This is a genomic window from Hydrogenophaga sp. L99, from assembly GCF_058731905.1.
Genome location: NZ_CM178972.1, coordinates 282,167 through 389,262 on the forward strand (window position 1 = coordinate 282,167; position 107,096 = coordinate 389,262).

Genomic DNA, 107,096 nt, shown 5'->3' on the forward strand with positions numbered 1-107,096 from the left:
AGACCCACGATGGCCGTGACCGCCGGGCCTGGGCGCAAGACCTGCGCACCGAGGTGGAGCGCCTGCTTGAGGCGCCCCCAAGCGCCCGCTGAAGCGCCAGGTTTCAGGCTTTCATGCGCTGCAGCATCAGTTCGGTGTTGGCCTTGCGGTCAGCGCCCACCTGTTGCACCGTGGCGCGCTCGCCCAGGCGCTTCAAATAGTCTCGCACCGGCAGATCGGCCAGAAAGTCGCGCCCGTAGATGATTTTGGTGGCGCTGCTCACCAGCGGCAGGTGCACCAGCGCGGCGCAGTCGGCCAGGGTGAAAGTGTCGCCCGCAATGAAGGGTGAAAACTGGGTCAGCTTGGCAAAGGCCGCCACGTTTTTTTCCAGTTGCTGGCCCGTCTTTTCCTTGGCGCTGTCGCTCACCTTGCCGCCAAAAAACGCTTCGGGGTACAGGTTGCGCGCCACCAGCTCCAGGTGCAGTTCGAGGTAGCGCAGCAGCTCGCGCACTTTGGCGGCTGCAAAGGGGTCGGCGGGCAGCAGCGGGTGCTGCGGGTATTTGGCCTCAATGTATTCCAGCATCACCGTGGATTCGCACAGCGTGCCTTCGTCGGTTTTCAGGTAGGGCACCTTGCCCAGCGGGCTGGCGGCGGTGTCGGTCTGGCCGACCCAGGCCAGCTCTTCTTCAAACGGCACGCCTTTTTCGAGCAGGGCGAGTTTGACCTTGTTGTAGTAGTTGCTGGCCGCGAATCCGCAGAGGGTGAGCATGGGGGAGTCTCCGTTGGTTTGGGGGTGGCTGCATGGTAGCGACGAGGGGTCTGTGGGTACGTCGCGCAGGCAACAGAGGCGCCCCGCGTGCACCTGCTCGTGGCGGCTGATAGACTTGTGGAATGTCTTTCATGCGTGTTTACCGCCGTTTCACCGTTGGGCTGGCAATGCTGGCCATGGTGCTCGGCGTGCTCGCGCCCACGGTGGCGCAAGCGGTGGTGAGCGCGTCTGGCCAGGCCCAGTGGGTTGAGGTGTGCAGCACGAGCGGCATGGTGTGGGTCAAGGCCGACGGCGGTGCCGAACTGGGCGCGCCAAGCGAGGCACCCTCGAACCCCATGGGAGACATGTCGGAGTCTTGCCCGTGGGGCACCCTGCATGGCGGTGCTGCTGGCGCACCCGGCAGAGCATTGGCCTTTGTTGGCCCCTTCCTGAGCGCCGAGCCCCCGCCGGCCTTCCTGTTCTTCGCCACGATCTCGGGTGTGTGGGCCGTTGCCCACGCCCGCGCACCCCCCGCTGCTTCCTGAAATCACCCGGTTCGCAGACCCTGTAGCAAGGGGTTGCGCGTGTTTATGGATTTTCAGGAGGCCGCATGCCTCATGGTTTGTTTTCGGTGGTCGTTGCGCCTGCACGGCGTGCCATTGCCTTGGGTTTCACGGCGGCAGTGTGTCTGGGTCTCAGCGGCCTGCTGACGGCTTGCGGGCCCGCGTCGAGTGCTTCACAAGCACCGGCTTTCAAAGGCATTGACGTCACGGGGGCGGCCTACGGCCGACAACTGGCGCTGACCGACATGACCGGGCAGCCCCGCACACTGGCCGACTACCGCGGCAAGGTGCTTATGCTGTATTTCGGGTTTGTGCAATGCCCCGACGTGTGTCCCACTGCGCTGGCCCGGGCCTCAGAGGTGATGCAGCAGCTGGGGCCCGATGCGGCACAGGTGCAGTTGTTGTTCGTCACGGTGGACCCCGAGCGCGACACGCCCGCCTTGTTGCGCGAGTACATGGCGGCATTCGATCCGGCCTTCATGGCGCTCACCGGAGACGCTGCCGCCATCCAGGCCGCCGCCAGCGAGTTTCGTGTGTATTTCAAAAAAATACCGACCGGCAGCAGCTACACCATGGACCACACCGCGTTGACGTACCTGCTCGACCGAACCGGCCACATTCGGGTGGCGCTGCGCCATGAACAAACCGCAGCCGACTACACCGCCGACATACAAAAGCTGCTGGCCGAAAAACCGGTTTAGCCAGCCTTTTTCTACAGCCTGATTGCACTTTGCGTTTTTATTTCCCCACCTTGTTACCCACTTTTTAACTGGAGTTCCCATGAAAAAACTGCTCGTCACCGCCTTGCTCACCCTCACCGCCAGCGCTTGGGCGCAAACCACCGTGAAGGTGGAAGACGCGTGGGTGCGTGGCACCGTGTCCACACAAAAAGCATCGGGCGCCTTCATGCGCCTCACCCCATCGGCCAACGCACGGCTCGTATCGGCCAGCTCGCCGGTGGCGGGGGTGGTGGAAATTCACGAAATGGCGATGGAAAACGACATCATGCGCATGCGCCAAGTCCCCGGTCTGGACCTGGCCGCTGGCCGCACCCTGGAGCTCAAACCCGGTGGCTACCACGTGATGCTGATGGACCTCAAGCAACAACTCAAGGGTGGCGAGAGCGTGCCTATCACCCTGGTGTTTGAAGACGACGCCAAAAAACGCTTTACGCAAGAAATCAAAGCGCCGGTGACCGCACTGGGTGGTGGCAATGCACCGATGCCCATGAAGGCGGGCGAGCACAAGCACCACTGAATATGTCGTCCATTTTCTTGTCCCTATTTATACGGAGGAAACCATGCACCACACACTGAACACCCTGCGCCAGGGTGCCATCGTGCTGGCCTTGTTGGCCGCCACCGGTTTCTCACTGGCCAAAAGTGTGCCGGGCGATGCGGCCCTTCCTGTGGTGGAGCTGATGCCGCTCACCATGCGCTACGAGGTCGACCTCAGGTTGAGCGCCGAGCAGATCCAGGCGTTGGCTGACTACCGCCAGCAGGCTATGCCGGGCCGCCTCGGCGTGCAAAAAAAGATCGTGGCGTTGCGCGGTGAGTTGCGCATGGCCATGCTGGGCAACAAGCCCGCTGCCGAGCGCGAGGCGCTGATGCAGCAGATTGCCGAGGCTGAAGTGGAGCATTTCAAGGGCCGCGATCGCTGTGTGGAAGCTCTGCGCAAGATCCTCAGCGCCGAGCAGTTTGCGCAACTGAGCAAGCTGTACCTGGACGGTCTGCGCTGATCGTTTGTCGGTTGTTTTGATCTGCTGATGCACGCATGTCCTCACCCTTGATGCGCACCCTGACGCGCGGCCTGCTGGTCGCGATGCTGCTCGCTGTGCTCGCGCCTGGCATTTCGCGAGCACGGGCTAGCACGCGGGTGGTCGGTGACTGGGTCGAGGTCTGCACCGCCGAAGGCCTGCAGTGGGTGCAACTGGGGGCGCAGGCGCTGCCCACCGAGCCAGACCACGCGGGCGATCTGCGCCACGCGCTGGACTTTTGCGGCCATTGCGCTTTGGCGGCGGAGCGCTTTGCACCGCTGCTGCGCCGCTTGCCGGCTTTGCCTGCGGAGGGTGGTTTTTGGGCACCGCCCGCTTTCCTCACGATCACGCCGTCTGTGCTGAACGCGCCCAGCCCGGGCGCTCGTGGTCCGCCGCTGCTGAGCTGAACCTTCGCTGCGGACCCGCTGGGGTTCGCTGGTTCGTTGGCCTGGCGCACACGCCGGGCCGGTCTCAGGAGCATTTCATGACATCCGCGTTTTCTTCTGTCGAATTGGTTTGTGCCAGCCAGCAACCGGTTTTTTTGGCGGGCGAGTCGGGCTCGGTGTGGCGCGTGGTCCAGGGCATTGTGCGTCTGGATCGCCACAGTGGCCCTGTCTGCCAGCCGGTCCAGCTGGCGTTGCCCGGTGATCTGATTGGTATGGAGGCCCTGTGCGGCCAGCCTTACCAGCTCAGCGCCAGTGCGTTCACCCCCTGTCGGCTGGAGGCCGTGCCGTCTGCTGCTGACACGGCGCCGCAGCCCTTGCTGCAACAGGCCTTGCTGCAGCACATGCACCGCAGTCAGGACATGGCGCAGCTGCGCACCGGTAGCGTGTTGCATCGGCTCACCCATCTGCTGGTGCTCATGGGGCTGGATGTGCCGCCCTTTGGTCGCCCGCAGGGGAACGGTGCAGATGCCGTTCGCCAGGCGCTGCCTGCACTGCGCGAGGTTGCTCTGCTGGTCGATGCCAAGACCGAAACCGTCTGCCGGGCCCTGGCGCAACTGCTGCCGCCGCGCAGCCGAAAAGGCGGGCCGGTGCGCGCTGTGCGCGACTGGTCGGCCGCCGCACCAGGCCGTCTCGCCAGCGCTTGGGCCAGCACTGCCGTGCCGCTTGGGGCTGCGGCGTGAGGTGAAGCGCGCTGTGGTCGGGCCTTGGGCTGGCTTCAGCCCGTCAGTGCCCCGCCGGCGCAGGCGGGTGGCGTGCCACACCTGGGGCCGGCGCCGACGTGGCCGTTGCGCCGCGCGCAAACGTGACCACGTGGTCCACCTCGGCGCGGATGCCGATCCATTCGCCTACCGCGTGGTTGTGGTGGGAAGGCACGTGGGTCATCAGCGTTTCGCCGCTGTTCAGGCGCAGCGTGTAGAGAAACTCGGAGCCGCGAAACGCCTTGCGGATGATCTGCGCCTTCACTGGCGCATGGTCGTCGTGCACGATGTCATCGGCTCGCAACAGCACGTCGCACAGGCCCGCCTCGTAGGCGCTGGGCAGGGGGCATTCGTCCACATCTTTCAGGGCACCCAGCGGGGTTTGCACCGACACCTCGTTGCCCACCAGTCGAATCTGTGCCGGCGCAAACACGCCGTGGCCAATGAATTCGGCCACGAAGCGGGTGGCGGGGCGGTGGTAGAGCGCATAGGCGTCGTCCCACTGGTGCAGGTGGCCTTCATGCATCACGCCGATCACGTCGCCAATGGCAAACGCTTCCAGCTGATCGTGGGTGACGAACAGCGCCGTGGCTCCGGCGGCTTTCAAAATGGCGCGCACTTCGTGGGCCAGGCGCTCGCGCAGGTCCACGTCCAAGTTGGAAAACGGTTCGTCCAGCAACAGCAGGCGCGGGTTGGGAGCCAGTGCGCGGGCCAGGGCCACGCGCTGCTGTTGCCCGCCCGACAGCTCGTGCGGAAAGCGGCTTTGCATGCCGTCCAGCCCCACCAGCTTGAGCACTTCGGCCACCCGGTGGTCGCGCTCGGCGCGGGGCAGGCGGTGGATGCCGAAGGCCACGTTGCGCCCCACGTCGAGGTGGGGGAACAGCGCGTAATCTTGAAACACCATGCCAATGCGGCGTTCTTCGGCCGGCATGTGGTGCAGGCCGTCGCTCACGGTTTCGCCTTGCAGGGTGATGCTGCCGCTGCTGGCGCGCTCCAGCCCGGCCACGGCGCGCAGCAGGGTGGTTTTGCCGCAACCCGACGGGCCAATGAGCACGCCGATGTCGCCTGCGCGCAAGCCCAACGACACACCGTCCACCGCCGCTTGCGGCTGGCCGGGGTATTGCACGCTGAGGTGGGAGACGTTCAGGAACATGGGTCTTATTGTAGATAACTACAATTCTCATTTGTGTTGATGTGGGTCAACCGCCTCCCAGCGCCTTGTTGGTTGGCGGCGTGCCCCCACCAGCGGTCACTTTTTAACTTCGTTCTGCCCATGCTGCGCTGGTTGGCTCTGGCTTCTTTGATGCTGTTTGCACTGTTGCTCACGCTGCCGGTGCTGTCGCTGGGCGGGTCGTGGCTGCAGTTTGACGCCGCCGCCCGCGACGTGCTGAGCCAGATGGCGCAAACGGTGCTGCCGGAGTACGCGCTCACCACCGTGCTGCTGTGCGTGAGCGTGGCGGTGGGTGTGGCGGTGGTGGGCATGGGCACGGCCAGCGCGGTCACCTTGTTTGATTTCCCTGGCCGGCGTATTTTTGAATGGGCGCTGCTGCTGCCGCTGGCCATGCCGGCCTATGTGGTGGCCTACGCCTACACCGACTTTCTTCAGTTCAGCGGGCCGCTGCAAGTGGGCTTGCGCGATGCCTTTGGCTGGCGCGGGCGCGTGTTTCCTGAAATTCGCAACACGCCCGGCGCGGTCTGGGTGTTTACCTTTTCGCTGTACCCGTATGTGTATTTGCTGGCGCGCACGGCCCTGACCGAGCGCGCCGCGCAGCTGATGGAGGCCGCGCGCTTGCTGGGTGCCCCGTTGTCGCGCCGCATCCGCGAGGTGGCCTTGCCGCTGGCGCGCCCCGCCGTGGCGGCGGGCGTGGCGCTGGCGCTCATGGAAACCCTGGCCGACTTCGGTGTGGCCAGCTATTTCGGCATCCAGACCTTCACCGCTGGCATTTACAAAGCCTGGCTGGCGATGGACAACCGGTCTGCCGCCGCCCAGCTGGCCACCATGCTGCTGGCCACCGTGGCGCTGTTGTTGTGGCTGGAGCACCGGGCCCAGAAGCGCATGCGTTTTTCCACCTTGCGCGGCCAGCGCGCGGGCAGCACCGAAGCCCAGCCGGTGCGCTTGCGCGGCGGGCGCGCCGCCATGGCGGTGCTGGTGTGTGTGTTGCCCATCTTGTTTGGCTTTGTGTTGCCGGTGCTCTTCATGCTGCGCCCGCTCATTGGCGGCTGGGACGATCTGCCCTGGACCGCCTTTGTGCAGTGGTCGCGCAACAGTGTGTGGCTGGCCGGGCTCAGCGCAGCGCTGGCCACCGCGCTGGCGCTGGCGCTGGCGTTTGCGGTGCGCGCCCGCCCGAGCGCAGCCACCCGTGGCGTGGTGCAGCTGGCCAGCCTGGGCTACGCGGTGCCGGGCGCGGTGATCGTGGTGGGCATTTTGCTGCCGGTGGGCTGGGTGCAAATGGTGCGGCCCGAGTCCAGCGTGGGGTACTGGATCACGGCCACGGCGCTGGGCATTGTGTGGGCGTATCTGGTGCGCTTCACAGCGGTGGCCTTGCAGTCGGTGCAAAGCGGGTATGCCCGCATACCGGCCAGCCTGGACGATTCGGCCCGCATGCTCGGCACCACCGGCCTGGGCCTGGCCGCGCGGGTGCACTGGCCGCTGCTGAAGCGATCCACCGCCGCCGCTGCGTTGCTGGTGTTTGTGGACGTGATGAAAGAACTGCCGGCCACGCTGGTGCTGCGCCCGTTCAACAGCGACACGCTGGCCGTGGTGACTTACCAGCTGGCGCGCGACGAGCGCCTGGGCGAAGCCGCGCTGCCCGCGCTCACCCTGGTGCTGGTGGGTCTGGTGCCTGTGATGCTGCTGAGCCGCACCCTGCGCCAGCGCTGATGCCCGTGGCCGGGCGCCGGTGACCGGCCCCCAGCGCGGTCTGCACACCGCCCAAGCCGCAAATAAGCGCCGTGTTTCCGTGTTTCTTTTGTTAATGCTTTTGCGCAGCGTGCCGATACGCTTAAGACCGAATGCAATACAAAAGGAAGCGCGCCATGGGTAAAAAGGGACTGCGGTTGGTCAATTGGACGTTGTGGCGGCCTGCTGCCAACATCATGCGGGGCCTGCGCTTTCCGGGCAAGATGGCGCTGATTTCAACGGCCTTTTTGTTGCCTATGGTGTGGCTGCTGGCGGGCTTTTTGGCCGGCGAGCGCAAAGATCTGGCCTTCGTGGCGAACGAGCGCCAGGGCGTGCTGTATGCCCAGCAGGTTTATGGCTTGATGCAGGCTTCTGACGACTGGCGCTACGCCGCCCGCAGCCAGGCGCTGGGAGATTCGGCGCAGGCGGTGGAGCCTGTGCGCCAGCGTTTCGAAGCCCAGCTGACCCAGGTTCGCCAGCTGCACACGCAGATGGGGAGGCCCTGGGGTTTGGAGGCCGAATGGGCGCAGATTGATGAGGCGCTGGCTGGCGTTCGAAACACGCCTCAAGCCACGCCCACAGAGGTCTACACCGCCATGACGGCGCTTTCCCGCCAGCTCAGCCAGTTGCTGGCCAGCGTCACCGACCGCTCCGGCCTGGCTTTGGATCCCGAGCTGGCTTCTTACTACCTGATGAGCGCCACGCTGATGCGCGCCCCCGAGGTGATTCGCCGCACCGGTGAGCTGCGCGGCCTGGCCGCCAGCGCGTTGCGTGCCGGTGCGCTGGAGCCGGTGCAAGCGGCCCGCATGGGCGAGCTGCGTGCGCTCATGGCGCACGAACTGGGCAACGCCAAAACAGAGCTGGCCAAGGTGCAGGCGGCCGAGCCGGCGCTGGCCAAAAACCTGATGCGGGACGCCGTGGCTGCCACCGACGCTTATGTGCAAACGCTGGCGCAGCTGTTTGCGCCGGGCGCGTTGCAGGTGCAGGGCGATGCGCCCGCCTTTGTGGCCCAGGCCAACCGGACCCTGGACACCCAATACCAGCAGGTGCAGAACAACCTGTCGGTGCTGGACCAGCTCCTGCAGCAGCGCGAGCAGAGCCTGCTCAACCAGCTCTGGATCACGCTGTCGGTGGCGGTGGTGGGCTTGTCGCTGGCGGTGTTTTTGGCCATGGGTTTTTACCGCTCCATGTTTGGTGGCTTCAAGGTGCTGCGCCGCCACCTCATGGCCATCAGCATGGGGGACTTGCGCGCCCAGATCGACAGCAAAGGCCGGGACGAGGTGAGCGACCTGCTGCGCGAGGTGGGCTTCATGCAGGTCTCGCTGCGCGAAACGGTGCAGCAGGTGCAGGGCGCCAGTGCCGAGGTGTTGGACGCGAGCCAGGAGATTGCCAACGGCACGCGGGACCTGTCCACGCGCACCGAAGCGGCGGCTGCCGCGCTGGAGCAGTCTTCTGCCGCGCTGGAAGAAACCACCTCGTCGGTGGAGCACACGGCCGACTCTGCGCGCCGGGCTTCGGTGATCGCGGTGGACAACGCCCAGGTGGCCGAGCGCGGTGGCGCGGTGATGCAGGAGGTGGTGCAGACCATGGAGCGCATCCAGTCGTCGTCGCGCAAGATCAACGACATCATCGGCGTGATTGACGGGATTGCCTTTCAGACCAACATCCTGGCGCTGAACGCAGCGGTCGAGTCGGCGCGGGCGGGTGAGCAGGGGCGCGGGTTTGCGGTGGTGGCTGCCGAGGTGCGCAACCTGGCCGGGCGCAGTGCTGAGGCGGCCAAGGAAATCAAGCGGCTGATCGCGTCGAGCGTGACCGATGTGGACAGCGGCATGCACGTGGTGCGCACCGCTGGCGACACCATGGGTGAAATCGTCCAGCATGCCGACCAGGTGCGCCAGCTGCTCGACGAGGTGGCCAGCGGCACCCGCGAACAAAGCATGGGCATTGGCCAGATTGGCCAGGCGGTGCAGGAGCTGGACCGCAACACCCAGGCCAACGCCACCCTGGTGGAAGAAACCGCCACCGCAGCCGCCGCGCAACGCACCGCAGCCGTGCGCATGGCCGCGCAGGTGGACGAGTTTCGCCTGCCGGGCGCAGGCGGGCCCAAGGTGCTGGTGGAAGGCATTGACGTGGACAGCATCATTGACGCCCACCGCCAGTGGAAAGTGAAGCTGCGTGACGCCATTGAAAATCGCGACCAGGTCGACACCGCCACCTTGGCGCGGGACGACTGTTGTGCACTGGGCAAATGGATTTATGCGGACGGCCAGCGCTTGAGCGCGCGGCCGAGTTTCACCACCCTGATTTCGCAGCACAAACGGTTTCACCAGGTCGCCGCGGAAGTGGGTGAGCTGATCAACCGGCGCCAGTTCCGTCAGGCCGAAGAAGCTTTGGCACCTGGCACACCGTTTTCAGCCGCTACCGGCGACGTGGTGCTGGTGCTCGCGTCGGCCAAGCGCCTGGGGTTTTAAGGGCGCGCGCGGGCGCGCCGCTCAGCGAATGTCTTCAATGGAAAAACGCTTGTCGGTCACCACCGGCGTGATCAGCCCGTAGCCCTGGTTTTGCCAGTGCACCAGCTCGGTCATGGCCGAAGGCGTCACTTCCACAAAGTCCTGCATGTCGGCCAGTGAGTAGCCAAAATCTTGCAGCGCCAGGCCGCACACCTTGAACTTCACACCCTGGTCGGCGTAGTAGCGCATGCGTTGCACCACAGATTCGTACTTGTCCTCGTTCTGCTTCGCCACGGTCACCAGCTCGGTGCCGTGCAGCACCACGATCACACTCATGTCGTCGTTGAACAGGCTGTAGGGCGCCTCGGTCAGCGGGTTCATGAACGAGCGCAGCCAGTACAAGGCCGCGCCCATCTTGGCCGGGTTGTCCAGGTAAATGTCGAACAAAGCCTTGGGGTTTTTGTAAGGCGTTTGCACAAACCTGGCTTGCGCCTGCGCGCTGGGCGCTAGCAGTGCCATGCCGGCCAGCGCAGCGAGGCAGCAGGCTAGGGCCGTGGCGTTGTTGAAACGGCGGGGAGGGGCGGTGTGCATGCAGTGTCTCCCGGTGGACCCGCGTACGGGTCAGATGTGGTACCACCAACAGGAATCGAACCTGTATCTAGCGCTTAGGAGGCACTCGTTCTATCCATTGAACTATGGCGGCACGCTCTTTTGCCCGCGCGGTACCGGGCGGGGTGACGGGATTGTAAAGGCGTGTTGATGCGTTGGGCGGCGGGCCTTGGCCAAGGCTCAGTCATAGCGCACGGTGAAGATCAGGTCGACCGCGTTTTCTTCCCCGGCACGGGCGCGCAGGGTGAGGTAGCGGGACACGTCGTAGAAGATGGACACGGTGCCCATGGTGCCGGCCAGGCTGCGTTCGTAGGCCAGGTAGAGGTCGCTGGAAATGCGCTTGCCCAGCGTCAGCGCAGCGGCGGCGGTGGTGCCGTCGGCGTTGGTGGCCTGGCCGCGAAAGCCGAGTTCGTCCAGCCCGAGCGAGCTGGCCAGCCCGCGGTCATTGCTGCTGCTGTTGCGGGCCAGCAAGGCCATGGCGGCTTGTTGCAGCACGGCGGCTTCGGCGCCGGCGCCGGTGGCGGGGCGGCCCAGCACCAGCCAGGCGAGTTTTTCGCTGTCGGGCAATTCGGGGTCGGAAAACAGGCGCACCCGTGGGCTCTGGGCGCTGCCGGTGATTTGAACGCCGACGCGCTGGCCGCCGGTGCCTTGCTGGGGGCGCACAGCCAGGATGTCGAGCGTGGGGTCGTCGTAGGGGCCGGTGAAGCGCAGCACGCCGGTTTCGATGCTGAGCTGCTGACCGTAGGCGCGGTAGGTGCCGCTGACGGCGCGCACTTCACCCAGCACCCGCGGCGCCGGCACGGCCGGTGTGCTGCGCACGCTGAGCTGGCCGCTCAGGCGGGTTTGCAGGCCGCGCCCGCGCACTTCAAATTGATCGCCCAGGTCCAGGTCGATCAGCACGTCGGGTTGCACGCGCACGGTGTCGGTGCCTTCGGGGGCGCTGAAGGTGCCGCGCACCACCACGTCGCCGCCGAGGGTGGGGGCGAGTTCGTCGGGCAACACAAAGAGGGCCGAGTCGGTGTTGAGCTGGCCGCGTATTTGCAGCCGAGGCCCTGCGAGCTGGGCGTTGAGCTGGCCCGACAGCGTGAGGCGCCGGTCGGCCCGGTTGGACACCCGCAGCTTGGACGCGGTGGCTTTGAGTTCGATGAAGGGCTGGCGCAACACGCTGCCTTCGACCGCCCGCCACTCGGCGGTGCCTGTGGCTTCCAGCGTGCCGCCTGGCTCGGCGCCGCGCGGGCCTTGCAGGCTGAAGCGCTCGATGGTGACTTTGTCGCCGGCCAGGGTGGCACGCAGCTGGCCGTTGGAAAAAGCAAAACCGTCCACCACCGAGCGCAGGCCGAGCTGGTCGGCCTGCAGAGTGCCGCTCCATTGCGGCGCACCGCGGGTGCCGGCCAGGGCGGCGTTGGCCTGGAGCGTGCCGCGCATGCGCCAGCCGGGCGGCACGAGCGCGGACCACACGCCCACTTGGGGCAACTGCGCGGTGGCCGTGCCGCGCAGGGGGGCGCTGGCGGGCCACCAGCGGTCCAGCGTGCTGGCGCCGCTGGCCGGTGTGCTGCGCAGGCTGAGTTCGGTGCTGAGGTCGGCCGATGCCTGGCCCAGGCGCTCGCTGGCCCAGCGCAGGCTGGCTTGCACGGCGCTGCCCTGGGCGCTGAGGCTGAGCTGGGCCTGCTGTATGCCAGCTTGCAGGCGCTGGCCATTGCTGGCCTGGGCACCATCGGTTTGCACGGTGAGATCGCCACGGCTGCGCTGGAGTGCGGCCGACAGGCGCAGCGGGGTGTTGGCATCGGCCGGCAACAGCACGTCCCAGCGGCCATCAAACACCAGGTTGCCGCTCAGGCCTGCGCGGGTCAGGGGGCCGTTTTTGGCCCCTTCGGCGGTGCCCAGCACCTCCACCCAGGCCAGCGGCAGGTCGCTCAGGCGCCCGCTCGTTTGCAGGGCGCCGGCTTGCCAGACCAGGCTGTCCCAGACGATGCTCAGCGGGGTGGTGCCGAGGTGGGGCGCGGGGGGCTGGCTGGGGGTGGTGCGGCGCACGGCGGGCAGCAGCTGCAGGCGCCCTGCGCCCGCGTCCAGGCGCAGGCCCTGTGCGGTGGTTTGCCATTGCAGAGCCAGGGGCTGGTTGTTTTGCAAGGTCCAGTCGGTGACGCGGTCGTTGCGCGACGCATCGCTCACGCGCAGCTGCAGGCGGCTCAGGTCGAGCCGGCCTGTTTGCCAGCTGGCGGCGCCGCTTGGGCCTGGCTTGCTGCTTTTCAGCTGCCCCTGGGTGTCCAACGCGCCGCTCCAGGGCGCCTGGGATGCTGTGCCTTGCGCGCTCAGTTGCAGATCGTCCAGGCGGCCGTCGGCTTGCAGCCGCCAGGCGCTCAGGGTGATGCTGGCGGTGGGGGCGGCCTGGCCTGTGCTGTCGCTGCGGCGTGTGCCCGGCTGCAGCACCAGCCGGGGTATGTTGAGTGCGGCTTGCATCTTGGGCAGTGGTGCCACGGTGCCCACGGGTGCCGCTGCGGGCGCGAGGTAGCCCAAAGCGCCCAGGCCGCCTTGCCACTGGGCCGTGAGGTTGGCGCTGCCTTGTGCGGCCAGGCCGGGCTGGGTGTCGAGCCAGGCGCGCAGGGGCGGGCCCACCACGGGCAGGGTTTGCAGACCGCGCACCCAGGCGAGCAGGCGGGCGGCGTCGTCGAGTTGCAAGCGGCTGTTGCCCTCGCCTGCGCTGTGGGCCAGCAGGCCCTGCCATTGCGCTTGTGCACCGGGCACCTGCAGGGCGAGCTGGCCCTTGAACTGGCGGCTGGCGGTGTCGAACTGCCCGCTGGTTTGGAGCTGCGCGTCGGCCATGCTGATCTGGGCGTCACGCAGGTCCAGCAGGCCTTGGGTCGGGTTTCCTGGTTTGGGTTGCCAGCGGCCCTGCGCCCGCACCTCGCGCAGACGCAGCCCGGCCAGCTGCGTGCCGGCGGGCTGGCGGCCACTGGGTTGAATGAGGGCGTTCAGGTCAATCGTTTCCTGGCCGTTGCCCGACGCGGCGGTGCGGGCGGTGAGGCTGCCGTCCAGGGCCGCAGGCGCCAGCGTGCTCCACAGCAGCGCGGGGTTGATACCGCTCAGGCGCAGGTCACCTTGCCAGGCGTCGCCCGCTGGGGTTGGGGCCGTTGGTGTCGTGGTGGTGGTGCGGGGCACCGGCGGCGTGCCCGTGCTGCCCAACTGCACTTGGGCCTGGCCTTGCAAGCGCCCGCCACCGAGTTGGGCGTCCAGGTTGGAAACGGTCCAGCGGGTGCCTTGCTGTTCCACGTCGGCTTGCAAGCTTTGCAGTGGCAGGCGCTGGCGGTCGGCGGGTCCGCTGAGCGCGTTGCTCAGGCGCACGGTGGCGCGCCAGGCGTCGCCATCGGGTTGCGCCTGCAGCGTGCCCGAGAGCGCGGTCACTGGCGCATCGGGCCACAGGGTGGCGAGGTTGAGCTGGTGCGCGGTGGCGTCGGCGCGGGCCAGCGGTTGCGTGGCCCAGGGCATGACCTGGGCATGCGCCACCAGCGTGGGTGTGGCGCTCGGGGCGGTGGTCGATAGGGGTGCCACGCCCGACTGGGTGTGCACACGCGCTGTCACGTCCAGCGTGGCGCTGAGCCCGCTCAGAAAGCCACGGGCCTGCGCGGTGGCTTGCAGGGTGATGCTGCTGCCACCGGGCACGCTGGTTTGTACGTCGCCTTGCACGTCCAGCGTGAGCGGCATGGGCGTTTGTGCCCCCAGCGCGGCCTGCAGGCGGTAGCGCCCGCCCGCTACTTGTAGCGACTCCAGCGTGAGCCGGTGGGCCTCGGCCATGCCGGGTGCCGGTGGCGTGTCGGTGCGGCCGTAGCGGTAAATGCCTTTGACCGCCCGCAGGTTCAGGGGTTGTGCGCCGTTGAGCACCAGTTCGTCCACCGACCAGGGCAGGGTAAGCGCCAGCGGCAAGGTGAGCGCCTGCAGTGGTTCGGTGGGGCTGGGCGGGCGCTGGTCGGTGATGTCCAGCCGCTCGATGTCGAGCGCATCCACATGCAGGCCGCGGCCCAGCGCGGCGTCGATCCACAAGCGGGGTCCGAGGCTCACACGCACGTCGGTGGCCTTGACCGACAAGCCGGCTCGCGACCACTGCAAATGCGCAATCTGGCCACCGGCGCGCAGGCTGCCCTGCACACCGGTAGCGGTCAGCACGCCGGTGCTGCCCGCACGGGGCTCGGTGTAGGCCTGGGCCCAGGCCAGGGTTTGGGCCAGCGAGCCCGGTGTGGCGGCCCACAGCCACAGCGCCACGCCAGCCGCCAGCAGCAGGGCCAGCAAGGCACCGGGTAGCCACACACCCAGCCAGCCCGCGCCGCGCGCCGTGCCTGCGACGGCCTGCAGCACAGCGCGCAGCGGCCGGCGGCGGGTGCTTGCCGCGTGTTCTACCGGTGCAGCCGGTGTTTGGGGGTCTTGAGGGGTGGGACTGTTCATGCCGCGTCAGAAGCTGAAGCCGACGTTGAGGTGCACGCGCAGGCGCTTGCTGTCCAGGCCATAAGCCAGGTCCACCTGCAAAGGGCCCACCGGGCTGTTGTAGCGCATGCCAGCGCCCACGCCCCATTTCGGGCGCAAGTCGCCTGGCATGTTGGCCACCGCACCGGCGTCCACAAACACCACGCTTTCCCAGGGTGAGCGCGTGCCGTTGCGCCACACCGGGCGCTGCCATTCGAGGCTGGCCACCGCCAGGTAGCGACCCGGCGACACGCTGCCGTCGGGCTGGGGCACGCCAATGTCGCGCAGACCATAGCCGCGCACCGTGGTGTCACCACCGGTCAAAAACAACTGGGTTTCGGGCACCGGGGCATCTTGTTTGGCCCACAGCGCGCCACCCTGCAGCCGCAGCGCCAGGCGGCCGGCGCGGCCCGTGTCGTCTGCTTCGGGGCGGGCTTCCCCCATCGGCGCGGTGCGCGGTGCACTGCCGAGCGCGCTGATCGGCCAGTAGCCCAGCCAGCGGGCCTGCGCGCGGGTGAACGGCAGCCGGGCTTCGTCCAGTGTGGTCCCCACGCCCAGCTCCACGCTCAGCCCATGACCCGACTCGGGGAACACCAGGTCGTTGAAGCGCCGGCGTGTCCACGCGTAGTTGGCCGACACCGATGATTCGGCTGGCGTCGGCAGCAGGCTGCGCAATGCGGTGTTGACGGCCCGTGCGCGGTCGTATTGCAGGAAGAAGCTGCGGTCCAGATCGGCGGTGTCCTGGGCCTGGCCAGCGCGCAGTCGCTGGCTGGTGGTGGTCGTTAAACCATCGAGCTGGCGTGCCACCTGCCCGCTGCTGATCCATCGCCAACCCTTGTCGTTCACCGGCGCGCTCCAGACGGTGCTGGCCAGTTGGTCGTCGCGTTCGAGCTGGAGTTTGTTCAAGGCCCGCCAGCCAATGCCCGGCACGCGGTGGTGCGTGTGTTCTATGGACAGGCGGGCCCCTTTGTCGGTGCTGCCGCCCACACCCAGCACCAGCATCTTGCGCTTGGTCTCGCGCACCTGCACCACCACGGGTGAGGTCTGTGCTTCGCTGACCGGGTCCACATACACAAACACCGAATCGAAATAGCCGCTTTCCGCAATCAGTTGTTGCGCGGCCTGCAGTTTTTCCAGGTTGTAGTCGCTGCCCGGCGTGAGCCCGGCCAGCCGCACCAGGCGCTCCACCGTGGTCGGGTCGTAGCGTTCGATGCCCTCAACCCGAACCTCGCCCACCTGCACCGAAGGCCCCGAGTCGAGTTCGATGTACAGGTTGGCGCTTTGGGTGGTGGCGTCAATGTCGGCCAGGCTGTTGTCAATGCGCCCGGCCGGGTAGCGCTGCGCGATCAGCTGGCGCAGGGCAGTGGTTTTGGCGCGGTCCCAGTCGGCTTGCGAAAAGGCCACGCCAGTGGCCAGCGTGCCGCTGCGGCGAATGGCTTCGCGCTGCTCGGCCGCTTGCGGGGCGGTGGCAATGTCGCCTTTGAAGTACACGTTGGCCGACGCCACCCGTGTGACCGGCCCCGGCTCGACCCGCACCGTCACCGTGCCCAGCTTGCCGCGGCTGCTCTCGGCCGCAGCAGCCTCCTGCGCTGTGGGCGTTGCCGTGGGTGCCGGCGTGAGGCTGACTTCGATCACCGGCGCGAAATAGCCCAGCGTGCCCAGCAGATCGCGCAGATTGTCCGGGGCGGCTTCCAGCAGGCGCTCCAGCTCGTTGGCGTCCAGGTCGCGCAGGGTGCGAAAGCGCTGCAGTTCCAGGTGGCGCAGCAAAAAATCGCTGAGCTCGGGGGTGGCTTGCAGGTCAATGTCAAACCGGGGTTCGGCGGGCGGGCGGGGTTGGCCGTTACGCCGGCGCTGCGTGGGGGTTCCGTCCACGGTGGTGTCGACCACCGTGTCGATGCGGGCTTCTGCGGGCAGCAATGGGGCCGCCGTGTCCACCGCAGCGGCTTGTGTTGGCGGTTCGCCCTGGGCCAGCGCCGCTGTTGGCAGCAGGCAGGCCAGCGCCAGCACCATCAGCCGTGTGACACCCACACGGCATAAAAAGTAAAGGTTCATGCAAGGGCTTATTTCGACAGCATTCTCATGGCGTCTTCCAGCCCCTTGAGGGTCAGCGGATACATGCGCTGGCCCATGAGCTGTTGAATCACGCTGATGCTCTGTCGATACTGCCACACGCCCTGGGGTTCCGGGTTGATCCAGGCAAATTTGGGAAAGGTGTGCGTGAGCCGCTGCAGCCATTCGGCGCCGGCCTCCTCGTTGTTGTATTCCACGCTGCCGCCCGGTTGCAAAATTTCATACGGGCTCATGGTCGCGTCGCCCACAAAGATCAGCTTGTAGTCCTTGTTGTACTTTCGCAAAATGTCCCAGGTCGGGAATTTTTCGGCGTAGCGGCGGCGGTTGTTCTTCCACATGAAGTCGTAAACGCAATTGTGGAAGTAATAAAACTCCAGGTGCTTGAACTCGCTTTTCACCGCTGAAAAGAGTTCTTCGACCCGCTGGATGTGGTCGTCCATGGTGCCGCCCACGTCCATCAACAGCAACACCTTCACGTTGTTGTGCCGCTCGGGAATCATCTTGATGTCGAGCCAGCCCGCGTTGGCCGCGGTGGACCGGATGGTGTCGGGCAGGTCCAGTTCCAGGTCGTTGCCTTCGCGTGCAAACTTGCGCAGGCGGCGCAGTGCCACCTTGATGTTGCGCGTGCCCAGCTCTTGCGTGTCGTCGTAGTCGCGGTAAGCGCGCTGGTCCCACACCTTCACGGCGGTTTTGTTGCCACCCTTTCCACCAATGCGGATGCCCTGCGGGTTGGACCCCCCATGGCCAAACGGTGAAGTACCGCCGGTGCCGATCCACTTGCTGCCGCCTTCGTGGCGCTCCTTCTGCTCTTCGAGCCGCTTTTTCAGCGTCTCCATGAGCTCGTCCCAGTCCATCTTGGGCGCGTTGGCTTTTTGTTCGTCCGACAGGATGCGCTCAATTTCTTTGCGCAGCCAGTCGGCCGGAATGGGCTTGGTGAAGTCGGCCAGCATCTCCACGCCTTTGAAGTAGGCGGCAAAGGCGCGGTCGAATTTGTCGAAATGCTTTTCGTCCTTCACCAGCGCGGTGCGCGCCAGGTAATAGAAGTCGTCCATGGTGCAGGCGTCGGGGTTGCGCGGCCCCACCACGTCGGCGTCCATGGCTTCAAGCAAGGTCAGGTATTCCTTGACCGACACAGGCAGCTTGGCCGCCCTCAGCGTGTAAAAAAAGTCGATCAGCATGGCGGTCTCCTCAGGCTACAGCCGTGCGGGGTTTGGCGAGCTGGTGCGTCAGGTGCGCCTTCACCGTGGGCCACTCGGTGGCGGTGATGCTGTACACACAGGTGTCGCGCAGCGTGCCCGGTGCGTCGGCGTGGCGGTTGATCTGGTGGCTGCGCAGCACGCCGTCGAGTTTGGCTCCCAGCCGTTCAATGCCGCGGCGGCTCTGGTGGTTCATGAAATGGGTGCGGAACTCGACCGCGATGCAATCCAGCTCTTCAAATGCGTGCGTCAGCAGCAAGGTCTTGCATTCGGTGTTGAGGGCGCTGCGCTGCACCGCCCGGCGGTACCAGGTGGCGCCAATTTCCAGGCGCCGGTTGGCCGCATCGATGTGCATGTAGGTGGTCATGCCCACCGCCTTGCCGGCGGTGTCCAGCACGGCAAAAGGCAGCATGCTGCCGGAGGCCTGCAACGACAGGCGGTTTTCAATGTCGCACGCCATCAGGTCGGGCGACGGAATGCTGGTGTACCAAAGCTTCCACAGTTCACCATCACGCACGGCCTCGCACAGGTCGTCATGGTGCGCCATGGAAAGGGGCTCCAGCGAGGCGTGAGCGCCCAGCAGGGTCACGGGGTCGGCAAAGCTCATGCGTACACGCTTTCAGTGCCCGGTGTTCAGCGGTTGCGCTGGTTCATGAACACCAGCTTTTCAAACAGTGTGGTGTCCTGCTCGTTTTTGAGCAAGGCGCCCACCAGCGGTGGAATGCTCACCTTGCTGTCGGCACTTTGCAGGGCTTCCAGTGGAATGTCTTCGGCCATCAGCAGTTTGAGCCAGTCCAGCAGCTCGCTGGTGGACGGCTTCTTCTTCAGGCCTGGCAGGTTGCGCACGTCAAAAAAGGTCTTCATGGCCGCGGCCAGCAGTTCTTTTTTGAGGTCGGGGAAGTGCACGTCCACGATGCGCTGCATCGTTTCGGCGTCGGGAAACTTGATGTAGTGGAAAAAGCAGCGGCGCAAAAACGCGTCGGGCAGTTCCTTTTCGTTGTTCGAGGTGATGAACACCAGCGGCCGGTGCTTGGCGCGCACCATTTCGCGCGTTTCGTAGCAATAAAACTCCATGCGGTCGAGTTCACGCAACAGATCGTTGGGAAACTCGATGTCGGCCTTGTCGATCTCGTCGATCAGCAGCGCCACCGGCTGGTCGGCGGTGAAGGCCTGCCAGAGCACGCCTTTGACGATGTAGTTGTGGATGTTTTTGACGCGCTCACCGCCATCGACATCGGCCATTTGCGAGTCGCGCAGCCGGCTCACTGCGTCGTATTCGTACAGGCCCTGCTGCGCCTTGGTGGTGCTTTTGATGTGCCACTGCAGCAGCGGCATGTCCAGCGCCTGCGCCACCTCTTCGGCCAGCATGGTCTTGCCGGTGCCGGGCTCACCCTTGACGAGCAGCGGGCGCTTGAGCGTGATGGCCGCGTTGACGGCCAGCATCAGGTCCTGGGTGGCAACGTAGTTTTGTGAACCTTGGAATTTCATGGCGGGGCATCGTGTAGGCGGCCAACAGTCTGGGGCTCGGGTGGGGGTTCTGCCGGGCCCGGCGTGGCAGCTCAGGGTTATCAATAAGTCAGCGGTGATGATCGAGTCTATATAATCGCCCATTGATTTTTATCAATGTCCATCTCATTGTGCTTGCAAAATGAACCAACTGTTGCCCACGATCATTCGTACCCTTGTCGCCGCTGCGACGCTTTCAGCAGCAGCATTGACCGCCCATGCCCAGGGCGTCACCGGTGACGCACAAGCAGGCCAGAAAAAAGCCGATATGTGCATTGGATGCCATGGCATTCCGGGCTACCAGAACAGCTTCCCCGAAATCCATAAGGTGCCGATGATCTCGGGCCAGACCGCCCAGTACATTGCCGCTTCGTTGGCTGCTTACAAAAAAGGCGACCGCAAGCACCCGTCCATGCGCGGTATCGCGGGTTCTCTGAGCGAGCAGGACATGGCCGACCTGGGCGCTTTTTACGCGTCACACGCCGGCAAGGCCGCCCCGGATGTGCCTCGGACCGCCAGCACCGCTGCTGCCGCACTGATTGAGAAGGGTGCCTGTGCCTCTTGCCACGGTGCGAACTTCAGCAAGCCGATTGACCCCAGCTACCCCAAGCTGGGTGGCCAGCATGCCGACTATCTGTTCGTGGCGCTCAAGTCGTATACGGTGGAAGGCAACAACGTGGTGGGTCGCTCCAACGGCATCATGGCGGGCATCGCCAAGCAGTATTCCACCGCTGAAATGCGTGAAATTGCCAAATACCTGGCTTCGGTTGAGGGCGAGCTGACAATCGTGCCTCAGTCCCGCTTCCGCTGATTCTGGGCACTGTGCCCCACCAAAAAAGCCGCTCAGTGAGCGGCTTTTTTGCTTTCCCGACGCTTCAACCCATCAGTCTTTCGTGGCCCTTTGGCGCACCTGTTCGATGTAGGCTTCACCGTCGGGCGGGCGGCCCGCGCGCTGGCTTTCCCAGATCATGCGGCCCAGGCATTCCATCACCTCGTGGTGGGCGGTGTGCAGGTCGTCACGGCGGGCAGCCAACAGCTCCACCGCCTGGCGTATGCCTGGGGGCTGGTCAATGCTGGACTGCTCGCTGATGGACAGGTGCATGGACAGGTGCAGGAAGGGGTTTTCCTGGTTGGGGTCAGCCACTGCCATGTCACGCAGGGCTGCATCCAGGTCTGCCAGGGTAGCGTGGTATTCGGGGTGTTCGTCAATCCACTGGCTCACCAGTGTTTCCATGGCATCCAGTGGCGACCCTGAGCGGGCCTTGGCGAAAACGCCACAAAAATAACGGCGAACATCGGCCTGAGAGGGTTGAATCAGCATGCCCAGATTGTCGCGTACACACGAGCCAGGGCCGCAGGCAGCGGCACAATGGCTTGCGAATCGCCTGAAAAACATGCAAGATAATGCATATTTTTTCGACTCAATGAAATCTACATCAGGAGACCACATGACCCAAGCCTTCATCTGCGACGCCATCCGCACCCCGTTTGGGCGCTACGGCGGCGCACTGTCCAGCGTGCGCACCGATGACCTGGGTGCCATCCCCTTGCGCGCGCTCATGGCACGCAACCCGCAGGTGGACTGGGCCGCCATCACCGACGTGTTGTACGGCTGCGCCAACCAGGCCGGTGAGGACAACCGCAACGTGGCCCACATGAGCAGTTTGCTGGCCGGCCTGCCGCTGGAGGTTCCCGGGGGCACGATCAACCGACTGTGCGGTTCGGGCCTGGACGCCGTGGGCACGGCGGCGCGCGCCATCAAGGCGGGTGAAGCCGGCCTGATGATCGCTGGCGGCGTGGAAAGCATGAGCCGCGCCCCGTTTGTGATGCCCAAAGCCGAGACCGCTTTCAGCCGCAACAACGCGGTCTACGACACCACCATTGGCTGGCGCTTCGTCAACAAACTCATGAAGGCGCAGTACGGGGTCGACTCCATGCCCGAGACGGCTGAAAACGTGGCCACCGAATTCAAGATCGAGCGCGAAGCGCAAGACCGCATGGCCCTGTCCAGCCAGATGAAGGCCGTGGCCGCCATCCAGGCGGGCCACCTGGCGCGCGAAATCTGCTCGGTGACCATTCCCCAGAAAAAGGGCGATGCGCTGGTGGTGGACACCGACGAACACCCCCGGGCCACCACGTTGGAAACGCTGGCCAAGCTCAAAGGGGTGGTGCGCCCGGATGGCACCGTGACCGCAGGCAACGCCAGCGGTGTGAACGACGGCGCCTGTGCGCTGCTGCTGGCCGACGAAGCCACGGCAGGCAAGAACGGTCTGACGCCCAAGGCCCGCATCGTGGGCATGGCCACCGCCGGTGTGGCGCCGCGCATCATGGGCATTGGCCCGGCGCCGGCCACGCAAAAGGTGCTGGCACTCACGGGTCTGACGTTGGCGCAGTTGGATGTGATTGAACTCAACGAAGCCTTTGCTGCGCAAGGCTTGGCGGTGCTGCGCCAGCTCGGCCTGCAGGACGACGACGAGCGCGTCAACGCCTGGGGTGGTGCGATTGCGCTGGGCCACCCGCTGGGTGCCAGCGGTGCGCGCCTAGCCACCACGGCGGTGAACCGCCTGCACGCCACAGGCGGACGCTACGCGCTGTGCACCATGTGCATCGGCGTGGGGCAGGGCATTGCGCTGATCATTGAGCGGGTCTGAGAAACACGACTGCGGGTGCCAGCGTGGGTGCTGAGCGCCTGCGCTTGCGGCTTATTTCCGCCAGGCCGGCAGCTGCCAGTTGCGCCAAATAGCCAGCCCCCGCAGGCCGGCCGTGACCGCCACGCAGGCCACTAGCGCCAGCCAGCCCGGCGCGTCCAGCTGCCACAGGCCCACATAGACCCAGCCGCCCGCAAACGCGCAGACGGCGTAGGGCCGGTGGTCGTGAAACGCCGTGGGTATTTCGTTGCACACCACGTCGCGCAGCACGCCACCAAACACCCCCGTGATGAGGCCCATGAGCACGGCCACCACGCCGGGCAGCTCCAGCACCAGCGCCTGGTGCACACCCGTGGCGGCAAAAAGGCCCAGGCCCAGCGCGTCGGGCCACTGGATGGCGCGTTCCGTCAGGTCAAAATGCCGTTGGCGCAAAAAAAACATGGCCAGCACACACAGCGCCAGCACGCCCCACAACATTTCCACATGGCGCACCCAGAAAAAAGGCCGCTGGTCCAGCAGCAGGTCACGCAGCGTACCGCCGCCAAAGGCGGTCAGAAAGCCCACCACACAGACGCCCACGGCATCCAGGCGTTTGCGTGCGGCCTCCATGATGCCCGCCAAGGCAAAGGCCGCAGTGCCCGCCAGCTCCACCAGCAAGCGCAAGGTTTCGCCCCAGAATTGAACGTTTTGCATCCCCAGATTGTCACCCCATGCCCTTGATCACAGACCCATTTTTCTACGCCGTGGCCATTCCTGCGGTGCTGCTGCTGGGCGTGAGCAAGAGCGGTTTTGGCGCTGGCTTCGGTTCTCTGGCCGTGCCGATGATGGCGCTGGCCGTGACCGTGCCCCAGGCCGCAGCCATTTTGATGCCGGTGCTGCTGCTGATGGACTTGCTGGGCATGGCCGCATTTCGGAAAAATGTGGACCGCCGCTTGTTGCGCTTCCTGATCCCGTTTGGGCTGCTCGGCATCGTGGTGGGTGCGCTGCTGTTCAAGGTGCTCGACGCACGGGTGGTTGCCGGCATTGTGGGGGGCTTCACCTTGCTGTTTCTTGCGCAGCGCCTGTTGTTCCCGCCGCGGCCCGACAGCCCGCCGCCTCCCAAGTGGCTGGGCGCCCTGTTGACGCTTACCTCGGGCTTCACCAGTTTCATCGCCCACGCGGGTGGCCCGCCGATCAATGCCTATGTGATTCCGCTGCGCCTGTCGCCCTTGCAGTTCACCGGCACCATGGCCTTTTTCTTTTTCTTCATCAATCTCGCCAAGTGGATTCCGTATGCCTGGCTGGGCCTGCTGGATGTGCGCAACATGACCACGTCGCTGGCCTTGTTGCCATTTGCGCCAATCGGTGTGTGGGTGGGGGTGCGCATTGCACACCGCATCAAGCCGCTGCTTTTTTACCGCATGCTGTACGCCGGCATGTTGCTCACCGGCGTCAAACTGCTGTGGGACGCCTTTCACTGAGCGCCTGGAGCCGGCGTTAACATCGACAAAATTCTTCAGATTCGAGGAGGTCGTTATGCCGATCGTGGTGGTTGCCAATCCCAAGGGCGGCGTGGGCAAGTCCACCCTGTCCACCAACGTGGCGGGTTACTTTGCGAGCCAGGGCCATGCCGTGATGCTGGGCGATGCCGACCGGCAGCAATCGTCTCGTCTGTGGTTGCAGCTGCGTCCACCCGCCGCACGTCCCATTGCGACCTGGGCGGTCTCGCACGACCTGATTGCCCGGCCCCCGCGAGACACCTCCCATGTGGTGCTGGACACCCCGGCGGGCTTGCATGGCTGGCGGTTCAAAGACGTGATGCGCATGGCCGACAAGGTGCTGGTGCCCTTGCAGCCCAGCATTTTTGACATTTACGCCACCCGCGATTTTCTGGACGAGGTGGCCGAATTCCGCGACGCTGACAAAGCCAAGATCGGCATCGTGGGGATGCGTGTGGACGGCCGCACCATTGCCGCCGAGAAGTTGCAGGAGTTTGTGGGCGGTCTGGGGTTGCCGGTGCTGGGCTTTTTGCGCGACACGCAAAACTACATCCATCTGGCGGCGCGGGGCTTGACGCTGTTTGATGTGGCCCCCGGCCGGGTGGACAAAGACTTGCAGCAATGGCGGGCTATTTGCGACTGGCTGGACAACTGAGCTGCTGACTTTGGCCATGCCTTGACCGGTGCCGTGTTTGTCGCGGTGCCGACAGTCCGCTGCGCCGCGGCTCTATAGAGTCGAGCGCATGAAAACCTTTGAAACTTTGGCCGATCTGGCCGCTTGCGTGGGCCAGGAAGTGGCTGTCAGCGACTGGCTCACCATCACCCAAGAGCAGGTCAACCAGTTTGCCCAAGCCACGGGCGATCACCAGTGGATTCACGTGGATGTGGAAAAGGCGCGCGCTGGTCCTTTTGGCGCACCGATTGCCCACGGCTTCCTCACGCTGTCGTTGTTGCCGGTGTTTCTGGAGTCGTCTTTTGAGATTCGCCAGTCAGGCATGGGGGTCAACTACGGTCTGAACCGCGTGCGTTTCACGGCGCCGGTGCCGGTGGGCAGCCGCTTGCGCGGGCGGCTGACGCTGCTGGCCACGGAGCCCATCGAGCATGGCGGTCTGCAAATGATCTGGTCGGTGGTGGTGGAGCGCGAAGGCGCAGAAAAACCGGTCTGTGTGGCCGAAGCGCTGGTGAGACGCTACCCCTGAAAGCCACGGCCCGATGGCCGGGCAAGCGGTAACCTTATTTGATTCTGGCGATCTGCTTGGGGTCGAGCCAGCCTTCAAAAAAATGGATCATGTCGTTGATGCGTTCTGCAGCCACCGACTGGTTGTGCTGCTGAGAAATGAGCTGGTAGGCGTCGTTGCGCAGCATCCACAGCTCTTGGGGCGTCTTGGCTTGTGCCACCTTGGTGCGCAAGCGCGCAGCACCCTCGCTGGTGCAGTCTTCCAGGCCCAGCAGCAGCGCCTTGCGGATGGTCGCCAGGTCTTTCAGCGTCGCGGGTTTGCGCGCCTGGTGCCGCGGTGTGAACGCAACTTTGAACATTCGGGTGATGGAGGGGATCAATGCAGTCTCCAGGCGGCCGGGTGAGCCACGGAAATCGGTGCGGCGGCCGGAGTTTTTGACGGGCGGCGCAAAAAAATATGAATTTGCATTGTGCAGAGGCGGCAGTCCATTGTGTTGGGTAGGCACTCCATGGCAAGGGTGAACTGGTTCACGTTGCTGTGGCCTCAAAACCATTCTGGCGCCAAGCTTCGAACACCGACACAGCCACCGCATTCGAGAGGTTCAGGCTGCGTTGTCCTTCCACCATGGGTAGGCGCAAGCGCTGTTGCGACGGGAAACGTTCGCGCAGGGCTTGCGGCAGGCCTTGCGTTTCGGAGCCAAAGACCAGCCAGTCGCCGGGCTGAAAGGCGTTGGCGAACACGCTGTGGCTGCCGCGGGTGGTGAAGGCGAACAGGCGGTCTGGGTTGGGTGTCTCGGCGCTCAAAAACGCATCCCAGTCGGCATGGCGGCGCACGCGCGCGTACTCGTGGTAATCGAGGCCCGCTCGGCGCATGTGCTTGTCGTCCATCGAAAAACCCAGGGGCTCGATGAGGTGCAAGGTGCAACCGGTGTTGGCACTGAGCCGGATTACGTTCCCGGTGTTGGGCGGTATTTCGGGCGCAACAAGAACGATATGGAACATGGCTGCTGGCGTGCGTGGCCAGATAGTGGAGCGTGCCAGTGACTGGTCTAGTTGCTCTCCCTGCAAGTGCCGCGATGATAACCCTGCAGGTTCACGGGCTGAAGGGGGCTTTGCGATGTTCTGCAGCGCAGGTCTTCAATTGGGCGGTGTGCGCGCAAACACCAGGGCGCTGACCTGCTGGACGCCGGCCAGCAGCAGCGCCTGTGCTGCACTGTGCAGGGTGGCCCCGGTGGTGGTGACGTCGTCGACCAGCAGCACACGGGCACCTGCCAGGCGTGCTGCGTGCTGCGGATGCGCCGCAAAAGCGCCTTGCAGGTTGCGCAGGCGCTGTTCGCGCGACAGGCTGTGCTGGTCTGGTGTCTCGCCCAGCCGCACCAGGGCGTCGGCCAGTGCGTCGTTTTGGGCCAACTCGCTGGGTGCAGCCGCGCGCAGGGCTTTGACGAGCTCCCACGCCTGGTTGTAACCACGGCTGGCCAGGCGTGCGGTTGTCAGCGGTATCGGCACCACCAGGTCACAAGCCTGCAGCAAGACCAAAGCGCCCGGGGTTTGCAGCGTCAACTCGGCCATCGGGCGGGCCCAGCCGGGTTCCCCTCGAAACTTGAAGCGGGCAATCAGCCCGTCCCAGGGGTAGGCGTAGTCGACCGCGGCCACGCAAGACTGCACCAGCCTCGGCGTGGTGCGGGTGCTGCACGCGCCACAAAACTCCCCTGCCACCGCCGACGCGTTCCAAGGCGTGGCGCAAGCCCGGCAGCGGGGGCGCTGTGCCGCAAAACGCGCCGCGCAAGCGGTGCAAACAGGCTTCGCAGGCCAGCGCTCGCACACCTGGCAACTGCTGGGTAGGTGTTCTGAGAGCCGTCGCCATACGTTGAACATGGTCCCAATATACTCATGCCAATGGCTTAAATGCCATGCATAGAGGCTTCGACTTGCCTTGGCGACTGTGTGCAAGTCCTGATTCCGTTGACCCGCTGCGCGCCGGACCGATCTTGGCTGGCGCTGAAAGCGCACCAAGCTCCACCCCACCTGTGAACAACGTGCCCGAGGCGGAAACCGCCGTCCCCCACCTGGACCCCCAGGCTGCTATGCGCTGGCGCCTTCAGCACCGGGCCGAAAGCCCGTGGCTCCACGAGGAGCTGGCTTCGCGCATGGTCGAGCGGCTTCAGTGGTTCCGCGACAAACCCGGTAGCTGGCTGCACTGGGAGCCGATCAACGGGGGCTTGCGGGCCCACGAGCAGCTTCTTGCGGTCTTGCCCGGCGCTGCCGTTCATGTGGCCTCGTCACAAATGCCGGAGGCTTTGGAGGCCACCCGCGAGTCCCGGGCTCTGTCGTGGAACCCCAAGCATTGGCTGCGCGGCAAGTCACCCCTGCCAGCGGGTGAAGGTACCCGAGTCGGCATGGTGTGGGCCAATATGGCGCTGCACACAGAAGCCATGCCGCTGGCGTTGCTAAGGCGCTGGCATGAAGCCATTGAGACCAACGGGTTTCTGATGTTTTCCTGCCTCGGGCCGGACACATTGCGCGAGCTGCGCACCCTGTATGCCCGCCTGGGATGGCCTGAGCCTACCCACCCATTCACCGACATGCACGATTGGGGCGACATGCTCGTGCACAGTGGATTCGCCGAGCCGGTGATGGACATGGAGCGCATTTCGCTCTCTTATAGCGGCGCAATGCCCATGCTGCAAGACCTGCGCTTGCTCGGCAGAAACCTGCATACCCACCGCTTTCCTGGCTTGCGTTCGCGTGCTTGGCGCGCCACATTGTGCGAAACCATTGAGGCAGAGTGCCCGCGTTCGGAGGACGGCCGCTTGTTGCTGACGCTGGAAATTATTTACGGGCACGCCTTCAAGCCCACGCCGCGGGTGAAGTTGGACGCAACCACGGCCGTCTCCATGGACGACATGAGGGCCATGCTCCGCTCGGGGCGGCGCTGAACGGGCTTGGTTGCCGGCGTGCCGCCAGCTGCCGTCGAACCACCCTCAGTAGGTCAAAAGTGACCTAAGCCACCTTGTCCCAGTCGGATGTGGCGGTTTTGTCAGGGAAGCCCATGAGAGCGGCCGCTACAATTGACATAAATCAAAGCCTTCAGGGTATTTTCCCTGCGCATCTGAAACGCCCTGGGGCTGTTTCAGAACACGACTGGTGGTAGGTGGTGGGTCAAACCAGCAAAGCTTTTCGACTGGCGACGGAGTCCGCAGACGGTTTGCACTGGACCTTGCAGCGCAACTGTTCGGTGACGCCTGTTCAGCTCGCCATGACGTTCGGCGCTCTGGGTGCCTTGTCATTGGCGGTGGCGGTGTTTTTCTGGTTTCAGGGTGCCGTGCTTGTGCTGCCTTTCGCGTTGTTGGAATTGGCTGCGCTTGCGACCGCTTTTGTGGTGTACGCGCGCCACGCTGCAGACAGCGAGCGGGTGAGTCTGCAAGGCGGTCGATTGATCGTGGAGCTGGAGACCGCAGGCCATGTGAGGCGCAGCGAATTTGTGAGGGAGTGGGTGCGCGTTGAGCCGCTGTCCCGAGGTCAGCTGGTTGAAGTCCGTAGTGGCGGTTCTTCTGTACAGCTTGGGCGTTTCCTTCGGCCAGAACTGCGGCCGGTGCTGGCGCGCGAGATTCGGCAGGCTTTGAGCGGGGTGTGAGATCGAGGGTGTGGGGGTTGGGTATTCCCTGAGTGGGCGGCCCTGAGAAAATTTGTTCTAATCTGCATTGATATAAATCAATACTTATATTTGAGGCGCTTAAAGTGAGTACGACGAAGAAAACGGGTGATTTCATGCGAAAACGGCTGACAACGCTGCGCGCAGCAAGTACCGCACTGGCGCTGGGTGCGGGTGTGTGGGCAACGGCAGGCGCTCAGGTCAATGACCTGCCTGGCGGTCCGGCTGTGAATCAGCTCAACTTCGCGCCTGCGGTGACCCGCATCGCCGAAGAGCAGCATTGGCTGCACTGGTTCATGATGGGCATTTGCGCCGTCATCTTCGTCATCGTGTTTGGCGTCATGTTCTATTCGATTTTGAAGCACCGCAAGTCGGTGGGGCACAAGTCGCAAGAGCTGGCCGAGCCCATCTGGGTCGAGTTAGGTTGGACCATCGTGCCTTTGCTGATTGTGATTGGCATGGCCCTGCCTGCCACCAAAGTGCTGGTGGCTCAGAAAGACACCACCAACAGCGACCTGACCATCAAGGCCACGGGCATGCAGTGGAAGTGGGGCTACGACTACATCAAGGGTGAGGGCGAAGGCATTGGCTTCCTGTCCACGCTGGACAGCAGCCACCGCGAAATGTCCAACAGCGGCAACCCGCCGCCCACCGACAACTACCTGCTCAAGGTCGACAATCCGATGGTGGTGCCTGTGGGCAAAAAGGTCCGCATCATCACCACCGCCAACGACGTGATTCACGCCTGGATGGTGCCTGCCTTTGGCGTCAAGCAAGACGCCATCCCCGGCTTCGTGCGTGACACCTGGTTCCGCGCCGAGAAAACCGGCGATTTCTATGGCCAGTGTGCTGAGTTGTGCGGCAAAGAGCATGCCTACATGCCTATCCATGTCAAAGTGGTTTCGGCCGAGGAGTACACCGCCTGGGTTGGCGAGCAGCAAAAAGCCATGGCTGCCGCCGCAGACGATCCATCCAAGGTGTGGGCACTGACCGACATGGTCAAGCGCGGTGAGTCGGTGTATGCCGCCAATTGCGTTGCTTGCCATCAGGCCAACGGCAAGGGCGCGGGCCCAATCAAGCCACTGGACGGTTCGGCATTGGTGACCGATGCCAACAACGGACTCATGATCGAAGTCATGCTCAACGGCGCGGGCGGAGGGGCCATGCCAGCCTGGAAGCAGCTGTCTGATACCGAGCTTGCAGCCGTCATGACCTACGCCAAGAACACCTGGTCCAACAAAACCGAGCAAATCGTGCAGCCCGCCGACGTGGTGGCCGCTCGCAAGTGATCTGTTTGCAGATAATTATTGAGCTTCAAAGGAATCGATCATGAGTGCAGTTCTTGACCACCACGACGCACATGGCCATGACCACGACCACCACGCCCCCACGGGCTGGCGCCGTTGGGTCTTCGCCACCAACCACAAAGACATTGGTACGCTGTACCTGCTGTTCTCCTTCACCATGCTCATGGTGGGCGGTGTACTGGCCCTGCTGATCCGCGCCGAGCTGTTTCAGCCTGGCTTGCAGCTGGTCAACCCTGGGTTGTTCAACCAGCTCACCACCATGCACGGCCTGATCATGGTGTTTGGCGCCATCATGCCGGCCTTCGTCGGTTTTGCTAACTGGATGATTCCATTGCAAATCGGCGCTTCCGACATGGCCTTTGCGCGCATGAACAACTTCAGCTTCTGGCTGATGATTCCTGCTGCACTGATGCTGGTGTCGTCGTTCTTCATGCCCGGTGGTGCTCCCGCCGCCGGCTGGACGCTGTATGCACCGCTGACGTTGCAAATGGGCCCATCCATGGACGCTGGTATTTTTGCCATGCACATCCTGGGTGCGTCGTCCATCATGGGTTCGATCAACATCATCGTCACCATCTTGAACATGCGCGCCCCCGGCATGACCTTGATGAAGATGCCCATGTTCTGCTGGACCTGGCTGATCACCGCTTACCTGTTGATCGCTGTGATGCCCGTGTTGGCTGGCGCCATCACCATGACGCTGACAGATCGCCACTTTGGCACCAGCTTCTTTAACCCCGCCGGCGGCGGTGATCCCGTGATGTACCAGCACATTTTCTGGTTCTTCGGCCACCCCGAGGTTTACATCATGATCTTGCCGGCCTTCGGCATCGTGAGCCAGGTGGTACCCGCATTCGCGCGCAAGAAACTGTTTGGCTACGCGTCCATGGTGTACGCCACTGGCTCCATCGCCATTTTGTCGTTCGTCGTGTGGGCACACCACATGTTCACCACCGGCATGCCAGTGACAGGACAGCTGTTCTTTATGTACTCGACCATGCTGATTGCCGTTCCCACGGGCGTCAAGATCTTTAACTGGATCGCGACCATGTGGAAGGGTTCGATGACCTTCGAGACCCCCATGTTGTGGGCTGTCGGTTTTATCTTCGTGTTCACCCTGGGTGGCTTCACGGGCCTGATTCTGTCGGTGGCTCCCATTGATATCCAGATGCAGGACACCTATTACGTGGTAGCACACTTCCACTATGTTCTGGTGGCCGGTTCGCTGTTTGCCATGTTCTCCGGCATTTACTACTGGCTGCCCAAGTGGACCGGTGTGATGTACAGCGAGACACGGGGCAAGATCCATTTCTGGTGGTCGATGATCTCCTTCAACGTCACGTTCTTCCCCATGCACTTCCTGGGTCTGGCCGGTATGCCACGCCGTTACGCCGACTACCCCATGCAGTTTGCTGACTTCAACGCATTGGCTTCGGTTGGCTCTTTGGCCTTCGGCCTCGCGCAGGTGTATTTCTTCGTTGCCGTGATCATTCCCGCCATGCGTGGAAAAGGCGAGAAAGCCGTACAGAAGCCTTGGGAGGGCGCAGAAGGTCTGGAGTGGGAAGTTCCATCTCCAGCGCCTTTCCATACCTTCGAAAATCCACCGAAGCTGGACGCCACCGCCACGAAAGTGATCGGCTGAAATTGTCTGGATCCGTTGAAAATATGTCGTCTGAACAAAAAAAGAACAACCTGCGCCTGGGCCTGATCCTGGGTTCTGTGGCGCTGGTTTTTTTTCTGGGCTTCATCGGTAAACTGGTTTTCTTTGGTGGTTGATCGCTCTTCACGAGCAAACTGAGAAAAGTACCCCATGGGATTGCGCAGCGAAAACTTCAAGATGGTCGGCAAGCTTGGCGTGATTACGCTGGGTATGTTTGGTTTCGGCTATGCGCTGGTGCCCATCTACGAAGCCATCTGTGAAGCGACAGGTATCAACATACTTGCCCGTTCAGAGTTGGAGGTGCCTGGTTCACGTCCCACGTCGCCAACCAACACCCAGGTGGATCGTTCCCGGACCATCACGGTCGAGTTTGATGTCAACACCAGGGGTCCCTGGCACTTCAAACCCGCCGTGCGTTCGATGGAAGTCCACCCCGGTGAATTGACCACGGTGGTGTACGAGTTCCAGAACATCCAGAACCGAACCATGGCAGCGCAGGCCATACCGAGCTACGCACCGAAGCAGTCATCTGCCCATTTCAACAAGCTGGAGTGCTTCTGTTTTACCCAGTACACACTGGCGCCGGGTGAAAAGAAAGAATGGCCAGTGGCGTTTGTCATTGACCCGCGCCTTCCCAAAGACGTCACCACCATCACGCTTTCGTACACTTTCTTTGAGGTGGGTGGCAAGGTGCCGCAGGCTCCGCAGGATGTGGCTGTTCAGACGCCGGTGATGTTGCCCAAGGCGGTAGACCCGGTATGACCGAGCCTGTTCATCGGCGCAAAGGCTCCATCAGCGGTACCGTCAAGGCCGTTCTTTGGGGTTTTCTGGGTGTCAGGCGCAATGCAGACTATCAAAGCGACATCGCCAAACTCAACCCGATACACATCATGGTGGTGGGTGTGCTGATGGCGCTGTTGTTCGTCTTCGCTTTGATCTTGCTCGTGAACTGGGTTGTGGCTTAGACGTGGTTCGAGTCAGCAACCGTTATTTAATTTTTCCAATATTCATATAAGCGAAAGCAATTAGGAGTGAGCATGTCAGCAGCAACACACGGCACGACGCCTTATTACTACGTTCCGGGGCCTTCGCGTCACCCCGTCATGGCCTCCTTTGGTCTGTTTTTCGTGATTCTGGGTGCCGGCCAGTGGATTAATGGGGTCGAATGGGGCGCCTATTCTTTGGCCTTTGGACTGACCTTTTGGTCCATCGTGCTGTTTCAGTGGTTTCGTGATGCTGTGAACGAAAGCGAAAGCGGTTTGTACGGTCACAAGATTGATCTGTCGTACCGCTGGAGCATGAGCTGGTTCATTTTTTCCGAGGTGATGTTTTTCGGCGCGTTTTTCACCGCGCTGTGGTGGGCTCGGGTGCACTCTGTGCCCGCACTGGGAAACATTGAAAATGCGCTGATCTGGCCTGACTTCACGTCGATTTGGCCGAGCGTGCAGGCCGGTGCTACAGCGTCTCCCGCCGGTATCGTTGAGCCATTCCAGACCATGGGACCATTCTGGCTGCCCACCATCAACACCGCCTTGCTGCTGACTTCGGGCGTGACCCTGACCATTGCACACCATGCCTTGCAGGCTGGAAATCGCAGCAAAACCATCGCGTTCATGTGGATGACGGTGATTCTGGGTGTGGTGTTCTTGTGCGTGCAAGGCTACGAGTACTACCACGCCTATGTTGACTTGAACCTGAAAATGTCCTCAGGCATCTTCGGCTCGACGTTCTTCATGTTGACGGGCTTTCACGGTTTTCACGTGTTCGTTGGCATGTTGATGCTGCTGTTCATCACGTTGCGCCTGCAGAGGGGCCATTTCACCGCAAAGAGCCATTTTGGCTTTGAAGGCGCGGCCTGGTACTGGCACTTTGTGGACGTGGTCTGGCTCGGTTTGTATATTCTGGTTTACTGGCTCTAAACCATGATGGGTCTTAGCAGCAATTAGCGGGCCCTTTAAACCCAAGAAAAAAGCGCCACTGGGCGCTTTTTTCTTGAACCCACGTTGAGTGGGAAGTCAGGGCTGCATAGGCAAGCCTGTTGGATTGATCCAACCCATCCAGTAGCTGATCAAAACGACCAGAAAAAGCAGGATGGAAAACCCCACCCTGAACGCCAGCGCACGTGCCATGTGATTTTTGCGGGGCATTCCTTCGCTGTCTGATGGGTTGGTTGCTCCTCCCCGCATCATGTACAGCAACGCAGCTCCCAAGCTGCCCAAAATGGCGACAAAAGCGGCAATGACAAGGTATTTCATGCGGCACATTATCCGGTTCTTTGTGATTTCTGACGTAGCCAGGCCATGAGTCCCCGACTTGTACGCTTTTGGATCGTCACTCTGGCAACGCTCATCACCATGGGGGTGACCAGCGCGCTGGGCGTGTGGCAGCTAGGACGGGCCTCGCAAAAGCAGGCTCTTCAGGACCAGATTCAACAGCGCAGCGAGCTGACAGCCTGGACCGAACGCAACCTGTTTGAGGCTGCAGACCCGCAAGTCGGCTTGCACCGCTCCGTTCGCCTCACTGGAGAGTGGGTGACCGGGATCGATATCTTTCTTGACAACCGCCAGATGGACGGAAGGGTGGGGTTTTTCCTTGTCACACCCTTGCGGCTGACTGGGAGTGATCGGGTGATATTGGTGCAGCGAGGGTGGGTGCCGCGGGATTTCACCGACCGCAGTCGGGTGCCTCAGGTAGAAACACCCGTGGGTGTTATTCGCATTCAAGGGCGTTTGGCCCCTGCACCGGGCAAGCTTTTTGAACTGGGTGACGCGGGGTCCGGGCCGATCCGGCAAAATATCGACGTCGCCGCGTTGTCGCAGGAAACAGGGCTTGCCCTGCTGGATGTTTCAGTTCTACAAACGGGCGACATGAAAGACGGACTGCAGCGCAACTGGCCCAGCATCACCGCAGGCGTGCAAAAGCACCACGGTTATGCGTTTCAATGGTTCGGCTTGTGTGCCCTCGCTGGCATTTTGTATGTCTGGTTCCAATTCCTCTCTCCCCGCCGAAAGCGCACTCCCAATGGCACAGACGCCTGATGAACCGTTGACCATGACTGTGCATAGCTTGCCCCAACTGGACCAGGCCAGTGCCCGCAGTGCAGCCAGCACCCGGGCCGGGCGCTGGAAAATGCTCGCCCTGCTGTTGGTGTGCACCGCACCCGTCATAGCTTCTTATTTCACTTACTACGTGGTGCGCCCTGAAGGCCGCCGCAATTACGGTGAACTGGTAAACCCGCAGCGCCCACTGCCTGCTTTCGCGGGAATCGATGCCCAAGGCCAGGCCAAGCCGCTCGAGCAACTCAAAGACCAATGGTTGCTCATCAGCGTAGCCGACAGCGCTTGCGATGACGCTTGCCAGAGGCACCTGTACTTGCAGCGCCAGCTTCGTGAAACACTGGGCAAAGAAAAGGACCGGCTGGACTGGGTCTGGTTGCGCACCGGAGATACGCCGCTGAGCGAACCCATGTTGCAAGCCACTGCTGCTGCAACCGTGCTGCAGGTTGACGCTGCGCAACTGGCTAACTGGCTTGAACCAGCCCCGGGGCAGCGTCTGGAAGACCATTTGTACGTGGTGGACCCATTGGGTAACTGGATGATGCGCTTTCCCGCCAATGTGGACCCCAAGCAGGCCAAGCGTGACCTTGATCGCCTGCTGCGAGCCTCGTCTTTTTGGGACAAGGCGGGCCGCTGATGCAACGCGCCTGGGCTTTGAGCGGCTCCTGTGCGTGCCGCGGGTCGTGCGGCACCGATGCCCTGTGTTGCGCAGGCTGTTCAAGTATTTTTAATTTGTCTTGCCGCGCGGCCGTTTCGGTCGGGGCGGTTTATTGAGCTTCTGACATGGAAACCCAAGCGTTGTACGACCTGGCACCCATTGCCCGGATCATGTTTCTGGGTGTGGTGATTGCCCTTGGGCCCTTGGCCTGGGTGTGGGTGCGCAACCGCCACGCCGCACCGGCCCAGCGGTTGCGCATGTTGACGCTGATGACCTTGTTTCTCACGTTTGACCTGGTCCTGTTTGGCGCCTTTACCCGATTGACCGACTCCGGTCTGGGGTGTCCCGACTGGCCGGGTTGCTACGGCAGTGCCAGCCCGGTAGGTGCCAGCAGCGCCATTGCGGCGGCTCAAGAAGCCATGCCCACCGGACCGGTCACGTTCTCCAAAGCCTGGATCGAAATGATCCACCGTTACCTGGCCACCGCCGTGGGGGTGTTGATCATCGTGCTGGCCAGCGTCAGCTGGATTGAGCGCCGACGTATCTCTGTGTCTTACGTATGGCCATTGGTCACGCTGGTCTGGGTGTGCCTGCAGGGCGCCTTTGGTGCGCTCACGGTCACCATGAAACTGTTCCCCGCCATCGTGACGTTGCATCTGCTGGGCGGCATGGCCTTGCTGGCTTTGCTGCGCGCACAAGCGACCGGCTATGCCTTGGCTTCGCCGGGTGCGGCAGCGCCCGTGTCGTTGCCACCCAACACCCGGCTGGCGCTGGGTTTGGTCTACGTGTTGCTTTGGATTCAGATCGCACTGGGCGGTTGGGTCAGCACCAACTACGCGGTGCTCGCTTGCAGTGATTTCCCGACCTGTCAGGGCCGCTGGTGGCCCGACATGGACTTCCAGCACGGCTTTACCCTGTGGCGCGAACTGGGGCAAAACCGGACCGGTGAAGCCATTGCATTTGCGGCGCTGACCGCCATTCATTACGTGCACCGGCTCAGCGCCTATGTGGTTTTTGCGGCCTTGTTCTGGCTGGTCTGGCGCCTGTGGTCGGTGGCCGGTATGCGGAACACGGCGCTTTGGCTGGTGGCCTTGGCCCTGTGGCAGTTTTTTACCGGTTTGACCAACGTGGTACTCGACTGGCCACTGCTGGCCGCCGTGAGTCACACCGGTGGCGCAGCAGCGCTCGTGGTGGTCATGACCGGCGCCATTTTCAGCACCCGCACAGCCCATCAACCCGTGAGCGCGCCTGCACTCACCACCTCTCGATCCATCTGATGAGCTCCGCGTCTTCCAACCCCACTGCCGTTGCCCTGCCACCTGCCTGGCGGCAGTTTTACGCGCTCACCAAACCGCGTGTCATCCAGCTCATTGTGTTTTGCGCCCTGATCGGCATGGTGCTTGCCGTACCGGGTGTGCCCACCTGGGCGCAGGTGCAACTGGCCGCCATTGCATCCTTCGGTATCTGGCTGGTGGCGGGTGCCGCTGCGGCCTTCAACTGCGTGGTTGAGCAGCAGATTGACGCCAAGATGAAACGCACCGCCTGGCGACCTACCGCCAAGGGCGAGCTGTCCAACCTCAAGACCTTGACCTTTTCGGCCGTGCTGTGCGCCATGGGTTCGGGCATTCTGTACTTCTGGGTCAACCCGCTCACGATGTGGCTGACCTTTGCCACTTTTGTGGGTTATGCGGTCATCTACACCGTGATTTTGAAGCCGCTCACACCGCAAAACATTGTGATTGGCGGCGCCTCGGGTGCTATGCCCCCAGTGTTGGGCTGGGCGGCCATGACCGGCGTGGTGTCTCCAGAGGCGCTGATTCTTTTCCTCATCATCTTCCTCTGGACGCCCCCCCACTTCTGGGCGCTTGCACTGTACCGGGTGGAGGACTACCGCAAGTCGGGCCTGCCCATGTTGCCGGTGACGCACGGCTCTGAGTTCACCCGGTTGCAGATTTTTCTCTACACCCTGGTGCTGTTTGCGGCTTGTCTCATGCCCTTCGTCATGCGCATGAGCGGCTGGTTTTATCTCGCGGTGGCGGTGGTGCTGAGCATTGGGTTTACCGGTTACGCCTACGTGCTGTGGCGGGATTATTCCGATGCGCTGGCCCGAAAAACCTTCCGCTTTTCCTTGATCCATTTGTCGTTGCTGTTCGCAGCGCTGCTGATCGACCATTACCTCTGACACGGTCCGTTGTGCGTTGCGCGCACCAAGTTCATCAAGCCCATCCCGTTTTCCTGGACCCGCTCATGACCCCTTTTCTGCTGATCCGTCGAGCCGTGCTTATGGGCGCTCTGGTTTTGCTGGCTGCCTGTGGTGAGAACAAACCGGCTTTTACCGGCATTGACATCACAGGTGCTGATTACGCCACCGGCTTTTCGCTGACCGATCACAACGGACAACCGCGCACACTGACCGACTTCAAGGGCAAGGCTGTGGTGGTTTTCTTTGGCTTCACCCAATGCCCCGACGTGTGCCCCACGTCGCTCGGTGAACTGGCCGAGGCCCGGCGCCTGCTGGGTGCCGATGGCGAGCGTTTGCAGGGCCTTTTTGTCAGCATCGACCCCGAGCGCGACACGCCCGAGATCATGAAGGAATACATGGCCAACTTTGACCCCAGTTTTCTGGCCCTGTACGCTGCTCCAGACGCCTTGCCTGCACTGGCCAAGAGCTACCGTATTTATTACAAAAAGGTCCCGGGCAGCACCCCCACCAGTTACACCATGGACCATTCGGCCGGCAGCTACGTGTACGACGCCACGGGCCGTGTGCGCCTTTACCACCGCTATGGCAGCGGCGCGCAGGCGTTGGCCGATGACGTGAAGCGGCTGCTTAACGAGTGAGTGCCGTCAGCCCAAAGCTGCGCCCCAATGACAACGGCACCTCTTGGGGTGCCGTTGTCATTGGGGCGGCTGGTTAGCGCTTTAGTCGACTTTCGCGCCGCTGATTTTGACCACGCGCTCGTACTTGCTGCGCTCGCGCGCCATGAAGGTTTCAAACTGCTCAGGCGTGCTGGGCGCAGGTTCGGCCATCAGGCTGGCGAATCGCGTTTTCACTTCGGGCGAACGCAAAGCTTCGGTGAAGGCCGCATTGAGTTTGCGCACGGTCTCTGGCGGCGTGCCGGCCGGCACCACCAAACCCCACCAGGTGTCGATTTCAAAGCCGGGCAGGGTGTCCGCAACGGGCGGTGCTTCGGGCATGGCGGCAGCGCGCTGCGCGGTGGTGACCGCCAACGCCTTCAGCTTGCCCGATCGGATGTTGGGTGCTGCGGTGGCCAGGTTGTCAAAGTTGAAATCGACCTGTCCCGACAGCAGGCCCAGCTGTGCCGGGTTGCCACCGTTGTAGGGAATGTGCACCGCAAAAATGCCCGCCTGGTTTTTGAACATTTCGCCGGCCAGGTGGCCCGCGCTGCCGTTACCACCCGAGCCGTAGTTGAGCTTGGCGGGGTTGGCCTTGGCGTAGGCGATCAGATCCGCCAGGCTGTTGATGTTGAGCCGCTTGGCAGCGTCCGCGTTCATCACCAGCACGTTGGGCACCCGCAGCATCTGCGTGACCGCTGAGAAATCTTTGGCCGGGTCGTAGGGCAGCTTGGTGAACAGCCAAGGGTTGATGCCATGCGAAGCAGTGGTGGCGATGCCGAGCGTCAAACCGTCGGGCGCGGCCTTGGCTGCAGCGCTCACGCCAATGTTGCCACCCGCACCGGGGCGGTTGTCAACGATCACCGTGCCGAGCGATCCTTTGACCGCCTCGGCCAGGATCCGCGCCGTCACATCAATGGGGCCACCCGCCGCAAATGGCACCACGATGCGCGTGGTGGTGGTTTGCGCCTGAGCGGCCGCGGGCAAGGCCAACGCCGAAGCGCCCAGGGCCAAAGAGGTGATGAGGTGGCGGCGGTTCAACATGGCGAGAGTTCCTTTTGCGGGGTTTTGGCGCGGCGAGAGAGCTTGCTCAAGCCTTGTCGGCTGCGCTGGTGAATGAATCGGCAAAGAATTCTTCTGGCGGCAGTCCGGCTTGCGCGCTGAAGTCGGTGCGGGCTGACTCCACCACGATGGGCGCACCGCAGGCATACACCTGGTGGCCAGAGAGATCGGGGAAGTCTTGCAGCACCGCCTGGTGCACAAAGCCGGTGCGCCCGGTCCACTGGTCTTCCGGCAGCGCGTCTGACACCACCGGCACATAGCGCAGGTGGGGCATGCTGGCCAACTGGGCTTCGATCCAGGCGCTCTGGTACAAGTCAGCCGGGCGGCGCCCGCCCCAGTACAGTGTGGTGGAGCGGGTGATGCCCTTGAACTGCATGTGCTCGATGATGGCCTTGATGGGGGCGAAACCCGTGCCCGAAGCCAGGAAAACCATGGGTTTGGTGCTGTCTTCGCGCAGGTAGAAGCTGCCGTAAGGCCCTTCAATGCGCAAGATGTCCTTTTCTTTCAGGGTGCCAAATACGTGGTCGGTGAACTTGCCGCCGGGCATGTGGCGCAGGTGCAGTTCCACCGACGGTTGGCCGGCCTGCGTGTGCGGGGCATTGGCCATGGAATAGCTGCGGCGGTCGCCGTCGCGCAGCAAAAATTCCACATACTGACCCGCGTGGTACTGAAAGGCGTCGCTGGCCGGCAGTTGCAGCCGCAGCACGATCACGTCGTGCGACACGCGTTCGAGCGCGCTCACGCGCACCGGCATTTTTTTGATGGGGAATGCACCCGCTTCGGTGACCTGGCGCGATTCCAGCACCACGTCGCTGTGCGCCACGCCGCAGCAGGTGAGCACATAGCCGGCGGCTTCTTCATCGGCGCTCAGCGCTTTGGCCTGGTGAGCGCCGTGGGTCACACTGCCCGACAACAGTTTGCACTTGCACGAGCCGCAGGCGCCGTCTTTGCAGCCATAGGGCAAACCAATGCCCTGGCGAATGCCAGCGGCCAAAATGGCTTCATCGGGTTGGGCTTCAAAGATGCGTCCGCTGGGCTGAACGGTGATGGTGAATGTCATACAGTCTGTGGGTGTTGAGGTGCCTTCGGTGTGCCGCAGCCGCACCGGTAATTTTCCATTGTCGCAAATTCGGAATTCGCATGAGCCTACTTGGCGCTTTGCCCGCACGCTTTCGGCGTGAGCGGGTCCTGATCATTGGTTGTGGCGATGTCGGTCAGCGCGCTGCCAGCGTGCTCGGCGGTGGCGCGCGCGCGCGCATCCTGGCGCTCACGTCGTCGCCCGATCGCTGCGCCAGCCTGCGCGCGCAGGGCATCACGCCCTTGCTGGGTAACCTGGACGATGCCCGCAGCCTGCAGCGGCTCGCAGGCCTGGCCACCCGGGTGCTGCACCTGGCGCCGCCGCCCTCAGGCGAACAGGCCGACTGGCGGCTCGACCCGCGCACCCGCGCCCTGGTGCGTGCGCTGGCGCAGCGCTCGGTGCCAGCAGCGCTGGTGTATGGGTCAACCAGCGGTGTTTACGGCGACTGGCAGGGCCGCTGGGTGAGCGAAGCCACCCCCGCCCAGCCGCGCACACCGCGCGCCTGGCGCCGGGTGGACGCCGAAGCTGCCGTGCATTGGCTGGGCCGCGCCACCGGTGTGCGCACTTCCGTGCTGCGCATTCCGGGCATTTACGCGTCCGACCGGGCCGGTGGCACGCCGCGTGAGCGTCTGTTGCGTGGCACGCCTGTGCTGCGCGAGGCCGATGACGTGTACACCAACCACATCCACGCGGACGACCTGGCGCGCGCTTGCGTGCTCGCCCTGTGGCGCGGCCGCCCGCAGCGCAACGTGAACGTGGTGGACGACACCCAGCTGAAGATGGGCGATTACTTCGACCTGGCCGCCGACCTCTACGGCCTGACGCGCCCGCCCCGCATTGCGCGCGATGCCGCGGGCGATCAGTTGCCGTTGATGTTGCTCAGTTTCATGAGCGAGTCGCGTCGGTTGCACAACCAACGCATGAAAACCGAACTGCGGCTGCACCTGAACTACCCCACCGTGGCAGAGGGGCTGGTGAGCCCGGCCGCTCCCTCTTAGGCGGCCGCAATCGTGCTCAGCAGCCAGCCGGTGTAGGCCAGGTAAGCCGCCAGCAGCGCCCCCGCTTCCCAGCGGTTGATGCGCCCCGGGCGCCCGCGAAAGCCCCAGCCCATGACGAACAGCACCAGCGTCAGGCCCGCCATGACGGTCAGGTCGCGCGAGATGGAGACGGCTTCGATCTGAATGGGCGAAATCGCTCCAGCAATACCCACCACGGCCAGCGTGTTGAACAGGTTGGAGCCCAGCACATTGCCCAGCGCGATGTCGTGCTCGCCTTTGCGTGCGGCGGCCACGCAAGAGGCCAGTTCGGGCAGTGATGTGCCCACCGCCACCACGGTCAAGCCGATGATCAGGTCGCTCACGCCGAGCGATTGCGCAATCGTGACCGCGCCCCAAACCAGCAGCCGGGAACTGGCGATCAGCACCAGCAAGCCCAGCACCAGCCACATCAGCGAACGCTTCAGCGGCATCGCGTGCGCCTTCAGCTCGGTTGCTGTTTCCACAGCCAGCGCGTCACTGCCGCCGCGCATGCCTTCCACGATTGACCAGGTCACCAGCACGCCAAACACCGCCAGCAGCACCCAGGCGTCCAGCCGGGTGATCTGACCGTCCCACACCAGGTAGGCCGACAACGCCGTCACGGCCGCCAAGATAGGCAGCTCTTTGCGCAAAATCATCGAGTGCACGATGATGGGCGAGATCAGGGCTGTTACGCCCAGAATCAGCGCGATGTTGACGATGTTGGAGCCCCAGGCGTTGCCCAGCGCCAGCCCCGGGTTGCCTTGGCTGGCCGCCAGGGTGGACACCACCATCTCAGGTGCCGAGGTGCCAAAACCCACAATCAACATGCCCACTAGCAAGGGCGGCACGGAATAATGCCCCGCCGTGGCCGACGCACCTTCAACAAAACGGTCGGCACTCCAGACCAGCAAGGCAAGGCCGACAAGGATGGCAAGAGAGGGCAGCAACATGGTGGACGGTGCGCAGCGGCAGGGTGTTGGACAATGCTTATTGTCTCAGGCTCTTTCGGCCTGTTCCTACACAGGGCCACATGTTCACACCCCGTTCTTCACGCTCTGAGCCAGTCGCCCCCGGTGCTCCCATGCGCTGGCGTGTGGGGGCTGCTGTGGGTGTGGCGGCCTTGATGCTGCTGATGCTGTGGTGGTGGCGCCCGGTGCTGCTGATGCCGGGTACGCGTGCGCTGGTCATGCAAGGCGGAGACCCCTACCTGCGAGCGCTCATGCGCACCATTTCAGCCAGTGAATCCAACGTGTTGCGCCCTTACCACGTGCTCTACGGTGGCAGCTACGTCTGGACACTGGACAAGCACCCCAACCGCTGCGAGCGCATCGGGCGCGGCCCCAATAAGGGCAACTGTTCCACGGCCGCCGGGCGCTACCAGCTGTTGGCGGGTACCTGGGTCGAACTGGCCGCACGCCACCACCCCGACCGCACCAGCGATCCCCTGGACGCTACGCAGCTGAGCTTTGCGCCGATCCATCAGGACGCGGTGGTGTACGCATGGTTGTCCGAGCCCCGATGGGGCAACCTGTCTGCCCAGCTGCGCCAAGGGCGTGTACAGCCGGTGCTGCGGCGCCTCTCGGGCACCTGGACGAGCCTGGGCTACGGCATTGAAAACAACAGCATGAGCCGCGAGCTGCCGCGTGTGTACCAGCGTGTACTGCAAGACGAGCTGGCCAGGGTGCCCAAAACGGCTCTTTCAACACCAGACACGCAACAAAAAGGCCGTGCAGCAGGTGCTGCACGGCCTTGATTTGGTGCCCGGGGCCGGAATCGAACCGGCACGCCATCTCTGGCGGGGGATTTTGAGTCCCCTGCGTCTACCAATTTCACCACCCGGGCGGGAATTCGTAAGCCACAAATTATGGCACAGTGTTGACCATGAACTACCCGACCATTGAAGACGCGATTGGAAAAACCCCGCTTGTGGCCTTGCAGCGCATTGGCGCGGCCGACAACAAGGCCCGTGGCAACGTGATTTTGGGCAAGCTGGAGGGCAGCAATCCGGCCGGTTCGGTGAAAGACCGGCCTGCGGTGTCCATGATCCGGCGCGCCGAAGAGCGGGGCGACATCAAGCCCGGTGACACGCTGATTGAAGCCACCTCGGGCAACACCGGCATTGCGCTGGCCATGGCGGCAGCCATCAAGGGCTACCGCATGGTGCTGATCATGCCGGAGGACCTTTCGATCGAGCGGGCCCAGACCATGAAGGCTTTTGGTGCCGAACTGATCCTCACGCCCAAGAGCGGTGGCATGGAGTCGGCCCGCGACCTGGCCGACCGCATGCAGGCCGACGGCAAGGGGCGGGTGCTTGACCAGTTCGCCAACGCCGACAATCCGCGCATCCATTACGAGACCACCGGCCCCGAGTTGTGGGAGCAAACGGCAGGGCGCATCACCCATTTCGTGAGCGCCATGGGCACCACCGGCACCATCACCGGCGTGTCGCGGTTTTTGAAAGAGAAAAATCCGGCGGTTCGCATTGTGGGCGCCCAGCCCAGTGAAGGCTCGCGCATTCCGGGCATTCGCAAATGGCCGCAGGAGTACCTGCCTAAAATTTACGACCCCAGCGCCGTGGACGAGTTGATTTACGTGAGCCAGGCCGACGCCGAAGACATGTGCCGCCGATTGGCTCGCGAAGAAGGTATTTTTGCGGGCATCTCGGCCGCCGGCGCCTGCTGGGTCGCTCAGCAGGTGGCGCAACAGGTTGAAAACGCCACCATCGCCTTCATCGTGTGCGACCGCGGTGACCGCTACCTGTCAACCGGCGTGTTCCCCGCTTGATGGTGCGTTTCACACGGGAACCGGCTCCTCAGGCCGCGACCCAATTCAACACCAAAGGCTGATGGCATGAACACCGAATTTCGGTTTTGCCCGTCTTGCGCCGGGCCGCTGGCGCTCATCGGCAAAGAAGAAGACGGTGGCCTGACCCAGCGCCTGCGCTGCGCGGCCTGTGGTTTCACCCACTGGAACAACCCCACTCCGGTGCTGGCGGCCATTGTCGAGGTGGACGGTCTGGTGCTGCTGGCGCGCAATGCCGCCTGGCAAAACCGCATGTTCGGCCTCATCACCGGCTTCATGGAGGCTGGCGAAACCCCCGAAGACGGCATTCGCCGTGAAATTGCCGAAGAAACCAGCCTGCAGGTCAGCCAGTTGAATCTGGTGGGCGTGCACGATTTCCAGCGCATGAACCAGGTGCTGATCACTTACCACGCGGTTGCCCATGGCGATGTGCGGCTTTCAGCCGAGCTGCTTGAATACAAGCTCTTGCGCCCCGAGCAGGTGCGCTGCTGGCGCGCTGGTACCGGCTTTGCGCTGGCCGACTGGCTGCGTGGCCGGGGTATCGAACCTGCGTTTCTGGAGTCTCCACCGTCCGGCGGTTGAGTGGCCCTGTCCCCGGCGCACCCGTCTAACAAAACCGTGCCCTGCTGCACACCTGCGTTGGGCTGGCTTGCCCCCGTACCGCGCGTGGCGTGTCAGCCCGCTTAGAATCAGCCATCCTGAGGAACACCCCATGCAAGCCGACAAAGAACTCGATGCCCGTGGCCTGAACTGCCCGCTGCCTATTTTGAAGGCCAAGAAAGCCCTGGCTGACATGCACAGCGGCCAAACCCTGTGTGTGATCTCCACCGACGCCGGTTCGGTGCGCGACTTCCAGGCTTTTGCCAAACAAACGGGTAACGAACTGCTCGAGCAGCAGTCGGTGGGCAGCGATCATTTCACGCTGCTGAAACGCCGCTGATCGGCACGCTGGTTTTTTGAACCACCAGCGCTGACACGGCCACCGCGCGCAACATGGAAGTCTTGCTGGTTGACCCGCTGGTGCCTGAAGCCCTTGGCTGGCTTCAGGAGCGTCATGATGTGAGCTACCGGCCCGAGCTCGGTGATGACCCGATCGAGCTGCGCAAAAACATGTACAAGACGCGCGCCATCGTGCTGCCGCCGCATGTGATCGTGTCGCAAGAATTTCTGGACTTCTCACCCAAGCTGCAGCTGGTGGCCCGCATGCAGATTTCCAGCGACAACACCGATCTTGACGCATGTGCGCGCCGCCAGGTCCGGGTGATCCAGGCGCGCAGTGCCACGGTGCGTTCCAACGCCGAATACGTGCTCTACGGCCTGCTCATGCTGTACCGCCGAGGCATGATCAGCGCCTTGCTGGGACGCAAAATTTCGCAGGTGCGCATGGGCCGCGAACTCGCCGGCAGCACCGTGGGCTTGCTGGGGCTGGCGCCGGTGGCGCACACGTTGGCGCCCATGCTCAAAAGCCTGGGCGTGCGCTTGCTCGGTTACGACCCTGCCGTGCACCACGCGGCCCCCATTTGGGACAAGCTCGGTGTGGAGCCCACCACGGCGCAAGACCTGCTGGCCCGCTCCGACGCGGTGTCGCTGCAGGTGGTGTATGCCTCGCGTTTCAAAGGCTGGATCAACGAGCGGCTGCTGAACCACTGCAAGCCCGGGCAGCTGTGGGTGGGGGTGAGCCGCAGTTCGCTGTTTGACCCGGAAGCCCTGGCGCACGCCTTGTGCGATGGCCGCATTGACGCCTGCTTGCTGGACGGCGCCAACCCGAGCTTTGCGGCCGAAGGCACGCCCTTGCATGCGGTGCCCAACCTGCACCTGACGCCGCGCCTGGGCTCGCACACCCGCGAAGCCAAGCTGCGCGCCAGCTGGTATGTGGCGCACCGCATTCACGAGAGCCTGTCGCCGCTGGCTTCGCACCCGGAAACCCGCCACAGCGACTTTTCGGTGCTCGACAGCCTGGACTACGCCGACCAGGAAGACCCCCAGGCGGTGTCACCTTCCCAGTGGAGTTCACTGGAACTGCACCGGCGCTGAAGTGAGCCGGCGCCGCTTACGTTGCAGCGCCGCGTGTTCAGTGACCCAGCCGGGCCAGTTGCTCGCGCACCTTGGCCAGCGTGGCGGTGAAGTCGGCCACCCGCTTCTTTTCTTGCTCAATCACGGCCGGTGGTGCTTTGGCCACAAAAGCCTCATTGCCCAATTTGGCGCCCGCTTTGGTGATTTCGCCCTCCAGGCGGGTGGCTTCCTTGCCCAGGCGCAGCTTTTCGGCGGCCACGTCAATTTCCATGAACAGGCACATGCGGGCCTCGCCCACCACCGCCACCGGCGCGGCCTGCGCTGCAGCGGCCCAGGCGGCCTCGTCTTCAAACACCTTCACTTCGCTGAGCTTGGCCAGCGCCTGCAGTACAGGGCCAGCGGTTTGCATGAAAACGGTGTCGCCCAACACGTAGAGCGGCAGGCGGGTGGCGGGTGACACGTTCATTTCACCGCGCAGGTTGCGGCAGGCGTCCACCAGCCCCTTGAGCTTGGCCACGTGTGCCTCGGCCTGTTCGTCAATGCGGTCGGGCTGGCTTACCGGGTAAGTTGCGATACTGACCGATGGGCCGGCGCGCCCCGCGACGGGCGCCACCTTCTGCCACAGCTCTTCGGTGATGAAGGGAATCACCGGGTGCGCCAGGCGCAGAATGGTTTCCAGCGTGCGAATGAGGGTGCGGCGCGTGGCGCGTTGCTGCGCGGCGTTGCCGGTGTTGATCTGCACCTTGGCAATTTCCAGGTACCAGTCACAGAACTCGTTCCACACAAAGTCGTAGACCGTGTTGGCCACGTTGTCCAGCCGGTATTCGGCAAAGCCCTTGGCCACTTCAGCTTCCACCCGCTGCAGGGTGGACGTGATCCAGCGGTCAGCCGGGCTGAAGCTCAGGTAACCGTGGCTGGTGCCGCCCACATCGCAGTCGGCCTTGGTGTGTTCCTTCAGGCCGCAGTCTTGGCCCTCGCAATTCATCAGCGTGAAGCGCGTGGCGTTCCAGAGCTTGTTGCAGAAATTGCGGTAGCCCTCGCAGCGCTTGCTGTCGAAGTTGATGCTGCGGCCCAGCGAAGCGAGTGCGGCAAAGGTGAAGCGCAGCGCGTCGGCGCCATAGGCCGGGATGCCCTCGGGAAATTCCTTCTCGGTCTGCTTGCGCACCTTGGGCGCGGTCTCGGGTTTGCGCAGGCCGGTCGTGCGCTTCTCAAGCAAAGGCGCCAGCGAAATGCCGTCGATCAGGTCGACCGGGTCCAGCACGTTGCCTTCGCTCTTGCTCATCTTCTGGCCCTGCGCGTCGCGCACCAGGCCGTGTATGTAGACGTGCTTGAACGGCACCTGGCCGGTGAAGTGCGTCGTCATCATGATCATCCTGGCCACCCAGAAAAAGATGATGTCGTAGCCTGTGACCAGCACGCTGCTGGGCAGGTAGAGGTTGTAGTCGTCGGTCGCGGTGTTGCCTTGCTCGGGCCAGCCCATGGTGGAGAAGGGCACGAGCGCTGAGGAATACCAGGTGTCCAGCACGTCTTCGTCGCGCGTGAGCACCTTGCCGGCGCCGGCCTGGGCCTGCGCTTCTTCCAGATTGCGTGCCACATACACCTGGCCCTGCTCGTCGTACCAGGCCGGAATCTGGTGGCCCCACCAGAGCTGGCGGCTGATGCACCAGTCCTGGATGTTGTTCATCCACTGGTTGTAGGTGTTGACCCAGTTTTCGGGCACAAACTTCACCTCGCCCGACTGCACGGCCGCTACGGCCTTGTCGGCGATGGAGGTGCCGCTGGTGTTGTGCTCATTGCCCTTGCTGGTCATAGCCACAAACCACTGGTCGGTCAGCATGGGCTCGATCACCTGGCCGGTGCGCGCGCAGCGCGGCACCATCAGCTTGTGTTTTTTGACTTCGACCAGCAGGCCGGCGGCTTCCAGGTCGGCTACCACGGCCTTGCGGGCCACAAAGCGGTCCAGGCCGCGGTATTTTTCGGGCGCGTTGTCGTTGATGGTGGCGTTGAGGTGCAGCACGCCGATGATGGGTAGCTGGTGGCGCTGGCCGACCGCGTAGTCGTTGGCGTCGTGCGCGGGCGTGACCTTCACCACCCCGGTGCCAAACGCGCGGTCCACATAGTCGTCGGCGATCACCGGGATCTCTCGATCACACAGCGGCAGCTTCACATATTGGCCAATGAGTGCGCTGTAGCGCTCGTCTTCGGGGTGGACCATCACGGCCACGTCGCCCAGCAGGGTCTCGGGGCGGGTGGTCGCCACGGTCAGGTGGCCCGAACCATTGACCAGCGGGTAGGCGATGTGCCAGAGCGAGCCGTCTTCCTCTTCGCTCTCCACTTCCAGGTCGGACACGGCAGACATGAGCACCGGGTCCCAGTTGACCAGGCGCTTGCCACGGTAGATCAGGCCCTGCTGGTAGAGCTTCACAAAGGTCTCGGTCACGACCCTGCTGAGCTTGGGGTCCATGGTGAAGTACTCGCGGCTCCAGTCCACGCTGTCGCCCATGCGGCGCATTTGCGTGGTGATGGTGTTGCCGCTCTCTTCTTTCCATTCCCATACCTTGGCCACAAAATTCTTGCGTGCCTCGGCGGGCGTAGGCCCCATGTCGTGGCGGCTGGTGCCTTGCGCTTGCAATTGGCGTTCCACCACGATCTGCGTGGCAATGCCCGCGTGGTCTGTGCCGGGCACCCACACCGTGTTGGCGCCGCTCATGCGGTGGTAGCGCGTGAGCGAGTCCATGATGGTCTGGTTGAACGCATGCCCCATGTGCAGCGTGCCCGTCACATTGGGCGGTGGCAGCTGAATGGCGAACGACGGCGCGCCTTCCACCGGTGCCCCTGTGCCCCGGAAGCCCGCGGCCCCGTAACCACGTTGCTCCCATTCCGGTCCCCAATGGGCTTCGAGCGCGGCGGGCTCAAACGATTTGGAGAGGGATTGCAGGCCGGGTTGGTGCAGGGTGTCAGACATGGGGTGGGCGCAAAAAGTGAAACGGCGCTCCGAAGGGCGCCGTCAGGGAAAGCTCGGGAATGGGTCGATTTTATTCGACCGATCTTCCTGGGGTGCTGCGTCAGCTTTGGCTGCGTGCGGCCACCTCGGGCCGGTCGTTTTGTTGGGGCTTCAGCGGTGCGGACGCTTGGCCTTCGGCCCGCTCGCGGCGCCACTGTTCTTTGCGCGCGGTCCATTCGGCCAGGCGTGCGTGCGCGGTCTTGCTTTCTTCCAGCATTTCAAACTCGTCGGCCAGCTGGGCGGTGAGTTCCAGGCGGATGCCGTTCGGGTCAAAGAAGTAAATGCTTTTGAAGATGTGGTGATCGGTCACGCCCAGCACCTCAATGCCATGCGCTTGCAGCCGCGCTTTGGTGTTTTCCAGCTCCTGCTCGGTGTTCACGCGAAAGCTGATGTGGTTGACCCACTTCGGCGTGTTGGGGCTGGGCAGTGCGGCCACATCGTCACCCAGGTCAAAGAAGGCAATGAACGAGCCGTCTTGCAGCCGGAAGAAAAAGTGGGTGTACGGGCAGTACTCGCCCGTGCTGGGCACATGGTCGCTCTGGATGATGTGGTACAGCGGCAAACCCAGAATGTCTTCATAAAACTGGCGTGTTTCCTCCGCGTCTTTGGCGCGGTAGGCGTAGTGGTGCAGCTGCTGTACAGGCGCTGGAGGGGGCAAGGTGCTGGTGGTCATGGGGGCTCCTGAAGGACGGCATTGGCGGCATGTAATTCAACATTGTGCAATGCATTTCTCAAAAAGAAACGGTGCGGCATGGAATTGCTTTCACAGCTTGCCGGTTTCTGGCGTGCATGTCGATGATGTTGAGAATGGTTATCAATTGATGTTTTCCAATAGCCTGTGGCAATGCGTTGAATAGATCAGAACAATTAGACGGACCTCCCTACCCGGCGTAAGGTTGTTTTGCCTCAACGGGTGCAGCCGCTTGCCGGTCGGCCTGTTGGGTCTTTCTTCAACCACGAACAGGAGATAAAACCATGCCCGCATTGAAAGGCTCGAAAACCGAGCAATGCCTGAAAGACGCCTTCGCTGGCGAATCGCAGGCCAACCGCCGCTACCTGTATTTCGCGAACAAGGCCGACGTGGAAGGCCAAAACGACGTGGCCGCGCTGTTCCGCTCCACCGCTGAAGGTGAAACCGGTCACGCCCATGGTCACCTGGAGTTTCTGGAGCAGTCTGGCGACCCGGCCACCGGCATGCCGATTGGCTCCACCCGCGACAACCTGGCGTCGGCCGTGGCGGGCGAAACCCACGAGTACACCGACATGTACCCTGGCATGGCCAAGACCGCGCGTGAAGAGGGCTTTGACGAGGTGGCCGACTGGTTTGAGACGCTGGCCAAGGCCGAGCGTTCGCACGCCAACCGCTACCAGAAGGCTTTGAACGAACTGGTGGATTGAGCCCACCCCCATCGCTGGCCCACTTCGTGTGGCCAGCTCAGCCCCTCAAGGGGCGGCGCTGGCGGCCTGGCAAAGCCAGTTCCGCGGCGCCCCGGGGTTGAACTGCCCTTCTCTTGGAGGGCGTTTTTGAAAGCGTTTGGTTGAGCGCTTTCAAAAACCCACGAAAAACCCGCACAGACGAGGAGACAAGACATGGCAACCGAAGGCAACTTGCAAGCCCCGACCCGGCATGCGCTGGACTGGAAAAACCCCGACTTCTACGATGAAGAAAAGTGTTTCGACGAGCTGGAGCGGATTTTTGACATTTGCCATGGATGCCGCCGCTGTGTGAGCTTGTGCGGTTCCTTCCCCACGCTGTTCGACCTGGTGGACGAAAGCAAGACCATGGAGGTCGATGGCGTTGACAAGAAGGACTACTGGAAGGTGGTGGACCAGTGTTACATGTGCGACCTGTGCTACATGACCAAGTGCCCCTACACGCCGCCGCACGAGTGGAACCTGGACTTTCCGCACACCATGCTGCGTGCCAAGGCCATCAAGTTCAAAAAAGGTGAAGTGGGCGCGGCTGAAAAGTTTTTGGCCTCCACCGACGTACACGGCCAGTTTGCGGGCATTCCCATCGTGGTGCAGGCGGCCAATGCGCTGAACAAAACCAAAACCATGCGCAAAGTCATGGAAAACGTGGCGGGCGTGGACAAAGACGCCTGGCTGCCCGAGCTGGCCACCAAAAAATTCCGTTCCGGCACGCCTGAAGCCCAGTCCACGGCGGTGGTGGATGGTGCCAAGACGCCGGGCAAGGTGGCTATTTTTGCCACCTGCTACATCAACTACAACGAGCCCGGCATTGGCCTGGACTTGCTGAAGGTGCTCGACCACAACGCCATTCCTTACGTGATAGTGGACAAGGAAAAGTGCTGCGGCATGCCCAAGCTGGAGCTGGGCGACCTGGAGTCGGTGCAGGCCAGCAAAGAGGCCAATATTCCGGTGCTGGCGCGCTACGCGAAAGACGGTTTTGCCATTCTGGCCGCGGTGCCCAGCTGCGCGCTCATGTTCAAGCAGGAAATCCCGCTGATGTTTCCGGACGATGCCGACACCCAGCTGGTGAAAGAGCACATGTGGGACCCGTTTGAATACTTCATGGCCCGCAAGCGCGATGGCCTGCTGAAGACCGAGTTCCCGCAAAAGCTGGGCAATGTGAGCTACCAGATTCCGTGCCACGGGCGGGTGCAAAACATCGGCAAGAAGACCGAGGAAATGCTGAAGATGATCCCCGACACCACCATCAACACCATTGAGCGGTGTTCGGGCCACGCGGGCACCTTTGGCGTGAAAAAGGCCTACCACCAGACCGCCATGAAGATCGGCAAACCGGTGTTCAAGGCCATGGCCACCATGAAAGACGGCAGCAAGCCCGATTTCATCAGCTCGGATTGCCCACTGGGCGGGCACCACATTGCGCAGGGCTTCGAGGTGAACGGCCTGGGCGCGCCCGAACTGCAGCACCCGATCAGCCTGGTGGCCAAGGCCTATGGATTGAAGTGAGTGACACGGCAGCCGGCCTGCGTTTTCGTGACACCTGTTTCCGCTTTTATTTGGAGAAAAACCCATGCAACTGACCGGCCACATCACCCCCGAGAGCCTCATGAGTCTGGAGGCCTACACCAAGTGGCGCAAGCTTCACAAGCCCGAAATCATCGCGCACCGCAAGCTGCGCAGCGTCGTGCTGGGCGAACACATCAACCTGCAATTTGAGAGCGAGACCACCATCCGCTACCAAATCCAGGAGATGCTGCGCATTGAAAAAGTCTTTGAAGAAGAGGGCATTCAGCAAGAGATTGAGGCTTACGCGCCGCTGGTGCCTGACGGCCGCAACTGGAAGGCCACCATGATGATCGAGTACACCGACATCAACGAGCGCAAGCGCGAGCTGGCCCGGCTCATCGGTGTAGAAGACCGCATGTTTGTCGAGGTCGAAGGCCATGCGCGCGTGTACGCGATTGCCGACGAAGACATGGACCGCGAAAACGACGTCAAAACCAGCGCCGTGCATTTTGTGCGGTTCGAGCTGACGCCCGCCATGTGCGCGTCGGTCAAGGCCGGGGGCGCGGTCAAGCTGGGCTGCGACCACACCCACTACCCGGCGCACATGCAAATTCCGCCCGAAACCCTGACCAGCCTGGCTGGCGACTTGCGCTAAGCCTGCTCGGCGCTCCGGGCCGACCCGGCCGGCCAGGCAGACCATGACGCGTCGGGCGTGGCCTCGATGTGCAGCGGCTCACCGGTCGTGGGGTGTTTGAGTGACAGCGTGCGTGCGTGCAGCCACAGGCGCTGCAGACCCAGCCACTCGGCCACGGCACGGTTCAGCGGACCTTTGCCGTGGGTGGCATCGCCCAAGATGGGGTGGGCAATGTGTTTCATGTGCCTGCGCAGCTGGTGGCGCCGCCCGGTGAGCGGTTGCAGCTCGACCAGCGCACAGCGCGTGGTCTCAAAACCGCCGTGGGGCAGCGGCAGTTCGTAACGTTCCAGGGTGCGCCAGCGCGTCTGTGCTGTCTGCACCTCTTCGCGCTCGCTGCGCATGTCGTCCGGCATGCGCTTGAGCGGGTGGTCGGTGAAGCCCTCAGGGGCGGGCCAGCCGCGCACCACCGCCTGGTAGGTTTTGTTCAGGCCGTCACCCGCTTCAAAAGCCTGGCCCAGGGTGCGCGCGGTGGCTGCGCTCAGCGCAAACAGCAGCACGCCGCTGGTGCCTTTGTCGAGGCGGTGCGCGGGCCACACCGGTTGGCCCAGCTGGTCGCGCAGCATTTGCAGGGCAAAACGTGTTTCGCCGGCGTCCAGCCCGGTGCGGTGCACCAGCAGGCCCGGCGGTTTGTTCACCGCTGCAAGATAATCGTCGACGTAAAGGATTTCCAGCATGTTGTTTGTATTGTCCCCCGCCAAAGCGCTTGACTATGAAACGCCGCCGCACGTGGCGACCCACACCCAGCCGCTGTTTGTGGAGCAGGCCACCGAGCTGATTGGGGTGTTGCGTGAAAAGTCGCCGCAGCAGATCGCCGAGCTGATGAAGCTGTCGGACCCGCTGTCGGGCCTGAACGTGGCGCGCTACGCCGCCTGGGCGCCCAAGTTCACGGCCCGCAATGCCAAGCAGGCGGTGCTGGCCTTCAATGGTGATGTGTACGAAGGCCTGGACGCCAAGTCACTGACCGAGCCGGACCTGGACTGGCTGCAACAGCACCTGTGCATTTTGAGTGGTCTGTATGGCGTGTTGCGCCCGCTGGACTGGATGCAGCCCTACCGCCTGGAAATGGGCACGCGCCTGCCCACGGCGCACGGCAAAAACCTCTACCAGTTCTGGGGCAGCCAGATTGCCGAGTACCTGAACAAGCGTGCTGCGGCCGACCTGAGTCCGGTGGTGGTCAACCTCGCCAGTGAGGAGTATTTCAAGTCGGTGGACCGCAAGGCGCTCAAGCCGCGGGTGGTGACCTGTGCGTTTGAAGAGCGCAAGGGCGACGGCTACAAGATCATCAGCTTCATGGCCAAGCGCGCCCGCGGCTTGATGGTGCGCTACGCCGTGCAACACCGCCTGAGCACGCCCGAGCAGCTCAAGGGTTTTGATCTGGAGGGCTACCGCTTTGTGCCCGCAGCGTCTGAAAGTGACCGCCTGGTGTTCCGGCGCGAGCACAAAGCCTGATCATCTGAGCACCGTTGCATTGTTTGCCAAGGCATGCACGCCATGAACCAAATCATCACGCCCGAACTGCGCCAATGGCTGACCCAACAGGCCGCTGAGGGCCATTCCCGCCAGTCGGTGCTGGACGCCTTGCTGAAGGCCGGCTGGCAACCTGAGACCGCCGCTCTGGCGCTGGAGAGCGAATGGGACGAACAGCAGCGCCAGCGCGCAGCAGCCTCTGCCCGCTTGCCGGCCCAGCGTCTGCCCGACCTGGACTTGGCTCGGTCGCCCCGCCAGATGGACGTGGGTGACCGCTGGGTGGACGTGATTGCCACGCTGGCGACGCCGCGTGTGGTGGTGCTGGGCAATCTGCTGAGCGCAGACGAGTGCGACGCGCTGGTGGCGGCGGCGCGCCCGCGGCTGGCACGTTCGCTCACGGTGCAGACGCAGACCGGTGGCGAAGAGCTCAATCCCGACCGCACCAGCCAGGGCATGTTTTTTAGCCGGGGCGAGAGTGAACTGCTCACGCGCATCGAAGCCCGCATTGGCCGGCTGCTGAACTGGCCGGTGGACCATGGCGAAGGCATGCAGGTGCTGCGCTACGGTGCTGGTGCGCAATACAAGCCGCATTACGACTACTTTGACCCGGCCGAGCCGGGTACGCCGACCATCTTGCGCCGCGGCGGGCAGCGGGTGGCCACGCTGGTGATGTACCTGAGCGAGCCGGCACGTGGCGGCGGCACCATCTTCCCGGACGTGGGGCTGGAAGTGGCCCCGGTGCGTGGCAACGCGGTGTTTTTCAGCTACGACCGCCCGCACCCCGCCACCGGCACGCTGCACGGCGGCGCCCCGGTGATCGAAGGGGAGAAGTGGGTGGCCACCAAGTGGTTGCGCGAGCGTGTGTTTGAATGACAGCGCCGCGCCCCCATGTGAAGCGCTGTCTGCACCCAACCGCCCCTGCATGGCGCTCAGGAACCCCATGAAAGTTGCCAGCAACGGCTTGCGTTTTGAAGTTGAAACCGCCGGCCACGACAGCGCCCCGGCGGTGCTGCTCACCATGGGCCTGGGCATGCAGCTCACCGCCTGGCCCGAGCGTTTGTTGACGGCGCTGGTGAACGCGGGCTACCGCGTGATCCGCTACGACAACCGCGACATCGGTTTGTCCAGCCACCTGGACGCGCTGGGCGAGCCCAACCTGCTGTGGCAGTTCGTCAAGTCGCGTCTGGGCTTGCGGCTGCGCTCAGCCTACACCTTGCAAGACATGGCGCAAGACGCGCTCGGCATTCTGGACGCGCTGGGCGTGGCGCGCGCGCATGTGGTCGGCGTGTCCATGGGCGGCATGGTGTCGCAGCGCATCGCGGCCACTGCGCCCGAGCGTGTGCTCAGCCTCACCAGCGTCATGAGCTCCAGCGGCGCACCGGGCCTGCCCGGCCCCAGCCCCGAGGTATCGCGCGCCATGGTCACCCGGCCCAAAAGCCAGTCACCCGAAGACGTGGTGGACCATACGCTCGACATTTTTCGGCTCATTGGCAGCCCCGCCTACCCGCAAGACATGCCCGTGTTTCGCCAGCACCTGCTGGACGGCGTGAACCGCAGCTACCACCGGGCCGGCGTGTCGCGCCAGTTGCTGGCCATCATGACCGACCGCCAGCGCCACACCTTGTTGCCGCGGATCGTCTGTCCCAGCCTGGTTATTCACGGCGCGGCCGACCCGCTGGTGCCCATGGCCTGCGGCCAAGACACGGCGGCGCGCATTCCCGGCGCTCGTTTTGAAGCCATTCAGGGCATGGGCCACGACTGGCCGCCCGGCGTGGCCGCGCTGCCTGGCCGCCCGGCGTGGCCGCGCTGCTCGCCCAACACATTGTTCCGCACCTCAACGCTGCAACCGCACCCGACCCAGCATGAACGCCAACACCCCCGAATACTCCCAGCTGGGCAAAGCCTCGGCCTACATCGACCAGTACGACGCGTCGTTGCTGTACCCGCTGCCGCGCGAGGCCAAGCGGCGTGAAATTGGCATTGCCGGCAGCGTACCGTTTCTGGGCGCTGATATGTGGACCGCGTTTGAGCTCAGCTGGCTCAACCTGCGCGGCAAGCCCCAGGTGGCGCTGGCCCACATCACCATTCCCTGCGAGAGCACACACATTGTTGAGAGCAAGTCGTTCAAGCTGTACCTGAACAGTCTGAACAACACCCGGTTTGAGAGCGCCGACGCGGTGCGCGAGCGCATGCGCAACGACATCAGTGCCACCATCTGGCACGGTGGCCCGGTGCAGATCACCGCGGGTGTGCGCCTGCTGCTGCCCGAGCTGTTTGACTGCGAACCGGTGCAGGAACTGGACGGCCTGTGCATTGACCGGCTCGACGTGGAATGCACGCACTACCAGCCTGCACCCGAGCTGCTGAGCGCCGCGCTGCACGAAAAGCCGGTGGAAGAAACGCTGGTGAGTGACCTGCTGAAAAGCAACTGTCTGGTGACCGGCCAGCCCGACTGGGGCACGGTGCAGATCCGTTACAGCGGCCCGCAGATCGACCAGGCGGGGCTGCTGCAATACATCGTGAGCTTTCGCAACCACAACGAATTTCATGAGCAGTGCGTGGAGCGCATGTACATGGACATCATGGCCCGCTGCAAACCCGCCAAGCTCATGGTCTACGCGCGTTACACCCGCCGCGGCGGGCTCGACATCAACCCCTGGCGCAGCAGCCATCCGCAGCTGCCGCCGGCCAATGTGCGCACGGCGCGGCAGTAGTCGCTGGAACCCGGTTTTTTAAGCAGCCGGAGCGTCACCCGCGACACCTGAGCCAGCCCCATCCAGGGCACCGCCGGGCCGGCTTTGCCGGACGGCCAGTGCCGCCCCCTTGAGGGGGTCGCGCGCAGCGCGGCGGGGGGGGAGCCATCTCAAAGCATTTTCTGAATCAGCGCACCCTTGAACAACACCGGCCCGGTGGGGCCGGTTTCGCTTGGCACGCCGCCTTTGGGCTCCAGGCTGATGGCCAGCGTGGGCACTTCGCGCACGTCGCGCTGGTCGGCGGCCAGTTGCAGCAGCTTGTCCGGGCTCAGCACGCCCAGTGAGCGTGGGCCGCCGGCGGGTGGCAAGGCCCACAGCTGCAGCGACTTGTCGGCCGCTTCCTGGTAGCCGCCCACGCGTTGGAGCGTCAGGCGGCCGTTCTTCGGGTCAAACGTGACCAGCATCGACGCGCTGGCCTGGTCGTCGTTGAGCACCGCCACGTATTCGATCTGCGGCTGGGCCGACAGCTGCGCTTGCAGTTCACCGATCTGCGCGCCCAGGTTGTCGCGCAGGCCCACGGCGGTGACCACCGCCAGCACCGTGGCCAGCGCGCCAGCGGCGGTGGTGCCACGCCACAGCGCCAGGCTGCGCAGCCAGCCGCCCGGCGCGGGCTTGGCGGCCAGGGCGCGGGCGGCGGCCATGGCCGCTTGCTCGCCATTGGCGCGCACCAGGTTGTCAATGCGCGTCCACACGGCCGGGGGCGGAGTGGTGGGGTTTTGCAGCTCGTTCATGCTGGCCACGCGGCTTTGCCAGATGAGCGCGGCCGCACGCACCGGTGCCTGTTCGCGGGCCAGGGTTTCAAACCGGCGGCGCGCGCCACCACGCAGCGTGCCCAGCGCGTAGGCGCTGGCCAGACGGTCCAACAGCTCAGGGTGTTGCAACAGGTTCATAAATAGGTTTCAATTTCTCTCGGCACCGGAGCGTCTTGCGCACCGCACGAAGTGTCCCAATCCAAGGGCACCGCCGGGCCGGCTCCGCCGGACGGCCAGTGCCGCCCCCCTTGAGGGGGGTGACGCGAAGCGGCGCGGGGGGTGTTCATGCAAACCCTGCCATACAGTGGCGCAACTGGTCCAGCCCGCGCCGTATCCAGGTTTTTACCGTGCCCAGTGGCAACCGCAGCTGCTCGGCCAGTTCACCGTGGCTCAGGTCGCGCAGGTAAGCCAGGCTCACCACCTCGCGCTGTTTGTTGTCCAGCCGGCCCAGGCACTGGTGCAGCGCCCAGGCCTGCTGGCTGGCCAGGCTGGTGTCCATGGGGTTGGGCGCATCGCCGGCCAGCGTGTCGGCCATGGCGTCGTCGATCTCGTCGGTCAGGTGTTCGCGCTCGGCCTTGCGCCGGCGCAGCAGGTCCAGCGAGCGGCTGCGCACGATCAGGCCCAGCCAGGCCATGGGCGGGCTCAGGCTCGCTCGGTAGTCGGGTGCGGTGCGCCAGATCTGCAAAAACGTGTCTTGCAGTGCGTCTTCGGCCCACTCGTTGTTGCGCACCACCCGCAGCGACAGGCCGTACAGCTTGCCCGAGGTCAGGTCGTACAGCGCCTTGAGCGCGGCCTCGTCGCGCTGGGCCACGCGGTCCAGCAGCCCCATGAGTTGTGCATCGGGTTCGTCTTGCATGGGCGCATTGTGCGGGAAGCCCTCCGCTTTTGCTGGCGCCCAGGCGGGCCACCCACCCAGCCAGCCCATCACAAACGGCGCCGGCGCGGCACCACCTGGGTGGGCACGCTGAGCGCGGTCACGGGCAACACGCGGATGCTGGTGGCTGGCAGCTCCAGCAGCTGGTCGGCGTGCCACACGCGCACGCGCGCCGCGCCTTCGGGCACGTCTTGCAGCATCGCCACGCCGTCGGCCCCGGTCTTTACCGCCCAGGGCGTGTTGGCCACGTACACAAAACCGCGCATGGAGCCGTGCAGGTGGCAGCCCAGCTGGAAGGCGCCGGCTTTGTCCAGCGTCACGTCGGCGCTGCTGGGTTCTTGGCCTTCCAGCTGGCCGGCCAGCCGCAGTTCAAACCCCGCTTGCGCGGGAGCGTTCAGGCCCGCCAGGCCGGCGGGTGTGCCGCGCACATGGTGTTCCCAGCGGTCCTGGTTGGTGAAGCGCACGCGCGAGCCCACCGGCAGCACGCTGACCGCAGGCGAAAACTGCATTTTTTGCTGGGTGATGGTGGCCTGCACCGGCGCCGGCGCGCGCAGCGCTTGCCCGCTGGCGGGCTCCAGCACCACCACCGCGTCGGCCAGGGGTTTGCCGTCCCGGGCCAGCACCGTGACCTGTACCGTGGCCGCCTGCGCTGCGCCTGCCAGCGCGAGCCAGGCGAGTGCGTGGATCGGTTTCAAAAAGTTTTGCATGGCAGCGGCCTTCAGCGTGCGTTGACCACATCGCGGTGCATGGGCGCCAGCAGCGCCAGCAACTGGTTTTGGCGGGTGAAAGCCATACCGCGCGCGTTCATGCTCACTTGCAGCACCTCGACCAGCGCATTGAAGTGGCTGCGGGTCACATCCATGTTGGCGTGGGCTTCCTTCATGTCGGGGCCTTGGTACACACATGGGCCGCCTGCGAGCTGGCACACCTGGTCGGTCAGTTGCTTGGCCAGGTTGTCGAGTTGGGTGTCTTTGAACTGGTCACCGATGCGCGGGTCGGCCTTGAGACGCACCACAAAATCGTCCATCAGGGCGCGGATGCCGGCTTGTTCGCCAAAGGCCTGGTACAAGCCAGCGGCCGGTGCCATGGGGTAGGCGCTGGCGGGCGAGGCGGCCGGGGCCGGGGCTTTCAGAGCCATCGACTGGGCCAGGGCGTGGCCGCTGCCCATGGCGAGCAAGGTGAGGGCGGCAGAGGTGATGAAGGTTTTCATGGGGTGGGTTCAAAAAAGGAGGTGATCGGGCGGGCTGGCGTGGTGGCACAGGTCAAAAAGCGACCTGGGCTGAGAGGTACACGCCGGTCTGCTTTTTGTTGTTGGTGGTGGCGGGCACAATGCGACCCAGGTCCACGTAGGCGGCGGTGAGCGACAGGTTTTTGTTCGGTGCCCAGGCAATGAAAATGTCCTTCCAGTCGTCGGCGCGCAGGCCATTGCCCAGGCCGGCGGCGGCGCCCGCGCGCTGCAGCTTGTTGGGCATGGCGCGGTATTCAAAGCCCACCGCCACGTTGCGGCTGAGCAGGTAGGCCACCGAAATTTCGGGCTGCAGTTCGTAGCCGTTGTCTGCGCCGCCGAGCCTTGCGCCATGGCCCAGCAGGCCGTTCTGGTTGGCGCGGGTGGCGCGCAGCGTGCCGTTCACCAGCAGGCCTTGCGCCAGAAACAGCTTGGTAGCGCTCACATACACGTCCACGCCGTCGCGCTCGGCGCCCAGGGCGTCCAGCGTGCCGTCCAGCCCGCTGCGCTGAAGGCTTTTCACTTGCACGCCCACGGCAATTTGCGGCATCAGGGTGTCGCTGTCCAGCACCGCATCACCGGCCACGCGCACTTTGGCGCCCACGATGTTCTGCTTCAGGTGCAGCCCCGGCAAGCCCAGCAGGGTTCCGGTGATACCGGTGTTGAAGTCTTGCCGCGCAATGGACAGCTCTACCCGGTCGTTGATGCCCACCGCCGCGCCCGCCACGGTCAGGCCGTAGTCCTGCGTAGTGGCACGGCTGATGAAGGCGGACACACCGGTCTCGCCTTCGGTGGCCTGGCTGCCGATCACAGCCCAAGGCGTGAGGCCACCGCCAGCGACGCCTTCGACCGTGCTCACGCCCCCGGTCAGCAGCAGCTTGCCGGTGTCGGCGTGGGCGGGCGCGGCTGCGAGCAACGCAGCAGCCAGGGGCAGCAGGGCCAGGGGCCGTGGCAGGCGAAAAGGAGCGGTCGGTGTGTGTGTCATGGCGTGTGGTGTTTGTTTGAAAAGTGAGGGGCTGAAGAGCCGCCAGTGCATCTGGCTTGCTGACTACGCAGCCCGGCGGCGACTGGATTCAGCGGCGCCTAAATCCCTTTGGCTTGAAGGGGTTTGTGAATCCAAAGCGTTGCCCGGCTGCGTATCCACAACGTCGGTGCTGCAACAACCCCCATCGGTACACCGGCTGCTTTCCCAGCTTGTCCTTTCGTTCAAACCCACGCTTCACAGGAAAAAACCATGTCCAACATCACCACCGTGTCTTCTTCCCTCATCGCAACGCCCGCATCGCGCCGCAGTTTCATGCGCAGTGGCGGCGCGCTGTCAGCCGTGGCCGTGGCCCTGCTCGCCGGCAAAGACGTGCTCGCCCAGGGCATGAACGCCGACACGTCCAAAGACGTGGCCATCCTCAACGTGGCGCTGGGCCTGGAGCACGAAGCCATCAACGCCTACCAGCTCGGTGCCGGCAGCGGCCTGCTGCAAAAGCCGGTGCTCGACATCGCCGTGCAGTTCCAGGGCCACCACAAAACCCACCGCGACGCCCTGGTGGCCACCATCCAGAAGCTGGGTGGCCAGCCGGTGGCCGAGATGACGCTCGCCGCTTACGCCAAAGCGCTGAATGCCGGCGCATTGAAAAGCCAGGCCGATGTGCTCGACCTGGCCGCCCGCCTGGAGCTGGGCGCCACCAACGCTTACTTGAGCGTCATTCCATCGCTGGGCAACCGCGATCTGGCCAAAGTGGCTGCGCGCCTGGCAGCGGACGAAACCATGCATTTCACGATTTTGAACAACGCGCTGGGCCGCCCGCTGCCCGCCGGTGCCCTCTCGTTCGGCGCCTGATTTTTGTCTTCAAGGATCGGCCGCTGGCCGGCCCACCTTGTTTCCCGTCACCCGCGTTTTTTCAACCAAGCCACCGAGGAGTTATTCCATGTTCATTAAAACCACCCTGGCCGCCACCGCAGCCCTCGCCCTGTCTGCCTGTGCCTCCAACATGAGCGCGCCCGCCCCCATGATGTTTTCGCAGGCCAGCCTGCCTGCGGCCGTGCAGGTGCCCGCCGGCCACAAGGTCGCCATGGAAACCGTGGGCGTGGGCCAGATCACCTACGAATGCCGGGCGAAGAAAGACGCCGCCGGGCATGAGTGGGTGTTTGTCGGCCCCGACGCGAAGCTGATGGGCCGCAGCGGCCAGCAAGTGGGCACCTACTACGGCCCGCCCGCCACCTGGGCGAGCCTGGACGGCTCCAAAGTCACCGCCACCCAGCTGACTGTGGCGCCGGGCGGCACGGGCAACATCCCGCTGCAGCTGGTGAAGGCCACCCCTGCGATGGGCTTGGGCGCCATGCAGGGCGTGAGCTACATCCAGCGCGTGGCCACACAAGGCGGCATCGCCCCGGCCATGCTGTGCGATGGCAGCAAGATGGGCAGCAAGGAAATCGTCAAGTACCAGGCCGACTACATCTTCTGGAAGGCTGTCTGATCGAAGACAGCGCGGGTGCCGAAAACACACCGTTCGCCCTGAGCCTGTCGAAGGGCTTTCGCTGTGCTGGCTTCGACAGGCTCAGCCCGAACGGTTCAGGCGTTCACACCGCGCGGCGGAAGCCTTCCAGCAGGTTCACCGCGTTGGTGCCCACCGCGTCCACCGCGTAGCCGCCTTCAAACGTGAACACCGTGGGCAGGCCGGCGCTGGCCAGTGCCTCGCCCACGGCAAGGTAGTCCGCGCTTTGCAGCGTGAAGCCAGAAATCGGGTCGCCTTCAAACGTGTCCAGCCCCATGGGCACCACCAGCGCGTCGGCTTTGAAGGCAGTCACCGCGTCCAGCGCACGGCCGAGGGCGGCGCGCCAGGTGGTGAAGTTCGTGCCGCGTGGCAGCGGCAGGTTCAGGTTGAAACCTTCGCCCGCACCCGCGCCGCGCTCGTCCGCATGGCCCAGGAAAAACGGGTACTCGGTGGCCGGGTCACCATGAATCGACACCGTGAGCACGTCACCGCGTTCGTAAAAAATGGTCTGCGTGCCGTTGCCGTGGTGGTAGTCCACGTCCATCACCGCCACGCGCTGCCGGCCACCGTCGCGCAGGGCCTGTGCGGCCACAGCGGCGTTGTTCAGAAAACAGTAGCCGCCAAAAAAGTCGGCCCCCGCGTGGTGGCCGGGCGGGCGGGTGAGCGCAAACGCGCTGCGCGCACCGCCCAGCACCTCGTGCGCCGCCGCCAGCGCACACGCGGCACCCCCACGCGCCGCCGTCCAGGTGCCGGCCATCAGCGGAGAACCCGAGTCAAACGAAAACAGGCCCAGGCGCGCTGCAAAGTTGGCGGGCAGCACGTCGGTGCGAAAAGCGTGGCGGTTGCCCAGGGGCCACACCGAGGGCAGGGCGTCGCGCTGCGCGTTCGCCGGGTCCATGGCCACCCATTCGTCCCAGGCGCCGACCAGAAACTGCGTGTAGCGCGGGGCGTGCACGCGGGCAATCGCCGCGTCGAGCTCGGCGTCGTTCAGCGCGGGCGTGAGCAGTTCGCCCAGCGGGCGGCGCTGCAGCTCGGCCAACACAAAGTCCAGCCGCGCCGGCACTTCGTGGCACGGCACCATGCGGCCGCGGAACATCTCTTCGCGCCCCTGGTGCAGGGCGTGGTGGGGGTTGTGGAAGGTTTTCATTTACAGCACCGCTTCCAGTCCTTTGCGTTCAAGCAAATCAAGCAGCTTGAGCGACGGCCCGCTCGGGTGCTTGTCGCCCAACTCCCACTTGCGCACGGTGGAGGTGCTCGTGTTCAACACCGCCGCCAGCACCGATTGGCTCAGGTTCAGGTGCGCTCGCAATGCGCGGATCTTTTCGCTGTCATACGGGGCAATAGGCTCCATGCACAGGGCTTCGTACTGGCCCATCTTGCGCTTGTCGATGAAGCCCAGGCGGTGCAGATCAGCCGCCGTTTCCTGCACGGCATCGAGTACCCGGCTCTTGACCTTGGTTGTCTTGGTGTTGGCTTTAATGGTCATTGCAAATCTCCAGGAGGGCGCCGTCTTCCACGGCCAAAGTCAGCTGCGCTGGTGTGCGGGCCAGCAGATCGGCAGCAAGGGTCTGCAGGGCTTCCCGTTCGTCATTGTCGATGTTGGCGCGGTCGTTCTTCTCAAACCCGAACACGAAAAACCAGCGCGAGCCCTTGTTCGTGGCCACCAGTGTGCGGGCACCGCCCCGTTTGCCGCGACCGGCCAAGCCCACGCGTTTCTTGACAACGCCACCGCCCAGGTCAGCATCGATCAGACCTTGCACCATTTCGGCCACGGCGGTGCACAAAACCTGGTCGGTCAGTTCGGTTTTGCGCATCCAGCGCTGGAAGTGCCGGGTTTTGAAGATGCGGTTCATGCTGCAAAGTATGCCACTAGGTGGCATATATAGTCAACAAGCGCAGAATGGGGGGTCTCTCATGCCGTTCCCACAACTGGCGCGACAATGCTTGCATGAAACCCGTTGTGATCGGCATCAAGACCCAGGACGAGTTGTGCGCCCGCATGCTGTCCATCGCCCGCGGTGAATACAAGCCAAAGCCGTCCGAACCCAAGATCTGGTTCACCTCCATACGCTCGCTGGCCGAGGTACTGAGCGATGAGAACCGCGCCCTGCTCAAGCTGATCTCGGAAAACCACCCCGAGTCCATCACCTCGCTGGCCGAACTCACCGGCCGCCGCACCAGCAACCTGTCGCGCACCCTCAAGACAATGGCCAACTACGGCCTGATCGAGATGCAGCGAGAGAAGAATCAGGTGCGGCCCGTGGCGAAGGCGACGGAGTTTCGGATCGTGGCTTGATGAGGCGTTGCTCCATGTTGTGTGGGCACTTAACTCAATAACTTCAAAAAACTTCCGGATCCACTTCAGATGCAATCAGCCGTCGAAACTCTCAAAAATATTCGCCCCAGTACCAAGTCCAATGTCATGGATCTACTGGTGGCGGCCGGACAGAACGTCGACCATTGGGCCCGCAACGCAGACGGAGGCAAAGTTGCGACGCCCGCTGCAAACCCCAACTATTGCTATGACTGGTCCTTCGGCTCGTCTTCCGAGAACATTGTGCTGTGCGTCTGGCACGAGTCCATCCAGGTTGACAAAGAAACTTTGTTCTTTGCAGAGAACATGCGTGCACTGGACGTGGACCTTTCTGCTGTAGCCAATAGCGCAGGGCGGAGCCCCAAGGACCGTGACAGAGCACGCCAGCAGGCTACGCGGGCACGGGCCTTTGATGCTTTGGTGCGTATCGCATATGAGAAGTTGCTTCCAGTTCGTTTCATCCTGAATGAGGGAAATCGAGCAAGCGATGAGCAGCTTGGCGCAACGTCGTCAGTCGTTGCGAGGAGGGCGCTAGATCCCGATCCTTGGTACGTTCATGAATACAGCGAGCGTAACGGCGAGTGCCGAATCGTGCGAAATCTCAAGCCAGCGCGTGACATGGTTGATGGTGGAAACGATCGGGGAGAAGGAGCCGACCTCGGCCCCGAGGATCTACTACAAGTGAAGGCAATCAGCATCAGGCGCGGACAGCGTGAATTTCGTGATCGACTTCTTGCGGCATGGAGGCGTCGCTGCGTAGTCACTGAAAGTCGTGTGGAAGGTTTGTTGGAAGCAGCGCATATCGTTCCGCATTCTGAGGGCACGGACTATCGAACATCAAACGGGTTGCTCCTTCGATCCGATATTCACACGCTATATGACCTTGGCCTACTCTCGATAGACCAGCATATGCGAGTTCATCTGGCGCCTTCGCTGGCGCTGTCGGAGTACCGTCAATACGACGGAAAGCGCATTGAGCGCAGGCCTGAAGTTGGTGCAGACGCCCCGTCTTCAGAGGCCCTTGGTGTTCGGCACAAAAAATTTCTTGAAAGCCAAACTCGATAGTTTTTGTGATCTCGTCCTGCTGCGTAGTAGATTGATCGCGTAGATTCCGCAAAAAGGTCTGTTGAGCTTCTGTCGTATTTTCAAAGGAAGTCCATGTCATCCGGAAAAATCCTCGTCGCCCAGGGCGGCGGCCCCACCGCTGTCATCAACCAGTCGCTTGTGGGCGTGGCGCTGGAAGCGCGGCGTTTTCAAAACGTGAAGCTGGTTTACGGCGCGCGCCACGGGGTGCGCGGCATTGTGGACGAAGACTTTGTGGACCTCACGCAAGAGACCAGCCACAACCTGGAAGCGGTGGCGCGCACGCCGTCTTCGGCGCTGGGCTCCACGCGCGACAAGCCCGACCTGGCGTATTGCCAGGAAATCTTCAAGGTGCTCAAGGCCCACGAGATCGAGCACTTTTTCTACATTGGCGGCAACGATTCGTCGGACACGGTGCGCATCGTGAGCGAAGAGGCGAAGAAGGCCAATTACCCGCTGCGCTCCATTCACATCCCCAAGACCATCGACAACGACCTGGTGGGCAACGACCACACGCCCGGTTTTCCCTCAGCGGCGCGCTTTGTGGCGCAGGCGTTTGCCGGGGCCAACCTGGACAACGCGGCCTTGCCCGGTGTGTACGTGGGTGTGGTGATGGGGCGGCACGCGGGCTTTCTCACCGCCGCGTCGGCGTTGGGCAAGAAGTTTCCAGACGATGGCCCGCACCTGATCTACGTGCCCGAGCGGGTGTTTGAAATTCCGAAATTTCTGGCCGATGTGAAGGCCATGTACGAGCGCTATGGCCGCTGTGTGATTGCGGTGAGTGAGGGCATCCACGACGCATCGGGCCGGCCCATCATCACCCAGCTGGCCAAAGACATCGAGAAGGACGCCCACGGCAACGTGCAGCTCAGTGGCACCGGCGCGCTGGCCGACCTGCTGTGCGAAGCCATCAAGGCCAAGCTCGGCATCAAGCGCGTGCGCGGCGACACCTTTGGCTACCTGCAGCGCAGCTTCATTGGCTGCGTGAGCGACGTGGACCAGCGCGAAGCGCGCGAGGTGGGTGAAAAAGCGGTGCAGTTCGCCATGTGGGGAAAAGTGGACGGCTCGGTGGCGATCAAGCGCACCGGTTTTTATTCGGCCGACTACGAGCTGTTGCCGCTGGACGCGGTGGCCGGCAAAACCCGCACCATGGAAGACGCATTCATCACACCCAGCGGCACCGATGTGACCGACGCGTTTCGCATGTACCTGCGCCCGCTGCTGGGCTCAGACATGCCCGACGCCTACCGCCTGCGCTACAACCCGGTGGCCAAGGTGCTCAAGCCACAGAAAGCCCAGCCATGATCACCCGCAGCTTGTTTTTGCTGACTTTTGCGCTGCTGCCCAGCCTGGGCGCCGCCCAGGCGCCAGACAACTGCGAGCCGCTGCGCGCGCAGATTGAAACCAACATTGCGGCCAAAGGCGTCACCGGCTTTGCATTGACCGTGGTGGCCGCCGACGCCGCCGTGGCTGGCACGGTGGTCGGCACCTGCGGCAACGGCGCCCGGAAAATTGTGTACGCCAAGGGCGCGGCGCCTGCACAGGCCGCAGCGCCAGTGTCTGCCCGACCTGCAGCGGCCCAACCTACCCGACCGACCGCCCCGAAGCGCCCAACCCGGGACGAGGACATCTTGACCGAATGCAAAGACGGCAGCGTGGTGCGCGGCGGCAACTGCAAAAACTGACGCGCTGAGCAGCTGCTGGGTCAGCCCAGCGCCTTGAACGACTGCAGCGCCGACAAGGGCGTGAATGCGCCCGCGCGCTTTTCTTTCATGGCCACGATGGACTCCCGCACATGCGCGTTGCTCCAGATGGCGCCTTGCAGCCAGCCCATCTGGCGCAGGCTGTCTTCCACCGAGTGGTCGCGCGCGTAGGTCACGGCCTGTTTGGTGCCCCAGATGGCAATGGGCGGTTTGCTGGCAATTTCTTGGGCACATTGCAGCGCGGCGCCCAGCATGGCTTCTGCGGTGTCAAACACCTCGTTCACCAGCCCATAAGCCAGCGCTTTGGCCGCGGGCAGGCGCCGCCCGGTGTAGGCCATTTCTTTCACCACCGCAAACGGGATGAGCTTGGGCAGGCGCTGCAGCGTGCCCACGTCGGCCACCATGCCGATGTTGATTTCCTGGATGCAGAAAAACGCGTCGGCCGTGGCATAGCGGATGCAGGCGGCCGAGACCATGTCCACCGCGCCGCCGATGCAGCCGCCCTGGATGGCGCAGATCACCGGAATGCGCAGGTTTTCGATTTTGGTGAACGTGGCCTGCATGTCGCTCAGCAGGTCAAAAATGGCGGCGCGGCCTTCGGGGCTCTGGTCGTCCATGGCTATGGCGCCGCTGAAGGTTTCCAGCGCCATGCCGGCGCTGAAGTGTTTGCCGGTGCTGCTGATCACCAAAGCACGCGCCGTGCCCTCGTTGTGTATCTGGGTCAGCACCTCGTCCAGCTCGCGCCAAAAGGTGGGGTGCATGGTGTTCATGGCCTCGGGGCGGTTGAGCACCAGGTGGGCCACGTGGTCTTCAGTCAAGCTCAGGGAAAAGCAGGTCGGTGTGTGCATCGGTGGCCTTGTCTCGCGGTGTTCGGGTGGACTGGCTTTCACTGTAGCCGGACGCTTGCTCGTTCTCTGTCCCGGGCTTGACCAGCTTGCCCACCCGCACCCCCAGCAGGCGCAGGCGCCGGCTCAGGTCCACCCGCTTCAGGCACAGCCCGGCCTGGCGCCGGATGGTGGCCGCGTCGGCGGTGAAGCTGTCGAGGGTGGTGTCGCGCGTGACGCTCTGGAAATTGTCGTAGCGCAGCTTGATGCCAATGGTTTTGCCCACGTAGCCTTTGCGCTGCAGGTCGGCCGCCACCTGTTCACACAGCCGGGTAAACACCGCGCCCAGCTCGGCCCGGTCGCGCACGGCGTGCAGGTCGCGCTCAAACGTGGTTTCGCGGCTCATGCTCACCGGCTCGCTCTCGGTCACCACCGGGCGATCGTCGCGTCCCCAGCTCACGTCGTGCAGCCAGGCGCCGTAGCTTTTGCCAAAGGTTTCAACCAGCCAGGCGCGGTCGCGGGCGGCCAATTCGCCGATGGTGTGAATGCCGTGGCCCTGCAGCTTGTCGTCGGCCTTGGGGCCCACACCGTTGATTTTGCGGCAGGGCAGCGGCCAGATCTTGTCTTGCAGATCGTCGCTCTGCACGATGCTGATGCCGTTGGGCTTGTTGAATTCGCTCGCCATTTTGGCAATGAGCTTGTTGGGCGCCACACCAATCGAGCAGGTGAGCCCGGTGGCCTGGAAAATACTTTTTTGAATCAGCCGCGCCAGCACCCGCCCACCCTCGCGCTGGCCGCCGGGCACATCGGTGAAGTCGATGTAGACCTCGTCCACACCCCGGTCTTCCACCAGCGGGGCAATCTCGGCAATGGTGCTTTTGAACAGCTTGGATATGCGGCGCACCTCGTCAAAGTCCACCGGCAACAAAATGGCCTGCGGGCACAGCTTGGCCGCTTTCATCAGCCCCATGGCCGAACCCACGCCGAACTGCCGCGCCGCATAGGTGGCGGTGGTGGCCACACCGCGCCCGGTGTAGCCGGCCAGCCGGGGGAAAAAGTCCACCGGAATGCGGTCCAGCGCGGCGCCCGACCATTCGCGTTCCGGGTAGGCCTCGCGCAGGCGGGCCAACACGTCGTCTTCCTTGCGCCGCCCGCCGCCGATCACCACCGGCAAGCCCTTGAGCTGCGGGTAACGCAGCAGCTCCACCGACGCAAAAAATGCGTCCATGTCGAGGTGGGCAATGCGGCGCTGCCGCGGTGGGGTGGGTGTGGTCACGCTGCAAGCATAGCGCTGCCCGCGCCGGGCTGGGCAGGTCTAAGATGGCTGCTGAGTCGGGCACTTTTGCCCGCTGCTTTGGGGAGCTGAAACACCATGAACAACACCTTTTCGCGCTTGATCGCTGCCCTGCTGGTGGCGGCGGGCCTGGCTGTGGCGGGCTTCGCTGTCGGTCAGGGGCTGGAGCGCTTTCGCATGTCAGACCGCTCGGTCACCGTCAAAGGCTTGGCTGAGAAGGATGTGGAGAGCGACTTTGCCGTGTGGACGCTGTCGTTTCGACGCGCCGGCGCCGAGTTTGGCAGCGTGCAGCAGGCCCTGGCCGGCGACCGCGACAAGGTGCTATCATTTTTGAAAACACGCGGCTTTACCGAAGCCGAACTGGACGCCCGCCCGCTGCAGGTGCAAGACCTGTTTGCACGCGAATACGCCCAGGGCAATACGCCGCTGCGCTTCAACGGCACGGGCCAGGTGCTCGTGAAATCACCCCGGGTGGCCGAGGTGGACGCCGCTGCCCGCGCGGTGGACCCGCTGATTCAGGCCGGCGTGCAACTGGGCGGTGAAAACGAAGGCGGCCGCAGCGGCCCGCGCTTTCAGCTGCGCGGTTTCAACGACATCAAAGCGCCGCTGCTGGCCGAAGCCACCCGCAACGCCCGCGAGCAGGCCGACAAATTTGCAGCTGAAGCCGGCGCCCAGCTGGGCCCGCTGAAAAACGCCAACCAGGGCGTGATTCGCATCACGGGCGACGACGGCAACGACTTTGACGACGGCCGCTCCCGCACGAAGCGGCTGCGGGTGGTGAGCACGTTCGAATATGAGTTGAGGTAGGAGGGACCCCCCGCAGCGCTGCGCGCTGCCCCCCGAGGAGGCGGCACTGGCCGTCCGGCAAAGCCGGCCCGGCGGTGCCCTGGGCTACTGCGCCACACGCATCAGCGCGGTGCTTCGCCAGCGTGGCGGAGCGTATGCAGATCAGATCGACTTCTGCACCAACCAGCCCTTGAACAACCAGGGCAGGCTGGGCGCCACGCCGGTGGCCACGCCGCCTTTGTTTTCGGCGCTGACGCCAATTTCGGTCACGCCTTGCAGGTCGGTTTCTTTCACCGGCATTTGCAGCGTTTTGTATTTGCTCGTGACCACGCCCAGCGAGCGGGGCGGTGCATCACCGGCAATGGCCCACACCTGCATGCTGTCTTCGCGGCCCTCTTTCACGTCGTTGAGCCGCTGCACCAGCAGCGCGCCGTCTTTGGGGTTGTAGGTCACCAGCATGGCTGCTTGTTGCTGGTTGTCCAGCAACACCGCCACTTGCCGAATCTGCGGCACCTCGACCAGCCGGGCCTGCGCGTGCTGAATCTGCGCTTTCAGCTGCGTCATCATGCTGGCGCTGGCGGCCCAGCCAATCAGCACCACCAGCAGCAAAAAGATGGCCAGCGCGCGCCACCAGGGGCTGACGCGGCGCGAGGCCGGGGTGGACGCGGGGGTGTTGTCGGTGGTGGTGGCGGTCGCGGTGTCGGTCATGGGTCAATCAGGTCGGGTAAGTACCGGGTAGGAGTATGCCTTTGTCCACATTCTGAATATTGGTGTGGCCGCAAAACGCCATCGTCACGTCCAGTTCCTTGTGGATGATTTCCAGCGTTTTGGTCACGCCTTCTTCGCCCATGGCACCCAGGCCGTACACCATGGCGCGGCCAATCATGGTGCCGCGCGCGCCCAGCGCCCAGGCCTTCAACACGTCTTGCCCGCTGCGAATGCCGCCGTCCATCCACACCTCAATCCGGTCGCCCACCGCCGCCACAATGGCCGGCAGCGCTTCGATGCTGCTGGGTGCGCCATCCAACTGGCGCCCGCCGTGGTTGCTCACCACGATCGCGTCGGCACCGCTGGCCACCGCCAGTTGGGCGTCTTCCTCGCACATGATGCCCTTCAAAATGAGCTTGCCGCCCCACTGCTTTTTCACCCACGCCACGTCTTCCCAGCTCAGCGTCGGGTCAAACTGCTCGTTGGTCCACGAAGCCAGCGAGCTCATGTCGCTCACGCCCTTGACGTGGCCCACCAGGTTGCGAAAGGTGTGGCGGCGCGTGCCCATCATGCCCAGCACCCAGCGCGGTTTGGTGGCAATGTCCAGCATGTTGCCCAGCGACGGAATGACCGAGGCGCGCATCTTGTTCTTCAAATCTTTGTGGCGCTGGCCAATCACCTGCAGGTCGAGCGTGAGCACCAGCGCGCTGCACTTGGCCACCTTGCAGCGCTCAATCATGCGGGCCATGGCTTCGCGGTCGCGCATCATGTAGAGCTGAAACCAGAACGGCGCGGTGGTGTTTTCCGCCACGTCTTCAATGGAGCAAATGCTCATGGTGGACAGCGTGAACGGGATGCCGAACTTCTCGGCCGCCTTGGCCGCCTTGATCTCGCCGTCGGCGCTTTGCATGCCGGTCAGGCCCACGGGGGCAATGCAAACTGGCATCTTGGCCACCTGGCCCACCATTTTGGTGGCGGTGCTGCGGTTTTCCATGTTCACCGCCACGCGCTGGCGCAGCTTGATCTTTTGAAACTCGCTGCTGTTGGCGCGGTAGGTGCTCTCGGTCCACGAGCCGCTGTCGGCGTAGTCGTAAAACATGCGCGGCACGCGCTTTTTGGCCAATACGCGCAGGTCTTCGACGGTGGTGATGACGGTCATGGGGGTTTGTCTCCGGTGTTGTGGGTGTGCTCTGAGCGCGATGTTAGCGAGCCCACCCGGAAATGGCTTGTGAAAGCCCCCTGGCCGGATTGAAATTTCTTGCGCCCCGTGTCCGTTTGGAGGCGGGTGCAGCGGGGCGCAGCGCCGAGGCGGTCGATGATCAGGCAGCCGCTGGCGCGGCTGGCTGGTGTGAAGGCCCTGCGGGCGCTTCCAGCCGGTAGCCGAGGCCGCGCACGGTCTGGATCAGTGCGACGGGGTGACCCTCGTCGATCTTGCTGCGCAGACGGCGGATGTACACGTCCACGACATTGGTCAGCGGGTCTTCACTTTGCCCCCACACGCTGGACAAAATGCGCTCCCGGCTGAACAGCCGCCCGGGTGCGCCCATGAGCAATTCCAGCAACGCCAGTTCGCGTGCCGTCAGGTTCAGGCTGGTGCCCGCCCGGCTTGCGCGCATGCTTTCCCGATCGAGTTCAAGGTCAGCAACCGCCAGCACACGGGCACGGCCGGGCTGCAGGCTGTGAGAGCGGCGGGCCAGCGCCTCAAGCCGGGCCAGCAGTTCTTCAAACTCAAAGGGTTTGCACAGATAGTCGTCCGCACCGGTGCGCAGGCCGTTCACGCGGTCGTCCAGTGAACCGAGTGCGGTCAGTATCAATATGGGCAGTTTCACGCCTTGCGCCCGCAACGTTTGGCAAATCTCCAGGCCGCCCATGCCGGGCAGCATCAGGTCCAGCACCACCACGCTTGGTGTGGTGCCGCCCGACAGTTGGCGCGCTGCCGCCTGCACCAGCGCCAGCCCCTCAGGCCCGGTGGCGGCATGCTGCACCTGGTAGCCCTCGGCGCGCAGGCCCCGCTGCACAAAGTCGGCAATGCGCGGATCGTCTTCAATCAGGATGATGTTCATGGGGCGGCGCTTACGGTCCGGATACGGTCAGTGCAGCGGTTTTTAGCATGGGCAGGCGCAGCACCACACAAGTGCCCTTGTTGCCCGCGGCGCTGGCCGGGCTGCGCAAGCTCAGGCTGCCGCCGTGTGCCTGGGCCAGCGCTTGCGCAATCGACAGGCCAAGCCCAATGCCCCCAGCCCGGTGTACCCGCGCCGCAGCGCCCCGGAACTGCCGCTCGAACACATGCGGCAGTTCCTCAGGTTCGATGCCAATGCCTTCGTCGCTCACATGCAGTTCGACGTGGGGGCTGGCACCGCCGGTCTCATGCACGCTCACCTTCACGAGTCCCTGCGCAAAGGAATAGCACACCGCATTGTCCAGTATCAGCAACAGCAGCTGGCGAAGGCGCTGTGCATCGCCCAGCAACCACACTGGCTTCAGCTCACCGCAAGGGCCTTCAATGCGAATCTGGTGGGCCGCTGCCAGCGCTGCGGCTTGTGTCAGCGCATCGGCCAGGGTCAGCGAAAGGTCCACGGGCTGGCGCACCATGCTGAGCGAATCCATGTCGCTGCGCGCCATGGCCAGCAGGTCTTCAATCACGGCGCCGAGCTGGCGCGAGGTGTCCACAATGCGGTGCAACGCTTCCTGGTATTCCGTGGCGCTGCGGGTTCCACCGCGCAAGGTGATCTCGGCTTCGCCCCGTATCACGGTGGTGGGTGTGCGAAGTTCGTGGCTGATGTCAGCCAGCAACTGTCGTCGACGCACATCGGTCCTTTGCAGCGACTCGTTGGCCTCGTGCAAGGCCCGGGTGCGTTCGCGCACCTCGGTTTCCAGCTCGTGGCGCTGAGCAGCTTCCCGCAAGCGGTGTTGTTCGAGTTCCTCGGCCATGGCGTTCATGCTGCGCGCCACATCCGAAAATTCGTCTTGCCCCTGGACTGCCACCCGGTGCTGCAACTTGCCCTGGCGCAAGGCCTGTGCGCCGTTCACCAGGGCGTCCAGTGGGCGGCGCAGTGCGCGGGCGAAATACACCATGGCCCCAAGCGCAACGAGCGCCAGCAGCAGCGCCATGCCGATCCACAGCGCCTGCATGCGCGCGAGTGCCTGGTCAGCGGCCAGGCGCTCGCGCTCCACGGCAGCTGTTTCGCGCGTGATGCTCTGGGTGATCAGCTGCCGCAGGTCTCGGCCGTCGGCGCGTTCAAAAACCTCGGTGAGCGCGTCCCAGCCCTGGCGTGCGGGTGCGTCGGGCGGCAACACGTTCATCTGTCCAATGCTGGCCCCCAGGGCCCGCACCGTCACATCCAGCACACGCAAGGCATCCAGCCGCGCCAGGTGCTCTGCTTCGCCCGTGGCGTCCAGCCGTGTGAGGCGGGCTTCTTCGGTCAGGCGAGCCAGGTCGGCCAGCGTCGTTTTCATGTTTTGCAGCAAAGCATCCCGCTCGGCCAGTTCACCGCCGGCACCAATCTTTTGCTGCGTGACCCACGAGCGCAAGCGCTGCTTGGTGGCCGACAGTTTGACAAAACCCAGGTGAATGTCGCTCGCAATACGACCGCGCACCACCTGTCGCTCGGCTTCCCGCAGGGCAAACACCGCACCAATTCCCTGCAGCGCCAGGGTGGCGGCCAGAAAGATCAGGACCAGGCTGAGGCGGCGACGGAACATGCGCCCATTGTGTACGGGTTGCCCCCCTGCCCGGGGTTGTCATCTTCTGTTCATCTGGCCGTCAGAGGCTGGTCATGCAGGGTTCAAACCCCATTCAGCCGGTGGTATTTCAATACAGGCAGGCCCTCGCTCAAAGCCAGTGCAGGGGCCTGTTTTTACAACCTCATCCGGAGCCCCGCCATGAAAAACTTGCCTCTACTCGCTGCTGCACTCACCCTGGCCTCCCTGAGCACCGCTGCATCGGCCACCGTGGTCAACAGATCCATCACCGAAGCCGAAGTGCTGGCTGCACAGGCCGGCTGGTGCAAAGCGCTGGTGGACATCAGCCAGACCGGCGAGAAAAGCGGTCAGGCAGCGGCCAAAGCACTGGCCGAAAAAGTCATCGACGGCGCCTACGGCTACCAGATGGGTGCCGTGCTGTTCAAGCCCACGCTGACCGTGGTGCCGCAAACCTTTCGCACCACCCGCGCCGGCGCTTTGGCTTATTTCGTGGGCGGCGACAGCAACTTTCCAAAAGACACCGGCTTTGCCCTCAAGGGCTGGACCCAGTGCCAGGCCAAGAATGCCGCTGTTTTCATCACCGGCGATTCGGCCACCAGCATGGGCAACGTCATGATCACCAACAAGTCGGGTGCCGTGACCACGGTGGACAAAACCTGGAAATACGTGAAAGACGATGCCGGCAACCTGCGCATCGTGGTGCACCACTCTTCACTGCCTTACGCCGGCAACTGATGAAAGCGGTGTGACCTTCAGCCCGGCGCGGGCAGCACCTGCCCGCGCTCGGCTTCGGTCAGTGGTTCCAGCCAGCCCAGTTGCTGTTCCAGTACGGCCACCGTGGCCTCTGAGGCGTCGGTGCCGTGGGCTTGCCGCTCGGTGATGCGCTGGCGCAGCACATCCACCGGGGCTTCGCAGGCCAAGATGCGAAACGCAGCGCCCGTGCTGCGTGCCAGCGTGGCAAACGCTGCGCGCTCGTGCTGGCGCAAAAAGGCCGCGTCCACCAGAACCGTCCAGCCGTCGGTCAGCAGCCGGCGCGTGCGCTTGAGCAACGAGGCGTAGGTGTCGCCATGGGCCTGCGGGCTGTACAGCCCGGTGTTCAGCCCCGAGCCACTGGGCGCCAGCGCGCTCAGGCCGTGCAGGCGCTTGCGCTCCACGTCCGAGCGCAGGCGTATGGCGCGGCCTGTGGCCTCGGCAGCCAGCCAGCGGCTCGAAGCCCATGTTTTTCCGCTGCCCGACAGGCCGTGCGTGATCACCAGTTGCGGCGCGGGTGGGTGGGCTATGGCTTGCGCCAGCCTGAGGTAGCGCCGGGCTTCGGCCAGACAAGCTTGGGCTTCGGGCGCTGCTTGGCCTTCGGTGCCCGCGCCGCCCAGTTGCCCCAGGCGCAGCGCCGCCACCTTGGCGCGTACCCCCGCACGGTAGCTGGCAAAAAAGCTCCACACCGTGGGGGCCGACACATCGCCGCTGTCGTCCAGCCAGGCGCTCAGCAACACATTGGCCAGGCCGGGGCGGCCGTGATTCAGCAGGTCCATCCAGGCAAAGGCCATGTCGTTGGCCACGTCGATCCAGCGCAGCGCGTCGTTGAACTCAATGGCGTCGAACGGCAACACGTCTTGGTGACCGTCCGCCCCCACCAGCACCAGGTTGGCTAGGTGCAAGTCGCCATGGCCTTCGCGCACGCGGCCCTTTTGACGCCGCCTCGAAAGCAGCGGTTCAATGGCGCTGAAGCGCTGTTCGGTCCATTCGCTCAGTTCGCGCACCAGCGCGGCGTCAGCGGGGTCGGTCAGGGCCGTGCGCAGGGTGTTGAAGTTGTCGCGCGGCCAGCGCATGGCTGCGGCCGCATGGCCCCATTCCTGGCCATGGCCCGCCACGGCGGCCCGGGCCTGAAACATCACCATGCGCCGCGCCAGCCTGGCCATGTGCTCGGGTGTGAGCGCGCCGCGCTCACACAGGTGGTCCAGCCGGGCCGCTTCGTCAAAGCGGCGCATGCTCACCGCGTATTCAATGGCCTGTGCGTCGTCGGCCGTGCCCGGCACGCCCCAGCGCGGTTGCGCGGCTGTGCCCACAAGGGGCAGCGCGCCCAGATACAGCTGCGTATCGGGTCGATCGTGTTGCTGAAAGCGGCGGTTCACCCGAATCTCGGTTTCGCAGGCCTGGCGGCGCAGGGCCAGGGTGCTGAAGTCCATGAACGGAAAGCGCACTGGCTTTTTGATCTTGTAGGCCAACGCGCCCGCCAGCAGCACCCAGGCGCCATGCGTTTCCACCAGCGTCACGCGCTCCACCGCCTGCGGCTGCAGGTCGGCATACAGCGCCGGGTTCAGCAGGGCGGTGATCAGGGGCGGCAGTGCGTCGTTCATGCGAGCCACTTTACGTGCCCACACCCTGTGGCATCCTGACACCGCCGTGCATCCACCGTCAGGGCTGTGAAAATACCGCAACAGTCACCACCAGCACACCACGGACACGGCACCCATGAACCTGGCCCACCTGCTCGAACGCGCCGCGCTGCAAGACCCCGCGCGCCCCGCCATTTTCAGCGGCACCCGCAGCGTGGCCACGCACGGGCAATGGGCACAGCGCGCATCCGGAGTGGGTGCTCACCTGCGCGCCGCAGGCCTGCAGCCTGGCGACCGCGTGGTGCTTTTCATGCGCAACCACCCGCGCACCCTGGAGCTGATGTTTGGCGCCTGGTGGGCCGGGCTGGTGGTGGTGCCGGTCAACGCCAAGCTGCACCCGAAAGAAGTGCAGTGGATCGTGGACAACGCCCAGGCCCGCTGGGCCTTTGTGACGAGCGACGTGGCGCCCGACCCGGCGGCGTTCACCGGGCTGGACGGCGTGATGGACGCCGACAGTACCGCCTGCACCGCCTGGCTGGAAGGCAGCGAGCGCTTGCCCGCCATCGCCGAACGCGGCCCCTCCGACACCGCCTGGTTGTTCTACACCAGCGGCACCACCGGCCGGCCCAAGGGCGTGATGATCACGCACCGCAACCTGCTCACCATGGGGCTCACCTACTTCAACGACGTGGACCCCATCGCCGCCCACGACGCCATTGCCTACGCCGCACCCATGTCGCACGGCGCCGGCATTTACGCCATCCCGCACCTCATGGCCGGCGCGCGCCACGTGGTGCCCGCTTCGGGCGGGTTTGATGCGGCCGAACTGTTCGTGCTGGGCCAGCAGCTCGGGCCGCTGTCGCTGTTTGCCGCGCCCACCATCGTCAAGCGCATCATGGACGAAGCCGAAGCGCAAGGCCTCTCGCCCGAGCAGTGCGGGCAAAGCTTCAAAACCATCGTTTACGGCGGCGCGCCCATGTACGCGGCCGACATCCAGCGCGCCCTGCGCACCATGGGCCCGCGCTTTGTGCAAATTTACGGCCAGGGCGAAAGCCCCATGGTGGGCACCGCGCTCAGCCGCGCGCACCTGGCCAACACCGAGCACCCGCGCCATGCTGAACGCATCGCCTCGGTGGGTGTGGCGCAAACCCCGGTTCGCATCCGCGTGGCCGGCCCAGGCGGCGAGCCGCTGCCCCCGGGCGAGGTGGGTGAAGTGCTCATTCAGGGCGACAGCGTCATGGCCGGCTACTGGCAAAACCCCGAGGCCACCGCCGCCGCTGTGCGCAACGGCTGGCTCTGGACCGGCGACATGGGCGCGCTCGACGCCGACGGCTTTTTGACCCTGAAAGACCGCAGCAAAGACCTGATCATCAGTGGCGGCAGCAACATTTACCCGCGCGAAGTGGAAGAAGTGCTGCTCACCGCGCCCGGCGTGAGCGAGGTGGCCGTGGTCGGCGCGCCCGACCCGGAGTGGGGCGAGGTCGTGGTGGCCTTTGTGGTGCCGCAGCCGGGGGTGGCGCTGGATTCAAAGACGCTCGACGCTTTTTGCCTGGAGCATATTGCGCGTTTCAAGCGGCCCAAGCGCTATGAGTTCGTGGACGCGCTGCCGAAGAACAACTACGGGAAGGTGTTGAAGACGGTGTTGCGGGAGCGAGTGAGCTGAGGGCAAAAGGCAAGACCTGCCCCCGATGCTTGTAGGCAGGGACAGGGATGAACACGAGTGGATGCCACAAGGAGCGATTGATTTCATCAGCAAGGTGGAGAACACGGTTGACAGGCGGCTGAAACAAAAACTGTGATCGAAAAAAGACGCACCCCCAAAATAGGGGATTGTGTTTAGTAGTTGCCATGTCTATGATCAAATTGATGGTGTTCGAATCATGAATCTCTAACGTTCTAGAGAAGGCTTGCTTGTTCATTCTGAACGGCCTGCTTCCATTAAAACCAAACCTTCAACCAATTCAAATGAGAAAATCTACATCTGTAGTCGCCACAGTTATTTTTCTGGTCACAGGATTCGTATTAAGCGCTTGTGGTGATAAGTCTCCTGCTGAAAGTTCAAGCGCTCCGACTTCATCTGCTGCAAGTGCTTCAGCAACAACTGAAAGCAAAAATGAAGTTGCTAAATCTATCGCAAACAACCTTGGTGATTACAAGGATATCGTCTTGACGAAAAATATCACTGAGGAAGTATGGAAGTCATTTCTTGTCGACTTTGGACGATTGGCAGCTTCTAAGCCTGGGATTTCAGATAAAGAGCTTTTGATAGCCGCATATCCAGATATCGCAAGCAACCCAGACCCTTTCAAAAGAGAAGAAGCAACCACTGCTAAGGCTGATGAACTAAAGGCCCTTAGAAGTGCAGCAACGCCGAAGATTCGGCTTGTTGGTTCAGCAAATGCTGGGCTTAGTTCTTACGATATGGAAAAAGAAACTTATGTTGTAAATTTCCGTGGTGCAGGCAACGAATTCACCACGCCTTGGGCAATTCCAAACGTTACTACTGCATATCTTGCAATGAAATATTGTATGGAAAAGGGGCAGGGCGGTAAATGTGCGGAATCTCGTTCTGTTTCAATCAAGGTGCCAAAGGATCGTGCGCGAGTAATTGAAGCTGAACTTGCAAAGCAAGGCTCTCGAACTTTGGGTCTTGGCCTGTATTCAAGTGTTAAAAACTTTACCTTTTGGGAAAATGCCCCAGAGCGAAGCACTATTGAATTGAATATTGAAGGGGTAAGCTTGCATCTGGTTAATCAGCGAGATGAATGGGATGTTTACTATAAAGATACCATTCTGTTCCTTGATGGGCCTGACCTCCAGAACACAGCAAACATGAGAAGCTAGCAGCAAGAATCTATGGTTTAATAACTTCGGATAAGGATTTGCGTAAATGGAAAACACATTCAAGAAGTCATATTCAAAGAAGACCAACCCAGACGGATCAGTTGAGTTGTCGTTCAAGTCAAAGCGCTTCGGCGTGGGTAGCTCAGGTGGCTACCTGATGATCATGATGGTTGCGCTCATGCTCACAACATGTGCAGCCACCTATCCCTTCATTCCCTTAGAACGCAACGACTATGGGAAGCTGCAATTTGACAAGGCGACATGGGCGTTTGTGTCGTTCCCTCTCTACTTAGTGATCCTTTGGTTCATCTCCAACACCAAGGATGTGATCCTCATCAAGCCCGGCGAAGGCGTGATGTTCAAAGGCCACAGTCTCCCGTTTTCAGACGTGAATCAGTTCGGTGTGCATTCCGAACACATGGGCCGCGCTCCAGCAGCGATCATCTTCGCTGAGACTAACGGTAACCGAGTAAAGATGTCAAGGTCAGTCACTCCAGAGCTCGCAAATGCGATTAAGGGTGAAATCTACAATCACACTGTTGCAAGAAAATCCTGACCTTCACCTGCAAGAGCAAAAAATGAATAGCCCATCCAAGGGGTGTTCATACTCAATAGAACGCTCAGCGTCTGTCATACCACTTCAAAGCTACTGAAGTAGAAGCCCAAAGGCATCACGAAGGAGTAAGGAAGTAGCCTTGGGGGCGCCCATGGCGACCAGCTCGCCCACCTCTTCGGGTTGAGCGCCGGGCGCGGCGTCCGCCGGCAGGCGCCAGGCGGTGAGGAAGGTGATCTCCGGCCGGCGCAGGCCGTCGAGGTCCAGCGCGAACACGCATTCAGGCGGCGACGCGGCGCGCATGCCGGCCAGGTGCTCTTCCAGCAGGGCCAGCACCTGCGGGTGCGTGAGTTCGCTGTCGACGCGGATGTGGAACGGGCGCGGCCGTGCGTCTGCTTCGTTCATGTGGCTTCCCTCCCTGGGTTGGCGTTGTGTTGACTGGCCTGTGGCTCTGCGGCCATTGTGTTCTAAATTGTTACTGCTTTGGCCGGCGCCGCTGTCATCCATCACAGGCCAGCGCTTCAAGTTGTGGGTACGCCGGGCCGATAAAGATGAATCACCTACCAAGGATTCACCATGGACGTTTCCCCCGCTTTGCTTGTAGACCGCGTGCTGCAGACGCGCAACAACCAGACCACGCAGGACGTGCAGATCAGCGTGCTGAAAAAGGCCATGGACATGCAGGAGTCGGCTTCTGCCGCGTTGCTGAATGCCGTGGCGGGCAATTTGCCGTTGGCCAGTGGCGGCGCGGTGGGCACGCAGGTGAACACCTTGGTGTGATCTCACGCGCTCTTGTGTTGGGTGGATTCCCCGCGCGGGGCTGGCGTCTGGCCGGGCAGCGGTCTAAAATGCATCGCATCTGCAACGCACTAGGCCCACCCCATGAAAACCGCCACCTTCCCTTCGCTGCGGGTCGACCCCCACTTGCGCGACGCCGCCCAGAGCGTGCTGCAGGAAGGTGAGACTTTGTCGGGTTTCATCGAGGCTTCGGTGCGGGAAACCATTGAGCGCCGCCGCGCCCGCGCCGAGTTTGTGGCGCGTGGGCTGGCCTCGCGTGAAGAGGCGCGGGCCTCAGGCGGCTACTTTGCAGCGGGTGAGGTGCACGTCGAGCTTGGCCAGATGCTGACCCAGGCTCGGAATAGGCTGCAAAAGCGGGCGCAAGGGTGAGCTTCGCGGTCCGGTACAGCGCCGGTGCTCGCGAAGACTTGGTCCGCCTCTACGAATGCTTGTTGCAACAGGCCAGCACGGTCGAAGATCTCGACGTGGCCGCAGTAGCGCTGAACGCGATCACAAGCGCGGTCGACAACCTTGGCCGCTCACCCTTCATTTGCCGCAAGGCCGGCCAGAGCCCGTTTCTGCGTGAGCTGCTGATCCCGTTCGGCAACAGCGGCTATGTCGCCCTGTTTGAGATTGAAGACGCCTCGACCGTGTCTATTCTGGCGGTGCGGCACCAGTTGGAAGACGACTACCACTGACGCGCTGAGTAGCCCACGCTCATGTCCGCCCACATCCCAAAACGTACCCGCTCAGCGGTACAAGTGGGCTTCGAGTGGTTGTGCAGGGGTATCGGGCATCGGTGTTGCGCGCCGTCATACCCCCGCCCCCGTCTTTCGCTATGCTTGCGCGCTTGTGCAACACGAGCCGTTAACTTTTCATGCCCGCTACCCCCAACAAATTCGAATTGACGCTGGAGAAGTTCATCTTTTCCAGCCGCTGGCTGCTGGTGCCATTTTTCCTGGGGCTCATCGTCAGCATGGCGGTGTTGCTGATCAAGTTTTTCAAAGAAATGTGGCTGCTGATCCAGGGGGTGCTGGGCGTCATTGAGCACGACACGGTGATTTCCATCTTGACGCTGGTGGACACGGCGTTGATCGCGGTGCTGTTGCTGATCATCGTGTTCAGCGCCTATGAAAACTTCGTTTCCAAGCTGAGCATTGGCGACCACGAAGACCGCCCGGCCTGGATGGGCAAGGTGGGGTTTTCAGACTTGAAGATGAAGCTGATCGGCGCCATCGTGGCGATTTCGGCGGTGGAACTGCTCAAGGCTTTCCTGGTCAGCACCTCGCTCACCAGCGAGCAGCTGAAGTGGAAGATTGCCATCCACCTGACGTTTGTGGTGTCGGGTCTGCTGTTTGCCCTGGCCGACTGGATCAGCGAGCAGCGTAAGTAAGCCGCCAAGGCGGGGGTGACGCTCCCCTGCTGTTGCCTTTGGCCGGTTGAAGCCAGAAGCCCCTCACCCCAACCCTCGCCCGCAAGCGGGAGAGGGGGTTAAGGCAAAACCGGGGCGAAGTTGTGCAGGCCAGCGCGGTCACCCGCGAGGCGCGCGGCTTTGTTTCAGCTGCAGGTGACGCTGCCGCAGCCGCTCATGCTGGCTGGGCGCACCTTGCTGGGGTCGGCCAGCGTTTCGGTGCGGCTGTCAAAGCCCACTTCTTTCAGGTGCAGGGCCAGGCCGGCGTCCATGCTGGCGGCGTGCTGGGGAAACCATTCGGCCAGGGCTTCGGCCAGGCGGGTGATGATTTCCGGGTCTTCTTTCTCGTAGTGCTCCACCACGGCGTGCATGGTTTCCAGAATGGTGGCGTGGTGGCTGGCGTGGCAGTTGTCGGCTGAAAAGCCGGTGGCGAGCATCCAGCGCTCTTCTTGCGCAAAGTGTTCCACCGTGTGGGCCACAAACTCGCGGTACAGCGGCAGTTGCTGGTCTTGCGGGGTGGCCAGCAGCTGGTTGAGCATGGTCACAAATTCTTCGTGGGTGTCGTCCATGCGGGCGTCGCCCACGGCCAGAGCGGGTGACCAGTTGAGCGGGGCGGTGGCGGAAGGGGTGGCGGTGTTTTGCATGGGGCGTGAGCTTAGCAGTGGGGTGGCTGGGGTGGGTTTGATGCAGGTCAACGGCCCGCGGGCCGTGAGCGTTGTTGAGCTTATTGCAGGTTGTAGTCAGTCAGGCGGGGGCGCTGCACAGCTTTCACGTACTCGGCGGTGAAGCCGGGGAACAGCGCCACGATGCGGCCGTTGTCCATGCGGTACCAGCTGCGGCACTGGCTCCACACCGAGCCGGCCAGGCGCTGCTGCAGTTGCTGGTTGTGGGCAGCCATCACGTCGGCGCGCACGTCGATCCAGCGGTGTTGGCCCCGGCGCACGGCCTGCATGCACGCAATGGCGTGGTCCACCTCGGGTTCTATGTAGAGCAGGGTGGAGGTGTGGCCGGTGGCGGTGTTGGGCCCGAGCATGAGAAACAGATTGGGGAAGCCGGCCACGGTGATGCCTTGGTAGGCCTCGGGGCCGTTGGCCCAGGCGCTGGCCAGCGTGCGCCCTTGCAGGCCGGTCACCTTGAGGCTGGAGAGCAGGTGCACGGCGTCAAAGCCGGTGGCGCACACCAGCACGTCCACCGCGCGCTCGCGGCCGTCGGTGGTGACGATGCCGTGTTCGGTGATGCGTTCAATGCCGGTGGTGACCAGTTCCACATGGGGCTGGCTCAGCGCGGGGTAAAAGTCGTTGGAATAAATGATGCGCTTGCAGCCCAGCGGGTACGGCGGGGTGAGCTGCTGGCGCAGGGCGGGGCTGGGCACCTGGCGCGCGCGGTGGGCGGCGGCGGTTTTGAGCATGCCCCGGCGGGCCAGGGTGCCGTCTTCAAAGCCGCGCCGGCCCCATTCGAGCACCTGCACCCAGTTCCAGCGCACCAGGCGGTTGTAGGTGCTGAAGCCGGCCAGCCAGCGGTCGAGCGCGTGGTAGCGGCGGTCCAGCCGGGGCAGCACCCAGTTGGCGGTGCGCTGAAACACATGCAGTTGGGCGGCCTGCGCGGCCATGTGGGGCACCAGCTGCGACGCGGTGGAGCCGGTGCCAATGACCGCCACGCGCTGGCCTTTCAGCGGGCACTGGGGGGCCCAGCGGGCCGAATGCAGTTGGCGGCCCTTGAAGGTTTCAAGGCCTGGAATGTCGGGCCAGCGCAGCTGGTTCAGCGGGCCGGTGCTGCACACAAAAAAGCGCGAGCGCAGGGCGGTGCCTTGCTCGGTGGCAAAGTGCCAGTGGCCGGTGGCTTCTTCAAAACGCGCTTCGCTCAGCCGGGTGCCAAAGCGGATGTGCGCCAGCAGCCCGTGGCGCTCGGCCAGTTGCTGCATGTAGGCCTGAATTTCAGGGGCGGAGGCAAAACGGCGCGTCCAGCCGGGGTTGGGTGCAAAGGAAAACGAATAGGCGGGCGAGGGCACGTCCACATGGGCGCCGGGGTAGGTGTTGTCCCACCAGGTGCCGCCCAGCCCGGGCTGCTTTTCCAAAATGACGAAGTTGTGCATGCCCGCGCGCTGCAACTGGATGGCCATGCACAGGCCCGACATGCCGGCGCCCAGGATGACCACCTCGTGCGCCTGCTCGCCGTTGGGCTGGGTGTGCGGCAGGTGCGCGTGGGCAAAGCTGGCGAGGCGGGCAATGGCTTCGTCGGCGCTTTTCAACACGCCGCCGTGCAGCTGAAACACGTGCCAGCGGTGTTGCGTCACTTCCAGCCGGGCGGTCACGCCGGCCGCTTGCAGGGCGGCGTGCAGCGCCAGGGCCTGGTCGTGCAGCAGCTCGTCGGTGCCGGCCTGTATCAGCACCGGCGGCAGGCCGCCGAGGTGGCCACGCAGGGGCGAAATGCCGGGCTCGGCGGCGCTGTGCTGCGCCCGGTAAAAGTCCACACAGGCCTGTGCCCAGCGGTGGCTGAGCATGGCTTCGCCGGGCGGTGGGGCCGGCAGCGGGTTGGGCGCCACGGCGTCGCCCAGCGGCGACAGCAGCAGCAGCGAAGCGGGCCCGGGCTCGCCGGCGTCGCGCAAGGCCATGGCCAGCGCCAGGGCCAGGCCGCCGCCGGCCGAGTCGCCGCCAACGATCACCGGGCCATCGGCTCGCAGCGCCCGAAAGGCGGCCAGCGCGTCGTGCAGGGCGGCGGGGTAGGGGCGTTCGGGGGCCAGCCGGTAGTCGAGCGCAAACACGGGCAGGCCACTGGCCAGCGCCAGCCGCGCGGTGAGCGAGCGGTGGGTGGCGGCCGAGCCGATGCAGTAGGCGCCGCCGTGCAGGTAGAGCACGGTGGCCTGGGCTTGGCCCGTGTCGGTGGCGCTGGGTGGGGTGTGGCGCGGGCGCAGCCACTCGCCGGGCATGCCGCCCACTTCAGCGGGCGTGGCGCTGGCCGCGCGCGGCACCGGCAAGGAAAGACGTGCCAGCGCAGCCAGCCAGCCGCGCTGGAACGCGATGGAAAAACGCGGTGAAAAAACGGGCTTGATCAGCAGCTGGAGCGACCAGCGCTGCAGGCGGGCCAGCAGGCTTTCAGCCGCGCCACGGGGTGTGTAAACAACCATCTGGACCTCTCACAAGGGGTGAGCGGCAGTGTACGGGCGGGGCCGGCCAGACGGGTGTCGCGCTGGTGGTGGGCTGGGCTTTCCAGGGTTTCAGGCGCGGGCCGGGCGGTTGCTCAGCATGTCGTTCAGCGCGGTTTGCAGCTCGTCCGCTTGCAGGGCTTCGTTCAGCCGGGCCAGCGCGGGGAGCGCCAGGTAGCCACGCAGGTGGAAGGTGTCGAGGTCGGCGTCTTGCAGCGCGTCGTAGTCGCGCAGCGAAGCCAGCTGGCCCGAGGCCAGGCGCTCGCCCAGCCGCGAGCACAGGTAGGAAAGTGCCAGGCGGGGCGCGCGCAGCGGGTCGGCCTGGCTCACAGGGGTGACCAGCACGCGGCTGCTGTCGCACACGTCGTCCACCAGCGCCAGTGGCAGGTCCCAGGCCCGCATCAGCAGGCCACCGATTTCGCTGGCCGTGAGGTCGAGCACCGCTTGTTCGAGCTGGGCACGCTGCAGGCGGCCCGACACCGACCATTCGCTCAGCGCCTTGGGCGGCATGAGCGAGGCGGTGGCCAAGTGGCCCACAAAGCCCAGCACCACCTGGGTGGCCAGGGTGGCCTGGTCGGGCAGGTTCAGGGCCTTGCCCAGGCGCACGCAGAGTTCGCTGGCAATGGCGCTGGCGCGCCAGATGGCGTCAAACGCTTGCTGCGAGGTGGCCAGGCTGGGCTTGAAGGCTTCGGCCAGCATGTATTGCATGCAGATGTTGCGCACCGTGTTCATGCCCAGAAACGTGACCGCCTGCCCAATGCCGTTGACAGGCTGGCGCAGGCCGTAAAACGGGCCGTTCACGGTAGACAGCACCTTGGCGGCAATCAGCGGCTCGGTGAGCACCAGTTCGCTCAGCTCGGTGGAATTGGCGCGGGCCACGAAGTCGGGCGACAGCAGCTTTTGCAGAGAGCGCGGCGGGCGCGGAATGCCCTTGATGGCGCCCATCAGCGCGTCGCGTCGTGGGGCTTCCAGGTCAGCTTCTTTGAGCCACTGAAAGGCGCGCAGTTCAAACGGCGTGTGCTCGGTGGGTGCGGCGCTAGCACCCGGCGAGGCCGCCGCAGGCACGGGGGCCGCCGCCTTGGCTGGCTGGGCGCTGCGCTGCACCGGTTGCCTGGCTACCGGGGGCGCAGCCAGCGCCGGCTTGGGGCCTGATGTGCGGCGCAAGGCCCACCAAACCAGGGCGATCGCAACAACACCGGCAATCCAGAGCAGCAATAAGGACACAGCAAAAACTCCCAGGGTCTGACGGCCAGCGCAGAAACGGGGAACGTTTTGTGGCCGGTATGCCCTGTGTATCGGCTGTGTGGCCGGCTTCTTGAGATCAGCCCAGGCGGCTGCGGTGGCGTGCTATTTGCGCCAGCACTTGCACCGGCGCGGTGCCGCCCAGCGTGTTGCGGGCGTTCAGGCTGCCGCGCAGGCTCAGGCACTCGTACACGTCTTTTTCAATGCTGGCGTTGAAGCTTTGCAGCACCGCCAGCGGCAATTCGGACAGGTCGCAGGCGTGGCTGGTGGCAGCTTTTACAGCGTGGGCCACGGTTTCGTGCGCGTCGCGAAACGGCAGGCCCTTTTTCACCAGGTAGTCGGCCAGGTCGGTGGCGGTGGCGTAGCCCTTCTTGGCGGCCTCTTCCATGGCGATGGCGTTGACGGTGATGCCGCCTTCTTTGGCGCCGGTGGCCGGGTTGAGCTGGCCGCCCACCATTTCGGCAAAGATGCGCAACGTGTCTTTGAGCGTGTCCACCGTGTCAAACAGCGGCTCTTTGTCTTCCTGGTTGTCCTTGTTGTAGGCCAGGGGCTGGCCTTTCATGAGGGTGATGAGGCCCATGAGGTGGCCGACCACGCGGCCGGTTTTGCCGCGCGCGAGTTCGGGCACGTCGGGGTTTTTCTTCTGCGGCATGATGGAACTGCCGGTGGTGAAGCGGTCGGCAATCTTCACAAAGTTGAAGTTTTGGCTCATCCACAAAATGAGTTCTTCGCTGAAGCGGCTGATGTGCACCATGCACAGGCTGGCGGCGGCGGTGAATTCAATGGCGAAGTCGCGGTCGCTCACGCCGTCCAGGCTGTTCTGGCAGACCTGTGGGTTGCCCTGCTCGTCCACCATGCCCAGCGTGCGGGCTACGCGCTCGCGGTCCAGCGGGTAGGTGGTGCCGGCGAGGGCCGCCGAGCCCAGCGGCAGGCGGTTGGTGCGGCGGCGCACGTCGGCCATGCGCTCGGCGTCGCGGGCAAACATTTCCACATAGGCCAGCAGGTGGTGGGCAAAGCTCACCGGCTGCGCCACCTGCAGGTGGGTGAAGCCGGGCATGATCACTTCGACGTTGCGTTCGGCCACGTCCACCAGCGCGGTTTGCAGTTCTTTCAACAAATCGGCAATCAGATCAATCTCGCTGCGCAGCCACAGGCGCACGTCGGTGGCCACCTGGTCGTTGCGGCTGCGCCCGGTGTGCAGGCGCTTGCCGGCGTCGCCCACCAACTGCGTCAGGCGCGCTTCAATATTCAGGTGCACGTCTTCCAGATCGAGCTTCCATTCAAAGCTGCCGGCTTCAATTTCACTGCGGATCTGCGCCATGCCGCGTTCGATGGCGGCGCGGTCGTCGGCACCGATGATGTTTTGTGCGGCCAGCATTTCAGCGTGGGCCAGGCTGCCGGTGATGTCGGCCAGCCAGAGGCGTTTGTCAAAGAACACGCTGGCGGTGTAGCGCTTGACCAACTCGCTCATGGGCTCCGAGAATAGGGCGGACCAGGCTTCAGATTTCTTGTCGAGTTGATTGGTGGACATGGTGTTGCCAGCGGCTGGGTGAGGGGTTGAAAAGCGGTTTTAAGAGGGCGCGTGTCGCCACGGGCGGGGTGGGGCCAGACAGACCATGCCGGACATTTGTCATGCCGGGGGTTGCCAGGCCCGCCCTGCGGCTGGCCTAAGCCTATAGTGCACCCATGAGAGATTCCCGAATTTTATCGAGCTTCCAGGAGCTGCCCCACGCAGAAGGCGCCCGCCCGCTGGCGCAGATGCCCGAGCTGGCGCGCGTGCGCGACCTGGTGTTTGACACCTGCAAGGTGGGGGTGGTGCTGCGCGCGGTGCTGTTTGTGCAGGCCATTGTGGCGGTGGTGGGCCTTTTTGGGGCCGACACGGTGTGGGTCTGGCTCTCGCAAATGGCCATGTTCACCGGGGCGGCCTTGCCCGCCACGCTGGTGTGGCTGCTGGCAGTGTGCGCCCTGAAAAAGCCGCTGGGCCGCCTGCCCATGCCCGCGCAGTGGACGGCGGGCATCGCGCTGGGCGCGCTGTCCGCTCTGTATGGCTGCGGCCTGCTGGTGTGGATGGGCCTGGTGCAACCCGCGCCCTGGCTGGGCAGCGCAGCGGCCGGTGCGCTGGTGGCGGCGGTGCTGGTGGCGGCGCTGGTGTGGCGCACCAAGGCGCGCGCGCCCGCCGGCACCACGGCGCAGCTGGCTGAGCTGCAGGCGCGCATTCGGCCCCATTTTTTGTTCAACACACTCAACACCGCGATTGCGCTGGTGCGCGAAGAGCCGGCCAAAGCCGAGAACCTGCTGGAAGACCTGAGCGAGCTGTTTCGCCACGCCCTGGCCGACACCAAAGAGGCGGTGCCGCTGTGGCAAGAGCTGGAGCTGGCCGAGCACTACCTGGCCATTGAGCAGCTGCGCTTTGGCGAGCGCCTGAAGGTGGAGTGGAGCATTGACGACGCGGCGTCCAAAGCGCGGCTGCCCCCGCTGATCCTTCAGCCGCTGGTGGAGAACGCGGTGAAGCACGGCGTGGAACCCAGCCCGGACGGCGCCATGGTGCGCATCAGCACGCAGCGCCGGGGCAGCGTGGTCGTGATCAAGGTGACCAACACCGTGCCGGCGGGCAGCGGGCGCCGCGGCCACGGCCTGGCGCTGGACAATGTGCGCCAGCGCCTGACGCTGCTGCACGATGTGCAAGGGCGCTTTCAAAGTGCGCTGGTCAAGGGCGTGTTTCAGGTGCGCCTGGAAATACCGGTATAAGCGGACACAGCAAGGGAGCATGGCATGACACTCAAGGTACTGATCGTCGACGACGAAACACTGGCGCGGTCCCGGTTGCGTACCCTGCTGGGCGATTGCACCGACCCGCGCGTGGACGTGGTGGGCGAGGCCGCCAACGCCGTGCAGGCCATGGACCAGATTCAGCGCACCCATTGCGACCTGGTGCTGCTGGACGTGCACATGCCCGGTGTGGACGGCATGACCCTGGCCGCCACGCTGCGCCAGATGGCAGCGCCACCCGCGGTGGTGTTTGTGACCGCTTACGCCGAGCACGCCGTGCAGGCGTTTGAACTCGAAGCCATTGACTACCTGACCAAACCGGTGCGCCGCGAGCGGCTGCAGCAGGCGCTGCAAAAGGTCGAGCGGCTGCGCCTGGCAGCCGACGGCGGCCCGCAGTTCGAGTCCAACAGCGCCGGTACCGAGAGCCTCATCATCCAGGAGCGCGGGCGCAGCGAGCGCGTGGCCCTGTCCGACGTGGTCTACCTCAAGGCCGAGTTGAAATACATCACCGTGCGCACGGCCGACAAAGAACACATTTTTGACGGCGCGCTGAGCGACCTGGAGCAGCGCTACGCCCACCTGTTTGTGCGCGTGCACCGCAATGCGCTGGTGGCGCGCCGCGCGGTGCGGGCGGTGGAAAAGCACAACGACCCGGTGGAGGGCGAAGGCTGGATGGTGCGCCTGGATGGCGTGGAAGAGCGCCTGGCGGTGTCGCGTCGGCAGCTGGCGGCGGTGCGTGAGGCGCTGATGAGCTAGTCAGGCTCCCCCCGCGCCGCCTGCGGCGTCACCCCCCAGGGGGCGGCACTGGCGGCCCGGCAAAGCCGGTTCCGCGGTTCCCTTGGATCAACTTCCCTTCCGGCGCGGCGTGTCAGCATCCAGGATGCGGTGGAACCGGCTTTGCCGGACCACTCGCATTGCCCCCTGGGGGGTGACGCCGCAGGCGGCGCGGGGGGTCAATATTCCGCTGCCTCAATCAAAAACCGCACCCGCCGTTGGCCTTGCCATTCGTCGGCGTCGAGCCGAAACGCCAGCTTTACCCGCTCGGGCAAAGGCTCGGTGTGGCCAAACCAGATGCCGTCCACCGCCTCGCCCTGGTGTTTCATTTTCAGCGCCAGGTGTTTTTCGCCCACCAGCCGCTGGCTGACGATTTGTACCTCTTCGCAAAACACCGGCGGTGCAAAGCCCTGGCCCCACACCTCTTTGTGCAGGGTGTCCACCAGGTCGGTGCGGCGGTATTGCTTGTCGAGCACGCCATCGGCTTCCAGCCGGCGTTGCAGGGTGGCGGCGTCCAGCCATTCGTGGGCCACCAGCTGCAAGGCGGCTTCAAAGGTTTCCAGGTGTTCTTCGTCGATGGTGCAGCCCGCAGCCATGGCGTGCCCGCCAAAGCGCAGCAACACGCCCGGGTGGCGCTTGGCCACCAAATCCAGCGCGTCGCGCAAATGAAAGCCGGGAATGGAGCGGCCCGAGCCCTTGAGTTCGTTTTCTTTGCCTTCGGCGCCGCTGGCAGCAAACACAAACGTGGGGCGGTGCATCTTGTCTTTCAGGCGCGAAGCCACGATGCCGACCACGCCTTCGTGGAAGTCCGGGTCGAACACGATCAGCGCTGGCGGCGGCTCTTCGGATTCGTCAAACATTTCTTCGGCCAGCATCAGCGCCTGGTCGCGCATGTCGCCTTCAATCGCTTTGCGCTCGCGGTTGATGCCGTCCAGCGTGCGCGCCAGTTCGTCGGCGCGTAGCGCGTCGTCGGTGCTCAGGCATTCAATGCCCAGCGTCATGTCGGCCAGCCGCCCGGCGGCGTTCAGGCGCGGGCCCAGGGCAAAGCCAAAGTCGAAACTGGTGGCGGCTTCGGGCCGGCGGGCGGCCACGTTGAACAGCGCCGCCATACCCGGCGGCATGGCACCGGCGCGCACGCGCTTCAGGCCCTGGGCCACCAGGCGGCGGTTGTTGGCGTCGAGCTTCACCACGTCGGCCACGGTACCGAGCGCCACGAGCGGCAGCAGCGCATCGATTTTGGGTTGCGTTTTGGCATCAAACACACCGCGCTCGCGCAGCTCGGCGCGCAGCGCCAGCAGCACATAAAACATCACGCCCACGCCGGCAATCGACTTGCTTTCGAAATCGCAACCCGGCTGGTTGGGGTTGACGATCACGCAGTCTTCGGGCACCACCACCTCGCCGCCCTTGAGCGCGGGCAGGTGGTGGTCGGTCACGATCACTTGCAGGCCGAGCTCGCGCGCGGCGCGCACGCCGTCCAGGCTGGCAATGCCGTTGTCCACCGTCACCAGCACGTCGGCGCCTTGCGCCTTCACGCGCTTCGCTATCGACGGGGTGAGGCCGTAGCCGTCGGTCACGCGGTCGGGCACCAGGTAGTTCACACGGCTGAAGCCCATGGGCGCACCCAGCAGGCGCAGGCCGCGCAGGCCCACGGCGCAGGCGGTGGCGCCGTCGCAGTCGTAGTCGGCCACGATGCAGATGGCCTGGTTGGCGGCCATGGCGTCGGCCAGGGCGCGGGCGGCCTCGGCGGCGCCTTTCATGGAAGACGGCGGCAGCAGCAGCGAAAGGGCGTCGTCCAGCTGCTCTTTGCTGGTGATGCCGCGCGCTGCAAACAGGCGGGCCAGCAGCGGGTGCAGGCCGCTTTGCTCCAGCGCCCAGGCGGCGCGGGGAGGGACGTCGCGGGTGATGATTTTCATAAGGTTTCGAGAACGTTCCAGGCGGGCGCAGGCGCCCGCAGGTTTTTGAAAAAACGGCCCAGGCGGGCACCTGCGCTGCGCGGCGCGTTGACCCAGCGCTGCGTGTTGCGCTCGCCGCACAGGGTGAGGGTGACGGGCTCGCCCCGGCGGGCGGCGTCCAGCAAGGGCTTGATGGCGGTGGCGTCCAGCGCGGCCCAGGCGGCTTGCCAGGCGGCCCAGTCGGCACGCAGCGCGGCCTGGCGCAGGGTTTCGGGCATGTCGGGTACGGCTTGTGGCGCCAGCGGCCCGGCCAGCGCGCCGGCACCGCTGACCCAGATGCCGTTGATGATGTGCAGGCCAGCGGCTTCGCGCGCGTCGTTCACCGCGTGGGTGTAGAACAGCATTTGCGCCTCGCTCTGCAGCCGCTTGAGCAGCTGGGCGCCCGCCGGGTTGGCGGGGCTTTCAACCAGCCAGGCGTCCACCGGGCGGCCAATCACGCGGTCCAGGCTGGCGCAGGCAATGCCACGCAGCGCCTCGCCGCTGGCGTGCCAGCGGGTGGCGCTTTCAAAGCGCAGCGTGATGCCGTCTTCGGCACAAAACGGCGCCAGCGCATCAAACAGGGCACGCGCATGGGCACCGTCCAGACCCAGTTGCTCGCCGGGCAGCAGGGTCACCTGTTCCATGCCCACCTGAAAGTGGCAGGGTGTGAACCAGGCCTGCGGCGTGGCCGGGCTGTCGCTTTGCGCGGCGGCCCAGGGAATCAGACCGTCGCCGTAAGGGGTTCCGGCGAATTGCACCAGGCCCAGTGCCTGCGCCAGGGCGCGCTCGTGCGGCAGGCTCAGGCTGTGGTCGTGGCCGGTGTCGGTGTCGGTGTCGGTGTGTTGCCGTGTCAGCTCGGCCAGCAGGGCGTTCAGGTGGGGCGTAACCAATTGCGGCCCCAAGGCCCGGCATTCGGGGGCGCTGGCACTGGCAAAAGGAATCAGCAGGTGCGGGAGGGCTTCTGGGGCCGTGGGGGAGGCAGACATGCCTCTGATTGTCGGGGATGCCACAATCCAGCAAAGCTCTTACCCATGCAAACCCCCTACGAACTCATTCTTGGCTGGCGCTACACCCGCGCGGGCCGCGCCACCCGGCGCAACGGCTTTATTTCCTTCATCTCGGGCGTGTCCATGCTGGGCATTGCGCTGGGCGTGGCGGCGCTCATCATCGTGCTCAGCGTGATGAACGGCTTTCAGAAGGAGGTGCGCGACCGCATGCTGGGCGTGCTCTCGCACATCGAGGTGTTTGAGCCCGGTGGCCAGGCCATTCCCAACCTGGCCGGCACGCTGGCCGCCCTTGAGCGCCACCCCGAGGTGCTGGGCGCGGCGCCGTTTGTGGGGGCGCAGGCGCTGATTGCGCGGGGTGAAGACATGAAGGGCGCGCTGGTGCGGGGCATTGACCCGGCGCTGGAACCCCAGGTGACCGAACTGGTGGCCGACCTGGCCGACACCGCTCTGCCCCGGCTGGTGCCCGGTGCCTTTGGTGTGATTTTGGGTGGCGAACTGGCGCGCAGCCTGGGCGTGGCGCAGGGCGACACGGTGACGCTGATCGCGCCCAGCGGCCAGGTGACGCCAGCGGGCGTGGTGCCGCGCATCCGGCAGATGACGGTGGTGGGCGTGTTTGACTCGGGCCACTTTGAATACGATTCGGCGCTGGCGCTGCTGCACATGGACGACGCGGCGCGCATCTTCCGCGTGGAAGGCGCCACCGGCGTGCGCGTGAAGATCAAAGACCTGCACGCGGCGCGCGAGGTGGCCATTTCGATGGCGGCTGAGCTCGACCCTGGCCTGCTGGTGCGCGACTGGACGCGCCAGAACCGCACCTGGTTTGCGGCCGTGCAGCTTGAAAAACGCATGATGTTCATCATCCTCACGCTGATCGTGGCGGTGGCGGCGTTCAACCTCGTGTCTACGCTGGTGATGACGGTGACCGACAAGCACGCCGACATTGCCATCTTGCGCACGCTGGGCGCCAGCCCGCAAAGCATCATGGGCATCTTCATGGTGCAGGGCGCCATGGTGGGCATCATCGGCACCGGCCTGGGCCTGCTGCTGGGCCTGGGGGTGGCGTTCAACATCGACACCCTGGTGCCCGCGCTGGAACGCGCGCTGGGTGCCAGCTTCTTGCCGCAAGACATTTACCTCATCAGCCGCATGCCGAGCGACCCGCAGCAGAGCGACATCTTGCCGATTGCGCTGATTTCACTGGCGCTGTCGTTTGTGGCCACCATTTACCCGAGTTGGCGCGCGAGCCGCGTCAATCCCGCAGAGGCCTTGCGCTATGAGTGATCGTATGAATACCGTTCGCCCTGAGCCTGTCGAAGGGCTCGCTGGGGCTTCGACAGGCTCAGCCCGAACGGACGTGGTGTTGAGCGCGACCGGCCTCACCAAACGATTCACCGAAGGCCGGCTGGACGTGACCGTGCTCAAGGGCGTGGACCTGACCGTGCGCGCGGGTGAAACCGTGGCCATTGTGGGCGCGTCGGGTTCGGGCAAGAGCACGCTGCTGCACCTGCTGGGCGGGCTGGACGCACCCACCAGCGGCAGCGTGCAGCTGATGGGGCAAACGCTGTCGGGCCTGAGCGCCACGCAGCAAGGCCAGTTGCGCAACCAGCACCTGGGTTTTGTCTACCAGTTTCACCACCTGCTGCCCGAATTCAGCGCGCGAGACAACGTGGCCATGCCGCTGTGGATTCGCCGCATGCCGCGCCCGCAAGCGGGCGAGCGCGCCGCTCAAATATTGCAGCGCGTGGGCCTGACCGAGCGCCTGGCGCACCGCCCGGCCGAGCTGTCAGGCGGTGAGCGCCAGCGCGTGGCGATGGCGCGGGCGCTGGTCACCCAGCCGGCCTGCGTGCTCGCCGACGAGCCCACCGGCAACCTGGATCGCGCCACCGCCGACGGCGTGTTTGAACTCATGATGCAGCTGGCCCGCGACCAGGGCACCGCTTTCATTGTGGTCACCCACGACGAAACCCTGGCCGCGCGCTGCGGTCGGGTGATGCGGCTGACCGCAGGCGTGCTGACCTGACCCATCGGGTGCGTTGCGGTGCCAGGCTCAGGGCCCGGTCCGAATGAAGCGCAGTGGCTTGTCCAGGCCTTGCACATGCACCAGCAGCGTGCTGCCCTGCACCTCGTAGCGCTCGGCTTTTTGCAGTGCGGCTAGGTAGCGGCTTTCTTGCTCGTTCACCGCAGCCACACAGGCCATGCGGGTGCTGCCGATCTGGCCGAAGCCGATGCGCGAGCCGTCCACCGTGACCGACCCGAAGAAGCGGTTGCACGAACCCTGGCCCGCCACACGCCCCGCTTCAGGAAAGGCCAGCGTGGCCTGTGCTCGGTCGAGCACACCGCGCCCGCCCAGGTCTTCCAGCTGCCAGGTGGTGCCCCACAGCGGGGGCGCGCTGGCCGCCGGCGCCGGTGGCACCGCGCAGGCGGTGAGCGACCACAGCAGCGGCAGGGCGATGCAGGCCAGCAGGTGGCCTGCTGCGGGTTTCGAAGGGCTAAAAGTGAACAGCATGGCTTGGCTCCGGGTGTGCGGGCGGTGGGTTGGTAAGGCCTTCAGCGCGGGGCGGCTTACCGAGGCAAAATCAGCAGCCAATGTATACGCCTATGTGGATCGACACCCATTGCCATCTGGACGCTCCCGAATTTGGCGTGGACCACGCACTGGCACGCACGCTGCGCCAGCGCGCTGCGGGCCTGGGTGTGGGGCTGTGCGTCATTCCGGCGGTGGAACGCGCTAACTTTGACACCGTGCGCCAGCTGGCCCACCAGCTGGGCGATGCCTATGCACTGGGCATTCACCCACTGTTTGTACCGCAGGCCCAAGAGGCCGACTTGCAGGCGCTCGACGCTGCGCTGACCGCGCACCGCGACGACCCGCGCCTGGTGGCGGTCGGTGAGATCGGGCTGGACTTCTTTGTGCCCGCGCTGTGCGAGGTCGCGATGCGCGAGCGCCAGACCTGGTTTTACCGCGAGCAGCTCAAGCTGGCCCGCAAGCACGGCCTGCCGGTGATTCTGCATGTGCGCCGCAGCGCAGACGCCTTGCTCAAGCACCTGCGCGAAGTGCCCACCAGTGGCGGCATTGCCCATGCTTTCAACGGCAGTGAGCAACAAGCCCAGGCGTTTCAGGGGCTGAGGTTCAAGCTGGGCTTTGGCGGGGCGCTCACGTTTGAGCCGGCCCACCGCTTGCGCCGCCTGGCCAGCACGCTGCCGCTGACAGCGCTGGTGCTGGAAACCGACGCGCCTGACATACCGCCGCACTGGCTGTACGCCACGGCCGCCGAGCGCTTGAATGGGCGCGTGCAGGGCATCAATTCACCGGCCGAGCTGCCGCGCATTGCCGCCGTGGTGGCGGGTTTGCGCAGCATACCGGCGCTCGATCTGGCGCAGGCCACCACGGCCAACGCCCTGCAGGCGCTACCCCGGCTGGCTGGTTTGCTGCCGCAAGGCCTGGCATGAGCGCAGCGCCGGGCCGTTCCCAAGCGAGCTCGCACCACAGCCCGCCGGGTGAAGGTGTATCAGCCTGCCGCCTGCAAGGCTTGGCCCCGGTGGTGGGGCCCCACACACGGTTGCTGGTGCTGGGCAGCTTTCCCGGCGTGGCGTCTTTGCGGGCGCAGCAATATTACGGGCACCCGCAAAACCATTTCTGGAAAATTCTGGGTGCTTTGTGGGCGCTGCCGCTCATGCAGATGCCCTATGCCGAACGCCTGGCTGCGCTGCAGGCCCACGGCGTGGGCTTGTGGGACGTGTACGGCGCTTGCGAGCGTGAGGGCAGCCTGGACGCCGACATCCGCGCCGCCGAACTCAACGACTTCGCTGCGTTGCTGCGGCAGTGCCCTCTGCTGGAGGCCATTGCGCACAACGGGGGTGAGAGCTACCGGCACGCCAGGCACACGTCGGCGCTCGGGTTGCCGGTTTACAAGTTGCCGTCCACCAGCCCGGCGAATGCGAGCTGGTCGTTTGACCGCAAGCTGGCGGCTTGGGCTGAGGTGATGCGGCGGTATGGGATGGCTTCGTAGGGCTGTGTAAGACCTCGCTGGCTTGCTGCGGCGGTACGCTCTGCGCCGCTCGTGTCCCCCGGGCCTGCGGCCCTCCTCCTTTACCTTGCTGTGCAGAACGCACCGCCGCAGCAAGCTGGATGCGTTTGGGCATTCTTGCACCATGCAGGCCCGAACCACAAGCCCAAAAGAAAAGCCGCCCGGGGCTTACATCGGGCGGCTTTGGTAGATCCAGGTCAGCGAATCACACAGTGCGATGTGCCATCGGTGTTTCAGGTACGGGATATCCAGCCGCGCCAAAAGTCGAAACGATGGCCTTGTGCGTGTCGAAGTACACCTGCCAGTAGTGGTCGGTGTGGGTGTAAGGGCGCACGCAGAGCTTAGGGCCTTCCGGGGTGAATTCCAGAATCTCGATGTCGGGCGCGGGGCTGTCTTTCACGTTCGGGATCGCGGCGATCACAGGGCGCAGGCGGGCAATGGCGTCCATCACGTCCACGCTGTTGGCCACTTTGGCCACGCAGTCGACCCGGCGAAACGGCTCGGCGCTGAAGTTCTGGATGTTGTCGCCAAACACCTTGTTGTTGCCCACCACGGTCAGCACGTTGTCGGGCGTGAGCACGGTGGTGGCAAACAGGCCGAGCTCTTTCACCGTGCCCAGCGTGCCGCCAGCGTTGATGAAGTCGCCCACTTTGTAGGGCCGCAAAACCTGCAGGAAGATGCCGGCGGCAAAGTTGCCCAGCATGCCGCTCCAGGCCGCACCAATGGCCAGGCCGGCGCCGGCCAGCAAGGCGGCAAACGAGGTGGTCTTGATACCGAAGATGTCCAGGATGGCCAGCACCAAAATGAGCGTCAGGCCCACCGAGATGATGGACTTGAGGTACTGAATGAGCGTGGCGTCGATCTTTTTGCCGCGCTCCATGCCCCGGCCAATGAGGCTCACGGCCATGCCGATGAGCCAGCGGCCCACGATCCAGGCGGCAATGGCGCCGAGTATCTTCAGGCCAAACTCGGCCCCTTGGGTGGACAGAAATGTCCAGATGGCTTCCATGTTCATAATGATTCCTTTCGCAGATCCCAGACAAAAATGCAGTATTCACCCGCCACCGCCCGTTTAGCCGCCCCATGGCGCCACATGCATGCCGTGGCTGTGGCATTGTTCCCCGGACTGTTGTGTACGGGTTGCGGAGCCTGCGCATGAAGGCCGGTGCCAACGCCGCCGCCCGCAAGCGCACCGGCCAGCAAACCTTGCCCGATGTGACGATTTCTGAAGACAGCGAGGTGCGCTTTTTGCACCTGGGCACCGAATGGATCCAGGGCTCCATGCTGCTCGAAGCGCCGTTTGACATTGAGCTGGACTATGTGCAGCGCATGGTGGCCTGGCTGCTGTTTGTGGCGCCCGAGTCGGTGAGCAAGCGCCGCGCCATGCAGCTGGGCCTGGGCTCAGCGGCGCTGACCAAGTTTCACTTCAAGAAACTGCGCATGGACACCACCGCCATCGAGATCAACCCCCAGGTGCTGGCTGTTTGCCGCACCTGGTTCAAGCTGCCTAATGACGGCCCGCGCCTGCGCGTGGTGCTGGCCGACGCCGGCCAGGAAATACGAAACCCCGCACACACCGGTCGCATCGACGCCCTGCAGGTGGACCTGTACGACCACGAAGCCGCTGCCCCGGTGCTGGACAGCCCCGACTTTTACGTGGACTGCCGCTCGGTGCTGAGCGACGACGGCGTGATGACGGTGAACCTGTTTGGCCGCGACACGAGTTACGAGCGCTCGTTGCAAAGCATTTGCGCCGCTTTTGGTGAAGATGCGGTGTGGGCCTTCAAGCCCACGCGCGAGGGCAACACCATTGTGCTGGCCCAGCGCACCGCCACCCGGCCCACCCGCATGGAGCTGCTGGCGCGCGCTGAGGTGGTGCAAGAGCGCTGGGGCTTGCCGGCGGTGAAGTGGTTGAAGATTTTTAAACCCGTTTCTTAAAGGCCGCATGAAAAACGCCAAGCCCGCTGCTCCCATGGACGCCGGCCCGCTCGACTGGCGCACGCTGGTGGGTTGGCTGCGTGACGATGGTGTGATTGCCGCGCCAGAGGCCGAGCGCACGATTGCCCGCTGCGCTTCGGCGCACAGCGCGCAGCACCCGCTGCAGCGCCTGGCGGTGGTGGGCATGGCGCGGGCGGCCGACGGCTATGTGCTCGACGCTGAGTTGCTCACCGAGTGGCTGGCCAAGCGCTGCGGCCTGACCTACATGCGCATCGACCCGCTGAAGGTGGACGTGGGCAAGGTGGCCGACGTGATGAGCGCTGCTTACGCCGAGCGCCACAAGGTGCTGCCGGTGCAGGTGAGTCCGACCGAGGTGGTGGTGGCCACGGCCGAGCCGTTCATACGCGACTGGGTGCCCGAGGTGGAGCGCCAGACCCGCAAGACGGTGCGCCTGGTGCTGGCCAGCCCCATGGCCATCACGCGGTACACGGCCGAGTTTTTTGCGCTGGCCAAGTCGGTGCGGGCGGCCAACAAAGGCGGCGGCTCGGGCGGCTTTGGCAGCTTTGAACAGCTGGTGGAGTTGGGCAAGGCCAACAAACAGCTCGACGCCAACGACCAGGGCGTGGTGCAGGTGGTGGACTGGCTGTGGCAATACGCCTTTGACCAGCGCGCCAGCGACATCCACCTGGAGCCGCGGCGCGAGCAGGGCGTGATCCGCTTTCGCATCGACGGGGTGCTGCACCCGGTGTACCAGATGCCCATGGGCGTGATGAACGCGATGATCGCGCGCATCAAGCTGCTGGGGCGCATGGACGTGGTGGAAAAGCGCCGGCCGCAAGATGGCCGCATCAAGACGCTCCGGCCGGGTGTGGGCGCTGCGCGCGGTGACGAGGTGGAAATGCGCCTCTCGACCCTGCCCACCGCCTTTGGCGAAAAGCTGGTGATGCGCATTTTTGACCCCGAAGCCACGGTGAAAGACCTGAGCGCGCTGGGCTTTGCGCCGCACGACGCTTTGCGCTGGGAAGGCCTGACCAAACGCCCGCACGGCATCGTGCTGGTGACCGGCCCCACTGGCTCGGGCAAAACCACCACGCTCTACGCCACGCTCAAGCGCCTGGCCACCGAAGAGGTGAATGTGAGCACGGTGGAAGACCCGATCGAAATGATCGAACCCGCCTTCAACCAGACCCAGGTGCAGACCCACCTGGACCTGGACTTTGCCCAGGGGCTGCGCGCCCTGATGCGGCAAGACCCGGACATCATCATGGTGGGCGAAATACGCGACCTGCCCACGGCCGAAATGGCGGTGCAGGCTGCGCTCACCGGCCATTTGGTGTTCACCACGCTGCACACCAACGATGCCCCCTCGGCCATCATGCGGCTGATGGAGCTGGGCATACCGCCTTATCTGATCAACGCCACGGTGCTCGGTGTGCTGGCGCAGCGCCTGGTGCGCACCCTGTGCCCGGCCTGCCGCACGCGCGAGGACGAGGCCACCACCGCCACGTCGAGCCAGGCGCTGGCCGAGCTGGTGAAGCCCTGGAAAGTGAGCGGCAGCTACCGGCCTTACCAGCCGGTGGGCTGCGTGGACTGCCGCATGACCGGGTTTCGCGGGCGCATGGGGCTTTACGAGCTGCTGGTGGTCACCGACGCGTTCAAAGACAAGGTGAGTCGCGAACCGCAGCTGGAGAGCCTGCGCAAACAGGCCGTGACCGATGGCATGCGCCCGTTGCGCCTGGCCGGCGCTGCCCGGGTTGCCGAGGGCTTGACCACGATCGAAGAGGTGTTGGCCACCACACCGCCGGTGAGCTGAGTCTGTTGCGCCAGGCGCTCGCCGCTCGGGCGGATAGCCTTTTGATGGTTTGATATTCAGCAAGCGCTTATATTTGCAGTTTCCCCTGTCGTTGCAACCCGAGCCCGCATGATCCCCATCAAAACCGAGTCCGCCTGGCGCGGCACCGCCGACTGCCGCAACTGCGGCATCCGCGACATGGTGCTGTTTGCCGACCTGCGCGAAGAAGACTTTGCCCTGATCCATGCGCCCATTGACGACCTGGAATTTGCCGCCGGCCAGCCGCTGGTGCGCATGGGTGAAACCGCCACCTCGCTTTACACGCTGCGCGTGGGGGTGATCAAGCTGGTGCGCAACACGGTGGACGGGCGCCAGCGCATCGTGCGTGTGCTGCGTTCGGGCGACGTGGTGGGCCTGGAAGCGCTCATGGGCCCCACCTACGACTCGGACGCCATTGCGCTCACCAGCATCAAGGTGTGCCGCTTGCCGCTGCAGGTGATCCAGCGCCTGAACCGCGAAACCCCGCGCCTGCACCAGCGCCTGCTGGAAAAATGGCACCGCAGCCTGAAAGAAGCCGACGACTGGCTGGCCGACCTGAACTTTGGCAACGCCCGCCAGCGCGTGGCAGGGCTCATTTTGAAAATGCGCGCTGAAGACGACCCGACCGTGTGCCACCTGTTTTCTCGCGAAGACATGGGCGCCATGCTCGACCTGAAGCTCGAAACCGTGAGCCGCACGCTGTCGGCGTTTGAGCGCGAAGGGCTCATAGAGCCGCTGGACAAACACGGCCGCGTGTACCGCGTGGTGGACGCCGAGCGGCTGTCGGCACCCAAGGCTTGAGAGGCTGCGCCGTACCGCCTCTGAGCGACAGGCGGGCCGGCGGCATGTGCCGATAATCGGTGCAATGCCTTCCACCTCTGCGCGTCCCGTGCCCCACCTTGCCACCGGCTTGCTGCTCGCCAGCGCCGGGTCCATTGCTTTTTCGGGCAAGGCCATCATCGTCAAGCTGGCCTACCGCCATGGCGTGGACGCGGTCACGCTCATCATGTACCGCATGCTGTTTGCGCTGCCGTTGTTTCTGGCGCTGGCCTGGTGGGCCACGTACCGGCAAGGGGGCAGGGGCAAAGCGGCGCTCACACGCCAAGACTGGCTGGGTATTTTGGGCCTGGGGTTCACCGGCTATTACCTGGCGAGTTTTCTGGACTTCTGGGGCTTGCAATACATCAGCGCCAGCCTGGAGCGGCTGATTCTGTACCTCAACCCCACGCTGGTGCTGGTGCTGGGTTGGGTGGTCTACCAACGGCGCATCACCCGCCTGCAAGCGCTGGCCATGGCGGTGAGCTACGCTGGTGTGCTGCTGGTGTTTGGCCACGAGGCCGACTTTGCTGGCCCCAACGCCGTGCTGGGTGCCGCGCTGGTGTTTGGCAGCGCCATCAGCTACGCCATGTACCTCGTGTACAGCGGCGAACTCGTCAAGCGCCTGGGCTCCATGCGGCTGGTCGGCCTGGCCACCAGCGTGGCCTGCGGTTTGTGCCTGCTGCAGTTTGTTCTGTTGCGCCCGCTGAGCGCGGCCGTGGTGGCACCCGAGGTGATCTGGCTGTCGGTGCTCAACGCCACGCTGTGCACGTTTGCGCCCGTCATCATGGTGATGATGGCCATTGAGCGCATTGGCGCCGGCCTGGCTGCGCAGACCGGCATGATCGGCCCCATGTCCACCATCGCCATGGGTGTGGTGATTCTGGGCGAGCCGTTCAACGGCTGGATTGTGGCGGGCACCGTGCTGGTGGTGTCGGGCGTGTTTTTGGTGACGCGCTTTGGCTCGGCCAGTGCAGCGAAATAGTTTTAATCAGGAGACCAACACATGGACTTGGGACTTGCAGGCAAATGGGCGCTGGTGTGCGGCGCCAGCAAAGGGCTGGGCCTGGGCTGCGCGCAGGCGCTGGCGGCCGAGGGCGCACACGTCGTCATGGTGGCCCGCCGGGCCGATGTGCTGGAGGCCTCAGCAGCCGCTCTGCGCGCCGCGTCGCCCGGTGTGCAGGTGATCGCTGTGGCCGCCGACATCACCACCGAAGCGGGCCGCGCTGCGGCGCTGGGCGTGGCCGGTGGCCCCGGCACGGCGTTTGACATCGTGGTGACCAACGCCGGCGGCCCGCCGCCCGGCGACTTTCGCAGCTGGGACCGCGACGCCTGGATCAAGGCGATCGACGCCAACATGCTCACGCCCATCGAACTCATCAAGGCGACGGTGGACGGCATGGCGCAGCGCGGTTTTGGCCGCATCGTCAACATCACCAGCAGCGCAGTGAAAGCGCCCATCGACATCTTGGGCCTGAGCAACGGCGCACGCAGTGGCCTGACGGGCTTTGTGGCCGGCGTGGCGCGCAGCGGCATTGCCGCGCAGGGCGTGACCATCAACAACCTGCTGCCCGGCAAGTTCGACACCGACCGCATCGCCACCACGATCCAGGCCGCAGCCGAAAAAACCGGCAAGAGCGTGGACGACATTCGCCTGGCCCAGCAGGCCCAGATCCCGGCCAGGCGCTTTGGCAACCCGCAAGAGTTTGGCGCCATCTGCGCGTTTTTGTGCAGCCAGCACGCGGCCTACATGACGGGGCAAAACGTGCTGGCCGATGGCGGGGCTTACGCCGGAACGTTTTGAATGGTCCCCCGGCGCGCCGCCGGGGGCTACCGCCGCGAACTCACCACAATCCCACCCACGATCAGCGCAAACCCGGCCGCGTGGTACAGCCGGGGCATGTCGCCCAGCAGCATGGCCGACATGAGCGCGGCAAACAGCGGGGTGAGGTTGGTGAAGAAGCTGGCGATGGATGGCCCGACGCGGCCCACACCGGCGCCCCAGCAGCGGTAGGCCAGCAGCGACGGGCCGATGGCCACGAACAGCAGGGCGCCGGCCAGTGGCCAACCCCACTGTATGTGGCTTTGCCCCGCTGGCAGGGTGGGTAGCAGGCTCCATTCGGCCGCCACCATGGCGCTGGACCACACCACACCCATGGCCATTTGCGCGAGCAAAAAGGCGGCCCAGTCGGCCTTGATGGCGGCGGGTTCGGTGCCGGGTTTGGGCTTGGCCAGCAGCCAGCTGTACCAGGCCCAGACCAACGAGGCCAGCAGCATCCAGCCATCACCCGGCACCAGTTGCACCGCTTGCAGTTGCGCCAGTTCGCCCCGCGACAGCACCGTGGCCACCCCAGCCAGCGACAAGCCGGCGCCCAGCGCTGCACGGCGGGAAATGGACACGCCGTAAAACAGGCTGCCCAGCAGCAGCATCCACACCGGCGTGCTCGACGCCACCAGCGTCACGTTGAGCGGGGTCGAGGTTTTCAGCGCCATGTATTGCAGCGCGTTGTACAGCCCCACGCCCAGCAAGCCCAGCAGCGCAAAGCGCCGCCAGTGCTGCCACAGGGGGCTGCCGGGGCGCAGCACCCAGCCCGCCACGGGCAGCAAGATCAGCAGCGCCAGCGCCCAGCGCAGCAGGTTGAAGGTGATGGGCGGCAAGACGCCCTGCATCATCCGGCCCACCACGGCGTTGCCCGCCCACATGAGCGGTGGAATCACCAGCAGGGCGACGGTGGCGGGGGTGAGGCGTGCAGAGGCGGTGTGCGGCATGGCCTGCACTGTAACAACCGCGCCAAGCCCGACCCTGGCATGGGGCTGCGCGGCTGTCGCGCAGGCGCGGGCGGCGTTTCGTGGCAGCATGTCGGTCCTGTTTCGTGCAGACTTTGGCTTTTCAGCCCCACAACAACGAGGAGACTCCCATGACCCAGACCAGCCGCGCCGTGCGCATCCACGCCCATGGCGGCCCCGAACAGCTTGTGATCGACACCGTGGACGTGGGCGAACCCGGCCCCGGCCAGGTGCGCATTCGCCACCACGCGATCGGCCTGAATTTCATTGACGTGTACCAGCGCACCGGCCTTTACCCCAACGCGATGCCCCTGGCACTGGGCATGGAGGGCGCGGGTGTGATCGAGGCGGTGGGCGAGGGCGTGACGCACCTGAAGGCCGGTGACCGTGCGGCCTACGCCGCCAACCCGCCCGGCAGCTATTGCGACGTGCGCGTGATGCCGGCCATGAACGTGTGCCAGCTGCCCGACGCAATTGATTTTGAGACCGGCGCAGCGATGATGCTCAAGGGCCTGACCGCGCAATATTTGCTTAAGCGCTGCAAGCCGGTGGAAGGCCTGGAGGCGGGTGACTTTGTGCTGTTTCATGCCGCTGCCGGCGGCGTGGGCCTGATCGCCTGCCAGTGGGCCAAGGCGCTGGGCTTGCGCTTGATCGGCACGGCGGGGTCTGACGAAAAATGCGCGCTGGCGCATGAGCACGGTGCCGAGTTCACCATCAACTACCGCACCGAAGACTTTGCGGCCCGGGTGAAAGAAATCACCGGTGGCAAGGGCGTCAAAGTGGTCTACGACTCGGTGGGCAAAGACACATTTGACAAGTCGCTCGACTGCCTGATGCCCTTTGGCCTGATGGTGAGCTTTGGCAACGCCAGTGGCCCGGTGGCGCCGTTTGCTCCTGGCATTCTCGGCCCCAAGGGTTCGATTTACGTGACGCGCCAGACGCTGTTCAGCCACATCACCAGCCGCGAACGCACGCAGGCCATGGCCGACGATTTGTTTGCTGTGGTGCAAAGCGGTGCGGTGAAGATCCGTATTGACCAGCGCTTTGCGCTGACCGATGTGCGCCAGGCCCATGAGAGCCTGGAAGCGCGGGCCACGACGGGCTGCACCGTGCTGCTGCCCTGACCGCTGGCGCCATGCCGAAAAAAAGAAAGCCACCCGAGGGTGGCTTTCTTTGTGTGGGTGACGGTCAGAAGCGGTAGCCCACGCCCACGGTGAAACCGTCGAGCTTTTGGTCTTTGCGGTCGTAGTAACTGGTGTAGTCGGCGTTGAGGTACACCGCCTTGTTGAGGTCGTAGCTCACGCCTGCACCGTAGGCCAGGCCCGAGTCGCTATCAGACACGCCATTGGCCTTCAGGCTGGTGCGCACCACGCCCAGGCGGCCATACACCTTCAGGGCGTCGGTGATGGGTGCCTGCACCTTGCCAAACACACCCACCATGTTGTCAACGCTGAGCTTGGTGCCCGATTCGGTATCCGAACGCGCGCCCGCACCCACCAGGCCTTCAACGGCAAAGTTGGGCGAAATTTCGTAACCCACAATGCCGCGGACCATGCCCGGGCTGGCCTTGAAGCCAGGTTCTTTGAAGTCGAGCGCGGTGTAGCCCAGTTCACCGTAAACGGATTGCGCCTGAGCGCCGACCGCCAACACGGCAAAGCCCAAAACAGCCGAAATTTTTGCGAAGCGGGTCATGAGACCTCCATTTGAGATTGAGGAAATGCGCCGGATGTCAGCACGGTTCCATCTTGGAGGCCTATGTTGGCTGGGGTGTATCGCTATCCATTCCGCTGTGTGAAGACTGTGTGCGTTTGTTGCCCGCGCCCCATGGCGGGCAACAAACGCTTACCTGGGCGGTTACTCAGGCGGGGACGGCCGCAGGTGCTACCTCGGCCAGCGCTCGTTCCAGGTGCTGCAGGGTGGCGGGCACGTCGTGCCATTTGTCCAGACCAAACAGGCCAATGCGGAAGGTGCGGAAGTCGGCCGGTTCGTCGCACTGCAGTGGCACTCCGGCCGCGGTTTGCAGGCCGGCGGCCAGAAACTTCTTGCTGCTCTGGATGTCGGGGTCGGTGGTGTAGCTCACCACCACGCCGGGCGCCTGGAAACCCGCCGCCGACACGCTGGGGAAGCCATGGCGTTCCAGCAAGCTGCGCACCTCGCGGCCCAGCGCCATTTGCTCCTGGCGCACGCGTTCAGTGCCATACGCCTCGGTTTCTTTCATGGTTTCGTGCAGGCGCACCAAAGCGTCGGTGGGCAGCGTGGTGTGGTACGCGTGGCCACCGCCTTCGTAGGTTTCCATGATCTGCAGCCACTTTTTTAGGTCCATGGCAAAGGTGGTGCTCTGGGTCGCGTCAATGGCTTGGCGCGCGCGCTCGCTCAGCATCACCATGGCGCAGCAAGGTGAGCTGCTCCAACCCTTTTGCGGGGCCGAAATGAGAATGTCCACGCCCGTGGCTTGCATGT

Annotated in this window: 114 protein-coding genes and 2 tRNA genes (2 of these 116 running past the window's edge); 67 read left to right on the top strand and 49 right to left on the bottom strand. The window is 64.2% G+C overall.

What is annotated here, in order from left to right:
• On the top strand, nt 1-92 hold the end of the coding sequence (locus tag AC4QBL_RS01230; protein ID WP_472902063.1) for a lysophospholipid acyltransferase family protein. It extends 661 nt beyond the left edge of the window; the window shows 92 of its 753 coding nt (coding positions 662-753); the start codon falls outside the window, past its left edge; its stop codon occupies nt 90-92.
• 11 nt (nt 93-103) lie between these two features.
• Here AC4QBL_RS01230 and AC4QBL_RS01235 read toward each other — a convergent pair whose 3' ends face one another.
• Nucleotides 104-748 carry a glutathione S-transferase gene (locus tag AC4QBL_RS01235; RefSeq protein ID WP_472902064.1) on the bottom strand — a complete coding sequence of 215 codons (645 nt, stop codon included), beginning with the start codon at nt 746-748 and terminating at the stop codon, nt 104-106.
• A gap of 131 nt (nt 749-879) precedes the next feature.
• Between AC4QBL_RS01235 and AC4QBL_RS01240 the strand changes: the two genes are divergently transcribed.
• The 6 genes from AC4QBL_RS01240 to AC4QBL_RS01265 all read left to right on the top strand — a co-directional run bounded on the left by AC4QBL_RS01240 (nt 880) and on the right by AC4QBL_RS01265 (nt 4,172).
• Complete coding sequence (locus AC4QBL_RS01240; protein WP_472906778.1) at nt 880-1,272, top strand: DUF2946 family protein; 393 nt, start codon at nt 880-882, stop codon at nt 1,270-1,272.
• Between the two features lie 65 nt (nt 1,273-1,337).
• Entirely contained in the window at nt 1,338-1,991 is a 654-nt protein-coding gene (locus tag AC4QBL_RS01245) for an SCO family protein (RefSeq protein WP_472906777.1), read from the top strand.
• 79 nt (nt 1,992-2,070) lie between these two features.
• The gene (locus tag AC4QBL_RS01250) at nt 2,071-2,547 is read left to right on the top strand and encodes a copper chaperone PCu(A)C (protein WP_472906776.1); all 477 of its coding nucleotides are present in this window, start codon (nt 2,071-2,073) and stop codon (nt 2,545-2,547) included.
• 43 nt (nt 2,548-2,590) lie between these two features.
• On the top strand, nt 2,591-3,028 hold the full coding sequence (locus AC4QBL_RS01255; RefSeq protein ID WP_472906775.1) for a hypothetical protein: 438 nt from the start codon (nt 2,591-2,593) through the stop codon (nt 3,026-3,028).
• Between the two features lie 35 nt (nt 3,029-3,063).
• Nucleotides 3,064-3,453, top strand: a complete 390-nt coding sequence (locus AC4QBL_RS01260; protein ID WP_472902069.1) for a DUF2946 family protein — start codon at nt 3,064-3,066, stop codon at nt 3,451-3,453.
• A gap of 77 nt (nt 3,454-3,530) precedes the next feature.
• Nucleotides 3,531-4,172, top strand: a complete 642-nt coding sequence (locus AC4QBL_RS01265; RefSeq protein ID WP_472906774.1) for a cyclic nucleotide-binding domain-containing protein — start codon at nt 3,531-3,533, stop codon at nt 4,170-4,172.
• Nucleotides 4,173-4,215: 43 nt separating this feature from the next.
• Here AC4QBL_RS01265 and AC4QBL_RS01270 read toward each other — a convergent pair whose 3' ends face one another.
• Nucleotides 4,216-5,343, bottom strand: a complete 1,128-nt coding sequence (locus AC4QBL_RS01270; RefSeq protein WP_472902071.1) for an ABC transporter ATP-binding protein — start codon at nt 5,341-5,343, stop codon at nt 4,216-4,218.
• Between the two features lie 120 nt (nt 5,344-5,463).
• On the opposite strand from AC4QBL_RS01270, the gene AC4QBL_RS01275 reads away from it, so the two are divergent.
• Together AC4QBL_RS01275 and AC4QBL_RS01280 are read left to right on the top strand one after the other, a co-directional pair.
• On the top strand, nt 5,464-7,071 hold the full coding sequence (locus tag AC4QBL_RS01275) for an ABC transporter permease (protein WP_472906773.1): 1,608 nt from the start codon (nt 5,464-5,466) through the stop codon (nt 7,069-7,071).
• Between the two features lie 155 nt (nt 7,072-7,226).
• Entirely contained in the window at nt 7,227-9,560 is a 2,334-nt protein-coding gene (locus AC4QBL_RS01280) for a methyl-accepting chemotaxis protein (RefSeq protein ID WP_472902073.1), read from the top strand.
• A 21-nt stretch (nt 9,561-9,581) separates the two neighbouring features.
• On the opposite strand, the gene AC4QBL_RS01285 is transcribed toward AC4QBL_RS01280, so the two are convergent.
• From AC4QBL_RS01285 to AC4QBL_RS01315, 7 genes are all read right to left on the bottom strand, one after another.
• Entirely contained in the window at nt 9,582-10,130 is a 549-nt protein-coding gene (locus AC4QBL_RS01285) for a DsrE family protein (RefSeq protein WP_472906772.1), read from the bottom strand.
• A gap of 37 nt (nt 10,131-10,167) precedes the next feature.
• Nucleotides 10,168-10,242: transfer RNA gene (locus tag AC4QBL_RS01290), tRNA-Arg, on the bottom strand.
• 86 nt (nt 10,243-10,328) lie between these two features.
• On the bottom strand, nt 10,329-14,582 hold the full coding sequence (locus AC4QBL_RS01295; protein WP_472906771.1) for a translocation/assembly module TamB domain-containing protein: 4,254 nt from the start codon (nt 14,580-14,582) through the stop codon (nt 10,329-10,331).
• A 6-nt stretch (nt 14,583-14,588) separates the two neighbouring features.
• Nucleotides 14,589-16,652 carry an autotransporter assembly complex protein TamA gene (locus AC4QBL_RS01300; protein ID WP_472906770.1) on the bottom strand — a complete coding sequence of 688 codons (2,064 nt, stop codon included), beginning with the start codon at nt 16,650-16,652 and terminating at the stop codon, nt 14,589-14,591.
• Between the two features lie 8 nt (nt 16,653-16,660).
• Entirely contained in the window at nt 16,661-17,848 is a 1,188-nt protein-coding gene (locus tag AC4QBL_RS01305) for a vWA domain-containing protein (RefSeq protein ID WP_472901362.1), read from the bottom strand.
• Between the two features lie 10 nt (nt 17,849-17,858).
• Complete coding sequence (locus AC4QBL_RS01310) at nt 17,859-18,473, bottom strand: GNAT family N-acetyltransferase (RefSeq protein WP_472906769.1); 615 nt, start codon at nt 18,471-18,473, stop codon at nt 17,859-17,861.
• Nucleotides 18,474-18,499: 26 nt separating this feature from the next.
• Entirely contained in the window at nt 18,500-19,354 is an 855-nt protein-coding gene (locus AC4QBL_RS01315) for an AAA family ATPase (RefSeq protein WP_472906768.1), read from the bottom strand.
• A 160-nt stretch (nt 19,355-19,514) separates the two neighbouring features.
• Here AC4QBL_RS01315 and AC4QBL_RS01320 point away from each other — a divergent pair, with 160 nt between their 5' ends.
• Complete coding sequence (locus AC4QBL_RS01320) at nt 19,515-20,183, top strand: c-type cytochrome (protein WP_472906767.1); 669 nt, start codon at nt 19,515-19,517, stop codon at nt 20,181-20,183.
• A 72-nt stretch (nt 20,184-20,255) separates the two neighbouring features.
• Here the strand turns inward: AC4QBL_RS01320 and AC4QBL_RS01325 are convergent, their stop codons facing one another.
• Nucleotides 20,256-20,690: a DUF1841 family protein gene (locus AC4QBL_RS01325; protein ID WP_472901374.1), complete on the bottom strand. Its 435-nt coding sequence runs from the start codon at nt 20,688-20,690 to the stop codon at nt 20,256-20,258.
• A 130-nt stretch (nt 20,691-20,820) separates the two neighbouring features.
• Between AC4QBL_RS01325 and pcaF the strand changes: the two genes are divergently transcribed.
• Complete coding sequence (gene pcaF, locus AC4QBL_RS01330) at nt 20,821-22,023, top strand: 3-oxoadipyl-CoA thiolase (RefSeq protein WP_472906766.1); 1,203 nt, start codon at nt 20,821-20,823, stop codon at nt 22,021-22,023.
• Between the two features lie 51 nt (nt 22,024-22,074).
• Here the strand turns inward: pcaF and AC4QBL_RS01335 are convergent, their stop codons facing one another.
• On the bottom strand, nt 22,075-22,713 hold the full coding sequence (locus AC4QBL_RS01335) for a trimeric intracellular cation channel family protein (protein ID WP_472901357.1): 639 nt from the start codon (nt 22,711-22,713) through the stop codon (nt 22,075-22,077).
• A gap of 17 nt (nt 22,714-22,730) precedes the next feature.
• Between AC4QBL_RS01335 and AC4QBL_RS01340 the strand changes: the two genes are divergently transcribed.
• From AC4QBL_RS01340 to AC4QBL_RS01350, 3 genes are all read left to right on the top strand, one after another.
• Nucleotides 22,731-23,480 (top strand): sulfite exporter TauE/SafE family protein, encoded by a 750-nt coding sequence (locus AC4QBL_RS01340; protein ID WP_472901356.1) that lies wholly within the window; start codon nt 22,731-22,733, stop codon nt 23,478-23,480.
• 55 nt (nt 23,481-23,535) lie between these two features.
• Nucleotides 23,536-24,153, top strand: coding sequence for a nucleotide-binding protein (locus AC4QBL_RS01345; protein ID WP_472901355.1), 618 nt, complete (start codon nt 23,536-23,538; stop codon nt 24,151-24,153).
• An 88-nt stretch (nt 24,154-24,241) separates the two neighbouring features.
• Complete coding sequence (locus AC4QBL_RS01350) at nt 24,242-24,697, top strand: MaoC family dehydratase (protein ID WP_472906765.1); 456 nt, start codon at nt 24,242-24,244, stop codon at nt 24,695-24,697.
• 34 nt (nt 24,698-24,731) lie between these two features.
• Here AC4QBL_RS01350 and AC4QBL_RS01355 read toward each other — a convergent pair whose 3' ends face one another.
• The 3 genes from AC4QBL_RS01355 to AC4QBL_RS01365 form a co-directional block, all read right to left on the bottom strand.
• Nucleotides 24,732-25,055: a hypothetical protein gene (locus AC4QBL_RS01355; protein ID WP_492131621.1), complete on the bottom strand. Its 324-nt coding sequence runs from the start codon at nt 25,053-25,055 to the stop codon at nt 24,732-24,734.
• 148 nt (nt 25,056-25,203) lie between these two features.
• Nucleotides 25,204-25,677, bottom strand: a complete 474-nt coding sequence (gene trmL, locus AC4QBL_RS01360) for a tRNA (uridine(34)/cytosine(34)/5-carboxymethylaminomethyluridine(34)-2'-O)-methyltransferase TrmL (protein ID WP_472906763.1) — start codon at nt 25,675-25,677, stop codon at nt 25,204-25,206.
• A 135-nt stretch (nt 25,678-25,812) separates the two neighbouring features.
• A complete protein-coding gene (locus AC4QBL_RS01365) occupies nt 25,813-26,328 on the bottom strand; it encodes a ComF family protein (RefSeq protein WP_472906762.1) in 516 nt (171 codons plus the stop codon).
• 431 nt (nt 26,329-26,759) lie between these two features.
• Between AC4QBL_RS01365 and AC4QBL_RS01370 the strand changes: the two genes are divergently transcribed.
• The 8 genes from AC4QBL_RS01370 (at nt 26,760) to AC4QBL_RS01405 (ending at nt 33,213) form a co-directional block, all read left to right on the top strand.
• Nucleotides 26,760-27,611 carry a methyltransferase domain-containing protein gene (locus AC4QBL_RS01370; RefSeq protein WP_472906852.1) on the top strand — a complete coding sequence of 284 codons (852 nt, stop codon included), beginning with the start codon at nt 26,760-26,762 and terminating at the stop codon, nt 27,609-27,611.
• Between the two features lie 320 nt (nt 27,612-27,931).
• On the top strand, nt 27,932-28,309 hold the full coding sequence (locus AC4QBL_RS01375; protein ID WP_492131622.1) for a DUF2244 domain-containing protein: 378 nt from the start codon (nt 27,932-27,934) through the stop codon (nt 28,307-28,309).
• 134 nt (nt 28,310-28,443) lie between these two features.
• The gene (gene coxB / locus AC4QBL_RS01380) at nt 28,444-29,616 is read left to right on the top strand and encodes a cytochrome c oxidase subunit II (protein ID WP_472906761.1); all 1,173 of its coding nucleotides are present in this window, start codon (nt 28,444-28,446) and stop codon (nt 29,614-29,616) included.
• A 40-nt stretch (nt 29,617-29,656) separates the two neighbouring features.
• Complete coding sequence (gene ctaD / locus AC4QBL_RS01385) at nt 29,657-31,276, top strand: cytochrome c oxidase subunit I (RefSeq protein WP_472901348.1); 1,620 nt, start codon at nt 29,657-29,659, stop codon at nt 31,274-31,276.
• A gap of 23 nt (nt 31,277-31,299) precedes the next feature.
• Nucleotides 31,300-31,410: a cytochrome oxidase small assembly protein gene (locus AC4QBL_RS01390; protein WP_472901347.1), complete on the top strand. Its 111-nt coding sequence runs from the start codon at nt 31,300-31,302 to the stop codon at nt 31,408-31,410.
• Between the two features lie 34 nt (nt 31,411-31,444).
• On the top strand, nt 31,445-32,056 hold the full coding sequence (locus AC4QBL_RS01395; RefSeq protein ID WP_472906760.1) for a cytochrome c oxidase assembly protein: 612 nt from the start codon (nt 31,445-31,447) through the stop codon (nt 32,054-32,056).
• Complete coding sequence (locus tag AC4QBL_RS01400; protein WP_472901345.1) at nt 32,053-32,259, top strand: DUF2970 domain-containing protein; 207 nt, start codon at nt 32,053-32,055, stop codon at nt 32,257-32,259. The genes AC4QBL_RS01395 and AC4QBL_RS01400 overlap by 4 nt, the downstream gene beginning before the upstream one ends.
• 72 nt (nt 32,260-32,331) lie before the next feature.
• Nucleotides 32,332-33,213 carry a cytochrome c oxidase subunit 3 gene (locus tag AC4QBL_RS01405; RefSeq protein WP_472901344.1) on the top strand — a complete coding sequence of 294 codons (882 nt, stop codon included), beginning with the start codon at nt 32,332-32,334 and terminating at the stop codon, nt 33,211-33,213.
• 96 nt (nt 33,214-33,309) lie between these two features.
• Here AC4QBL_RS01405 and AC4QBL_RS01410 read toward each other — a convergent pair whose 3' ends face one another.
• Entirely contained in the window at nt 33,310-33,549 is a 240-nt protein-coding gene (locus AC4QBL_RS01410; RefSeq protein WP_472901343.1) for a twin transmembrane helix small protein, read from the bottom strand.
• A 45-nt stretch (nt 33,550-33,594) separates the two neighbouring features.
• Here AC4QBL_RS01410 and AC4QBL_RS01415 point away from each other — a divergent pair, with 45 nt between their 5' ends.
• The 5 genes from AC4QBL_RS01415 (at nt 33,595) to AC4QBL_RS01435 (ending at nt 37,849) form a co-directional block, all read left to right on the top strand.
• Entirely contained in the window at nt 33,595-34,332 is a 738-nt protein-coding gene (locus AC4QBL_RS01415; RefSeq protein WP_472901342.1) for an SURF1 family protein, read from the top strand.
• Nucleotides 34,271-34,987: an SCO family protein gene (locus AC4QBL_RS01420; protein ID WP_472901341.1), complete on the top strand. Its 717-nt coding sequence runs from the start codon at nt 34,271-34,273 to the stop codon at nt 34,985-34,987. Before AC4QBL_RS01415 ends, AC4QBL_RS01420 begins: the two co-directional genes overlap by 62 nt.
• A gap of 146 nt (nt 34,988-35,133) precedes the next feature.
• Nucleotides 35,134-36,285 (top strand): COX15/CtaA family protein, encoded by a 1,152-nt coding sequence (locus AC4QBL_RS01425; protein WP_472906759.1) that lies wholly within the window; start codon nt 35,134-35,136, stop codon nt 36,283-36,285.
• Nucleotides 36,285-37,190 carry a heme o synthase gene (gene cyoE, locus AC4QBL_RS01430; protein WP_472901339.1) on the top strand — a complete coding sequence of 302 codons (906 nt, stop codon included), beginning with the start codon at nt 36,285-36,287 and terminating at the stop codon, nt 37,188-37,190. The genes AC4QBL_RS01425 and cyoE overlap by 1 nt, the downstream gene beginning before the upstream one ends.
• 65 nt (nt 37,191-37,255) lie before the next feature.
• Complete coding sequence (locus tag AC4QBL_RS01435) at nt 37,256-37,849, top strand: SCO family protein (protein ID WP_472901338.1); 594 nt, start codon at nt 37,256-37,258, stop codon at nt 37,847-37,849.
• 81 nt (nt 37,850-37,930) lie between these two features.
• Here AC4QBL_RS01435 and AC4QBL_RS01440 read toward each other — a convergent pair whose 3' ends face one another.
• Together AC4QBL_RS01440 and AC4QBL_RS01445 are read right to left on the bottom strand one after the other, a co-directional pair.
• Nucleotides 37,931-38,908 carry a Bug family tripartite tricarboxylate transporter substrate binding protein gene (locus tag AC4QBL_RS01440; RefSeq protein ID WP_472906758.1) on the bottom strand — a complete coding sequence of 326 codons (978 nt, stop codon included), beginning with the start codon at nt 38,906-38,908 and terminating at the stop codon, nt 37,931-37,933.
• A gap of 46 nt (nt 38,909-38,954) precedes the next feature.
• Nucleotides 38,955-39,986 carry a CDP-6-deoxy-delta-3,4-glucoseen reductase gene (locus AC4QBL_RS01445; RefSeq protein WP_472906757.1) on the bottom strand — a complete coding sequence of 344 codons (1,032 nt, stop codon included), beginning with the start codon at nt 39,984-39,986 and terminating at the stop codon, nt 38,955-38,957.
• 80 nt (nt 39,987-40,066) lie between these two features.
• Between AC4QBL_RS01445 and AC4QBL_RS01450 the strand changes: the two genes are divergently transcribed.
• Nucleotides 40,067-41,002, top strand: coding sequence for an NAD-dependent epimerase/dehydratase family protein (locus AC4QBL_RS01450; protein WP_472901335.1), 936 nt, complete (start codon nt 40,067-40,069; stop codon nt 41,000-41,002).
• Here AC4QBL_RS01450 and AC4QBL_RS01455 read toward each other — a convergent pair.
• A complete protein-coding gene (locus AC4QBL_RS01455) occupies nt 40,999-41,973 on the bottom strand; it encodes a calcium/sodium antiporter (RefSeq protein ID WP_472901334.1) in 975 nt (324 codons plus the stop codon). The genes AC4QBL_RS01450 and AC4QBL_RS01455 overlap by 4 nt on opposite strands.
• A 131-nt stretch (nt 41,974-42,104) precedes the next feature.
• Here AC4QBL_RS01455 and AC4QBL_RS01460 point away from each other — a divergent pair, with 131 nt between their 5' ends.
• The gene (locus AC4QBL_RS01460) at nt 42,105-42,776 is read left to right on the top strand and encodes a glycoside hydrolase family 24 protein (RefSeq protein ID WP_472906756.1); all 672 of its coding nucleotides are present in this window, start codon (nt 42,105-42,107) and stop codon (nt 42,774-42,776) included.
• Between the two features lie 2 nt (nt 42,777-42,778).
• Here the strand turns inward: AC4QBL_RS01460 and AC4QBL_RS01465 are convergent.
• Nucleotides 42,779-42,865 (bottom strand) — tRNA-Leu (locus AC4QBL_RS01465).
• Nucleotides 42,866-42,904: 39 nt separating this feature from the next.
• Between AC4QBL_RS01465 and cysM the strand changes: the two genes are divergently transcribed.
• The 4 genes from cysM (at nt 42,905) to AC4QBL_RS01485 (ending at nt 45,859) form a co-directional block, all read left to right on the top strand.
• On the top strand, nt 42,905-43,807 hold the full coding sequence (gene cysM / locus AC4QBL_RS01470) for a cysteine synthase CysM (protein ID WP_472906755.1): 903 nt from the start codon (nt 42,905-42,907) through the stop codon (nt 43,805-43,807).
• Nucleotides 43,808-43,873: 66 nt separating this feature from the next.
• Complete coding sequence (locus AC4QBL_RS01475; protein WP_472901331.1) at nt 43,874-44,407, top strand: NUDIX domain-containing protein; 534 nt, start codon at nt 43,874-43,876, stop codon at nt 44,405-44,407.
• A 130-nt stretch (nt 44,408-44,537) separates the two neighbouring features.
• Entirely contained in the window at nt 44,538-44,765 is a 228-nt protein-coding gene (locus tag AC4QBL_RS01480) for a sulfurtransferase TusA family protein (protein WP_472901330.1), read from the top strand.
• A gap of 53 nt (nt 44,766-44,818) precedes the next feature.
• Nucleotides 44,819-45,859 (top strand): NAD(P)-dependent oxidoreductase, encoded by a 1,041-nt coding sequence (locus AC4QBL_RS01485; RefSeq protein WP_472901329.1) that lies wholly within the window; start codon nt 44,819-44,821, stop codon nt 45,857-45,859.
• Between the two features lie 37 nt (nt 45,860-45,896).
• On the opposite strand, the gene AC4QBL_RS01490 is transcribed toward AC4QBL_RS01485, so the two are convergent.
• On the bottom strand, nt 45,897-48,803 hold the full coding sequence (locus AC4QBL_RS01490; RefSeq protein ID WP_472906754.1) for a valine--tRNA ligase: 2,907 nt from the start codon (nt 48,801-48,803) through the stop codon (nt 45,897-45,899).
• Nucleotides 48,804-48,903: 100 nt separating this feature from the next.
• Nucleotides 48,904-49,515: a VOC family protein gene (locus AC4QBL_RS01495; protein WP_472901327.1), complete on the bottom strand. Its 612-nt coding sequence runs from the start codon at nt 49,513-49,515 to the stop codon at nt 48,904-48,906.
• Nucleotides 49,516-49,817: 302 nt separating this feature from the next.
• On the opposite strand from AC4QBL_RS01495, the gene AC4QBL_RS01500 reads away from it, so the two are divergent.
• The 3 genes from AC4QBL_RS01500 (at nt 49,818) to AC4QBL_RS01510 (ending at nt 52,437) form a co-directional block, all read left to right on the top strand.
• A complete protein-coding gene (locus AC4QBL_RS01500) occupies nt 49,818-50,240 on the top strand; it encodes a rubrerythrin family protein (protein ID WP_069048731.1) in 423 nt (140 codons plus the stop codon).
• A 192-nt stretch (nt 50,241-50,432) separates the two neighbouring features.
• Nucleotides 50,433-51,782: a (Fe-S)-binding protein gene (locus AC4QBL_RS01505; RefSeq protein WP_472906753.1), complete on the top strand. Its 1,350-nt coding sequence runs from the start codon at nt 50,433-50,435 to the stop codon at nt 51,780-51,782.
• A gap of 64 nt (nt 51,783-51,846) precedes the next feature.
• Nucleotides 51,847-52,437, top strand: coding sequence for a DUF3501 family protein (locus AC4QBL_RS01510; RefSeq protein WP_472906752.1), 591 nt, complete (start codon nt 51,847-51,849; stop codon nt 52,435-52,437).
• Here the strand turns inward: AC4QBL_RS01510 and AC4QBL_RS01515 are convergent.
• Nucleotides 52,434-53,150 (bottom strand): pseudouridine synthase, encoded by a 717-nt coding sequence (locus AC4QBL_RS01515; protein ID WP_472906751.1) that lies wholly within the window; start codon nt 53,148-53,150, stop codon nt 52,434-52,436. The two genes, AC4QBL_RS01510 and AC4QBL_RS01515, sit on opposite strands and share 4 nt — an antisense overlap.
• Between AC4QBL_RS01515 and yaaA the strand changes: the two genes are divergently transcribed.
• From yaaA to queF, 4 genes are all read left to right on the top strand, one after another.
• The gene (gene yaaA, locus AC4QBL_RS01520) at nt 53,149-53,925 is read left to right on the top strand and encodes a peroxide stress protein YaaA (RefSeq protein ID WP_472906750.1); all 777 of its coding nucleotides are present in this window, start codon (nt 53,149-53,151) and stop codon (nt 53,923-53,925) included. The genes AC4QBL_RS01515 and yaaA overlap by 2 nt on opposite strands.
• 42 nt (nt 53,926-53,967) lie before the next feature.
• Complete coding sequence (locus AC4QBL_RS01525; RefSeq protein ID WP_472906749.1) at nt 53,968-54,816, top strand: 2OG-Fe(II) oxygenase; 849 nt, start codon at nt 53,968-53,970, stop codon at nt 54,814-54,816.
• A gap of 67 nt (nt 54,817-54,883) precedes the next feature.
• Entirely contained in the window at nt 54,884-55,915 is a 1,032-nt protein-coding gene (locus tag AC4QBL_RS01530; RefSeq protein ID WP_472906748.1) for an alpha/beta fold hydrolase, read from the top strand.
• Nucleotides 55,806-56,657, top strand: a complete 852-nt coding sequence (gene queF / locus AC4QBL_RS01535; RefSeq protein ID WP_472906747.1) for an NADPH-dependent 7-cyano-7-deazaguanine reductase QueF — start codon at nt 55,806-55,808, stop codon at nt 56,655-56,657. Before AC4QBL_RS01530 ends, queF begins: the two co-directional genes overlap by 110 nt.
• Nucleotides 56,658-56,806: 149 nt before the next feature.
• Here the strand turns inward: queF and AC4QBL_RS01540 are convergent, their stop codons facing one another.
• The 5 genes from AC4QBL_RS01540 to AC4QBL_RS01560 form a co-directional block, all read right to left on the bottom strand.
• The gene (locus AC4QBL_RS01540) at nt 56,807-57,586 is read right to left on the bottom strand and encodes an anti-sigma factor (protein WP_472906746.1); all 780 of its coding nucleotides are present in this window, start codon (nt 57,584-57,586) and stop codon (nt 56,807-56,809) included.
• Nucleotides 57,587-57,731: 145 nt separating this feature from the next.
• Nucleotides 57,732-58,304 (bottom strand): sigma-70 family RNA polymerase sigma factor, encoded by a 573-nt coding sequence (locus AC4QBL_RS01545; RefSeq protein WP_472906745.1) that lies wholly within the window; start codon nt 58,302-58,304, stop codon nt 57,732-57,734.
• A 68-nt stretch (nt 58,305-58,372) separates the two neighbouring features.
• Nucleotides 58,373-59,029, bottom strand: a complete 657-nt coding sequence (locus AC4QBL_RS01550; RefSeq protein ID WP_472906744.1) for a cupredoxin domain-containing protein — start codon at nt 59,027-59,029, stop codon at nt 58,373-58,375.
• 11 nt (nt 59,030-59,040) lie between these two features.
• Nucleotides 59,041-59,532, bottom strand: a complete 492-nt coding sequence (locus AC4QBL_RS01555; protein WP_472906743.1) for a group I truncated hemoglobin — start codon at nt 59,530-59,532, stop codon at nt 59,041-59,043.
• A 52-nt stretch (nt 59,533-59,584) separates the two neighbouring features.
• Nucleotides 59,585-60,532: a DUF3034 family protein gene (locus tag AC4QBL_RS01560; RefSeq protein WP_472906742.1), complete on the bottom strand. Its 948-nt coding sequence runs from the start codon at nt 60,530-60,532 to the stop codon at nt 59,585-59,587.
• A 249-nt stretch (nt 60,533-60,781) separates the two neighbouring features.
• On the opposite strand from AC4QBL_RS01560, the gene AC4QBL_RS01565 reads away from it, so the two are divergent.
• Nucleotides 60,782-61,381 (top strand): ferritin-like domain-containing protein, encoded by a 600-nt coding sequence (locus AC4QBL_RS01565; protein WP_472906741.1) that lies wholly within the window; start codon nt 60,782-60,784, stop codon nt 61,379-61,381.
• A gap of 88 nt (nt 61,382-61,469) precedes the next feature.
• Nucleotides 61,470-62,018, top strand: a complete 549-nt coding sequence (locus AC4QBL_RS01570) for a DUF3455 domain-containing protein (RefSeq protein ID WP_472906740.1) — start codon at nt 61,470-61,472, stop codon at nt 62,016-62,018.
• A 103-nt stretch (nt 62,019-62,121) separates the two neighbouring features.
• On the opposite strand, the gene AC4QBL_RS01575 is transcribed toward AC4QBL_RS01570, so the two are convergent.
• Genes AC4QBL_RS01575 through AC4QBL_RS01585 form a run of 3 tightly spaced genes read right to left on the bottom strand, consistent with a single transcriptional unit; the run spans nt 62,122 to nt 63,889 of the window.
• A complete protein-coding gene (locus tag AC4QBL_RS01575) occupies nt 62,122-63,183 on the bottom strand; it encodes a histone deacetylase family protein (RefSeq protein WP_472906739.1) in 1,062 nt (353 codons plus the stop codon).
• Nucleotides 63,184-63,522 carry a helix-turn-helix domain-containing protein gene (locus AC4QBL_RS01580; RefSeq protein WP_472906738.1) on the bottom strand — a complete coding sequence of 113 codons (339 nt, stop codon included), beginning with the start codon at nt 63,520-63,522 and terminating at the stop codon, nt 63,184-63,186.
• Entirely contained in the window at nt 63,512-63,889 is a 378-nt protein-coding gene (locus tag AC4QBL_RS01585; protein WP_472906737.1) for a type II toxin-antitoxin system RelE/ParE family toxin, read from the bottom strand. The genes AC4QBL_RS01580 and AC4QBL_RS01585 overlap by 11 nt, the downstream gene beginning before the upstream one ends.
• A gap of 95 nt (nt 63,890-63,984) precedes the next feature.
• Between AC4QBL_RS01585 and AC4QBL_RS01590 the strand changes: the two genes are divergently transcribed.
• The 4 genes from AC4QBL_RS01590 to AC4QBL_RS01605 all read left to right on the top strand — a co-directional run bounded on the left by AC4QBL_RS01590 (nt 63,985) and on the right by AC4QBL_RS01605 (nt 67,118).
• Nucleotides 63,985-64,332 carry an HVO_A0114 family putative DNA-binding protein gene (locus AC4QBL_RS01590; RefSeq protein ID WP_472906736.1) on the top strand — a complete coding sequence of 116 codons (348 nt, stop codon included), beginning with the start codon at nt 63,985-63,987 and terminating at the stop codon, nt 64,330-64,332.
• 69 nt (nt 64,333-64,401) lie between these two features.
• Nucleotides 64,402-65,415, top strand: coding sequence for an HNH endonuclease (locus AC4QBL_RS01595; RefSeq protein ID WP_472906735.1), 1,014 nt, complete (start codon nt 64,402-64,404; stop codon nt 65,413-65,415).
• A gap of 93 nt (nt 65,416-65,508) precedes the next feature.
• Nucleotides 65,509-66,738, top strand: a complete 1,230-nt coding sequence (locus AC4QBL_RS01600) for a 6-phosphofructokinase (RefSeq protein ID WP_472901309.1) — start codon at nt 65,509-65,511, stop codon at nt 66,736-66,738.
• The gene (locus tag AC4QBL_RS01605) at nt 66,735-67,118 is read left to right on the top strand and encodes a DUF1161 domain-containing protein (protein WP_472906734.1); all 384 of its coding nucleotides are present in this window, start codon (nt 66,735-66,737) and stop codon (nt 67,116-67,118) included. Before AC4QBL_RS01600 ends, AC4QBL_RS01605 begins: the two co-directional genes overlap by 4 nt.
• A 20-nt stretch (nt 67,119-67,138) precedes the next feature.
• On the opposite strand, the gene AC4QBL_RS01610 is transcribed toward AC4QBL_RS01605, so the two are convergent.
• Nucleotides 67,139-67,984 (bottom strand): enoyl-CoA hydratase-related protein, encoded by an 846-nt coding sequence (locus AC4QBL_RS01610; protein ID WP_472906733.1) that lies wholly within the window; start codon nt 67,982-67,984, stop codon nt 67,139-67,141.
• Entirely contained in the window at nt 67,947-69,188 is a 1,242-nt protein-coding gene (locus tag AC4QBL_RS01615; protein ID WP_472906851.1) for a Y-family DNA polymerase, read from the bottom strand. The genes AC4QBL_RS01610 and AC4QBL_RS01615 overlap by 38 nt, the downstream gene beginning before the upstream one ends.
• 144 nt (nt 69,189-69,332) lie before the next feature.
• Here AC4QBL_RS01615 and AC4QBL_RS01620 point away from each other — a divergent pair, with 144 nt between their 5' ends.
• Entirely contained in the window at nt 69,333-70,061 is a 729-nt protein-coding gene (locus AC4QBL_RS01620; RefSeq protein WP_472906732.1) for an SIMPL domain-containing protein, read from the top strand.
• A 141-nt stretch (nt 70,062-70,202) separates the two neighbouring features.
• Here AC4QBL_RS01620 and AC4QBL_RS01625 read toward each other — a convergent pair whose 3' ends face one another.
• The 4 genes from AC4QBL_RS01625 to AC4QBL_RS01640 form a co-directional block, all read right to left on the bottom strand.
• Nucleotides 70,203-70,748 carry an anti-sigma factor domain-containing protein gene (locus AC4QBL_RS01625; protein ID WP_472906731.1) on the bottom strand — a complete coding sequence of 182 codons (546 nt, stop codon included), beginning with the start codon at nt 70,746-70,748 and terminating at the stop codon, nt 70,203-70,205.
• Nucleotides 70,749-70,755: 7 nt separating this feature from the next.
• Nucleotides 70,756-71,907, bottom strand: coding sequence for an alpha-hydroxy acid oxidase (locus AC4QBL_RS01630; protein WP_472906730.1), 1,152 nt, complete (start codon nt 71,905-71,907; stop codon nt 70,756-70,758).
• A 160-nt stretch (nt 71,908-72,067) separates the two neighbouring features.
• A complete protein-coding gene (locus tag AC4QBL_RS01635; protein ID WP_304826546.1) occupies nt 72,068-72,811 on the bottom strand; it encodes a response regulator transcription factor in 744 nt (247 codons plus the stop codon).
• 10 nt (nt 72,812-72,821) lie between these two features.
• Nucleotides 72,822-74,450, bottom strand: coding sequence for a sensor histidine kinase (locus AC4QBL_RS01640; RefSeq protein WP_304826544.1), 1,629 nt, complete (start codon nt 74,448-74,450; stop codon nt 72,822-72,824).
• Nucleotides 74,451-74,630: 180 nt separating this feature from the next.
• On the opposite strand from AC4QBL_RS01640, the gene AC4QBL_RS01645 reads away from it, so the two are divergent.
• Nucleotides 74,631-75,185: a metal-independent carbonic anhydrase family protein gene (locus AC4QBL_RS01645; RefSeq protein WP_304826541.1), complete on the top strand. Its 555-nt coding sequence runs from the start codon at nt 74,631-74,633 to the stop codon at nt 75,183-75,185.
• 17 nt (nt 75,186-75,202) lie between these two features.
• Here AC4QBL_RS01645 and AC4QBL_RS01650 read toward each other — a convergent pair whose 3' ends face one another.
• Nucleotides 75,203-76,804, bottom strand: coding sequence for a bifunctional aminoglycoside phosphotransferase/ATP-binding protein (locus tag AC4QBL_RS01650; protein WP_472906729.1), 1,602 nt, complete (start codon nt 76,802-76,804; stop codon nt 75,203-75,205).
• Between the two features lie 115 nt (nt 76,805-76,919).
• Between AC4QBL_RS01650 and AC4QBL_RS01655 the strand changes: the two genes are divergently transcribed.
• The 3 genes from AC4QBL_RS01655 to AC4QBL_RS01665 all read left to right on the top strand — a co-directional run bounded on the left by AC4QBL_RS01655 (nt 76,920) and on the right by AC4QBL_RS01665 (nt 80,183).
• Nucleotides 76,920-78,446 (top strand): AMP-binding protein, encoded by a 1,527-nt coding sequence (locus AC4QBL_RS01655; protein WP_472906728.1) that lies wholly within the window; start codon nt 76,920-76,922, stop codon nt 78,444-78,446.
• A gap of 248 nt (nt 78,447-78,694) precedes the next feature.
• Nucleotides 78,695-79,627 (top strand): hypothetical protein, encoded by a 933-nt coding sequence (locus AC4QBL_RS01660; protein ID WP_472906727.1) that lies wholly within the window; start codon nt 78,695-78,697, stop codon nt 79,625-79,627.
• 46 nt (nt 79,628-79,673) lie between these two features.
• The gene (locus AC4QBL_RS01665) at nt 79,674-80,183 is read left to right on the top strand and encodes a hypothetical protein (RefSeq protein ID WP_472906726.1); all 510 of its coding nucleotides are present in this window, start codon (nt 79,674-79,676) and stop codon (nt 80,181-80,183) included.
• Nucleotides 80,184-80,273: 90 nt separating this feature from the next.
• On the opposite strand, the gene AC4QBL_RS01670 is transcribed toward AC4QBL_RS01665, so the two are convergent.
• Nucleotides 80,274-80,585 carry a hypothetical protein gene (locus tag AC4QBL_RS01670; protein WP_472906725.1) on the bottom strand — a complete coding sequence of 104 codons (312 nt, stop codon included), beginning with the start codon at nt 80,583-80,585 and terminating at the stop codon, nt 80,274-80,276.
• A gap of 171 nt (nt 80,586-80,756) precedes the next feature.
• Between AC4QBL_RS01670 and AC4QBL_RS01675 the strand changes: the two genes are divergently transcribed.
• From AC4QBL_RS01675 to AC4QBL_RS01690, 4 genes are all read left to right on the top strand, one after another.
• Nucleotides 80,757-80,960 carry a YjfB family protein gene (locus tag AC4QBL_RS01675; protein WP_472906724.1) on the top strand — a complete coding sequence of 68 codons (204 nt, stop codon included), beginning with the start codon at nt 80,757-80,759 and terminating at the stop codon, nt 80,958-80,960.
• Nucleotides 80,961-81,062: 102 nt separating this feature from the next.
• Nucleotides 81,063-81,347, top strand: a complete 285-nt coding sequence (locus AC4QBL_RS01680) for a YlcI/YnfO family protein (RefSeq protein WP_472906723.1) — start codon at nt 81,063-81,065, stop codon at nt 81,345-81,347.
• Nucleotides 81,344-81,655, top strand: a complete 312-nt coding sequence (locus AC4QBL_RS01685; RefSeq protein ID WP_472906722.1) for a type II toxin-antitoxin system RelE/ParE family toxin — start codon at nt 81,344-81,346, stop codon at nt 81,653-81,655. The genes AC4QBL_RS01680 and AC4QBL_RS01685 overlap by 4 nt, the downstream gene beginning before the upstream one ends.
• A 179-nt stretch (nt 81,656-81,834) precedes the next feature.
• On the top strand, nt 81,835-82,350 hold the full coding sequence (locus AC4QBL_RS01690) for a TIGR00645 family protein (RefSeq protein ID WP_472906721.1): 516 nt from the start codon (nt 81,835-81,837) through the stop codon (nt 82,348-82,350).
• A gap of 164 nt (nt 82,351-82,514) precedes the next feature.
• Here the strand turns inward: AC4QBL_RS01690 and AC4QBL_RS01695 are convergent, their stop codons facing one another.
• The 4 genes from AC4QBL_RS01695 to argH all read right to left on the bottom strand — a co-directional run bounded on the left by AC4QBL_RS01695 (nt 82,515) and on the right by argH (nt 88,283).
• Nucleotides 82,515-83,012 carry a bacteriohemerythrin gene (locus tag AC4QBL_RS01695; protein WP_472906720.1) on the bottom strand — a complete coding sequence of 166 codons (498 nt, stop codon included), beginning with the start codon at nt 83,010-83,012 and terminating at the stop codon, nt 82,515-82,517.
• Nucleotides 83,013-83,092: 80 nt separating this feature from the next.
• Nucleotides 83,093-85,492: an alpha/beta hydrolase fold domain-containing protein gene (locus AC4QBL_RS01700; RefSeq protein WP_472906719.1), complete on the bottom strand. Its 2,400-nt coding sequence runs from the start codon at nt 85,490-85,492 to the stop codon at nt 83,093-83,095.
• Nucleotides 85,493-85,582: 90 nt separating this feature from the next.
• Entirely contained in the window at nt 85,583-86,734 is a 1,152-nt protein-coding gene (locus AC4QBL_RS01705) for an HDOD domain-containing protein (protein ID WP_472906718.1), read from the bottom strand.
• A 97-nt stretch (nt 86,735-86,831) separates the two neighbouring features.
• Nucleotides 86,832-88,283, bottom strand: a complete 1,452-nt coding sequence (gene argH, locus AC4QBL_RS01710) for an argininosuccinate lyase (protein ID WP_472906717.1) — start codon at nt 88,281-88,283, stop codon at nt 86,832-86,834.
• 155 nt (nt 88,284-88,438) lie between these two features.
• Between argH and AC4QBL_RS01715 the strand changes: the two genes are divergently transcribed.
• On the top strand, nt 88,439-89,500 hold the full coding sequence (locus tag AC4QBL_RS01715) for a sensor histidine kinase (RefSeq protein ID WP_472902255.1): 1,062 nt from the start codon (nt 88,439-88,441) through the stop codon (nt 89,498-89,500).
• A 24-nt stretch (nt 89,501-89,524) separates the two neighbouring features.
• A complete protein-coding gene (locus AC4QBL_RS01720; RefSeq protein WP_472902256.1) occupies nt 89,525-90,277 on the top strand; it encodes a LytR/AlgR family response regulator transcription factor in 753 nt (250 codons plus the stop codon).
• Between the two features lie 197 nt (nt 90,278-90,474).
• Here the strand turns inward: AC4QBL_RS01720 and recJ are convergent, their stop codons facing one another.
• Together recJ and AC4QBL_RS01730 are read right to left on the bottom strand one after the other, a co-directional pair.
• Nucleotides 90,475-92,211, bottom strand: coding sequence for a single-stranded-DNA-specific exonuclease RecJ (gene recJ, locus AC4QBL_RS01725; RefSeq protein WP_472906716.1), 1,737 nt, complete (start codon nt 92,209-92,211; stop codon nt 90,475-90,477).
• Nucleotides 92,208-93,215 carry a phosphoglycerate mutase gene (locus AC4QBL_RS01730; protein WP_472906715.1) on the bottom strand — a complete coding sequence of 336 codons (1,008 nt, stop codon included), beginning with the start codon at nt 93,213-93,215 and terminating at the stop codon, nt 92,208-92,210. Before AC4QBL_RS01730 ends, recJ begins: the two co-directional genes overlap by 4 nt.
• Nucleotides 93,216-93,260: 45 nt before the next feature.
• On the opposite strand from AC4QBL_RS01730, the gene AC4QBL_RS01735 reads away from it, so the two are divergent.
• Both AC4QBL_RS01735 and lolD read left to right on the top strand, forming a co-directional pair.
• Entirely contained in the window at nt 93,261-94,517 is a 1,257-nt protein-coding gene (locus tag AC4QBL_RS01735; protein ID WP_472906714.1) for a lipoprotein-releasing ABC transporter permease subunit, read from the top strand.
• A gap of 4 nt (nt 94,518-94,521) precedes the next feature.
• A complete protein-coding gene (gene lolD, locus AC4QBL_RS01740; protein WP_472902260.1) occupies nt 94,522-95,256 on the top strand; it encodes a lipoprotein-releasing ABC transporter ATP-binding protein LolD in 735 nt (244 codons plus the stop codon).
• Between the two features lie 27 nt (nt 95,257-95,283).
• Here the strand turns inward: lolD and AC4QBL_RS01745 are convergent, their stop codons facing one another.
• Entirely contained in the window at nt 95,284-95,742 is a 459-nt protein-coding gene (locus tag AC4QBL_RS01745) for an META domain-containing protein (protein WP_472906713.1), read from the bottom strand.
• A 92-nt stretch (nt 95,743-95,834) separates the two neighbouring features.
• On the opposite strand from AC4QBL_RS01745, the gene AC4QBL_RS01750 reads away from it, so the two are divergent.
• Nucleotides 95,835-96,686, top strand: a complete 852-nt coding sequence (locus AC4QBL_RS01750) for a TatD family hydrolase (RefSeq protein ID WP_472906712.1) — start codon at nt 95,835-95,837, stop codon at nt 96,684-96,686.
• Nucleotides 96,683-97,246 carry a DNA-deoxyinosine glycosylase gene (locus tag AC4QBL_RS01755; RefSeq protein ID WP_472906711.1) on the top strand — a complete coding sequence of 188 codons (564 nt, stop codon included), beginning with the start codon at nt 96,683-96,685 and terminating at the stop codon, nt 97,244-97,246. The genes AC4QBL_RS01750 and AC4QBL_RS01755 overlap by 4 nt, the downstream gene beginning before the upstream one ends.
• A 223-nt stretch (nt 97,247-97,469) precedes the next feature.
• Here the strand turns inward: AC4QBL_RS01755 and AC4QBL_RS01760 are convergent, their stop codons facing one another.
• Nucleotides 97,470-98,279 carry a mechanosensitive ion channel family protein gene (locus AC4QBL_RS01760; RefSeq protein WP_472906710.1) on the bottom strand — a complete coding sequence of 270 codons (810 nt, stop codon included), beginning with the start codon at nt 98,277-98,279 and terminating at the stop codon, nt 97,470-97,472.
• 140 nt (nt 98,280-98,419) lie between these two features.
• On the opposite strand from AC4QBL_RS01760, the gene AC4QBL_RS01765 reads away from it, so the two are divergent.
• The 5 genes from AC4QBL_RS01765 (at nt 98,420) to AC4QBL_RS01785 (ending at nt 103,653) form a co-directional block, all read left to right on the top strand.
• On the top strand, nt 98,420-99,202 hold the full coding sequence (locus AC4QBL_RS01765) for a class I SAM-dependent methyltransferase (protein ID WP_472906709.1): 783 nt from the start codon (nt 98,420-98,422) through the stop codon (nt 99,200-99,202).
• Between the two features lie 7 nt (nt 99,203-99,209).
• Complete coding sequence (gene tfpB / locus AC4QBL_RS01770) at nt 99,210-101,015, top strand: type IV pilus assembly ATPase TfpB (RefSeq protein ID WP_472906708.1); 1,806 nt, start codon at nt 99,210-99,212, stop codon at nt 101,013-101,015.
• A gap of 108 nt (nt 101,016-101,123) precedes the next feature.
• Nucleotides 101,124-101,834 (top strand): Crp/Fnr family transcriptional regulator, encoded by a 711-nt coding sequence (locus AC4QBL_RS01775; RefSeq protein WP_472906707.1) that lies wholly within the window; start codon nt 101,124-101,126, stop codon nt 101,832-101,834.
• A gap of 64 nt (nt 101,835-101,898) precedes the next feature.
• Complete coding sequence (locus AC4QBL_RS01780; RefSeq protein WP_472906706.1) at nt 101,899-102,834, top strand: DMT family transporter; 936 nt, start codon at nt 101,899-101,901, stop codon at nt 102,832-102,834.
• 21 nt (nt 102,835-102,855) lie between these two features.
• Nucleotides 102,856-103,653, top strand: a complete 798-nt coding sequence (locus tag AC4QBL_RS01785; protein ID WP_472899900.1) for an SDR family oxidoreductase — start codon at nt 102,856-102,858, stop codon at nt 103,651-103,653.
• A gap of 26 nt (nt 103,654-103,679) precedes the next feature.
• On the opposite strand, the gene AC4QBL_RS01790 is transcribed toward AC4QBL_RS01785, so the two are convergent.
• Nucleotides 103,680-104,618, bottom strand: coding sequence for a DMT family transporter (locus tag AC4QBL_RS01790; RefSeq protein ID WP_472906705.1), 939 nt, complete (start codon nt 104,616-104,618; stop codon nt 103,680-103,682).
• 149 nt (nt 104,619-104,767) lie between these two features.
• Here AC4QBL_RS01790 and AC4QBL_RS01795 point away from each other — a divergent pair, with 149 nt between their 5' ends.
• Complete coding sequence (locus AC4QBL_RS01795) at nt 104,768-105,760, top strand: quinone oxidoreductase family protein (RefSeq protein WP_472899902.1); 993 nt, start codon at nt 104,768-104,770, stop codon at nt 105,758-105,760.
• Nucleotides 105,761-105,824: 64 nt separating this feature from the next.
• Here the strand turns inward: AC4QBL_RS01795 and AC4QBL_RS01800 are convergent, their stop codons facing one another.
• Together AC4QBL_RS01800 and AC4QBL_RS01805 are read right to left on the bottom strand one after the other, a co-directional pair.
• Nucleotides 105,825-106,328 (bottom strand): porin family protein, encoded by a 504-nt coding sequence (locus AC4QBL_RS01800; protein WP_472906704.1) that lies wholly within the window; start codon nt 106,326-106,328, stop codon nt 105,825-105,827.
• Between the two features lie 166 nt (nt 106,329-106,494).
• A protein-coding gene (locus AC4QBL_RS01805) for an aminotransferase class V-fold PLP-dependent enzyme (RefSeq protein ID WP_472906703.1) crosses the window boundary here: on the bottom strand, nt 106,495-107,096 show its 3' portion. It continues 544 nt past the right edge of the window; 602 of the gene's 1,146 nt are visible here — the last part of the coding sequence; the start codon falls outside the window, past its right edge — the gene reads right to left on this strand; the stop codon is at nt 106,495-106,497.

Excerpts from the sequence above, each read along its gene's own strand:
- AC4QBL_RS01305 (WP_472901362.1), bottom strand. The coding sequence starts at position 17,848 with ATGCTGATCGACTTTTTTTACACGCTGAGGGCGGCCAAGCTGCCTGTG.
- AC4QBL_RS01500 (WP_069048731.1), top strand. The coding sequence starts at position 49,818 with ATGCCCGCATTGAAAGGCTCGAAAACCGAGCAATGCCTGAAAGACGCC.
- AC4QBL_RS01415 (WP_472901342.1), top strand. The coding sequence starts at position 33,595 with ATGAGTCCCCGACTTGTACGCTTTTGGATCGTCACTCTGGCAACGCTC.
- cyoE (WP_472901339.1), top strand. The coding sequence starts at position 36,285 with ATGAGCTCCGCGTCTTCCAACCCCACTGCCGTTGCCCTGCCACCTGCC.
- queF (WP_472906747.1), top strand. The coding sequence starts at position 55,806 with ATGAACGCCAACACCCCCGAATACTCCCAGCTGGGCAAAGCCTCGGCC.
- AC4QBL_RS01505 (WP_472906753.1), top strand. The coding sequence starts at position 50,433 with ATGGCAACCGAAGGCAACTTGCAAGCCCCGACCCGGCATGCGCTGGAC.
- AC4QBL_RS01275 (WP_472906773.1), top strand. The coding sequence starts at position 5,464 with ATGCTGCGCTGGTTGGCTCTGGCTTCTTTGATGCTGTTTGCACTGTTG.
- AC4QBL_RS01255 (WP_472906775.1), top strand. The coding sequence starts at position 2,591 with ATGCACCACACACTGAACACCCTGCGCCAGGGTGCCATCGTGCTGGCC.
- AC4QBL_RS01675 (WP_472906724.1), top strand. The coding sequence starts at position 80,757 with ATGGACGTTTCCCCCGCTTTGCTTGTAGACCGCGTGCTGCAGACGCGC.
- AC4QBL_RS01335 (WP_472901357.1), bottom strand. The coding sequence starts at position 22,713 with ATGCAAAACGTTCAATTCTGGGGCGAAACCTTGCGCTTGCTGGTGGAG.
- AC4QBL_RS01345 (WP_472901355.1), top strand. The coding sequence starts at position 23,536 with ATGCCGATCGTGGTGGTTGCCAATCCCAAGGGCGGCGTGGGCAAGTCC.
- AC4QBL_RS01795 (WP_472899902.1), top strand. The coding sequence starts at position 104,768 with ATGACCCAGACCAGCCGCGCCGTGCGCATCCACGCCCATGGCGGCCCC.
- AC4QBL_RS01310 (WP_472906769.1), bottom strand. The coding sequence starts at position 18,473 with ATGAGCTTTGCCGACCCCGTGACCCTGCTGGGCGCTCACGCCTCGCTG.
- AC4QBL_RS01300 (WP_472906770.1), bottom strand. The coding sequence starts at position 16,652 with ATGAACCTTTACTTTTTATGCCGTGTGGGTGTCACACGGCTGATGGTG.
- AC4QBL_RS01485 (WP_472901329.1), top strand. The coding sequence starts at position 44,819 with ATGGAAGTCTTGCTGGTTGACCCGCTGGTGCCTGAAGCCCTTGGCTGG.
- AC4QBL_RS01605 (WP_472906734.1), top strand. The coding sequence starts at position 66,735 with ATGATCACCCGCAGCTTGTTTTTGCTGACTTTTGCGCTGCTGCCCAGC.
- AC4QBL_RS01730 (WP_472906715.1), bottom strand. The coding sequence starts at position 93,215 with ATGTCTGCCTCCCCCACGGCCCCAGAAGCCCTCCCGCACCTGCTGATT.
- AC4QBL_RS01410 (WP_472901343.1), bottom strand. The coding sequence starts at position 33,549 with ATGAAATACCTTGTCATTGCCGCTTTTGTCGCCATTTTGGGCAGCTTG.
- AC4QBL_RS01565 (WP_472906741.1), top strand. The coding sequence starts at position 60,782 with ATGTCCAACATCACCACCGTGTCTTCTTCCCTCATCGCAACGCCCGCA.
- AC4QBL_RS01755 (WP_472906711.1), top strand. The coding sequence starts at position 96,683 with ATGAGCGCAGCGCCGGGCCGTTCCCAAGCGAGCTCGCACCACAGCCCG.
- AC4QBL_RS01285 (WP_472906772.1), bottom strand. The coding sequence starts at position 10,130 with ATGCACACCGCCCCTCCCCGCCGTTTCAACAACGCCACGGCCCTAGCC.
- AC4QBL_RS01620 (WP_472906732.1), top strand. The coding sequence starts at position 69,333 with ATGAACAACACCTTTTCGCGCTTGATCGCTGCCCTGCTGGTGGCGGCG.
- AC4QBL_RS01765 (WP_472906709.1), top strand. The coding sequence starts at position 98,420 with ATGAAGGCCGGTGCCAACGCCGCCGCCCGCAAGCGCACCGGCCAGCAA.
- AC4QBL_RS01585 (WP_472906737.1), bottom strand. The coding sequence starts at position 63,889 with ATGAACCGCATCTTCAAAACCCGGCACTTCCAGCGCTGGATGCGCAAA.
- AC4QBL_RS01450 (WP_472901335.1), top strand. The coding sequence starts at position 40,067 with ATGAGCCTACTTGGCGCTTTGCCCGCACGCTTTCGGCGTGAGCGGGTC.
- AC4QBL_RS01645 (WP_304826541.1), top strand. The coding sequence starts at position 74,631 with ATGAAAAACTTGCCTCTACTCGCTGCTGCACTCACCCTGGCCTCCCTG.
- AC4QBL_RS01615 (WP_472906851.1), bottom strand. The coding sequence starts at position 69,188 with ATGGACGCATTTTTTGCGTCGGTGGAGCTGCTGCGTTACCCGCAGCTC.
- AC4QBL_RS01295 (WP_472906771.1), bottom strand. The coding sequence starts at position 14,582 with ATGAACAGTCCCACCCCTCAAGACCCCCAAACACCGGCTGCACCGGTA.
- AC4QBL_RS01735 (WP_472906714.1), top strand. The coding sequence starts at position 93,261 with ATGCAAACCCCCTACGAACTCATTCTTGGCTGGCGCTACACCCGCGCG.
- AC4QBL_RS01260 (WP_472902069.1), top strand. The coding sequence starts at position 3,064 with ATGTCCTCACCCTTGATGCGCACCCTGACGCGCGGCCTGCTGGTCGCG.
- AC4QBL_RS01610 (WP_472906733.1), bottom strand. The coding sequence starts at position 67,984 with ATGCACACACCGACCTGCTTTTCCCTGAGCTTGACTGAAGACCACGTG.
- AC4QBL_RS01340 (WP_472901356.1), top strand. The coding sequence starts at position 22,731 with ATGCCCTTGATCACAGACCCATTTTTCTACGCCGTGGCCATTCCTGCG.
- AC4QBL_RS01700 (WP_472906719.1), bottom strand. The coding sequence starts at position 85,492 with ATGGTTGTTTACACACCCCGTGGCGCGGCTGAAAGCCTGCTGGCCCGC.
- argH (WP_472906717.1), bottom strand. The coding sequence starts at position 88,283 with ATGTCCACCAATCAACTCGACAAGAAATCTGAAGCCTGGTCCGCCCTA.
- AC4QBL_RS01540 (WP_472906746.1), bottom strand. The coding sequence starts at position 57,586 with ATGAACCTGTTGCAACACCCTGAGCTGTTGGACCGTCTGGCCAGCGCC.
- yaaA (WP_472906750.1), top strand. The coding sequence starts at position 53,149 with ATGTTGTTTGTATTGTCCCCCGCCAAAGCGCTTGACTATGAAACGCCG.
- AC4QBL_RS01780 (WP_472906706.1), top strand. The coding sequence starts at position 101,899 with ATGCCTTCCACCTCTGCGCGTCCCGTGCCCCACCTTGCCACCGGCTTG.
- AC4QBL_RS01280 (WP_472902073.1), top strand. The coding sequence starts at position 7,227 with ATGGGTAAAAAGGGACTGCGGTTGGTCAATTGGACGTTGTGGCGGCCT.
- AC4QBL_RS01745 (WP_472906713.1), bottom strand. The coding sequence starts at position 95,742 with ATGCTGTTCACTTTTAGCCCTTCGAAACCCGCAGCAGGCCACCTGCTG.
- AC4QBL_RS01390 (WP_472901347.1), top strand. The coding sequence starts at position 31,300 with ATGTCGTCTGAACAAAAAAAGAACAACCTGCGCCTGGGCCTGATCCTG.
- AC4QBL_RS01580 (WP_472906738.1), bottom strand. The coding sequence starts at position 63,522 with ATGACCATTAAAGCCAACACCAAGACAACCAAGGTCAAGAGCCGGGTA.
- AC4QBL_RS01315 (WP_472906768.1), bottom strand. The coding sequence starts at position 19,354 with ATGAAATTCCAAGGTTCACAAAACTACGTTGCCACCCAGGACCTGATG.
- AC4QBL_RS01590 (WP_472906736.1), top strand. The coding sequence starts at position 63,985 with ATGAAACCCGTTGTGATCGGCATCAAGACCCAGGACGAGTTGTGCGCC.
- AC4QBL_RS01490 (WP_472906754.1), bottom strand. The coding sequence starts at position 48,803 with ATGTCTGACACCCTGCACCAACCCGGCCTGCAATCCCTCTCCAAATCG.
- AC4QBL_RS01655 (WP_472906728.1), top strand. The coding sequence starts at position 76,920 with ATGAACCTGGCCCACCTGCTCGAACGCGCCGCGCTGCAAGACCCCGCG.
- AC4QBL_RS01440 (WP_472906758.1), bottom strand. The coding sequence starts at position 38,908 with ATGTTGAACCGCCGCCACCTCATCACCTCTTTGGCCCTGGGCGCTTCG.
- AC4QBL_RS01405 (WP_472901344.1), top strand. The coding sequence starts at position 32,332 with ATGTCAGCAGCAACACACGGCACGACGCCTTATTACTACGTTCCGGGG.
- AC4QBL_RS01420 (WP_472901341.1), top strand. The coding sequence starts at position 34,271 with ATGTCTGGTTCCAATTCCTCTCTCCCCGCCGAAAGCGCACTCCCAATG.
- AC4QBL_RS01720 (WP_472902256.1), top strand. The coding sequence starts at position 89,525 with ATGACACTCAAGGTACTGATCGTCGACGACGAAACACTGGCGCGGTCC.
- AC4QBL_RS01760 (WP_472906710.1), bottom strand. The coding sequence starts at position 98,279 with ATGAACATGGAAGCCATCTGGACATTTCTGTCCACCCAAGGGGCCGAG.
- AC4QBL_RS01525 (WP_472906749.1), top strand. The coding sequence starts at position 53,968 with ATGAACCAAATCATCACGCCCGAACTGCGCCAATGGCTGACCCAACAG.
- AC4QBL_RS01320 (WP_472906767.1), top strand. The coding sequence starts at position 19,515 with ATGAACCAACTGTTGCCCACGATCATTCGTACCCTTGTCGCCGCTGCG.
- AC4QBL_RS01510 (WP_472906752.1), top strand. The coding sequence starts at position 51,847 with ATGCAACTGACCGGCCACATCACCCCCGAGAGCCTCATGAGTCTGGAG.
- AC4QBL_RS01750 (WP_472906712.1), top strand. The coding sequence starts at position 95,835 with ATGTGGATCGACACCCATTGCCATCTGGACGCTCCCGAATTTGGCGTG.
- AC4QBL_RS01560 (WP_472906742.1), bottom strand. The coding sequence starts at position 60,532 with ATGACACACACACCGACCGCTCCTTTTCGCCTGCCACGGCCCCTGGCC.
- AC4QBL_RS01270 (WP_472902071.1), bottom strand. The coding sequence starts at position 5,343 with ATGTTCCTGAACGTCTCCCACCTCAGCGTGCAATACCCCGGCCAGCCG.
- AC4QBL_RS01480 (WP_472901330.1), top strand. The coding sequence starts at position 44,538 with ATGCAAGCCGACAAAGAACTCGATGCCCGTGGCCTGAACTGCCCGCTG.
- AC4QBL_RS01400 (WP_472901345.1), top strand. The coding sequence starts at position 32,053 with ATGACCGAGCCTGTTCATCGGCGCAAAGGCTCCATCAGCGGTACCGTC.
- AC4QBL_RS01245 (WP_472906777.1), top strand. The coding sequence starts at position 1,338 with ATGCCTCATGGTTTGTTTTCGGTGGTCGTTGCGCCTGCACGGCGTGCC.
- AC4QBL_RS01670 (WP_472906725.1), bottom strand. The coding sequence starts at position 80,585 with ATGAACGAAGCAGACGCACGGCCGCGCCCGTTCCACATCCGCGTCGAC.
- AC4QBL_RS01640 (WP_304826544.1), bottom strand. The coding sequence starts at position 74,450 with ATGTTCCGTCGCCGCCTCAGCCTGGTCCTGATCTTTCTGGCCGCCACC.
- AC4QBL_RS01695 (WP_472906720.1), bottom strand. The coding sequence starts at position 83,012 with ATGCAAAACACCGCCACCCCTTCCGCCACCGCCCCGCTCAACTGGTCA.
- AC4QBL_RS01240 (WP_472906778.1), top strand. The coding sequence starts at position 880 with ATGCGTGTTTACCGCCGTTTCACCGTTGGGCTGGCAATGCTGGCCATG.
- lolD (WP_472902260.1), top strand. The coding sequence starts at position 94,522 with ATGAATACCGTTCGCCCTGAGCCTGTCGAAGGGCTCGCTGGGGCTTCG.
- AC4QBL_RS01650 (WP_472906729.1), bottom strand. The coding sequence starts at position 76,804 with ATGAACGACGCACTGCCGCCCCTGATCACCGCCCTGCTGAACCCGGCG.
- AC4QBL_RS01545 (WP_472906745.1), bottom strand. The coding sequence starts at position 58,304 with ATGCAAGACGAACCCGATGCACAACTCATGGGGCTGCTGGACCGCGTG.
- AC4QBL_RS01370 (WP_472906852.1), top strand. The coding sequence starts at position 26,760 with ATGCGCTGGCGCCTTCAGCACCGGGCCGAAAGCCCGTGGCTCCACGAG.
- AC4QBL_RS01575 (WP_472906739.1), bottom strand. The coding sequence starts at position 63,183 with ATGAAAACCTTCCACAACCCCCACCACGCCCTGCACCAGGGGCGCGAA.
- AC4QBL_RS01775 (WP_472906707.1), top strand. The coding sequence starts at position 101,124 with ATGATCCCCATCAAAACCGAGTCCGCCTGGCGCGGCACCGCCGACTGC.
- AC4QBL_RS01375 (WP_492131622.1), top strand. The coding sequence starts at position 27,932 with ATGACGTTCGGCGCTCTGGGTGCCTTGTCATTGGCGGTGGCGGTGTTT.
- AC4QBL_RS01265 (WP_472906774.1), top strand. The coding sequence starts at position 3,531 with ATGACATCCGCGTTTTCTTCTGTCGAATTGGTTTGTGCCAGCCAGCAA.
- AC4QBL_RS01395 (WP_472906760.1), top strand. The coding sequence starts at position 31,445 with ATGGGATTGCGCAGCGAAAACTTCAAGATGGTCGGCAAGCTTGGCGTG.
- pcaF (WP_472906766.1), top strand. The coding sequence starts at position 20,821 with ATGACCCAAGCCTTCATCTGCGACGCCATCCGCACCCCGTTTGGGCGC.
- AC4QBL_RS01665 (WP_472906726.1), top strand. The coding sequence starts at position 79,674 with ATGGAAAACACATTCAAGAAGTCATATTCAAAGAAGACCAACCCAGAC.
- AC4QBL_RS01550 (WP_472906744.1), bottom strand. The coding sequence starts at position 59,029 with ATGCAAAACTTTTTGAAACCGATCCACGCACTCGCCTGGCTCGCGCTG.
- AC4QBL_RS01250 (WP_472906776.1), top strand. The coding sequence starts at position 2,071 with ATGAAAAAACTGCTCGTCACCGCCTTGCTCACCCTCACCGCCAGCGCT.
- AC4QBL_RS01460 (WP_472906756.1), top strand. The coding sequence starts at position 42,105 with ATGCGCTGGCGTGTGGGGGCTGCTGTGGGTGTGGCGGCCTTGATGCTG.
- recJ (WP_472906716.1), bottom strand. The coding sequence starts at position 92,211 with ATGAAAATCATCACCCGCGACGTCCCTCCCCGCGCCGCCTGGGCGCTG.
- AC4QBL_RS01635 (WP_304826546.1), bottom strand. The coding sequence starts at position 72,811 with ATGAACATCATCCTGATTGAAGACGATCCGCGCATTGCCGACTTTGTG.
- AC4QBL_RS01785 (WP_472899900.1), top strand. The coding sequence starts at position 102,856 with ATGGACTTGGGACTTGCAGGCAAATGGGCGCTGGTGTGCGGCGCCAGC.
- AC4QBL_RS01350 (WP_472906765.1), top strand. The coding sequence starts at position 24,242 with ATGAAAACCTTTGAAACTTTGGCCGATCTGGCCGCTTGCGTGGGCCAG.
- AC4QBL_RS01530 (WP_472906748.1), top strand. The coding sequence starts at position 54,884 with ATGAAAGTTGCCAGCAACGGCTTGCGTTTTGAAGTTGAAACCGCCGGC.
- coxB (WP_472906761.1), top strand. The coding sequence starts at position 28,444 with ATGCGAAAACGGCTGACAACGCTGCGCGCAGCAAGTACCGCACTGGCG.
- ctaD (WP_472901348.1), top strand. The coding sequence starts at position 29,657 with ATGAGTGCAGTTCTTGACCACCACGACGCACATGGCCATGACCACGAC.
- AC4QBL_RS01715 (WP_472902255.1), top strand. The coding sequence starts at position 88,439 with ATGAGAGATTCCCGAATTTTATCGAGCTTCCAGGAGCTGCCCCACGCA.
- AC4QBL_RS01800 (WP_472906704.1), bottom strand. The coding sequence starts at position 106,328 with ATGACCCGCTTCGCAAAAATTTCGGCTGTTTTGGGCTTTGCCGTGTTG.
- trmL (WP_472906763.1), bottom strand. The coding sequence starts at position 25,677 with ATGTTCCATATCGTTCTTGTTGCGCCCGAAATACCGCCCAACACCGGG.
- tfpB (WP_472906708.1), top strand. The coding sequence starts at position 99,210 with ATGAAAAACGCCAAGCCCGCTGCTCCCATGGACGCCGGCCCGCTCGAC.
- AC4QBL_RS01600 (WP_472901309.1), top strand. The coding sequence starts at position 65,509 with ATGTCATCCGGAAAAATCCTCGTCGCCCAGGGCGGCGGCCCCACCGCT.
- AC4QBL_RS01235 (WP_472902064.1), bottom strand. The coding sequence starts at position 748 with ATGCTCACCCTCTGCGGATTCGCGGCCAGCAACTACTACAACAAGGTC.
- AC4QBL_RS01630 (WP_472906730.1), bottom strand. The coding sequence starts at position 71,907 with ATGACCGTCATCACCACCGTCGAAGACCTGCGCGTATTGGCCAAAAAG.
- AC4QBL_RS01570 (WP_472906740.1), top strand. The coding sequence starts at position 61,470 with ATGTTCATTAAAACCACCCTGGCCGCCACCGCAGCCCTCGCCCTGTCT.
- AC4QBL_RS01555 (WP_472906743.1), bottom strand. The coding sequence starts at position 59,532 with ATGAAAACCTTCATCACCTCTGCCGCCCTCACCTTGCTCGCCATGGGC.
- AC4QBL_RS01425 (WP_472906759.1), top strand. The coding sequence starts at position 35,134 with ATGGAAACCCAAGCGTTGTACGACCTGGCACCCATTGCCCGGATCATG.
- AC4QBL_RS01515 (WP_472906751.1), bottom strand. The coding sequence starts at position 53,150 with ATGCTGGAAATCCTTTACGTCGACGATTATCTTGCAGCGGTGAACAAA.
- AC4QBL_RS01445 (WP_472906757.1), bottom strand. The coding sequence starts at position 39,986 with ATGACATTCACCATCACCGTTCAGCCCAGCGGACGCATCTTTGAAGCC.
- AC4QBL_RS01435 (WP_472901338.1), top strand. The coding sequence starts at position 37,256 with ATGACCCCTTTTCTGCTGATCCGTCGAGCCGTGCTTATGGGCGCTCTG.
- AC4QBL_RS01625 (WP_472906731.1), bottom strand. The coding sequence starts at position 70,748 with ATGACCGACACCGCGACCGCCACCACCACCGACAACACCCCCGCGTCC.
- AC4QBL_RS01495 (WP_472901327.1), bottom strand. The coding sequence starts at position 49,515 with ATGACCACCAGCACCTTGCCCCCTCCAGCGCCTGTACAGCAGCTGCAC.
- AC4QBL_RS01475 (WP_472901331.1), top strand. The coding sequence starts at position 43,874 with ATGAACACCGAATTTCGGTTTTGCCCGTCTTGCGCCGGGCCGCTGGCG.
- AC4QBL_RS01690 (WP_472906721.1), top strand. The coding sequence starts at position 81,835 with ATGCCCGCTACCCCCAACAAATTCGAATTGACGCTGGAGAAGTTCATC.
- AC4QBL_RS01680 (WP_472906723.1), top strand. The coding sequence starts at position 81,063 with ATGAAAACCGCCACCTTCCCTTCGCTGCGGGTCGACCCCCACTTGCGC.
- AC4QBL_RS01595 (WP_472906735.1), top strand. The coding sequence starts at position 64,402 with ATGCAATCAGCCGTCGAAACTCTCAAAAATATTCGCCCCAGTACCAAG.
- AC4QBL_RS01790 (WP_472906705.1), bottom strand. The coding sequence starts at position 104,618 with ATGCCGCACACCGCCTCTGCACGCCTCACCCCCGCCACCGTCGCCCTG.
- AC4QBL_RS01455 (WP_472901334.1), bottom strand. The coding sequence starts at position 41,973 with ATGTTGCTGCCCTCTCTTGCCATCCTTGTCGGCCTTGCCTTGCTGGTC.
- cysM (WP_472906755.1), top strand. The coding sequence starts at position 42,905 with ATGAACTACCCGACCATTGAAGACGCGATTGGAAAAACCCCGCTTGTG.